The organism is Schaalia sp. lx-100 (genome assembly GCF_021083625.1).
GTDB lineage: Bacteria > Actinomycetota > Actinomycetes > Actinomycetales > Actinomycetaceae > Pauljensenia.
Window position 1 is genome coordinate 57,672 of record NZ_JAJNRP010000004.1, and the last position, 115,343, is coordinate 173,014.

Below are 115,343 nucleotides of genomic sequence, written 5' to 3' on the forward strand. Positions count from 1 at the left end.
AGTTGTTGTCCCCGGCGCAAACGTAAGTGTGATGTCACGCAACACAGGATTTTCAGCGCCAAGATACTGCACGGACACATGATCGAGGGCGAAAGTCCACGGTTTACGGCCTGCCGATGGGCCTGACAGGAGCGACGAAGACACGCTCGCGGCCTCGTCAGATAGGTTTTCTACAGGGGCAATATCACGTGGCTGAGATGCAGAAACTACTGAACTATTACGCTCTATTACCTCTCGAATACGACGAGCAGAAATACGCGCCCGTGGAATGGACATAATAATAAAAGCAGACATCATGACGGAACCGAGGAGCATACCCACATAGCTGAGGAATGCGAAAAGTGAACCGATCTGAGTGTGCCCCGAGGCGATGAGGTGACCGCCGAACCAGACAATTGCGACATTTGTCAGCGAAATAATGAATACTGCTGATGGAAAGAGCACAGCAAATAGCAGGCCAATGCGTATAGCAATCTCACGTAAATTGTTATTTGCTTCCAAATATCGTGAGGAAATAAAAGGCTCTCGCACAAAAGCACGAATTACACGGATACCGGATAATTCCTCGCGTATGACGGTGTTCATTGTGTCAATACGGTTTTGTTGACGCTCAAATTGAGGTGCGAGTTTCGTCATAATGAAACCCACGACTATTGACAAAATCGGCACCATAATCAGCAAAATGAGCCACAGATGGAGGTCTTGTCTGAATGCCTGAATGAGCGCACCAATACCCATCAAAGGAGCTTGAACCATGATGACAAAAGACATCATGACGACAGTTTGTATTTGTTGCACGTCATTTGTTGCGCGAGTAATGAGCGAAGGCGCCCCGAAAACATGAATATCTTGAGCGGCAAAAGTTTGAACGTGAGCGTATAACTTTTCACGCAACCACGCGCCTAAAGACATGGACAGTCGAGCCCCAAGGAATACGGCGATACCGGTAGCGATGCCTTGCGCTGCTGTTAAAAGAAACATGAAGGCACCGAGTTTCCAAATGGCAGTCGTATTGGCAACAGCAACACCTTCATCAATGATGCGCGCGTTTAGTCCAGGTAATTCTAAGGAAGCTAAAGTTGCGGCAATTTGGAGGAAGAAAACGAAAGACACTTCCACCCATCGAGTGCGTAAATACTGCCATACAAGAGGAAAAAGCACGTATATCACCCGCGTATATCACCGTTGTGACGAAACAATAATTCTATGCGTTTATTCTGTAAAGAAAAATCACAGAATCGCAGAGCCTGCTCAATGCTATTGCGAAGTTAGTGTCATTTCCTGATGAAAAGAGCGCATGAGTAGCAAGTCACAATGACCATTCTTTGTACTAAGTTTCCATTAAAGCCGAGGTATCAGTAAAGTCAGAGCATGACATTTGTATCCCGTCGTGCAGCTTTTGGTAACACCCTTGTTGAAATGGGTTTTTGGTACTTGTATTCATTCCTTGCCGCTAAGGAAGAAGCTCCTGAAATTTCTGAGGAATCCCCGGAATTTATTGCGCAGGTACAGCAAAACCTTGAAGACCTTACTCCGGCATTTAATGAGCAAAAAGTTCAGCCGCAACAACGTCAAGAGATCGCCGAAATAATTGCACGTATGCAATATCAGCATGCAGCACGTGAAATTCCTCCGGTAGCCCCCTCTGGCGCAAAAATTGATCGAGTGCGTTCCCGTGTCCTAGGAAATTGGCGTTTGCACAGCACAAAAGGCGCTATTTTATGGCCCCCAACAGCTCGTACAATCGCTGTGCGTTTAGGTGATGGTGCCTGGAATGACGCAATGCGTAAACTTGGTTTCACCGTGTCCTCACGTGGACGCGAACGCGGTGGCCTCCGATTCACGGATGCGGATTTCAAAGCCGCGCTTCAAGAATTTGCTCAAGCCCAAGGACCAGGTGTTTCCCTCACATTCATGAAATACAATGAATGGGCGCAAAAACAGCGTGAACTTGGGCATCTTGTTCCATCATCAGCTACCCTGCGTCAGCGTTTCGTTCGCTGGCCTCATGCCCTCGAAGCTGCAGGGCTATCCCACTAAAAGCAGGATTACCTCGCTTAAGAATTATGAATATGCGAGTCCCATCCGCGCAGACGGTCAAGTTCACGACGTTCCTTCTTTGAAGGGCGGCCACTACCGCGAGCGCGGGTAGGGACCGCGTACATTCCCATACGCGGACGTTCCACCGATAGATCCTCGTAGCAGAGTCGTGCCTGCGGAGCGCCGACACGTTTAACTAAGAGCTGCTTCACACGAAAAACTTTGTCAAAGCCTTCAACACGTAATCGAACTTCGTCGCCTACGCGGACAGGAGCAGCAGCTTTCACAGTGCTGCCATTGACTTTCACATGCCCCGCCCGCGCTGCCGCAGTTGCTTGTGAACGTGATTTTGCCTGCCGGATCGCCCACAACCACGTATCGACACGTACATGTGGTGTGCGCGCGAACGCCTGATCGGGTACGCCAACAGGGATAGGATCACCCTGTTGGGGCGATAGGTTTTCAGACGCATCTGCCGGTCGGGTTGACTGTGCCGCTGAATCCTTATCATGAAAAGCAGACATGCTCACGATGGTAACGAACCCTATCGATCACTGCGATATCTGCAGCACTGACAGAAATGATTCTGCGCTGTGTGCAGCGATAAATAATGGCACGTATCCTATGACATGCGCCGAATAATTGGCGGAATACAGCGATAGATTCACGATAATTACTGTGTGTTGCGACGTGCGCTGCGGGCGCGACGAAAGTTTTGACGCACCCGAGTCTTTCTTTCTTTCACGTCACGCAAGATTTGCCGCACGGATCTTTGCCGCCTGCGCCCGATAGCCCTGATCACCACGAAAGATGACCCGCATATCCATATCACGGCAATAAAGAGAACAGACTGCATGGAACCTGACCCACTGCCTAAGATCAGGCGCCTGAAAACATCACTTGCTTCCGGTAAAAGCAAGAAAGAACGGATCGCGCCAAAAAATCCTGTATGCGCATGAGAAGGCAATGCTCCGCCCAAAAGGACAATATGCATGACAGTGAAAAAAACGGATAAACCTAAAGCCCGACGCACACCGAGTGCGCATATGCTTGCGTAATGGAAGGCAAGGCACGCTAAGGTCACTACGGTCACAAGGATAAATAAAGTGGCAGGATGAGTGATGCTGACACCAGCCAAGGTGATACTACCCATGAGGATAGCTGTCCCTGTCAAAGCAATAGCGATGGGCGGCAAAGCAGTGCGCCATACAAGCTGGAAAGGTGTACGTGCCTGATGGATTCTTCGAGTGGTTGCAGCGCCGAAAACCATAATCCACACGGCCGCAGAAAGCCACAGGGCCACGGCAATCGCTGTGGCGGACCAATAGGCGCGCTCATGCGGATTTTCCTGGTGAGTATCTGCCCCGATATTGATAGGAGCCGCTAAAGCTGAGGCCAAATCATGCGCTTGAGCATCAGTGTAGTGGGGGATGCGTTCCGCAGCTGATTGCAAACCATCCGTTAAAGTCTGCGTACCTGAGGCCAAATCATGCAGCCCAACGCTCAGATCATGCCCACCGTCGTTCAAACGATCCAAACCATCAGCTAGTTTCAGCGCACCTGAAGCTAAAGCGGAGCCTCCGTGAACAAGCTGGTCACTACCATTAGAAAGGGCGTGTATGCCTTCTGATAGTTGACGTGCTCCTGCGCTTAGGCGATCAGCATTATCACCTAACAGATGAGCATGTATGTTCTCGCTGAGAGTGTCGATTCCTTCAGAGAGTTGCACGGTTGCGGAGGCCAATTGGTCGACTTTACCAATATTGTCCACAAGCGAAGGAAGGACTTTGCTGATGCGGATAATGTGGTCAATATCTTCGCTGAAAATACCTATTCGGTGAGAAACATCGTCACCTATAGTGGTGATGAGTTCTTGCACATGCGCGCATGAATCTATGTTTCCTTGTTGGCAGGCCTGATATGCGGAGGTCAGATCTGTGCGAATAGGCGCGATCAGGGCTTCAAATTCGCTTCGTTGGTTTTTGATTTTCTCAACGGTGGAACGTAATTGCGCGATATTTAAGCTATCGATGAGGGCTTTCAATTCACTGCTTCCCGCAGCAATCTGATGCGCGCCTTCTTGTAGGCTCACAGAGTGTCCGGGTTGTGGCTCAGTGAGCGCAGAATGTACACGTTCCACACCTTTGGTGTATTGCTCAATGCCTTGTGCTAATGCTTCAGCGCCTTGGACAAGGGAGAGCGCCTGCCCAGGCTGAGCCTCAACAATGCCAGAGTGGAGTGCGCGTATGCCACTGGATAACTCAGAAGCTCCATCTGCTAATGTGTGTCCGCCTTTTTGTGCTTGTGTGAGGCCTTCAGAAAGTTGTGTTGCGCCATGTGCCGCGCGTATCTGAGCGTCGGTGATTTTTTGTGCTCCAGATGCGCTTTGGTTAAGGCCCTGCGAAAGGGTCCCTAAGCCTTGCAGAGACTGGTCAATAAAAGACAGCGTGAGGGTTTGGCCAAAGCGTGTGGCACCGGCACGTGTGATTGCTGTGGCAATACGACCGGTTGCTTCGTTGGTGGCGTGTGAAGTGTGGATGGTGAGTGCGGGTCGTGTTGATGTTTTCCCTTGCGCGAGGTCTGCAAGTGTGCGTGAAAAATCTGATGGTATGGTGACGACAACAGCGTAGGTTCCATCTTCTAGGCCGCTAGCCGCTGTAGCGGCGGTGACAACGGACCAATCCCACCCTTTCACGTCTTGTGTATCAGAGGTGAGCGCGGCAATGATTTGTCGTCCTCCGGGCAGTTTTTGGCCTGTAGGTAAGGTGGCGATTTCATCCTCATTGACGATTGCGGCAGGTATTGCTGCTTTGTTGCTCTGAGTGTTGGTAGCGCCGAAAATAACGGTGAGTGCAAGAAGTGACGGAAAAAGCAGTGCAATGAAGATGAGTCGCCAGGGGTGTCTCATGGTGTGTCCTCTTGAATTGTGGAGGGCTGCGTGGCATGTGTGCTGTCAGTGTCAGTGTCAGTGTCAGTGTCAGTGTCAGTGTCAGTGTCAGTGTCAGTGTCCGGAGGAACTACAGGGGCCTCATCTGTTTTCGTTGGATTTTTATGAGGTAAAGCATCCGGCAATGCAGTATCTAGTATCAGGTGAGCTGGCACGGAATCCTCAAATGGCGGATAAAAATCGTCACAGAGTAACGTATCTGCGCTGACGTGTACATCCGGTGGAATGGTCAATAAGCACGGTCCTGTGACAAGAACTGTTATGCCTGCATCCAGCAGTTCTGTGATACGTTCCCACCGGTGACTACCAGGGTCATCGGTGATAACCAATACAGCCTGTGGAGGAAGCACGTCCTCACGTTGCGTGAGTATCGCTGTCATTCCTTGTACAGCAGACATATGTGACGGCAAAGCGAAATGACCAACAATGACTTTTCCGTAACGATGACGCAGCCGTCCGCTAAGTAAAGCCGTCAATATGTTCCGCGCAGCACGATTATCACTGCGTATAACCCCAAGCTCACCTGGCCTAAGGACAAAATTCAATGAACTAATAAGAGTGATATTTCGGTGCTGCATTGTCATATCACATATACGAATCATTGAAGGCCCATGACGCTGCACCCATTCTTCATGTTCAAGAGAACGGATCAGCCCCTCACCCTCAATATCAACGACCGGAAGCAAACGATCCAACCATTCAGGTAAAGCCCACGCGCGATGACCAAGCCACACCATGACAGCGGGAATCAGAGTCATACGAACCAGGAAAGCATCAGCTGCTATCCCTGCGCTTAAAGCTAACGCGATAGGTTTCACATGGACGCTTCCCTCCGGGACAAAAGCAGCAAAAATTGTTGTCATAATGACTGCCGCGGCAAGAACCACAGGCGCAGAAGAAACAAAACCACGCTGCACCGCACGGGTAGCATCCCTGTGATGAATCCATTCTTCACGCATACGTGACACCAAGAAAACGTGGTAATCCATTGCTAAACCGAAAAGAATACCCATAACAATAACTGGCATGAAAGAAATAACAGGTCCAGTTTTTGTGACATGTAATAGGTCAGATCCCCAACCGTATCCGTACACCATTCCAACGGTTCCAAATGCCACTCCCAGTGACAGCAAGTACCCGATAGTCGCACTCAACGGAACAGCGAAAGAACGGAAAACAATGAGCAAAAGAACCAATGAAAAACCGACAACGACACAACCAAAAGGTACGAGTGCGCCTTGCAGTTGCTCAGCGACATCGATTGCGACAGCGGTTTGACCTGTCACCATAATTGATGTGATACCGAGTTCTTTTTCCCATTGAGGCGCCAAATGTCGAATGGTGGAAACCAGTGTGTGCGTCGCAGGATCTGATTGCCCTGTTGTGGGGATTATCTGCAAGAAAGCAAGGGAAGCATCCTGATTTGGAGTGGCTGTCCCAATAGCGTGAACACCGGTGAGGGAACGTATTTTTTGAGCGAGGCGATCCACTAATTCAACAGGCTCAGATGAGTGAACAATATTTCCAATAACAATGATTGGCGAATTGTATCCTTCACCAAAAGCTTCACTAATTGCATCGTAGGTTTGACGTAGAGGCGTTCCCGGTGCTTCAGAGCCGTTATCTGTTAAACCTGTGCTCAGTGAAGCCGCTGGGATAGAAGCACAGCCCAGTAGCGCAATAATAAAGACACTCGTCAGCGCAGGAAAACGTGTGAACGCACGAACCCACCGATATGAGAAACTACGTGACGCAGCCGCTTGTGCCTCAGCAGGTACGAGAGAAACAGAAGGGGAAGCGGGACTTGTCGTAGCTGCAAGGTGTTCCGCCTTGAGGCGATGAAGCACGTGTTTTTTACGGCCACAGACACGTGTTCCGATAATGCCCAGCAGCGCTGGCACCACTGTCAAAGCGACAAGCACAGCGATTGCCACAACGAAAGCTGAAGCAAAACCCATAATGCTCAGGAAAGGTATGCGGGTTACTGACAGTCCACATAATGCGACGATAACGGTTCCGCCGGCAAAAACAACGGCGGACCCAGCGGTAGCAACGGCCCGCCCAGCGGCCTCATGAGGGGCAATACCAGTGTGGACGTATTCACGTGCCCGAGCGATGATAAATAAAGCGTAATCAATCCCAACGGCCAGGCCAATCATAATCGCTAAAACAGGGGTGGTGGAGTTAATATCAAGCCATGAGGCTGCGATAAAGATGGACGATATCCCAATGGCAACACCGATAGCGGCACTCAACAGTGGCGCCCCTGCGGTAACAAGTGAACGGAAAGTAAAAAGCAGGACAATGCCAGCCAAAATAACGCCGATGATTTCAACAATGGATAGGTGAACGGAAATAAAATGACCGATATTTCCACCCAGCGCGATTGTTAAATTACTGTGCGCTTGCATTATGCGGGTTGTGAGCTCTTGCAGTGCGTTGGCTGTGAGCCCAGCTTGAGGGGTGGGGCCTGTCATGTGTGAACCAACAGAGGCGTTGCCCATGACATGAATAAGTGCATGTGAGCCGTCGGCAGAAATGCTGCGTGTTAATTCAGCAAAAGGGTCAGTAACAGCAGCAACGCCATTTATGTGTTCTGCTTGTGTAATGAACTCATGAATAGCATCCGCGTGGGCGGTGATATCCCCGTCATGGGCGGTAAAAAGTACGGGCTCATCAGTTCCGGACACTTGAGGTAATCGTTCACGCAGGATCGAAATGCCTTGTAAAGATTCTGCGTCATTAATGTGGAAAGAACTACTAAGATTCAGTCCTAAAAATTTCAGGCTCCCTGCGCATGCAATGGACACAATCAGCCACAGGCATAGAACGAGCCATGCATGTGTTGCGCACCAGCGTCCAAGTTGATGAAGGTAAGTAGACAATATTCGTATTCTTTCCCGATAAGGATTGCAGCAGCGCAGCCCTTACTTCTAAAAATACTTCATTGTGCGAGGTGCGGCCCTTTGGAGAAGGGCACAGTATGGGCACGTTTTACCTGAAATTGTGCATATGCGTACTTTGCGAGTGTTTTTATGGTGTGTTTTATGGTGTCCGGCCCTTAGGATTCTTGTGAAGGCCACCATACTATTGAATCTATTCGGCATTGTGTGGCCGAACTACTGCTGGGTAACGTGGCAGACCACGGTGTTTTTTGCTGAGTAGGAACGTGAGAGACAAGCACTGTTTGCGTATTTTCTGTTTCTCTGCCTGATAAAAGGCTGACGCTCACCCATATATCAGCTCCGTAAGGGATGATATCGTCGAGGCCCGGTGGCATTGTGTACGCAAGAGTTCCTTCAACGGTGACAGTGTTACTTCCCACGTGTTGTACACATGAGGTGATAGTGCTTGCTGAGCGTGCAGATGCACTGGCGTGTACAGAGGCTTTCACCAGTGCAATTTCAGTGGGGCACTGCGTTTGCGCAACACGTAAAGTTGCATCATTCATTGATTGAAGTTCGCTGAGGAAAGTATCGGCTTGATGCGCGCTGTCGCGGCTTATGCGACTGCACCAGTTTTGAGCATTCACTGTGGCCTCATGTAATGCGAGTTGGGACAGTAAATCGCGGCGCTCATGGTCAGCTTGTTCGATCTGCGCAGAAATATGCGCGGTGTCACTTTCAATGCGCATGAGGTCACGTTGTGCATGTGACCATGCGATAAAAATGTGGGTTCCGTATGCAATACATGCACAGAGCGTTATCACCGTACATACGAGGAACAGGACGGTGACAGTGAAGCGCCCGCGAGTGTGGCCAGGTGTGGACGCTGCCATATGCGGTGGGCGCAGGTGCGCATCAGCACCGTGGCTGTGCCTGCCGTAGGTGAATGTCTGCGAGGTGAGCGTGAAAGATTCTTCAGGTGAATTGTCAGATGCGTTGCGCGTCCACGTGCTGAAAGGATCGTATGTCATGGGGTTTGTCCTAGCTGTTCACGCAAAGCTTCAATTTCCGAGGTGAGCTCATCTAACGCATGATGTGAGCGTTGGAGTTGTTCGGATTTTTGTTTGACTTCACGAAGAAGCTGTGATGTGTGCGCCGCAAGTATTCCAGTCCCACATGCCCAAACAAGAGTGGTGATTGCGCAGATTATCGCAATGATTGTGAGTGTGCGCATACGTGGTGAATATGCGTGCCGTGTGCGCATATGTGAAGAATCGGCCTGAAGCGCAGTGAAAGTATCCGTCTGTACAGGTATGTCCGTTTTGAAGGACTCATCTGTTCCCGTATGAACAGGATCGGTGGAGTAGGTGCTTTCTGCGCTGCCCCCATTGGAATGGGATGAGACTTCGGATATGAAAGCGTGTTTTTCTGCGTGGAAAGCCCGCGTGTCAGATGTCCATGTGGTGCCGTTCCACCAGCGCAGGTCATAATCACCTGAAGGGTCAGGATACCAACCCTCGCGTGGGAGATTCACGGGCCTATCCTTTCTGCTGTGCTACTCAACGTCGGGCACCTATCGTGCTACAGAACGAGGATACGCACTGTGAACTACTCGTGCCGATCGAACCGATGCACCCTCATGTGGAACTCCACTCAGTATTAGCTTCTGCTCACAAAAACTGGACCATACCGGTGAGGTGAGTACCCTTGAATACATGTCCACACTGCTGAGCGCCAACCATTTACTTACTCTCTTTCTTGTTGTCGGTGCCGGTGCTGTCCTTGGTGCAATACGTTTTGGTCCCATCCGCCTAGGAGCAGCCGGCGCATTATTTGTAGGGCTCGCCCTTTCTGCCGCCTACCCAGGACTAGGTGAAGGCATGACCGTAGTCCAGCAGATCGGCCTTGCTTTCTTTGTGTACACCGTGGGTGTAGCATCTGGCGCTCATTTCTTTGCAGACCTCATGAAACAACGCGCACTGCTTTTTGCTTGCGCACTGACCTGCATCCTTGGTGCTTTCGTCGCATGGGGGCTTGGTGAAATATTCGGACTCAACAAAGGAATCGTCACAGGTCTTTTCACAGGCGCGCTAACAGCAGCCCCCGCTTTAGATGCAGCCTCACGTGTCACCGGTGATCCGATAGCGGCAGTAGGCTACGCATTCGGCTACCCCATTGGGGTGATTGTTGGCATTATCGTCGTGTCAGTGGTGGTGGGACGAGTCTGGGACGAAAAAGGTGACACACCTTCCCTTGCGGGAAAAGCTTTGGAATCTCTAACGGTTCGCGTCAATCAAACGATGAATATGCGTGAAGTGAGCGCCTGGGCGCAGCAAAGAATCCGCATGTCATATTTACGTCGTGAAGGACGTACCCGCGTTATCGTTCCCGGTGAAGAATTGCGCAAAGACGACCATGTGCTCGTGGTCGGTGACACGGTGGCGTTACAAGAAGCCTGCGAACAAATCGGTGAACCAATTGTGGACTATCACCTCGTCAATGATCGCAGTGACGTAGCTTTTGAACGCATCGTTGTATCGAACCCTGAAATTGCCGGACGCACAGTTGCCTCATTAGCGATGCCGCAACGTTTTGGCGGGGCCATCACTCGTGTGCGCCGAGGCGACTTAGATTTACTGGCACGCGACGACCTTGCTCTGCAACTTGGTGACCATGCGGCGGTCGTTGTACCGATTGAGGAATTAGACGCGGTACAGACTTTCCTTGGCGACTCTGAACGTCGCGTCAGTGAGGTCGATGCTATGGCTTTTGGTATCGGCATGGTCCTTGGAATGCTACTGGGAGCAATTCCTTTCCCCATGCCAGGTGGAGCCACATTCCAATTAGGCTCAGCAGCTGGCCCTCTGATCGTCGGCATGATTCTAGGGGCCTTACGTCGTACAGGCCCGTTGGTGTGGACCTTACCTGTTTCAGCGAATTTCACGATTCGTCAGGTCGGACTGTTACTGTTCTTGGCTGCTCTTGGCCTGTCAGCGGGACCTGATTTAGTCAGTGTTCTTGTATCAACAGAAGGGTGGAAAGCAACCCTCTTATCAATGGGCGTTGTAACAATATGCTGCATTGTTTTAGTGTGCGTGGGACGTTTTATTGGCCTATCCCCAGCCCGCACAGCCGGAGGGGTCGCTGGTTTCCTAGGGCAACCAGCAGTTCTACAAGCTGCCGCCAGCAAGATCGCTGACGAGCGTGTAGAAGCCGCTTATGCCACGCTTTTTGCTTTCGCTATAGTCGTGAAAATATTCCTTGTCCCGCTTATCTGGACCCTGTAAACGTAAAGAAGCAGCATATGGCGACCCCAGATTTTATCCTCGCATTACGTGAAAAAATTGGTCACGATATGCTCTGGATTCCCGGATGCACAGCGATAGTTGCGCGCCCTTACTGTTCCCACCCCGTTCACCAAAGCCCCGCGGCCGGAATGAGAGGGAAAGCATGTCAGAACACGTCTGCTCCTTTTGAGGCAACGCATCCGCACTGCGCACGCATGAAGGTTGACGAAGATTTTTTCATGACTCCTCTTGCACCTGAACATGTAGAAATCCTGATTGTTGAACGTGCCGATAATGGATGGGCAACCCCCGTGACAGGTATCGTCGATCCAGGTGAAGAAGCTGCAGATGCTGCTGTACGTGAAGTCCTCGAAGAAACAGGGGTGAGTGCGCGTCCTCTGCGGCTGCTCAGTACTCAAGTAGTTGGACCGGTAACCTACGACAATGCAGATCAGGCACTGTACCTTGACCTTGCTTTCCTCCTACGCTGGGACGCAGGCGAACCTTGGCCCGCAGACGCAGAAAACACGAGCGCACAATTCATACGAGCAGATCGCCTTCCCGCGATGAATAACCGATTTACGAAAACAGTGCGACGAGCTTTATCAGGTGAGATTGCGGCAGAATTTACCTACTCACTCACCTGATAGTTTTACAGCCCTTACAACTCCGAAAGTTTTACGCGCCTGCCCAATATGCTTCAAGTGCAAGTGAAAGCGCATAAAGATCCGCCACATGGCTCATTTCCCGCGCAGAATGCATTGAAAGCAAAGGAACACCCACATCGACAGTGGTGATTCCTAACTGTGTGGCAGTAATTGAACCAATCGTTGAACCGCATGGCATAGCGTTATTTGACACGAAAACTTGGGAACTGATTCCAGCTTGAGCACAAGCACGATTCCATAGAGCTGTTCCCACGCCATCTGTCGCATACCGTTGCTGCGCATTGACTTTCAACATAGGACCACCACCTAATATGGGGTGATGAGCAGGGTCATGATGCTCAGGATAATTGGGGTGAACTGAATGGCCAGCATCAGCGCTGATACAGGTTGAGGCAGCGTACATGCGTGCAGCACCATCAAAATCACGCCCCACAGCCGATGCAGTACGTGAGAGGACATCACGCAAAATTGGTCCGGCAGCACCTGAACGTGTCGCAGAACCTATTTCCTCATGGTCAAAACACGCAAAAACTAGGATGTCACCAGAATCAGGTATACCACTTGCGCTTAAGCGTTCTAATGCGCGTAAGCCAGCATGAACTGACGACAGGTTATCTTGACGGCCAGCAGCAACGAAAACATTATCTGCGCCAAAAGTGGCGGCAGCCTGTGAGGGAACCAATCGCAGATCATATGCGGCAATCATATGGGCGCCTTCAAGTCCCGCATCACGCGCCACAATGTCCATGAGTTGCGCTGGTGAACCCACATTCCACACGGGGTGTATGTGTTTTTGCGGATTGAGTTTCAAACCGTCATTATTCACTGCACGGTCTAAATGGATAGCAAGCTGCGGGATACGCGCCAATGGCCCAGTGCGCATAATGAGGCAACGACCATCAGTGGTTATCACTCGTCCTGCGACACACAGCTCACGGTCAAGCCACGAGTTCCACAGCATACCGCCGTATATTTCCACATTAATGTGTTCCCAGCCATCAACTGTGCGTGAAGTCGGAGAAGGTTTCACGGTGAGGCACGGTGAATCTGTGTGCGCACCAACAATACGGAAATGCGTATCATCACTGACACGGTGAGGGACAAACCAAGCAACGACAGCACCATCACGAATGATGAGGTGCCCACCTGGGGAAGCATCCCACGGATCGGTTTCATTATGCTGACTAAAACCTGCGTCAATCAGTCGTTGTGCGCTGAGCTGCGCGGCATGAAATGAAGTAGGTGAATCATTAAGGAACGAAATATAGTCACGAGTATGTACGTCTTGGTCAGTGACAGAAAGAAAATGAGCGGCAGACGCTCGCGCATGAGGAGCTGATGATTCAGTAGGTGACATGTACCCATCGTAGAACGGTGTAGAGCATGAAGGAAACAGGCCGACAGGAAATCCTCGCTTTCCCAATGGGCCGCAGCATGTAGTCAGCTCCTACTGAGGCAAACTCACCTTGCCTGATGAATCAACAGAAATTAAACCATCACGCAGTAAATCCTTCATGACACGCGCTGCTTGATCGGCTGGAGCACCCGGTAAAGATGCGGCCTCTAAAGCCTGCGCATAGGAAATAAAGGGCGCTTTCCCTTGCCGATGAAGCTGACGAAGCAGCCCGATAACGCGGCCACGTGCTTGCCTGTCTGTTCCCACCCAGGCTTGAGTTCGCACAGGAGTATCGGATGCAGGAAAACCATTCTCAGCCCACGCGCACAGGCTGCGCACTGGACATGTCTCACATGCGGGTGAACGTTGAGTACATGCCAAAGCACCAAATTCCATCAATGTGAGGTTCCAGCGGGCACAATCTTTCCCAGTGCGCGGCAGTAAAGCATGAGCAAAAGTTACTTCTTTACGTGTGGGAGCACCCGAAGGAGCGTATGCTCGCCCACCGAAAATACGAGTAAGGACTCGTCGAATATTCGTATCAAGAACGGGCAGACGCTGATAGAACTGGAATGAAGCCAGTGCGCTCGCCGTGTAAGGTCCGATGCCTGGCAAAGCCAGTAAATCATCGTAGTGGGCGGGAACTTCCCCACCTGGTCGACTAGCTATCGCTTGAGCGCAATCCTGTAAGCGTAAAGCGCGGGACGGGTAGCCTAAACAATCCCATTCCACAAGGACGGAAGCTCGTGGAGCTTCAGCAAGGTCAGCAGGAGTAGGCCATAGCTCCATCCATCTGAGCCAGATTGGTTGAACACGGGGGATAGGTGTTTGTTGGCTCATCACCTCAAAAACTAGGGTGCCCCAAGGGGTAACATCGTCACGTCGCATAGGTAAGTTGCGGCCTGCCTCATCAAACCACGCATACAATGCGGTGCGGAGCTGACGTAAGGTAGGCGGATGTGGGTGAGGAAAGGCAAGGGCTGATGATGTGCGAGTCATAGGGCCTTTCCTTTGGAGCGGATGGTATGCGCTGTCATGATTGTGTCGAGGATATGAATGTGAGGCAAGTGGAAGCACTTGGTGTGGTGTGATAAAAAATTACTCACATGCAGAAAAACTGCCGATAGTGGACAAAATTATGTACGTGGCTTTGTGTCACGGGTCTAATACCACTTCAAAGAAAGGAAAAGCAGATGAGTATGCCACCTCAAACTTTTTACGGCCAACAGCCATATGTGCAACCTAAGTCGATGATCGCCGCCGCGTTGTTGGCGTTCTTTCTTGGAACTTTTGGTATCCATAATTTCTACCTTGGGTACACAGGTAAAGGCATCGCCCAACTTTTAATTACTGTCCTGACACTCGGATTAGGAGCCGTCATTACAGGAATTTGGGCTTTCGTTGAATTTATCCTTATTCTCTTGCGCTCAGGCTCCTATGCGCATGACGCTCGTGGAATTCCTTTAGCTAACTGAGCGTATAAGAGCTCCCTGTTTGCAAGAGCAGAGCGAAAACCTGTGTGTTAAACCGTCGGCAGAGGTAAAGACTCATGTCGGCGGTTTATCTGCATGGACACAGTGCCAAAAGAAAACACACAGAGTTTTGCGAGAGCGTGAATTTTAGGCGCACACGTTGTCTTTATGAGAGAATCAGCCCATGCTGCTTAGTGATCGTGACATACATGCGAGCCTTGATGCTGGGCGAATCATATTGGATCCGCTCGACCGGTCCTTAGTGCAACCAGCCAGCATTGACGTGCGTTTGGACCGTTTCTTTTGCCTCTTTGATAACCATAAATACTCGGTCATTGACCCCGCAGCTGAACAACCCGACCTTACACACCGCGTGGAAGTAGGGCCAGAAGAACCTTTCGTACTTCACCCCGGTGAATTTGTCCTCGGCGCAACATACGAACGTGTCACACTTGCCGATAACATAGCTGCACGATTGGAAGGAAAATCTTCCTTAGGTCGCCTTGGCTTACTGACACACTCAACAGCCGGTTTTATTGACCCAGGTTTTTCTGGACACGTTACCCTTGAACTGTCGAATACCGCGACCATGCCTATTTTGCTGTATCCGGGCATGAAAATAGGGCAACTGTGTTTCTTTGATCTTTCCTCGCCAGCACAGCATCCTTACGGTTCAACCGAAGCAGGATCACACTATCAAGGCCAACGAGGACCTACCCCGTCGCGCTCACATGAACGATTCATGCGGACACATATTGACCGATGACTGAGGATGAAAAGCCCCAATCTTTAGGCCCTGTACCTCGCAGGCGATCCGTATTTGAAGGATTAGCTCAGCTTCCCGTTACTTCACTCGCGCCAACAGAAAATACGCACACGCATCTGACAGACACCAGTGTTGCTTTCCTTGGGAAAGCTAGCGAAAACAACCATGCTTTCCGTGTAGATGAAACAGGGACCTTCACCCAGTCACACATTATTCCTATTCCCCAGTACGCCACACGCACCCGACCTATACGCGATATCGACCATTACACGGCAACAGGTCATCATTTTTTAGCGGTGAATGACGACATTGACGATAACGAAATTGAAGCCCTTATCGTGTCACTGTGGGAAGGTGCAGGATGGGCCTCCCCTGGAATACTGCATATCACCGCAGGGGTGCGTATGGAAGGGCCGTGGAATTTACCGGAAGATCTGCGTGAAAAATTCTGTATTCCTGATGAGCAGACAAAAATATGGTTATTAGTTTGTCCTCCTACGCGAGGACCGGCTCTAAAAAATATTGACAATACGCCTGATATGTGGGCTCAGGCATTCCCGAACGGGCTTCCTCAAGGTGTGGAAGCAAAGGTTTTACGTACACTGATGAATGTAGCCAGACGACTTGCAGGAACTGTGCGTATCGCTGGTTCTGGGGCGCTTTTTACTCCTGACCCTGATAGTGCTGTCACACTAGCCTTGTATGCGCCACGATGGTTGAACCCGCAAGAAAGTATTGAGGCATTGCGCTCTCAATTTCCGCAGGCGCATGATGCGCGCACAGTGAATATTGCTCAGCGGGCGTCGTCACTTTCTTCAGAAAGTCAACGCCTGAAAAATATGATGACCACGGCGTACCCGTTGAAACCTGAAATACGAGCAAAAATAGAAGCAGATATCCGTCAAGCTGCAGCCGGACCCCCCACATTGGATGCGTATGCGGTGATGATTCCTGTTGGCAATATGTCGCATGCAATGATTGAAGTACGTCCCACTCATACGGTTCCTCAGGCGTTGCGTTGGGAAAGGTGGGCAGATGGGCCTGTCGTCGAATACCGTATCCGCTGGATTCCCGATGAAAAAACACGCAGCATGTACGCTACTGCTGCAGGGGAGCAAACTTTAAGCAGAACAGCGCGTTTTGAGCGGAAACGTTCAGCGGCAGATATTGAAAAGGCAGCAGCACTGCTGAACCTCATGGTCGGTGGAACGATCCTCGATGAGGATGGTTTTATTGTGGCAATTGAAAATGCTCCTGATGATGACACGGCAGGTGGACCTACCCAATAAATAAGCTGGTAACTGCTCTGCCACCTATTGCGTAAAACCGCGTCGAACCGCGTCACGCAGCATAATCGCAACATCACGCACCTCTGGTGTTTTCCCACGTTCTTGCCCTCCAACACGGATGTGCTCCATTGCAGAGCCATCCATATCGGCACGAATAGCAGGCGGAATAATGTCGGCAACAGAAGCCCCTGTCGCAGATCCCAACATTTGTGAACAGAACGGACAAGCCGTTGCCACAATGTCTGCGCCTGTTTCCTGCGCCTCAACAATACGTGCGTCAGCGATACGCGTTCCACGACTTTCCTCAAACCACGCATGAGCGCCACCAGCTCCACAACACATGGCACGGTCACGATTACGTGGCATTTCAACCATATCAACGCCAGGCAAAGAAGAAACCAGCTCACGAGGAGCCTCATATACCTGATTATGACGACCCAAGAAACACGGATCATGATAAGTGACCCGCACAGGCTCAGAAGAAGCATCTTCATCTGACGTAGGAGCCACAGGCACTAAAAGCCCTTCACGAACCAAACGATTCAATAACTGCGTATGGTGTACAACCTCAAAACGTCCACCAAGCTGCGGAAATTCACCAGCAATCGTGTTAAAACAATGCGCGCAGGACACGACAATTTTTGTCACACGAGCATCGTGAAGAGTTTCAATAGCAGCCGCAGCAAGCATCTGGAACAATGGCTCATTTCCTGCTCGTCGCGCAGGATCGCCTGTACAGGATTCTGCCTGTCCTAATACGGCAAAAGATACGCCTGCGACATGTAAAAGCTCCGCAATTGCTGCGGAAGTTGCGCGCCCTCGATCATCAAAAGCACCGGCACAGCCCACCCAGAAAACCCAATCCACATCTTCAGCGCTCTCCACATCAATACCGATGACAGGAACCTCAAAATCAAGATTTTTTGCCCATTCCATACGTTTACGGGCAGGCTGATTGTAAGGATTCGCTTTTGATTCCATCCCACGGAAAGCACGTCCCAGTTCCTTAGGGAAAGCAGCTTCCATGAGGACCTGATGGCGACGCAGGTCGATAATGTGGTCAATATGCTCAATATCGACAGGGCATTGCTCCACGCAAGCCCCACACATTGTGCAATCCCACAGGGCTTCCTCAGAAATGACATTGGGAACTAAAGGAGCCTGTACATCTGCTACTCCAAGCGGTCCAGTAGCGCCTGAAGCTGCCAACACATCTAAAAGATCTAAAGAATGAGGAGTAGGTTCCAGCCCCTTTTCTAAAAGCCTGACGGAGTGCTCAACGGAGTGCTCATAGGACTGATCGCCATTACGTAAAGCCTGAATGTCAGTATCCGCCTCAGGGATTTCCTGCTCAGATAATTCCATACGCGACACCGAATGAATATGATCGCGCATAGATAAGACAAAAAGTTTAGGCGATAAAGGTTTCGCAGTATTCCAAGCGGGGCATAACTCTTGGCAGCGTCCGCACTCAGTACAGGTGTAAAAATCTAAACGATCTTTCCATGACAGGTCCTCAACCGTGCCCGTACCTAAAACAGCATCATCAGGCAGGTCATCACAATCATCAGGACTGGTGACAGGTGAGCCATTGATAAGCATAGGGGCGGCAGGCCCTAAAGATTGTGACCCATCCGGATTACGACGAGCGTAAATATTCGCTATAGCAAGGAAACGGTGCCATGCCACACCCATAGAAGTCTGCACACCAACAACCATCATCCACAGCATTGAGGTCAAGATTTTGAGCAAAGCGACTAGGACGATGCAATTTGCTAAAACGGTGACGGACAGGCCAAAACCACTGGGTCCCAGAATCATCCCTGCCCACGAAGTGAGTGGATAATGCCACCAAACAGCAGCGGAAATACCAGTATCCACTGTTACCAGTAGCGCGTATTCCATTATGCGTAAAAGCACAATACACGCGCAGACGATCAGGATAACCCATTCCACAAAAAGTGCTTGCCAGCGCGTTGAGCCAAGAAAACGTGAAGCCAAATACGCACTGTGCCCTCTGCGGCGAAGAAGGAGGTCAGACGAGTCCTCATGTGATGGCTGTGGCCCTGACATAGCGGCTTCTGCAATTGAGCCTGAGCCTTCTTGCCGCCGCCTCCGCATGAGCACAATAATTCCAATGAGGCCAGCCCACGCAAAAAATTCCACAACCCATTCCCAAGGCGCAAAATGGCCAATAAAAGGCAAAGCCCACAGTTGGTCACGTAGGTGAACATAGGCGGAAATTAACGTGAGGAAAAGCAAAGGAAACGAGAACATCACAAGCCAGTGAGCAACTTTCACCCACGGTCGGCCGCGGAATTCACGGTGACTGAGGATAGTCCACATTAAAGTGCCGAGGCGCTGAAAAACCGGTGTTGTGCGTTCAGGTTCTGGGCCACCGCTGGAAAACTGCCGCCACAGATGCATAAGCCCACGACTGAACGCCATGAGTGCGAAAAGGGAGGCAAATAGTGCAAATACCCAGCTCACGACGGACAAAATCGGTGTCGCCATGCGGAGGCTCCTTGATGAGTTAAGCGGTGGGACAAGTGAAAAGGAATCCAGGTTTTCACCTAAAGCCCTTTATTGTTGCACGATCAGCTTACTTCGCACAGGGTTAAGGTGCGTACATGGGGATATGAAAAGCCATGATGCGACGTGCAAAATGAAAACGAATGCTAACCATATGACGTACTAGGTTCCGCATAAGGCACAGTGCCGCGTTCCTTTGAGTGAAGAAAAAATTTCTCTCAAGAAAATATGCAGACAATACTGTGACGAGGGATTGCTCACTTCATTGTCATTATGCGGAAAATACTAAGATTCGCGCGGCACGCCTTCAGGCTTTCCATTATTCTAAAAAATCCTGTAGATCCCCTATAAACAGACGTGGAGCTTGAATGTTTGCCGTGATCGTCGCGCATATGTGTGCCGCGATTTGCGCTTTTCCGTGTATTCGTTTGTGGGGTCGCAAAGGCCTTGCCTTCCTTGCACTGGTTCCGGGGCTGTCAGTTGCTTTATCCGTGTGGTACGCGCCGACGATACTGAGCGGGACAGTGGTACGACAGAGTATCCCTTGGGTTCCTGCCTTGGGGTTAAGTTTTGACTTACGTATGGATGTCTTAGCGTGGGTAATGACATTCATTATCGGAGGCGTTGGCGCACTTGTTTTACTGTACGCATCCGCATATTTCACAGATAAATCTGTTGGTTTACGACGTTTTGGCGCAGTATTTGTCGCTTTTGCTGGCGTGATGTATGGACTTGTTTTAGCAGATCACACCATCGTGTTGTACACACTGTGGGAAGCAACTTCCCTTTTATCTTTCCTGCTGATCGGCCACTACTATGATCGTCGTTTGGCACGAATGGCTGCTCGTCAGGCTTTACTTGTGACCTCATCAGGCGCTTTAGCGATGTTTGCTGGCCTTGTTATTTTAGGGTCTGTTGATGGTGGTTCTTATATCATCAGTGAACTTGTCGCCAACGCAGCGCAAGGAACACTAGATACCTCCTCGCCCGTAGTTATTGTGGCGGTATTCCTTGTACTTGCTGGAGCTTTATCAAAATCAGCTCAGATCCCATTCCATTTCTGGTTGCCTGGCGCTATGACTGCGCCGACACCGGTTTCTGCGTATCTTCACGCAGCCGCAATGGTGAAAGCCGGTGTGTACCTGGTGGCCAGGCTCACCCCAGGTTTCGTTCATATCCCAGGTTTTTCATTGACACTGGTGATACTTGGCGTGCTCACGATGTGTGTAGGTGCTTTACGTGCCCTCCGTCAGTACGATCTGAAACTGCTCCTTGCCTACGGAACCGTGTCACAGCTTGGCCTCATGATGGCGACGATTGCTCAAGGAAGTGCCGGCGCAATGGCGGCAGGGCTGACAATGCTGGTATCACATGCTTTTTTTAAGTCCTCACTATTTCTTACCGTGGGAGCTGTGGAACAAGCCACCGGTCGGCGCGACTGGCGGCGGCTGAGCGGACTTGGCCGACGTAAACCCTTCCTCGCAGCAGCATCCGCACTGGCCCTTGCTTCAATGTCTGGTGTTCCGATTACGACCGGATACCTCGGAAAAGAAGCAATAATTTCAACGCTATGGCATGGCTCCCACTCGACGTGGCTTGGGCAATCCTCCTCGCATACAGCGGATGCTCTTTTACTTGTATGTATCGCACTCGGATCAATTCTGACCGGCGCTTATGCATGGCGCGCATGGTGGGGGGCTTTTGGGACGCGACAAGCCGTGACCCCTGAGGCTTTAGAAAAAGAACAGAGGGCACCTGCTGTGACACCTACGCAATCCAACGGGCCAGTACCTGCACAAACCACTGCACCCACCCCCGCGTCACATGTGCAAGAAAATGCTTCTGATACATCACAGACACACACTGACATACACGCCCACAAATGCACGCAGACCCCGTGGATGATGACCCTAGTTATCGTTTTCCTTTCTCTGGGTGCTTTGCTGGGATTCTTTCCGCACACGCTGGAAAATATTTTTTCGAGCTACGCCGCCGGATACCTACCAGGACACGCGCACCTCGCATGGTGGTCAGGATGGGTCCCAGCCCTTGTCACAGCAGCTATTTTGAGCATAAGTATCCTCATGGCCTACGCAGCAACTCATGTGGAAAACCTTCAATCACGCTGGGCCTTCCCAATAGCTATCGTTGACATGTATGCGTGGAGCATCCACGAACTCGAAATCATTGCAGCCCGTATTACGCGACTGCTACAGCGAGGCTCATTACCGTGGGAATTATCCACCATCGTCACCACCTTGATTGTGTGCGTCGGATCAGCAATGATTGCTCATCCTCCGCGACGACTCCTTGTGAACTGGGCTGATTCATCTGCTCAAATCATCCTTGTGCTGTGTATTTCTGCGGCTGCAATCCTCACGGTCCGTTCACGTGGCCGTATGCGTGCCGCACTCCTTCTGGGAGCAGTAGGGCTAGGAATTGCTGTCCTGTGGGCCAGTCAAGGGGCACCGGATTTAGCTGTCACACAAATTGTGGTGGAAGCTGTCGGAATCGTTGTTTTTATCCTTGTGCTTCGCAGGCTCCCAACGTATTTTTCCGATCGACCGCACAGCACACGATGGTGGCGCCTCCTTTTGGCTTTCCTTTCAGGTGCAGGAGTGGTTTTTGCCGGTCTTTATGCGTCGTCGGCACGGATACATGAAACAGTATCCACCCTCATGCCAACAGAAGCCCTTGACTTTGGTTATGGGAAAAATATTGTCAATGTGATCTTGGTGGATATACGCGCATGGGATACGGTGGGGGAGCTTTCTGTGCTCCTCGTTATCGCCACAGGCGTTGCTTCACTGATTCACGTGCGTTCACGAGGCCGTACGCCTCAAAGCATTACGGATCTGAGCCTGCCGTACAATAATCGTTTCTTACCGGCCGTTACTTTGACTACTGCCCGTGAACGGTCCACAGTTATGGAAGTTGTCACGCATATTCTTTTCCCGACCCTCCTTGTTTTGTCCATATGGTTACTTCTCATTGGACACAACAATCCAGGTGGCGGTTTCGTTGGAGGTGTAGTTGCCGGTATCGCTTTCCTCCTGCGCTATCTGGCCGCAGGGCGCTACGAGTTAGCTGCCGCTATGCCTATTAGCCCTGGTCGAATACTCGGAATGGGCCTTTTCCTGGCAGGATTAGGTGCCCTACTGCCACTTATAACAGGAAACTCTGTCCTCCAATCCACGGCAATTGACTGGGATCTTGGTGTCCTTGGGAGTATCCATTTCACCACAGCAATGCTTCTTGATATTGGCGTGTATGTCCTTGTTCTTGGTGTGGTTCTTGACCTCGTTTCAACACTAGGCAGCGAAATTGACCGTCACGCTGAAATGGAGGCCACACAATGAACGTGCCTTCAGTTGCGCTTCTCGTGCTAGCCGGAGTGCTCGTTGGAAGCGGTGTGTACCTGATACTTGAACGCTCACTTTCTCGTATTTTTATTGGGCTTGGCCTGATGACTCATGGTATCAACGTGCTTTTGTTGGCTTCTGGAGGGGCAGCAGGCCGGCCACCCCTCATCGGACAAGAGGACGTAGCATCAATGTCAGATCCGCTTCCTCAAGCCATGATGCTGACATCGATTGTTCTGTCATTAGGGACAACCGCTTTCGGTCTTGCTTTGGCATACCGTTCATGGCGACTCACGGGACATGACGAAGTCGTTGATGACGTGGAAGATCGCTTGGTCGCACGCCGACTCGAAATAGAACGCGGACGTATCAGTGAGGAAGCAGCCACAGGAAATGAAGACGCGGATGTGAACTACGATGAAGAAAAAGAAAGGGACGGCTCATGACATTGACGTGGCTTCTTCCTGTCCCTGTTCTTTTACCTTTACTTTTTGCTGGACTCACCCTCGTTTTTTACCGTAAACCACGAGTGCAACGCACCCTCGCAGTCGGTGCTTTAAGTATCACCACAGGCGTGTCAGCGATTCTGGCTGTCGCCGCCCATATTGGTCCACAAGTATTAGACGTCGGCTCGTGGGCAGCTCCTATTGGAATTACTCTGATAGTTGATCGGCTTTCAGGAACTATGCTGCTGGTCAGCCAAATCGTGACAATAGCAGTTCTTATCTATTCCACATCACAATCTATTGTTGACGATGACCCTCAATCGCCTGTCGCAATCTATTTCCCCACTTTTTTGATTTTGTCTGCCGGTGTTGCGAATGCTTTTATCACAGGAGATCTTTTCAACCTTTTTGTCGGCTTTGAAATCCTCCTGGCATCTTCATTTGTTCTCATCACACTTGGGGCAACTCGTGGCAGAGTACGCGCGGGAACCGTCTATGTTGTAGTGTCCCTGCTATCGTCAGCACTATTCCTTGGAGGAATAGCCCTCACCTACGCTGCGACAGGAACAGTAAATATCGCGCAATTAGCCTACCGACTGTCACAAATTGACCCGAACGTGGCCTTAATAATCCACCTTGTTCTTTTTGTGGCTTTCGGTATTAAAGCCGCAATTTTCCCGCTCCACGCATGGCTTCCAGACTCATATCCGACAGCACCAGGTCCAGTCACTGCAATCTTCGCCGGTTTAATGACGAAAATTGGTGTGTACGCCCTCATTCGTTTAGAAATCCTCCTATTTCCTGACGATAGCCTTTCGCCACTACTGACGTTTATCGGTATCGCCACGATGATTGTCGGCATTTTCGGCGCAGTCGCACAAGATGATGTGAAACGTTTACTGTCATTTGTGCTGGTATCGCATATCGGGTACATGCTGTGGGGCCTTGCGGTTGCTTCACCGATAGGTATTGCCGCAACGATTTACTATGCGGCACATCATATTTTGGTGCAAACGACTCTATTCCTCATCGCAGCACTCATTGAAAGACGATACGGCACGACTTCTTTGTCGCGTATGCATTCGCTGGCCCGCAGAGCACCACTACTTGCGGTGATGTTCTTTATTTCGGGTATCAATTTAGTAGGTATCCCACCTTTCACAGGTTTTATTGGGAAACTCGGGCTGGCACGTGCTTCAGCGGAACTTGGAACAACATCAGCATGGCTACTTTTAGCTGGCGGTTTAGTGACCTCCTTCCTGACCCTGTATGTCTTTATTAAATGGTGGGCGCTTGCATTCTGGCAGGCAGCGGACGAACAACGTATGTTCATGGGGCCACCGCTCCTTCGGGCAGGTGCGCGAAAATCTTTCCATAATCGTGTCGAACGCCAATTTGAACGTGCCCGTCAGATTCTTGTTCCCGCATTCCAAAAAGCAGAAACAGCAGCAGACCAATCTAGGACCCATAAAGAAACAGGGAAAAAGAAAGCAACGCGCACCATGTACGTGGTTGTTTTCGCTCTGGTGTGCATACAAATCTTCATGGCAGGCTTTTCAGGGCCACTGTGGGAATACATGGCATCAGCGGCGCGTGACCAACTCGGCGGCCGCGCATACACGCAGGCAGTTCTTGACATCGACGGGCGAGGTCAGGGTGCATCTGTCGATGAATCTTCACCTCGTGTACCAGTTCTGATAACACCGAATCCGAAAGCGCCTCCTTTGCATGAAGATTCCACGCAGTCTGGCGTAGAGCACACACAGAAAAAAACACCTCACACACTCCAATCCGGTGATAGTGGGTCACAGTCCGAAATGACATACCCTCAATCAGATATGGGTAATGGTGTTTCTGACAGTGAGCACTCACCCGTTCAATCAGGTGAGGAAAAGCCATGAAAAAGTACTATCAACGCGCCTCACTGCCAATGACATTATGGCTGCTTTTTGTGTGGCTTTTAGTATTCCGGACATTGACTCCCGTCATTGTTGTGTCAGGCATCGTCGTGGCGCTCGCTGTGCAGGTGCTATTGCCCTTACCTCATTCAGGTATTCGCTGGCGTTTTCGTCCCCTTGCATGTGTTTCACTTGGGTGGCATTTTCTGGTGGACTTGGTGGCGGCCAGCTGGCAAGTCTCGTTGATTGTTCTGAGTGGGAGGCGTGTAGAAAACGGAGTCGTACATGTTCCCATGCGATCAGGTGATCCTGTTCATTTAACCCTTGTAGGTGCCCTTACTTCATTAATCCCGGGTTCATTGGTTGTGAAAGTTGATAGTGGAGAACCGGCTTTAGATCTGCACATCCTTGATATCGCAGGGCAGGGTGGTGCTGAACATATTCGGTGCGAAGTACGCGCCCTTGAGCACCGATTGATGAAAGCTGTAGGTTCTGGGCGCGGCTCAGGAAAATCCTCACTGGGGGAAGGGGCAGTATGAGTGGGATTGATGTTATACACACCCTGTCTTTGCTCTGTGTGGGTCTTGCTTTCCTTTTAACGCTGACGCGAATGAAATCAGGGCCAACGCTTCTTGACAGGATTGTTGCCACCGACATGCTTACGGCTACGGCTCTGGCTTTTTCGGCAATACTTGCCCTGTCGTGGTCACGTAACGATATTTCTTTGCTGCTCCTCCTTTTAGCGGTGACAGGTTTTATTAGTGCGGTCATTGCGGCACGATTTGTTACACGTGAAGTAGTGGGGGAGCGTCGTATTTTGACCAGAGAAGAAGCGCGAGAACAAATGCGGCAACGCGACGAAGAAGCGCTGGCAGACGAGTTAGAAGAATACGACGATATTGATGATGATTTTGAAGCCGATGCTGAGGCTGATAATGAGGACACGATGAGTGCTGGCAGGCAAGATTTTCACGCGGCAGAGCGGGAGCCTCACGTATGAGCCTATGGATACTTTTCACTGCTGACGAGGTGGCTACGGCTTTTTCAATGAGTGGACTATTTTTCCCGCATGACGGCCAGAGTGTCTTAGGCGTAGCGGTCACTGCGGCTCCACCTGTGCTTCACGTGCAGGTGCTATCCGCACTAAATCACATCCCGTGGTCTTTGATAAGTCAATGGGCGGGCGCAATCTTTGTTTTATGCGGTGCCCTGCTCACTTTGATTGCAGCTATTGGTGTGGCGATCAGGAAAGATTCATATGAGCGTATGCATGTGGCTGCTAAACCCCAGTTTTTAGGCTTGTTGTTCCTGTGTACGGGAATAGTGGTGGAAACGTGGTCACTGTACTGGTTAGTGATGTGTACGGTGGTGATTTTTATGCAGGCGATTACTGTTCCTGTGGGGTCCCATTTGGTGGCACGTGCTTTTGATCGGACACATCGTTTACACGAAGCCGCTGATGGGAATGAAACTGCGCGCGGATAAGCGAACTCCTCATTGTCCGTATTTTGAACAATTTCCTGTAAAAAACCTCCGCATCACATGGAGCTTATGTATATGCGAGTACCCCGCATAGGGGCGCATTAGGCTGTATTTATTGGGATTGTTGTGAGGGAACAGCGGCCAGCACTGTCATGGTGTTTGCATAGACTGATGAGTATAGGTGTCTCATAGTTCAATCGGTGAATGGACTCAGTAGCGCAAAGGGTTCCGAGTGTGAAAGGGTGACACTTGTGCGTGCTTCCTTTCCGGATATGACGGACCACATATCACCACAGTGTGACCCTTTTGAGGATGATCGCCCTCACGATCACTGCGGTGTTTTCGGCGTATGGGCGCCAAATGAAGATGTTTCTCGTTTGGCTTACTTTGCGTTATACGCACTGCAACACCGAGGGCAACAATCAGCAGGTATTGCAACCAGCGATTCGCAATCGATCCTTGTGTACAAAGATCAAGGGCTTGTGCATCAAGTTTTTTCTGAGGAAACCCTCCAAGGACTGAAAGGCCATATTGCTCTTGGTCATGTTCGTTACGCAACAACAGGGGCCGATACATGGCGTAATGCGCAACCTACTTTAGGTCCCACTCCCACAGGTACTCTTGCACTGTGCCATAACGGAAACCTCACAAATACGAGGCAGCTGCGTGACCTTGCATATTCTGTTACGGAGGACGGGGAAGACATTGAACGAGGAGCCACCACAGATACGTCTGTGGTGACTGCTCTTTTAGGGGTGGCTGATCGCCTTCCGTGGGCTGCTTCTGCTGCTGACAGTACAGCCTGCGCGACTGAGGGTCCTTTCCCTCATGTGAGCACAAAAGCTCACACTATGTGTGATTCTTCTGTGACTGATTCTCAGATGCTCTGCTGCGCTGAAACGGATGGTTGCTCTCAGGGTGAACCTCAGCTTGTTCCTGCTGCTTTGAAAGTGCTGCCCCTCCTGAAAGGCGCTTTCTCACTGGTATTTATGGACGAAAATACCTTGTATGCGGCGCGCGATCCGCATGGGTACCGGCCCCTTGTTTTAGGGCGTTTAAGTATGGGCTGGGTGCTGGCCTCTGAAACGGCTGCTTTGGATTTATGCGGTGCCACTTTTGTGCGAGAAATTGAGCCGGGGGAATTAATTTTCATTAATGATTCGGGTGTGCATTCACGTCGTTTTGCCGCTTCTCAGCCGCGTACATGCGTATTCGAGTACGTGTATTTAGCTCGGCCTGATACGTTGATTGGGGATCGGCAAATTGTTGCGGCGCGTCGCCGTATGGGGGCTTTGCTTGCGCAAGAAAACCCAGTGGAAGCGGATTTGGTGATTCCTACCCCTGAATCAGGGACTCCCGCTGCAATTGGTTACGCGCAAGAAGCCGGTATTCCTTTCGCTCAAGGTTTGGTGAAAAATGCGTACGTGGGACGTACTTTCATTCAGCCGACACAGTCTTTGCGGCAATTGGGTATCCGTTTGAAATTGAATCCTTTACGTGAAGTAATTGAAGGTAAACGTCTGGTCGTTATTGATGATTCTATTGTGCGTGGGAATACTCAGCGTGCTTTGGTGAGTATGCTTCGTGAGGCGGGGGCTGCTGAAGTGCATGTGCGTATTTCGTCTCCACCGGTGAAATGGCCGTGTTTTTTCGGGATTGACTTCCCGACACGTGCAGAGCTCATTGCGTCTTCGTTGGATGTTGAAGGCGTGCGGCGTTCTATTGGTGCGGATTCTTTGGCGTATTTGTCAATGGAAGGAATGGTTGAGGCGACCGCTCAGGGGACATCATTGTGCTTGGGTTGCTTTACGGGTGATTATCCTGAAGAAGTCCCTGAGGGAACACCTATTCCAGGAACACCAGGTGCGCACACGTAACTGGGGTGGAGAGCCAGCGGCTAGTATGTTGCGTCATGGCTGTATGTGCGCAATATGCGCAGCGAATAATCGAATATTTGTGTCCACAATAAATACTGTCCACAATAAACACACGGTGTCGGCATCAATGCCACTTAACGTATAACGGGAGAACTTATGACTGATTCTGCTCCTCTTGACTACGCTTGCGCAGGTGTTGATACCGCTGCCGGTGATCGTGCGGTTGATCTCATGAAAGCAGCGGTGGCTCGTACTCATGATGCAACGGTTGTGGGCGCCACGGGCGGGTTTGCTGGCATGGTGGACGCTTCTGCGTTTTTAGGGATGTCGAAACCACTTTTAGCGACTTCAACCGATGGAGTGGGTACGAAGATTGCGTTGGCTCGTGCTTTAGATATTCACGATACTATTGGCCAAGACCTCGTTGGCATGGTTGTTGATGACATTACGGTGGTGGGCGCGCGTCCCGTATTGATGACGGACTATATTGCCTGCGGCAAAGTTATTCCTGAACGAATTGCAGATATTGTGCGAGGTATTGCTCAGGCTTGCGAGGTTGTGAAATGTCCTTTGGTTGGTGGGGAAACTGCTGAGCATCCGGGCGTGATGGCTGAGGATGATTACGATATTGCGGGTGCGGCCACAGGTGTTGTGGATGCGGAAAACATTTTAGGCGCACATAGGGTGCGTCCTGGTGATGTGCTGCTGGGGATGGCTTCGTCTGGCTTACATTCCAATGGCTATTCTTTGGTTCGCGCCGTGCTGCAGCGTGTGGGTATGTCTTTGGAGTCGGATGTGCCTGATTTTGGTCGTACTTTAGGTGAGGAACTGCTTGAGCCGACACGTTTGTATGCTGTTCCCTGCTTGGAAGCGATAGAGGCTGTTGGAGTGAGTGAAAGTGGCCTTCATGCTCTTTCGCATGTGACAGGTGGGGGCCTTGCAGCGAATGTGTCGCGTGTTTTACCAGCAGGGATGATTGGTGAGGTAAATCGTCATACTTGGCTGGTTCCTCCTGTTTTTGATTGGGTGCGGCGCGGTGGCGCGGTGACATGGGATGCTTTGGAGGATTCGTTGAATCTGGGTGTCGGTATGGTTGCTGTTGTGTCGCCTGTGGCCGTTGATGATGTGGCGCGGATATGTGCGGCGCATGGTATTCACACGTGGGTTTTGGGTTCCGTTTATGCTGAGTCGGGGTATGAAGGGTTGAGTTCTGCGCGTGTGGTGCGCGGAGCGAAAGGTGTGACGGCGGGCGCGGTCGCTATGCGTGGTCAGTACCGTGTGGGCTGATTTTCCCTATCGTATGTGAGGGATATTTTCGTAATTTTTGCTCGAATCGCTGCTGCGCAATACTGGCGTGTACATGTAGCGTGCTGAGGCGTATGAAGTGAAGTGTGGGTCGATTGTCCCAGCTTGCCTGTGTGCGTATTTTTCGGGCTTCTTGGTGGAAGATCTGTGTAAAAAAGTGCTTGCATTCAATAGTCTAAGCGTATAGATTCATACTGTTATGCCCCTTCATAGGAAGTGTTTCAACGATGAACAACACTGATAATTCCGCTCGCCCTCAGGAAGCGGACCTCCATTTTGAAACCCATGAGGGCCGGAAAAACTTCTGGTCCACGATTATCTCAATTTGGCTCGGCACAACAATGGAATATGTGGACTTTGCCCTCTACGGCTTGGCCGCTGGCCTGGTCTTTGGTGACGTATTCTTCCCCGAGCAAACACCCATCCTTGCCTTACTATCCTCCTTTGCTACATGGGCCGTAGGATTCATCGCTCGACCTATTGGCGCCATCATCTTAGGTAAAGTTGGTGACGTTTACGGCCGTAAATTTGTCCTCATCATCACCGTTTCATTGATGGGATTAGCCACCACAGGCATCGGACTCATCCCCAGCTACTCAGCGATTGGATTTTGGGCACCACTGCTCCTCGTATTCTTACGTATTTGTCAAGGATTTGGTGCAGGTGCTGAACTATCCGGCGGAGCTGTCATGCTGGCTGAATGCGCGCCAACAAAACATCGTGGTCTCGTGGCCTCCCTTATAGGCGTGGGATCAAACTCAGGGACTTTACTGGCCTCAACCGTGTGGCTCCTTGTCCTCCTCATGCCAAAAGATGACGTGATCGCATGGGGATGGCGAATTCCGTTCCTTTGCTCAATCCTTGTCGCAGTTCTGGCCCTCATCCTGCGCCGCACAATGAAAGAAAGCCCGGTATTCCAAGCCTTCCAGCGTGCAAAAGCTGAAAAAATTGCTCAAGCGACAAAAGCTGCTTCCCACATGCCCGAGGATAACTCATCCGCATCAACCCCGCGGTCAGGGTGGAAAGCCTTCTTCATCATGCTTGGCCTGCGCATTGGCGAAAACGGTCCCTCATATATGGCCCAAGGCTTCCTTATCGGGTACGTAGCAAAAGCCCTTAATATGGAAAAATCTGTACCGACAACGGCCGTTCTTATTGCGTCGATCCTCGGATTCGCTGTCATCCCACTGTCAGGTTGGCTCTCTGACCGTTTTGGACGCCGCCCACTTTACAGGGCATACTGCCTGCTCCTTGTGCTTTACGGTTTCCCTGCTTTCATGCTCCTCGAATCACGTGATCCAATTGTGGTGGCATCAGTCATCATTGTGGGCATGTGTTTAGCCTCGCTCGGTATTTTCGGTGTTCAAGCGGCCTACGGTGTTGAACTCTTTGGTGTGCAGCACCGCTACTCAAAAATGGCTGTAGCTAAAGAAGTTGGCTCTATACTTTCTGGTGGAACAGCACCGATGGTGGCATCTGCTCTGCTAGCAGCAACAGGCTCATGGATCCCACTCGCTGTCTACTTTGTTGTAACCGCAGGAATTGGTCTTATCACCACGTTCTTCGCTCCGGAGACTCGTGGACGTGATCTTTCTGCGCTTCAAGACGCTATCTGAACAACACGGTAGGCACTCTGTGAATAGCTGACACCTTGAAGTGCGCAATCGAAAGGAGGAAAACATGGCTCACCGTCGTCCTACGCAATCGGAAGTTGCGCGACTAGCTGGCACATCGACAGCCGTGGTGAGCTATGTACTCAACAACGGGCCACGGCCAGTTTCTGAAGAAACACGTAACCGAGTCCTCGCTGCGATTGCGCACACAGGTTATCGACCCAATAACCTTGCGCGCGCTCTTGTCTCAGGCAAGAGCGCTGCGCTCGGTTTGATTGTGCCAGACCTTGCTAACCCTTTTCTTGCTCAGCTCGCTCAATGCTTTGAACGAGAATTTTTTGAACGCGGATACTGCCTGCTTGTCGGTGATTCGCAAGATGATCTTGAACATGAGATCGCTGTTGTTGAAACCATGCTGCGTCAGCAAGTCGATGGACTCGTCTGGTATTCAGTGGACCAGCCCCCACCTCTCGACGTGATCGCCACCTCGAATGTGCCGGCAGTCATTCTTAACGCCACAGAAAGCCAGCGGATACAGCAAAAAAATGCTGAAGCAGGGCGCCTCATCTGTGTTGCGACCGATGAACGCGCCCACGCGCAGATGGCAACCGAACACCTCATTTCTCATGGGTGTACACGTATCGCACACTTAGGTGGCCCACACACTCGCCTCAATTCACGTGAACGCTCACGCGGATGGCGTGATGCCCTCAGGCAAGCTGGACTCGAACCAGCAGGACATTGCACTGCGCCTTTTAGCCGTGAAGGTGGTTTTGCTGCGGCTTCCACCTTGAGTGAATTTAAGCCAGATGGCGTAGTTGTCGGCAATGAAATGCAAGCAATCGGCTTACTCGCCGCACTAGCAGGCACCGGAATATCCATTCCTGATGATATTGCGATTATCGCCCTCAATGGTACCGATGGGGCAGAATTTACTGTGCCCTCCCTCAGCGCAATCCACCTTTCAGCGCAGGACTTAGCTCATGATGTTGTTGAAGCGCTTCTTGGAGGAAACAACACAGAGAACACCGGGCAAAAAAACAACGAAAATGAGGAATCACGTACCGTTGCACCTGTTGTAGCTCATGCTCATCTGATTGGCCGCGCAAGCTGTGGATGTAACGAAAAATATGAGGACACTAATGAATATCGTGATTGACTGCGATCCAGGCAACGGAATCCCCGGCGCAAATGTGGATGATGCCCTCGCCCTTGCTTTTGCTTTACGTTCTCAGGCTTTCCACCTGAAAGCGATTTGGACAGTTTTCGGTAATACCTCAGCAGCCGAAGGCTCACGTGCAGCGCAGCAGCTCCTGAATGATCTTGATGCCCCACATACCCGTATCATCACAGGATCCCCTCAGCCACTGAGCCCTGGCGGGGCCGCGTGGCGTGAAAAACTTGACGCACCCAGCATGGCTTACGAGGTCTACTCCCTCTGGGGCGCGACACTGGCCCCTCATCGTGACGGATGGGGAGAACAACACCTGTCCTCCTTACCTGATACGAAAAATACGTCCACAGGTAATGCTGTTGCCCAGCTAGCCGATAACCTCATGACGTTTCCTGCGGGAGTAACTCTTGCATGTTTAGGGCCACTCACAAATATTGCCCGCCTCATCACGGAATATCCACATGTGTGTGACGGCATCGAACGTATAGCGCTTATGGGTGGATGTTTAGGGATGGGACAGCTTGTTGATACTAATTTTGCTGTCGATCCGATTTCTGCGCGTATGGTGTTGGAATCGGGTGTGCCGCTGACAATTGTGCCACTGGATGTTACACGCACCACCGAATTATCGTTGCGCCGCTGGGAGCAAATTTGCACTGAAGTTACAAAAGATCGCGCCCGCGACTGTGAACTAATCTCACGGTGGCTTAAACCATGGCTTTCATACTCACAAGCTACACGGCCGGTGGACGGTATGTGGATTCATGATCTTGTCGTGTTGGCACAGCTTGCTGATCCGAGCCTTGTCCAACGTGAACACGCATATGTGGCAGTGCGCGAGGATGGGAAACTTGTGCGTAATGATTCCGCTACAGAGGTTGACCTGATTACTGCGGTAGACAACGAACGCCTCATCGACCTATGGGTAAGTACTGTACTCGGTTGAACACATAGGCTACCGTCCCAAAAGGACCGTGGTAATTAGCGCATGACATGACGCGCTACCTAGACGCAACACCGATCGAGTGGACACGTACCATCCGCATAAGTACTGGCCGGAGCGCACAACAATATGCCCCGCGACCAAAGATCTACGGGCGCATATCAAAATTACATGTACCGCAGCCAGATATTGCGCAAAGATACAGTCAGAGGAACCTAAGGCTGAGTCCAGAAGCGTTCGTCGTAAACGTCTACTTCATCCTCATCATCCACAGGAGCATAAGGATCAACGTACTCGTCATCCTCATCCTGTGCGTACTGCGCGTACGGATCCTCTTTCGTGGAAGCTCCATGAGAAGACAATTCCCTTTGGAGAGCTTCGAGGTCGGTATCAGGACTGAAATACTTCAGTTTGCGTGCAACTTTTGTCTGCTTTGCCTTTTGACGGCCGCGCCCCATGGGGTCGACCCCCTCCATGTCGTGCGGGTCCGCTACAGCGGTTCCCTGAATTATCAAAATCTGTCGTAGCACCTATCATAGCGGTCTGTTACTCAAAGACACATTCGTAGGTGTTGAGCTGTGGAACAGTGCTCATAAGCACATCCCACATACACGGTTAGCGCCGGTGGGAAATACGTAAACCAATAAGGGCAACCACAACGACGGTCCCCGCAATGGCAATACCTACTTTTTTCAAGGCTTCTTCATCCCCAGCGCGGGCCGCATCCACCGTTTCACACACAGACTCACGAACGCAATCGCAGCGCTCACGGATCTTTTCTTGGAAGCTTTGAGCCTTCTCAGAAACTTTTTGTGTGAGCTGTTCCACTTGATATGCTGGACTGAGTTGCGCAGCTAAAGCGTCGATTGTGCGACCCATCTGGGCCCGTGTAGCAGCTAAATCTGCTTCAATCTGTTCAACTGAACGAGCACTGCTTTGAATACTCACTTACCCATTCCTTTCTTCAAAACATCAATATCAGCGGCAATATTTCCTTGAATATCCTGCGACGCCTGAGTGCTAGAAGCATGCCCTTTCTTAAATAAGGCCACGGCCACCCACAACAAAATCACAACAAGCAGAAGGAGCACACCGCATACAACCAACGAAGCCGCCCATGCGGGAAGTACCAAGGCGAAAGCCAATTCAATACTGTGAAGCAGCCATCCCAGTAAATAAAGAGCACAAACTGCTGCAACAACGAGCAGGCCAACAGCAACAGCGAAACTACGGATGCTGCCAAAGATTTTCATTTTTGCGAGGCGTATCTCGTCCTCAATAAGAGTCCGAAAATGAGTAATCAATGAGGTAAAAAGAGTCCCCACACTTTCAGGCTGCTCAGGTGCGTCACTTGTTAAAGCAGGCGATGGCTGCTGTGCCTCATCAAAAACGCCGGTAGACATGATTTACGCTCGTTTCGTATAAGGAAGATGGATACTTTTAGTTTCTCATGCCCAGCCACAAAGAGCCAGATGATGAGTAAAAAACGGAACAAAACCACGGTAACCTTACGGTTCAAGGGCCTCATCATGAAAAATAGGACCAGGAAGCTCCTGCAAAATCTTTTGAGCACGCTCGACAACATCCTGCGAACTTGCAGATGAAATCGCTGAATCCGACGAAGCTACGTGAAGCACATGATGATCGGCGCGCTTTTTTTGGGGCGCAGGTACTTCAGATTTTGGCTCCACAAGGGGGAGAACCGCTACTTCAGATGAACTTTGATTATCAACCTCAGAAATATTCTGACTTTGAGATGGCTGCAAGAAAGAAGGCTCTGCTTCACGGAAATCAAATTCAGGAAGTTCGCTTCCTAGCACACCGACAGAAGAATCCGCATCTTCTTCTTGAGGGACCGTCACGTCGTAGGCCATATCAGCCGGAGCCAGCAACGAGTCGGCCTGAGCCACCGAGGAAACAGGGAACCATGAGGGGGACGCTTCCTTAACGCTTTCGTGCTCGCTGTCATAGGAAGCCTGAGGCACAGGACCAAGTAAACCCGCCGTATCCGTATCAGCCGCATACGCCTGCGATAAAGCACCCATATCAGGGTAGGCCATATCGCATGCGACACTGCCGTTGGCAATCAGCACAGCACGGTCAGCTAAAGCTGCCCAACGCAGATCAGCCGTTGAAAATACGAGCGCACAACCACTGTGCGCGACCTTGCGAAGAAAATCATAGATAGCTTCAGAAATACCGTGAACAAGTCCTCGCGTAGGATCTTCCAATAAAAGTATCTGTGCCCCGCATAGGAGTGCCTGAGCAACTGCGATACGGAGCGAACCATCGGGGCCAAGCTGCGTGGGCATCGCCAGTTCATGACCAGCTAATTGGCACAATGACATGATGCGATCCAGTTCCGCACGGTCAATACTTATTCCGCATTGCGCTAAAGGAAACATAACATTTTCACGCACAGTCAACGTGGAATCATAGCTCACGTGACCGGTAATAAGAGCCACCCCAGCACTGCCCCCATAAAGGGCACGTGAACGGCGAGAATACCTCACTGCACGATCATCAATATCAGATAGCCCTGCAAGCGCCATAAAAAGGGCGCGTGAACGGCTACTATTACGGTCCACAAGGGCAGTCAGGCAGCCACCGCGTATTGACAAGTTGAGATGGTCAATGAGTGGAGCATCTGCATGGACAGAAGCAATGGTGAGTTCTCGTGTCCATAGCAGCGCTCGCTGACCTGGTCCGGGTGCATAAAAGTTTCGAGCAGAGCGCCACCATGGTTTTGGTTGAGGATACGTAAGTACCTGCTGTGCATTACGCATAGTGTCATTCCTTCACATCAGTGACGCATGTGCAGTGTCATCAAAACGGGATGATACTGCACATCACAAAGTACGGTGCGTTCTTTTTGTCTAAAAGTATGCATTCAGGCGCGAGGGGTCCCGCAGTTTCCGCAGAATTTCTGTTCTGGCGTGCTGAAAGCAGTGCCGCAGTTTGTGCAAAAAGCCGCAGTTCCCGCAGATGCAGGAGGCTGTGAAGGTGTAGCCGTGGGGGGCTGTGCAGGCATCTGAGAGGCGGAAGCAGTCTGGCCTGCTTCCCAGTACGCATGATTTGCTTGGGAAGCGGCTTGCGTGAATTGTCCACCAGCATTCATGCCCATACCCATACCCATAAAGGCAAGGCCCGCCCCAGCCTCATTGGAACCAGCAGCTTCCATCCCTCGCGCCACAGCGCCTTGAACGTATCCTTCACGTACAAGAGGATCAGAAAGCATAGCGCCCTCATTACGCATATCAAGGAGCTTACGTGATTGCTCATCGTAAGAAATCGAGGCAATACCCACAGAGAGCACTTCCATGCCACGCATACGCAACCAATCCTCATCAAGAGTGTCACGCATGTAATGCGACAGTTCACGTATCCGAGAAGGAACCTGTGAAATACGTATCCCGTCGGCGCTCATCTGATTAATGGATGATTGCAAGGCTTCAAGGAATTCTGACAGGTACTGCTCTTTAATCTGGTCAATATGGATGTGGGTGGCGTCGCGTGGAATCACTTCTTGGTAAAACAAAATGGGATCAGTGATTTTAATGGAGAAAGTCCCGTGGCAACGCAAGAAAAGCTCTGCGTTATAGAAAGAATCAAAATAATTCAATGAATTAGGGGTGCCGAAACGAATCCCTTTAATTTCCTGCAAGTTAATGTAAAAAGCTTGTTGCCTTAGCGCAGAGCCACCACCATAGGTGAAACGCTTCCATGTGTCCTTCACAGATTCAGTGAGGCTTCCTGCAAAAAATGAAGGCGTACCCTGCGTCACCGTGAAAATACCAGGTTCCGCCGTAAAGTCAGTGATACGGCCACTATCGACAAGCAGCATAGCTTGCCTGTCATACACGTGAATTGCTGACCCCTCAGAAATAATATCCGTGGAACCACGCTGCTTAGTCGCACGAGGATCATCAGGACGCAGCCTGTCACCTTTACAAAATACGACACCTTCACCCATATTTTGCGGCTCAATAGCATCAAGCCACTGGTCAGCAAGAGCGCCCCCAATAGCACCTGTTGCTGCTTTAATAAGGCCCATGATGCCCTCCTATGAGTCAAAATTCGTGTACGCGGCACCTTGATAGTGCAGCCGTTTTCTTGTCTCATCCTGTCATAGATTTTCCTTGCTGTACGTCAAAAACTCGTGCGTGGTAACAATTACACGCGCTATACGTATTTTTAACGGGATACCTGCATTGTGGTCCTGTAGCGCAAAAAGAACATATACTCATTCCTATACTCATGCCGTACAGGTGGCCTGAGGGTTATATATGACGGCGAAAAATGAAATGTCTGTGATCGGATTTGTATGAGCGAAATTCAATACAAATGTCCCGCGTGTGCAGCGCCCATTGAGTTTAATGCCTCCACAGGAATGATGTCCTGCGCATGGTGCGATTCGCATTTCACAGTTGAATATGTGGAAAACTTTCACCGCCGTGACGATGCGTTGCCCCGCGATCATGAAAAAATAACAGCCGCGAGTACAGCATCCACCCATTCAAGGCAAGAACACGCTGATCCTCGCATACAAGAATCCGCTGACCATGTTCTGGATGATGCGACAGACCTCAATAGGCGCGATGCTTCAAAAGATGCAGCTACAGGTGGAAGTCCGTCCTTTGAAACTGAGATGGGAACAGGCCCTGCTGACGTTACAGACACGAAAACAGAACATGTTCACCTGAACTCACTGGAAGGGATGCGCACATACATATGTGACTCATGCGGCGCTGAAATCATTGCTGACCCCACGACTGTATCCACTCGCTGCGGTTTTTGTAATAACACTTTCATAGCGACAGAACGTTTGAGCGAAACTCGCGTACCGGATTTTATTATCCCCTTTGCGCTAGATAAAAAAGCCATGCAGGACGCATTCGTGCGAGCAACCGAAGGGAAATACCTTTTACCTCCCACATTTCGTCGCTCACATATTCTGCAAGAAGCAACAGGCGCATATGTGCCCTACTGGTTCCACGACGGTAGTGTGAGTGGAACACTGCATCTACGTGCTCAAGATGTTACGACATGGACTGAAGGTGACTATCAGTGTACTCAGACCTTCATATTTGACGTATTACGTGAAGGAAGCGCAGACTTTCGCGCCATACCGGTCTGTGCGACCAGTAAACTTGAAAGCGAACGTTCAGAAGGCGTGGAACCATACGATATGGCAGATTCGCGGGAATTTTCGACCGCCTACCTTTCAGGCTACGCAGCCTCCACATACGACATCGAAGCGATAGCAACACAAAAGCGGGCCAATGAACGCGTGACACGCACTTTTGAGGACCTTGTTCGTGAAAGCGTGCACGGACACCAATTAGTCCAAGTCGTTGAAGCGCATACACATGTGGAGCACGCGAATACATGGTTCGCTTTGTTACCGATCTGGCTGATTGTCGTGGCTTATGGGGGTGTCAATTATCCTTTCGCCATTAACGGGGTGACAGGTGAGGTTGTTGGAGAATTTCCTATCAGTACACGTCGCTTGTGGGCATTACGCGCCCTATGGTGCCTCCCCCTCATGCTTTTAGCCGGTGTTATGGCGTGGATTTTTATTTAGGTGAAACTGAATTTCAACACAAAAATTCTGCGCCGCACGGAAGTAAAGACAAGGAACATACACACTATTTAAAGGAAGCGGGATAGGCATGGGAAAATCAAAAACACGTCAGCGTGCTCGCAGTGTTCGTGTACGCCACAGCGCTGTTATCCTGAGCTTTTTCCTGCTGGTAGTCATGCTTTTCGCTGGGCAGGTACGCGGCGCACAGGCAGAAAACACGCATGTCATTGACGAAGTGGATGCGCTTTCCGCGTCAGAAAAAAGTGACTTAGAATCCCTGATTACGCCAATTATCAGCGAATACCACCAAGATATTGTGGTCCTTTTTGCCTCTCTCAACCAGAAAAGCCCCAAGGAATACGCCGATGACTATTTTGATGACCACGGGTACGGCGTAGGACAGAAACGCTCAGGAGTTCTGTTGCTGATTGCGCCAGATAGCCGTGACTGGTGGATTTCTACGCGCGGTGATTCCATCTCAACTTTCACAGATAAAGATATTCAACATATCGGTGACCTCATGAAAAAAGAACTGCGGCGGGAACAATGGGCTGCGGGGGCACAGGTATTTGTGGAACAAAGCCGCAACTACATGCGCGCATGGAATAACGGTGAAAAAAGTGAAAACACGTCCTCAACTTCCACAGATATCCTCATAAAAATCGGAAGTGTATGTGTTTTCGTGATTGTGGCTGGCATTATTGGTCTGCTCAGTGTGCATTTCCTTTTCGTTAGGAAGATGCGCAATATTGGTGTAGAGCCACGTGCTTTTTCGCATATTGTTCCAGGTTCTTTCACCCTCACCCGTGAAAGTGAACGCCTCGTGTCAAGTCACGTGCAACGGGTCAAAATTCGCTCAGAAAGCGGAAGCTCCACACATATATCATCCTCTGGAGCTTCTCATGGCGGCGGCGGAGGTAAATTTTAACGGGGCAGGCACCTTATGATACCTACCCCGTGAGGCGAAAAACTGTGCCGTGCCGGTATTAGCAGCGCGCCATAATCATTGGTTATCAGGCGGTAACTAGTCCGTGGAAGTTTTGCGCACGTGCAAAACGAGCAGCCACATCTTCCCAGTTCACTACATTCCACCAGGCTTTAACATAATCGCCCTTGACATTAAGGTAATCAAGGTAGAAAGCATGTTCCCACATGTCCAGCATCAGTAAAGGCACTGTTGCTACAGGAATATTTCCTTGCTGATCGGTGAGCTGGAATGTGACGAGGCGACGGCTCAGAGCATCCCAGGCAAGAACTGCCCAGCCAGAGCCTTGCAAACCAAGAGCAGTAGCCGCAAACTGGCCTTGGAAAGCCTCAAAAGACCCAAAAAATTCATCAATAGCAGCAGCTAAATCACCATCGGGACGTTCTTGACCATCAGGGGTCATGTTCTGCCAGAAAATTGAATGATTAGTGTGTCCACCTAAATGGAAAGCCAAGTTCTTCTCATGCAGGTTGATCGCCGCAAAATCACCTGTTTCACGGGCTGCGGCTAAAGCCTCAAGAGCAGCATTTGCGCCCGCAACATAGGCTGCATGATGCTTATTGTGGTGCAACTGCATGATACGAGCGGAAATATGAGGCTCCAAAGCCGCGTAGTCGTAAGGTAATTCCGGTAAAGAATAGATTGCCATGAGATCCTCCATAGTCCCGATGAAACACAATCAATATAGGATAAAAGTCCTCTACACATATCAATTTATCGCTACAGCTCAACGAATGCGCGCTATAGGTATGTGATGTATCTTCAACGCTTCAACACCTGCGATGCTAAGAGATGTGCGCCCACAAAAATACTCCCCACAACACAGCCACACAGCGCAAAAAGCAGTGTTTCAACACACCACATCACGAAAGAACCAGCAGCTTCTATCATATGAACAAACATTTCTACCGCATGATGTGGAATAGCAAAACCAAGATCGGCCGCCGAGGACAACACAAGGTGTCCACCTACCCACAACATTGCAAGTGTCCCGATGACGCTGATCGCATCAAATATTGTTGGCATGATACGGACGATGCTTCGGCCTACTGTGGCTAAACTTTTGCCACGGCGTACAAGCAATGCGCCAAAATCATCCATTTTCACCAGCAAAGCAACCAGACCATACACAAAAAATGTCATTGTGAAAGCCACAGTCACCAAAATAGCCACCCGCATAGCGCCAGAATGTGCGCTTAAATCAGCAAGGGCAATCAGCATGATTTCTGCTGACAAAATCAGATCCGTGCGAACAGCAGAGGAAATAATTTTCTTTTCACGACCGACCGACTCCACTGTGTCCCGTTCAGAAGACGCGTCCTCATGAGCAGATAACAGATGAGTCATGTGGAGAATCTTTTCAGCACCCTCGTAACACAGATAAGACCCGCCACACAGCAAGAAAATAGGCAATGACCAAGGAGCTAGCCACGTCAGGAGCAGCGCCACAGGCAAAATAATAAGGAGCTTATTTATCAACGAGCCGCGCGCAATACGACCAATAATAGGTAGCTCACGTGAGGGAGCTAAACCACGAACATACTGAGGTGTGACAGCGGTGTCATCAATGACAACACCGGCCGTTTTTGCTGATGCTTTCGCTGCGCCTAAAGCAATATCATCCACACTTGCGGCTGCTAATTTTGCAAGGGAGGCAATATCATCCATCAGTGCCATAAAGCCACCGGCCATCATGCCCTCCGATCTGTATATACGTCATAAGTGAGCGTAGAATGCACAGTCGAATTATCCATGATGAGGGGAAATACTGACATGTGCGGCTCATCCTCGCAGCATATGTTATCCGTGCCTACGCAGCTACGAAAATGCGCATAGGCTTGGACTATGACGAGTACAAGTACAGCAGAGACATCGCCTTCATATCCTGTTCCATCGGCTTCGGCTGTAGCGTTGAAGGACTTGCGAACAGATTTACGCTCAGCCGTATGGACAGCACAGAGCGTTGAAACGCTCCTTGGCCCGCAAGCGAGTGCTGCTTTAGCGCGTGAACAACGAGTACCCGGACTTATGCGCCTTGCCGATCAACATGATGCTGCCGCGGTGTTAACTCGTCTTTTTATGCTGGGTAGCAGCGAAAGTGCTGAAAATATTGAGTGCGCACTGCCAAGGCTCGGATACCTTGGCGCGTTAAAACTTGGTTTGATTACCAGCGACCATGCAGGAACATATCGTGCATGTTTCGATATGCGTCCCCACTACGCAGTTGTAGGGGATATGTCTGCAGGTCAAGAAGATACGTCTGTGCAGCAAGAAAACGCTCAAAACGATAGTGCGACGGACGGGGAATTAGCGCATAGTGAGCACGATGAGTATGGGACACGCAGTGCGCACGAAACGCAGGGCGCACAGGGTATGCCCGCTGGGTCAGAGCCAGATACTGTGCGCGCATATAACTGGTGGGTGATATCTGACCTTCCTCAAGCTGTCACAGGCCGTAGTGTTCACCCCGATCATGTGATGGGAATAGGCGGTGCCACAACCTCATTACTGACAATGACGATACGGAATCCTCAAGAAAAAGCCCTCGATTTAGGCTGCGGCTGCGGTATTCAAGCGCTCTACCTGACAACGCATACTCGCCATGTCGTCGCAACGGATCTGTCTGAACGCGCCTGTGCAATAACACGTTTTAATGCCGCATTAAATAATGTTGAATTGGATGTGCGGTGCGGGTCCTTGTATGAGCCAGTGCAGGGTGAAAAATTTGACCTTATTGTTTCTAACCCACCATTTGTTATCACGCCGCACACGTTGCGTTCGCAGGGGACACTCGAATACCGAGATGGTGGAATGCAGCGGGATGACATTATCGGATGTGTCCTACGTGAAGCTCCTGATTATTTGAGGCCGCAGGGTGTTTTGCAAATACTCGCGAATTGGGAAATCAATGACGGTGACGACGTGGAATCTAATGACCCGTATCACGGCTGGCCTGCGCGCCTAGCCAGTTGGTGTCAAGGAGTGCCTTTAGATGCGTGGGTGGTGCAACGTGATGTGTTGGATCCTGCGCAATATGTTGAATTGTGGATGCGTGATAGTGCAGCCAGACGTGAGCACTGTGAATATGAAAAAACCTACGCGGCGTGGCTTGCAGATTTCCATTCGGCGCACGTTCAGGCTATTGGGATGGGTTTTGTCGCGTGTGTGCCGACCCCTGTGGGCATGGAATCAGTTCACATATATGACACTGTCAATGAGGGGCGTATTCCTGCGGGCCATGATGTGGAATGCGCGTTGGCTGCTCTGCGTTTTGCGGAGAATCTGGGAAATCTGGAAGATCTTACCTTGGTACGCCGTGCGGATGTGACAGAGGAACGGCATTTTGTGCCTGGTCAGGCTGAACCTCAAGCATTGGTACTTCGGCAAAGCGGTGGAATGGGCAGGGCTTTCCCTGTGAGCACAGCTTTAAGTGCGCTGGTGGGGGCCAGTGAAGGGGAAATGAGTGTAGGGCAAATCCTTGTGGCTTTATCTGTGTTACTGGATGAGGATGTGGCGCAGGTACGTGAGTATGTGATGCCGATGTTGCCGTCTCTGATACGTGCGGGAATAGTGGATATAGCTGAAGGTGTGCAGTTGTGAAAGTCTCATGTGTATCACGTGTGGCAAAAAGTTGAGGTAGTGGGGTATGCGGGAATTTGTGTGAAGGTGATTGCAGGTGTGTGTATGTCACAAAATGAAGCAGAATGAAAATGAAATGTGCTGTTTGTGGTGCTGAACTGCGTGTATGTGCTTTTTTGTGGGGAATCCTCATGCTGGTGGGTGAGCGAAAGAGGAAATATGTGAATTAATCACATCACACACCGTAATGAGGCAGTACGCAGATGTGGGTATAACAATGTATCGTCAATAGTGACACTTTCTTATGCGCAGCGTCAGAGGGTGGAATTCAGGAAAAGGTTCAGAGAATCGGAAGTGGTGGGACGGCTATGGGCGCCTCAAAACTGGTTATCGTGGAATCCCCAGCAAAGGCATCCACGATTGAGGGATATCTGGGTCCTGATTTCCATGTCACGGCCTCTATTGGTCATATACGTGATTTACCGCAGCCAAAAGATTTACCGACAGAGATGAAAAAAGGGCCTTTTGGTCGTTTCGCTGTTGATGTGGATGGCGGGTTTAAGCCCTATTACACGGTTACCGCTGATAAAAAGAAAAAAGTGACTGAGCTGAAGCGCTTACTTAAAGAAGCTGATGAACTGTATCTGGCTACTGATGAGGACCGTGAAGGGGAAGCGATCGCATGGCACTTACTGGAGGTGCTTAAGCCGAAAGTTCCCGTTAAACGGATGGTTTTCCACGAAATCACACGTGAAGCTATTGAACGTGCTTTACATGCGACTCGTGATGTTGATACTTCCTTAGTGGACGCACAAGAAACGCGACGTATCCTTGATCGACTCTACGGTTATGAGGTTTCACCTTTACTGTGGCGTAAAATTCGTCCTTCTTTGTCGGCGGGACGTGTTCAATCAGTGGCTACACGTCTAGTGGTTGATCGTGAACGTGACCGTATTGCACATATTGAGGCTGAATACTGGGGTATTGACACCGTAATTGTTTCGCGTGGGGAATCTTTTGCCGCACGAGTCACTCATATTGATTCTCATTCGGTTGCTACAGGTTCAGATTTTACTGAACGCGGTGAGCTTACTGATAAAGCGGGTCGAGCTGGAACTGTGCATCTCACACGTGAAGATGCGCAGCGTCTTGCTGATTTACTGTCAGCTTCTGCTTCTTCTGCTGTGGAAAGCGTGACGCAGAAACCGTACCGTCGCCGTCCGGCAGCTCCTTTTACAACATCTACGTTGCAGCAGGAAGCTTCACGTAAGCTGCATTGGAATGCTTCTTCTACGATGCGTACAGCACAGTCTTTGTACGAATCGGGTTACATCACGTACATGCGTACTGATTCAACGGCCCTATCCGCCCAAGCGATTACAGCGGCACGTCAGCAAGCGCAGGAACTATATGGTGTAAGTGCTGTGGCTGCTGAACCGCGGGTATATGGGAAGGTTGCAAAAGGCGCACAAGAAGCGCATGAGGCAATACGTCCTGCTGGTGATTACTTTCGTACCCCTGAACAGGTGGCAGGACAGCTTTCCAATCAGCAGTTAGCGTTATATGACCTCATTTGGAAACGTACATTGGCATCACAGATGGCTGATGCTGTGGGCTACACAGCCAAGATCCGTGTGCTAACGGGTGTGTCTGATGCGCAGGGCCGTCATGATGTGATTTCTTCGGCTTCGGGCACGGTGATTACGTCACCTGGTTTCCGTTTGGCATATCAAGAGGGCCACGATCAGGGACGTTATGATGCTGAGAAACAGGCTTTAGAAGCTGAAAAAGTCCTGCCAGATGTATCTGAAGGCGATCGTGTGGATGTCGCGCAGGCGAATGCGGAAGAACACCGGACACAGCCACCTGGACGCTATACCGAAGCCACCCTAGTAAAAATGATGGAAGAACTCGGTATTGGTCGTCCGTCAACATATGCTGCCACCATTCAAACCATTGGTGACCGCGGCTATGTTATTCACCGTGGGCAATATTTGATCCCCACATGGCTTGCATTCTCAGTGACACGACTTTTAGAAGAAAACCTCGCAAATCTTGTAGATTACGATTTCACCGCAAGTATGGAAGCAGATCTTGACCGTATTGCTGCGGGACAAGAGGACGGTCGCGTATTCCTGAGCCAGTTCTATCTGGGCGCAGATGGAAAAGGTGACGCGGATGGTTTGCGTTTCCAAGTGGAATCACTGGGGGATGATGTGGATGCCCGCGCAGTGAATTCTATTGAGGTAGCTGAAGGTGTGGTCCTACGTGTGGGGCGTTACGGTCCCTACTTGGAAAAAGCTGATGGGACACGAGCAAATGTTCCTGAAACTTTAGCCCCTGATGAAGTCGATGAGGAGAAAATTAGCGAACTATTCCGTCTTGCTGCTGATGATGGCCGTGAATTAGGTGTTGATCCGCGCACGGGACATGTCCTCGTAGCAAAAAATGGTCGTTTTGGACCGTATGTGACGGAAATTTTGCCTGAACCGGCGCAAGTATCAGATACAGAGGGGACACCGAAAAAGAAAAAGAGCACAGAGAAACCGCGAACAGCTTCGCTTTTCTCTAGCATGTCTTTATCTACTGTGACGTTAGATGATGCGCTGAAATTATTGTCTTTACCACGTGAAGTGGGTGTTGACCCCGCAGACGGTGAAATGATTACTGCACATAATGGTCCCTATGGTCCATACCTGAAAAAAGGAAAAGATTCACGCACACTCAGCGCTGAAGATCTGTTACTTACGATCACTGTGCAGGAAGCTTCACAAATTTATGCGCAACCAAAGACGCGCGGACGAGGGACAGCTAAACCTCCGTTACGTGAATTTGGTGAAGACCCTGTATCTGGTAAGAAAGTCGTTGTGAAAGATGGGCGTTTCGGTCCATATGTGACCGATGGTGTAACCAATGTGACTGTGCCGCGTTCTGAAACCGTTGAGGACCTTACTCAGGCTCGTGCTTTTGAGCTTTTGGCGGATAAACGTGCCAAAGGTCCAGCTCCTCGACGTAGCGCCCGCCAAACAAAAACAGGGACCAAGAAAACGGCAGCCAAAAAGACAACAAAAACAACCAGTCGGCGGCGTTCCCCAAGCGCATAGTTTTCATTCAACAGGCCAAGATCAGAAAGGAGTGCCGTAGCTGTGGTGGTTCAGCGGAACAATAATATGGTGAGTACGACGGGCAGCTCGGTACATAAGGGCTTGTTTATTACCTTTGAAGGTGGCGACGGGGCAGGTAAAACCACCCAGATTGCGCGTGTACAACAATGGTGTCAAGAACACGGTCGTCGTGTCATCGTTACCCGTGAACCCGGAGGAACCGAACTGGGGGTGCAGTTGCGCCACCTATTGCAAAACGGTCCAGAAGATGTCGATTCACGTACTGAGGCTTTACTGTACGCGGCAGACCGCGCCTATCATGTGGCTACAGTTATTCGTCCTGCTTTAGAACGAGGCGACGTTGTCCTCGGTGACCGATATATTGATTCATCTATTGCATATCAAGGTGCTGCCCGCAGCCTCGGAGTCGATGAAATACGCACACTTTCTACGTGGGCCACATGCGGTTTAGTCCCTCACCTCACTTTCCTCCTTGACTTACCGCCAGAAGTAGGTGCTCGTCGTCGTACAGGAGCACCGGACCGTCTTGAACGTGAATCAATGGATTTTCATGAAAGAGTACGCCACCAATACCTGCGTCTCGCAGACGAAAATGCTGAACGTTTCGTTGTTATAGACGCAGTGGGAACACCTGATGAGGTATTCCGCGAAATTCGTGGCGTACTGCATGAACGCTCGCAGTCATTAGGTTTTTCTTCACCTGAATGTGACAAGACCACTCAACACCAGGAAAGAGACACGGACCTGTCACCTGACCATAGCGAGCAACCATGTGAAGCCCAAGCGACCTTATGGGGCGGTCTGAGCGGTGCGTTACTGTGACTGTGTGGGATGAGCTCGTTGGTCAAGAGGCCGCGGTAACTGTCTTACAGGAAGCTGCTGTTGCGGCTCGACGTGTTCTTGAAAATGACCTTACGCCTGCCGGGGATACCCGATCAATGACACATTCATGGCTGATAACCGGCCCCCCAGGATCAGGACGCTCAGTAGCTGCACGTGCTTTCGCTGCCGCTTTACAATGTGCCGGTCAATACGCAGGATGCGCCCAATGTGCGGGCTGTAAGACAACACTGGGACGTTCCCACGCGGATGTGCAATTTGTTTCAACAGAAGGAACCCAGTTACGTGTCGCTGAAATACGCGACCTGATTGGCCGTGCGCAACTGGCTCCCGCACAAGGACGTTGGCGTGTCATCATCATTGAAGACGCGGATCGCATGAGCGAACACACCTCAAATGTCCTCCTGAAAGCTATTGAAGAACCACCGGAACGAACAGTGTGGATTCTTTGCGCACCCAGTGTGGAAGATATGCTGCCAACCATTCGTTCACGCTGCCGTCATCTTGGTTTACGTATCCCCCCAGCTGCAGCGGTTGCCTCCCTACTTGTCCGCCGAGATCAGATTGAACCAGAAATTGCTTTAGCTGCCGCCCGCGCAGCACAATCACATATAGGACTCGCCAGAGCTTTAGCGCGTGATCCGCAAGCCCGCCAACGCCGCCGCGACATTGTGACAGCCCCTGTACACGTGCGTTCAGTGGGTGAAGCTGTTTTAGCTGCGGAACAACTAATAACAGTAGCAAAAGAAGAAACCCGTGCGCGCATGGAGGAAAGAAATAGTGCTGAACGGGCTGAACTACTACGTCAGCTAGGCGCTGACGAATCAGATACTCGCAACAGGCAAACCCGTGCGCGACTACGTGAACTCGAAGAAGAACAAAAACGCCGCGCAACCCGAGCAATACACGACACTTTAGACCGTGCCCTCGTAGATTTACTTGCCATATATCGTGACGTGCTCATGATCCAGCTTAAGACAGGACAAGACCTCATTAACGTGGATTTAGAGGATCTTGTTCATCAGAACGCTCAGCACACAACACCATGTCATACTCTGAACGCTATTACAGCAATTGAAGTAGCTCGCCGTCGCTTAACTGCGAATGTGCAACCTCAGTTACTTTTGGAAGATATGATGATGGCTTTGCGTCCAGCCAGTGAAAACTGACAAATACAAGCCATATCCGTATGTGCCCGCGTTATCTGACTGAAATAAATCACAGCACCCGTTTTTTTATCAACCGGTAGGGTAGACGTATGAATCATCAAGCTCCCAAATGGCCTGCAGTCATCTCAATTATTGCGATCTGCATAGCCGCCATACAGTTCTGCGCCATCACAGGAATCGCATACACTCTGCTTGTTTATATGCCACAGAATGACGAGAACTCTGCATCGGTGCACCCAACGCCTACCCCGTCGCACGACCTACCGAAACTTGATGGGAGTATTGAAAGTTTCTACTCACAGCCTGTGCAATGGTCTGTATGTGACCCACAGAAAATTACAAAAGAAACCTTGCCGCAGCCTAAAAATCCATCAGAATACGAATGTGCGCGCGTACAAGCCCCTGTGAACTGGGAAGAACCCGAAGGGGAAACTCTGCAGTTGGCCTTAGCTATTCACAGAGCAAAAGACTCAACTGGTGAAGCTTTATTTTTTAACCTTGGTGGACCAGGCGGTGCAGCAGTTAGCTCCATTGCGAACCAAGTGGAAGAAAACCTCGGCAAAGCACTCACAGAAAAATACGACATTGTTGCCCTTGACCCGCGCGGCGTGGGAGATTCAACACCACTGAAATGTCTGACAGATGAAGAACGGGATAAAAAGAACGCCGGTGACACGTCAGCAGATACTTCCGCAGATAAAACTCCTGAACAAATCGTAAGCAAGGCTCGTCAAGAGGCAATCGATTATGCGAAAGGCTGCGAAACACACTCAGGCAATCTTTACAAATACGTTGATACAGTCTCTGTTGCAAAAGATTTCGACATGGTTCGAGCCCTCCTACAACAAGACAAACTGAACTACCTTGGCTACTCCTACGGCACATTCCTTGGAGCAACATATGCTGATAATTTCGCCGATAAAGTAGGTCGTTTCGTCCTCGATGGAGCAGTTGATCCTGCAGCTGATGTCAACACTGTATCCTCGCTGCAAATGCGAGGATTTGAGGAATCAATTCGTCACTGGGCGCAAGATTGTTTAACAAGCGCCGCATGCCCTTTGAAAGGAAACATAGATGAGGCCATGCAACAGATGGCCCGCTTCCTGCAACGCCTCGAAAAAAGCCCTGTAAGCACCCAAAATCCGGCCCGTCCTTTAACGCAGAACCTTGCATTAACTTCAATCATCGGGTTGATGTACTCAACGGATACTTATGACATTTTGACACAAGGAATGACCCAAGTTTTACAGGAAAATGACGGAACAACATTACTGTTTGTTGCAGATCTACTGAACGACCGTCATACAGATGGCTCATATGATGGCTCCTCATCGGATGCCTTAAATGCGGTGAATAATTTGGACTATACGCCCGTGGGAACAATTGAAGAATGGGCTGCCGAGGCTGAAAAATTAAAATCAGAACTTGTAGTCATGGGGCCTTTTGCTGGATGGGCTTCAGCAGGTTTGGAAGCATGGCCCACAACCCATGCGCAACGCCATGAAGTACGTGCAGCGGGGGCTGCTCCAATTGTGGTCGTGGGAACCACGCATGATCCGGCGACACCGTATGTCATGTCCCAATCATTAGCGCAGCAACTAGAATCAGGTGTTCTCGTGAGCTGGGAAGGGTGGAATCATACGGCGTATTCCGCGAAAGGATCACGTTGTGTTGCTCAAGCTGTTGAATCGTATTTTACTAACGGCACAGTCCCTGAAAATGGTGTGATGTGCACAGACTAAAGGGGAATCTCTAAGGAATCCAGACAGTAAGTAATGCATTGGGGGCGGTAACGATTACCGTCCCCAACTCGCATCCGTTATCCCTCACCTTGCAGAATATGCCCCTGCTCGATGATGCCACCTTGTTCACCTAAAGTGACATTACCTCGGATGGAAACTTCAGCGCCGAACTCCCAATCACCCTTCACAATGAATGAGGACGCTTCACGTAAAGAAGGAGCCTGCGGAATGCGACGATCAAATTCTGAAATGGTCTTATACGCGCTGCTCAGTGAGACTTCCGGAGTAGTTTCAACGCGGGCCACCAGCTGACCTTGCTCATCCAAATCGTACACATCAGAGCGCAACAGAAGTAATTCATTGGTGGTTTTCACAGGTAGGAAACGGGAACGATCCACGCAAATAGCAGTTGCACCGGGGAAAACCTCAATAGCCGCACCCATAGCTGTTTCAATTTGAAGAACCGCTGGCGAATCTGAGCGCGTCGGATCAACGGTTTTTTGGTTGCGAATCAGAGGAAGCCCCAGCACTGAATTGCCTTGAGCGAGGCGTTCACGTAACGCTTGCAAGTCAAACCACAGATTATTCGTATGAAAAAACGGGTGACGGAACTCGTCAGTGAAATAGTGCATATCCTGGTCCGGGGTTTGCGCCGTATCACGCAAAATCAATTGACCATCCGACTTACGTACAGCTAAATGGCCGCCCTTCTTATCGTTTACGGTGCGACGACACACTTCCGCAGCGTAAGGAGCCCCCGTGCTTGCGAACCAGCCGGCAATACGCGCATTTGGTACGGCTCCTAGATTGTCCCCATTAGAGATACACGCATAACGGTAACCGCCAGTTAAGAGCGCATCCAGAACACCTGAAGCTAAAAGCGCAGTGTACAGGTCCCCGTGACCAGGAGGACACCACTCCAGCGAAGGATCCTGCGGCCATTGCACAGGGGTGAGGTCATCGGCGCGTAGCTTTGGTTCTTGGTTCTGCTGGAAAGTGAGCGGAAGCCCTTCCACAGCCAGTTGCGGGTAGCGTTGCAAATACTGCACAGTGTCCGTATCTGTACGGAAGGAAGTCATGAATAGCAGAGGCAGGCCCGCGTTGTAGCGTTGCCGCATAGACAGGACTTGTTTGGCGATTAGATCGAGGAAGTTCAGCCCGTCACGTACTTCAAGCAGAGTTTTTGCGCGGTCCAGTCCCATGGAAGTTCCCAAGCCGCCATTGAGTTTAATAATGGCGGTTTTTGCGATTGCTTCCTGCTGAATGTGCGCTGGTACGTCCAGCTCATCCAGCATCGGCGGGTTCACGTAGGGATCAATTGAGTCTTCAGGAATCATGCCGGTCACACCTGATTCCAACTGCCCGTAATAGTGGGTGAAAACGTCAATTGCTGCCTGCGGAACACCAGCATCATGCATTTTCTGCTGTGCAGCCAGCAAACCTGTCTGGGACATGGCTACTCCTTCGTTTGAATCGAGCCTTCCTCCTAGCTTATCGGGTTTTCCAAGTGCGCCCCAGAGTCCTTTGTCTGGTTATGCTGGGAAGTGCTCTGACTGGATCTGTCACCTTAGTCATCGGCTTGCCGTTATCTGGTTATGTGGGGAAGGGTTGGTCGTCACTGTGCCCGTATAAAATGCCTGCCTCTTTTCCTGCTTGCGGGAAGGGGAAGACTGACGCGTAATCCCCAACAATGGACCTACTGCTTTTTCTTGCCTGCGGGAGGAAGATGAGTATGCATCCTCCCGCAGTCACTTCAATGTATCAATTTCGGAAACCGTGTACAGGTGAAGGAATGATCCCACCTCGTCTCATAAAAGCTTCGCTCGAATATGGACTTACGGCCATAACCGGTGCTTTACCTAACAAGCCGCCGAACTCCACCATGTCGCCCTCGTGAGTGCCGGGTGCAGGAATAATGCGTACAGCAGTTGTCTTGTGATTCATCACGCCAATTGCAGCTTCGTCAGCAATCATTCCGGCAATAGAAGAAGCAGGTGTATCGCCAGGCACGGCAACCATATCTAGACCTACCGAGCAAATAGCTGTCATTGCTTCAAGTTTTTCTAAAGAAATTGCGCCAAGTGCAGCGGCCTCGATCATCCCTTCATCTTCTGAGACGGGGATAAAAGAACCAGAAAGCCCGCCTACACGTGAACAAGCCATCAATCCACCCTTCTTGACTGCATCATTCAGTAAAGCAAGAGCGGCAGTAGTGCCGTGAGCACCTACACGTTCAAGGCCCATTGCCTCTAAAGCACGAGCCACAGAATCACCTACCTCAGCCGTAGGTGCAAGCGAAAGATCAACGATTCCGAATTCCACATCCAAACGTTGAGCAGCTAAGCGACCCACCAGCTCGCCCATTCGAGTCACCTTAAAAGCCGCCTTCTTCACAGCTTCAGCGACATCATCAAAAGGGCGGCCCGCGACATCATCAATTGCACGTTTAATAACACCGGGGCCAGAAACTCCCACAGAAACCACGCAATCAGGCATCTCAACACCATGGAAAGCGCCCGCCATGAAAGGATTATCACCAACCGAATTGGCGAAAACAACAAGTTTTGCTGCGCCAAGCCCACCCTTACTGGTTTGAGCGGTTTCAACGATGATTTCACCCATCCGTGCAACGGCTTCCATGTTGATGCCAGCGCGAGATGAACCAATGTTGACTGATGAGCACACAATGTCAGTTCCAGCAAGCGCCTGAGGAATCGAATTGATGAGGGCGCGGTCGGCGGGAGTCATCCCCTTATCGACCAGAGCTGAAAAGCCTCCGACAAAGTCTACGCCTACAGCTTTGCCAGCTGAATCAAGCATCTGTGCCCATGAGGTCAGATCTGTTTCACCGCATGCGGCAGCGACCAGTGCTATCGGTGTTACTGAAATTCGTTTATTAATGATCGGTATGCCAAGCTCTGCTTCAATTTCTGAGGCAACTTCAACAAGGCGGGCTGCGCGTGAAGTAATGCGGTCATAGCAACGTTGTCGTGCGCGTTCGCTGTCACTATCAGCGCAGTCAAGTAAAGAAATACCCATCGTGACTGTGCGGATGTCTAAACGGTCTTCCGCGATCATATGGATGGTTTCAAGAATATTTTGTGCGGTATTCATAGTCATGATCGGATCTTAAAGCCTATGCATTGCGTCAAAAATTGCTTCCGACTGGATACGGATTTCCAGTCCTTCATTACGTCCGATTTCACCCATTGCAGTATTCAAATCAGGCAAGGAAATACTGTCCTCATTGAACTCGATCTGAAGAATCATTGTGAAGTAGTTTCCCATTAAAGTTTGGGACACGTTGAGAATATTCGCTTCTTGACGGGCCAGCCCCGTGGCGACGGCCGCGATAATTCCCGTGTGGTCAAGTCCTGTAACAGTCATAATTGCTCGCATTCTTCTAGTGTGGCATGAGCGAGCGATCCGATGCTGGGCAGTATGGCATGGTGGTATTCGTTTGTGGGTATCCGAAAGGGCGTTGGTTTTGTTTGGTTCCTTATGGGGAAGTGGGGTGCCAACACCTCATCACACTACGCACAATCGCACTGTTCCTTAGGGGGAGTACCCACTCACACGATCAAACGGGCGAAGAAAGCCACCGTTCCTTAGGGGGGGCAAATGTGCATTTGTGAGGGCGGCCACTCATGACACCGTTCCTTAGGTTGGGGGAGGGAGGAGTGTTTTGGCCTGTAGGCTCATGAAAGGTGGGGAAGAATATAGAAGGTCAGTTCATTAGAGGAAATTGAAGCCCGGAATACCAGTGATTTTGCTAGTTGCCTATCGCCGTGTAGTAGCGATAAGCTGGAAGAAACATATAGCGGGCAGTGGTTTTAATTATGTGACTATCCTTGTGTTGCCAAGGCCCCGCAGGACCGTGCGGACCGTTGATTTTCCGCAGAAAATCAACGATTCGAGCCACCTGTGGGAATCGAACCCACGACCTATTCATTACGAGTGAATCGCTCTGCCGACTGAGCTAAGGTGGCGCCGGCTATGCTCCTCATGTATACGAGTAAGCAGGGTTTACTCTAGCGGGATTAGTCTTTTGGGGCAAACCTGACGCTAGTTTGAACAAATGGTGTTTGTCACCTCATGCCTGTAAATCCTTGCGTGCATGTAAAAGGATGAAGCAGCAACCTGCACACAAGAGCAAAGTGGACATCCTGAGAAAACCAATGGTATTGCTACCTGTTCGCGCTAATGGTTGAGGCATGAGTGATCGTGGCGGAGGTTCTGTAGGTGGTGTTGGTGGTGTTGGTTCTGCTGGTGGTGTTGGGGGTTGTGGGGGTGTTGGCGGGTTGGGGGTTGTGATGGTTTGGTCTTGGTCGTTGATGTCGGTGTGAACAGTTATGGTGCGTCCTTGGTGTGTGGCCCGCTCAAAGACCACGGTAGTGCGCCCAGCAAGGAGGCCCCCGTCCACCGTGAAGGTCACAGTTTCGCACCCGGAGGACTCATAGGGTGTGAATGCGCGTGTCGCGCTCAGGATCTGGCCGTCCTCGTTCGTGATTGCTTGCTCGGTGCTTTTGTCCATGAGCGTGCCAGTGAGCACGTACTCTTTACCGGTAGCAAGGTTCTCGTAGCACACCTGGTCATTAATTATCACCGGCCCCGTAGGAGAAAGCTCTTTGTCCCCATCGGCCCCGTCCGTCGCACTGGTGTGCAGCACAGGAACGTCAGGAGCTTGGACCGTGTACTGCTCGCTTGTGTCCTCCACGCTTGTGCTTAACGCTTTTACTCGGTCATCTCCTGCAAACGAGGTAACAAACACGTATGTGCCTTGAGGATTACCGCTCTTGGTCTTAAAAACAGTAGAACCAACACTAGGGTAATACCCGTTTTTAGCGGGGATACTCACCTTCCCAATAAGCTCGGCTTTGGAACGATTAGCTTCAACAACATCAAGACCCTTGGGGAAAAACAACAATTCCTGATCGAGCTGTTTGGTATCGGCCTGAAACCCTGCGCCACCGGCAAAATCAGGGTGATTATCCGGCAAGCCACTCACGAACACGTCATCAACCAAATACGTGCCGCTTTTTGTGATCTTCTGACTGATCGCGGTATCCACACTCAACGGATAACGCACCGAAGCAGTTTCTGTGTCAATACCGTAATCATCTGCCCAATCCGCATGAACCAGCAGCGAAACAGGGTACGTTTTACCGCCCGCAGTCACAGTGTGAGTCTGATTGTTTTTCACCACGCGCCACACCCAGGTAACAAACCCGCCAAAAACATCCTCAGACACGCTCGCGCGAGCAGAATACGTGCCCGGCCCCGTAGCTGTAAAACTCGCCGTAGCAACCGGACGCGCCCCCTCAGGGACACTCGCGCCTCGCTCCGGTAAAGTCTGGCCCACAAGGTATGCGCTGCCCTCAAAGACCACAGGAACAGGCTCACCATCCAACACCATCCACTCACCCGAACCATAAGCAGTATCAGCCGAAACCGTCACAGTATCACTGACACTTACCCCATCCACAACCTTACTACCCGCCACATCCGAAACCGCCCGCGGCTGAAAATCAAAAATCACACGCCACGACGGACCAGAAACCGTCTCCTCCTCAGGATCAGCACTCCCCGGATTGCCGTAAGAAAGAGTGTCCTGAACCTTGCCATCAATCCCATACTTCGTCAACGTGCGACGTGCGCGGGTGTAATGATACTCTGCAGTAACTAAACCGTTTCCTGTGGCTACCCATTCCGCAGTCAAGGGTTCAGATGTGGTAACACCGCTCCACGTGTCTGTGCCGTTTTCTTTGAAAACGGCAGGGCCAGTAAGCCTGAGTGTCACCGGAATGCCAGCGACATAGCTTCCATCATTGTTCATGACGGAGATGTTTTTGATTGTGCCTTCGCGGTGCCCATCGCCTTCTACTTCGCCGTTTTGGTAGGAGACGGCAGCAGAGGCGCGGGCTTCGCGCGCGAATTTCTCAGCTAAAGTCAAGACTTGGGGCTGCTGCTCTTGTGTGCGCTCGTATAAGAGTTTGAGGGCGACAGGCACAGTGTTGACCGCGTTGACCTCAAAATTCATATGAATAAGAAAAGCGAGAGCCGCGCGAGTATCAGCTTCTTCAATCATCTGATACTTGTCTAAAAGATAAGCCATTTGAGCAGTTGTCACATCAAACTGGTCAGGCCCACCCATGTGAGAATCCGCAAGCGTGGCAATAGTTGTGACAGGAGTAGAAGAATCAGGAGCAGGAACACCAAGCTGAATACACCACGCCGGATACTTTTGATCCGTACCAGCAGGCGGTGTAATAGCAGCAAGCCAACCAACAGTAAGCCCGCCCGCCCCTTTAATCTCATAGCCAGGACCCATCTCAGCCGCCTGAGAAGCAGGCGGCGTTAATGTCGAAACAGCAAAAAGCGTACCGCCCACCACCACAGAGGCCACCAGAGCCGCTAGAATAGAACGCAGTCGTGATCTGCGCGCACAAAACACGCGAGTAGTAGACATCAGAAAAGACTTCCTTTCACCTGATGGATATTCCCTTGCACAACCCCTCACCTACGGGTGAAGCTTCCTACGGCATTTAACCCGCAGGTAAGGGGAAAACTCATGCGAACGTCGCAGATCACGACGCTCTTATACCTATTGATTTATACGCAATATTCAGTTATAAGACTGTGAATACATCTGTATGTGTAGGAACAAATATTCGACTATCCGTTCCTGCAACTAGCGGCCTAGTTGCAGGACACTAAAACCTGCTCGGTGTTTCCATGGCTGTCCCCACGGCTTTCCCAACACATATCAGAAATATTTTCAACCCATCCACCACTGTTTCCGGTGCCAGTATTCGCTGCCGGTTGCGGGGCAGGTGGTGCGGGTTGCGGAGCAGGAGTAGCATTACCGCCACTGGTTCCTTGAGGCGCGGTATAAGTGGTATTACCAGCATTACGTGAAACCGCAGGAGCGCTACTTGCAGCAGGACTTCCACCACCAACACCCGCAGCATCGCTAGAAGATGCCCCCTCATTCGCACTATCAGCTTGCTCACGCAAAGCATCTGCTTCTTTATGCGCGTCAGTGATAGCTTGCGCAAGTTCCTTGACTGGCCCTGCAAGCAGCGTGGGGATGGATTCGCATGTTTTCTTTTGCTCACCCATGCGCGCAGCTAACGCCTTCAGATCCCCAGTAGAAGCACTCGAATCAAGCATACTTAAAGTGGGGACAGCGTGCGTCTCAACAACCTCACGCAGCGCGTTCGTGGCCGCCGCGACATTTTCACTGCCCGCCACATCGCCACCAACCGCCTCCTCAAGCTGAGCGCGAGCCTCCTCAACTTTCTCACTCGCTACTACACACGCGCCACGCGCACCCTCATAAGCCTCCTGCACAGCAGCATACGCGGCCACATGAGAACGATGCGCCACCCACTGCCACACCCCAAGACCCGCCACAACCACAGCACACACACTCAAAGCCACAACCACAACACGCCAACGACGCTGACCCCGCTTGCCTGACACGCCCGGCACACTACCGCCCCCAACAGGAACACCCGCAGGCACACCCGCCACACTCGTTTCAATATTTTCAGTACTCATAATCATGCTCTCCTGTGTATTGATATGCACTATGCATGTTGGGATGGTGAATATGTTTCATATTAAGGGATACCTGTGTAATAAGTAGAGTATTTGAATCCTGCTTCCCCTTGACATTTAGGTCGCGGTGACCTCAATCAGAGGGGATTTCCTCAACAGTTGGGTCAAGGCGACTTCAATCAAGATGGCATGACCTCAATATTCAAATTGAGCGGAATCGATCAGGTTTTCTCAATAGGCGTTCCTCTTTCAGTAGGTAAGCAGGTCAATCTTTTTGTGTAGTTCACGTGTTCTTACGTTTAGTTTGGGGTATATGTCCTCAAAGAACAAAGAGAATAACAGGGGTTGTGGATAAAAAATTAGTGCCTGTGGATAAGTGTTATCAACGCTGAAAAACGCTCATCATGGAAACAGGCGTGAAATAAGCGCACGATGTCGCATAGCTGAAAGGAAAATACGCATGACAAGCTGCTACGTAGCATCGTATAGGTCCCAGATGTCTTACATAAAGCACGATGCCTCGGAAATTTGCCAAGCGGTTACAGAAAAGTTGCTGATAGAGGTGTCGAATATGACCTCAAAGAAAGAGCAGAACAGCAGCGCAGACGAATAAGCGCCTTAAAAGGCTGGGGCACAGGAAAAGAGTTAGAAATGAAAGAAAACACCACCGATATATATGAGGATAATACTTGCCTGCATCTGAGGGATATGATGCAAAAATTTGAAAAAATTAATCGCTCCCCTCGGGTTCAGCGTTTAATTCGGGCAATAGAAGCACCAGGGTTCATATCCTCAGCATCATGTAAAAATTCTGCTGCAGGCTCCTCATATGAAATTCCAACAAGAGTGTTGTCTTGGAAAATAAAGGAAGTTAATGATGCTAGGGAACATTGACGTGATAAAGGAGAGTGAGGTAATGGTTGTCCTAACGCGAAACGACGCAGAGTTTCAATAGGCATTTGATGCGATACTAAAACCGCCTCATGCCCTTTTACTTGTTGTAAAGCGTGTGACAGGGCTGCACTCATGCGCGAAACAACATCACTGTAAGGTTCACACCATGAGGGAGTGAACGGATGAATATAGTGCTTCCAGTTACGAGGATGTGCTAACTGCCAACGATTCGCATTGACCGCCACTCCCTCAAAAACTGATTCCACTTCGATGAGGAGCGGATCGCATTCAACGGACAGATTGAAAGCCCTCGCAATAGGTGCAGCGGTTTGTTGAGCGCGCAACAAAGGGGAGGCAATAACAGCAACAATGTCGCGCTTTTGCTGCTCTAAATGGGTTGCAACTGTGCGTGCCATCATGTGACCGCGTCGGGTCAATTGGAAACCAGGGAGGCGTCCGTACAGTATTCCATCAGGATTATTGACTTCTCCATGGCGCATCACGTGAATAATTGTCGTTGTCATATCCCTAGTGTCGCATGTTCATTCTTGTGAGTCTTAGGGAACAGAGTAAAGAATGCAAAAATGGCGGATTAAAGAGTTATAAGGAGCTATATGCGAGCTACATGAGGTGGAAATAAAACACTACGATATGGGGGTGCTGGAGTGAGTGCGCCACGATACGGGCTACTGAAATAATCATCCATGCGCGCGAACGTGACCTCACAAAACATCACGATATGGGGGTGCTGCTCTCGCTTATCCGTTGGGGCATGGTCCGTGATACAAAACATCACGATATGGGGGTGGAGCTAGAGGTCAAAAAGGCTTTGGGGATTGATAAGTTAGATAAATGATTAACTAGTACGGTTCAGCTCAGAAGGAGTCTCAAACACTCATTTCATCCTGAAAACAGGAAAGTGGCAGACGTTTTGTTGCTTCGTATGATTTATTTGCTGGAATCCTGAGGATTTTCTGGTTCGTTTTCATGCGCCGTGCCGTTGGCATCAGTTGAAGAATCGTTGAGAGATTCATCCTGAGAAGTGTCCTGATGTGAAAGTGGGTTATCTGATTTTTGGTTGGAAGTATTCGTTTCTTGTGACCGTTGTCGCTGGATTTCTCGTTGCAACTTGAACAAAAACTCAGGGTCATCATCAGGAGCTACAGGGGAAGCAGACGGCGTGTTTTTGTGTTGATTTAACGGATTATCACCAGAAAAAAGGGCGCCGAGTCCGTTTCCGCTTTCTGCTGCGGCAATAGTGCGCACAATAATCCAAGCCACCGCGCCTAAAGCAAAAGTAGGTGCTGTCAGCACAATGATGAGTAGCCACACGATACGAGGTAACTTGCCAGGCATTTCATCTTCTGAGGTACGCGCCCAATCAGCAATGGCATATACGATAACTGCGATCCAAGCAACGAATAAAAGAACTCTGAGCACGTGACGATACTAGGTCAGATTGTTCGGCCCTGCCGGATATGACCTGACTAAATCCGGATATGACCTGACCAAATGAGGGATCTCACCGAAAAAACGCATGAGAAAATCGCATGAGCATGAAGCCAGACAGCAGCTTATGCTCCTCAAATATTAAATATTTTAGGAAAAGCGTGCCTCATATGTCCCATAACCCAAAACGCAACAAAAGACTGGGGCTAATAGGCAAAGATCAGGAGTAAAGAAGCATAAAAACCTATCAGAAAGAAGCAGGAAAGGAGCGTGTCTGCGATGCGTTCACGCATAACCGTAGATGCATATGCCAAATATAAGTTCAGCTACACAACATCTGCGCAGATGCGACGAAAGCCCACAATAACATTGCAAAACCTGTGAGCTTCAACGAATGTATCCACTGCCCAGCTTCACATGCGCGATAGGCTCGCACAACTGGCATCAAAGCAAAAGCCAACCACAGAAATAGCGCAATAAAAGCACAGCCTACAAATACCCACGATCCGTTACTGTGAAAGGCCAGTCCTGAACCTCCCAAGCCTGTAATCACCGTAATAATGACCAGCCCTATCACGGGCATTAAAACGCATACAGCAAAAGCTCTCAACGACCACTGCCGCCCCATACGGACAACAAGTGTGCGCTTACCGCTGGCCTTGTCTCCGTCTATATCCCGCAAATTATTCACTATCAACATAGCGACGGATAACAAACCTAAACAAGCTCCACATACCCACACCCACCATGGAGCGCGTAAAGCCTGAACCCACGTAGTTCCTACACACGCCATCAGACCAAAGAAAATAAAAACCATGATTTCGCTGAGGCCAACCCCCATGTAACCATAGGGATTTTTACCGCCCGTATAAAACCAGGCAGCGGCAATAGCTGCAAGCCCCGCGCATATCAGCCACCACTGGCCAGACAACCACAGCAATACCAGGCCAGCTATTCCAGCTAACATGAAACACGCCAAAGCAGCCATCAAAACACTGCGAGGAGCAGCGATGCCACCTCCTGTCAGGCGAGGCGGACCTACGCGATCATCATCTGTGCCGCGAATCCCATCGGAATAGTCATTTGCGTAATTCACTCCGACCTGCAAAGCAAGAGCCACAAGTAACGCTAACAGTGCGCGTATAGGGGACCATGCGCCTAGGTAAAATGCCGCACTTGTCCCCACAAACACAGGCGCAGCAGCAGCCGGAAGTGTGCGAAAACGGGCACCTTCGATCCATGCGGCACGAATATTTACAGCCGCAGGTGAGTCAGTCTTTACAGCCGCACTTACGTTAGGTGAAGGCTCTGCGCCAGGTAAGGAACCTTTGTCGCGCGAAGTGTCAGCTTGAAGGAAAGGAGCGCGAATATCTGCGGATATGCAGTTACTTGTCTGTGAATCCGAGGAGGAAGGAGAGTCAGAAGGTGAGCCAGAAGGTACACCAGAAGAAGATCCAGAAGGTGAGCCAGAAGGAGAGGGAGACATCATCGGTGCCATTCCTTTACTTGACCAAGCAGACTGGTTGTATGCAAAACGTTCAGGTGACGTGCCGGAAGTGCGCCTAAACTATTTGCCTTTGCCGTATCTGCAGTGCGTACTTGCATGACCCCGCTGTTTGTCGGAGGCAAAAGCTCTGCTTCCGTATCGGTGCTGCTTGCTACTACCGCCGCAACAATGTCGCGTACAGCAGCCCTATCCACTTTTCCGACAGCTAATCGAGGCAAATCACGAGTGAAAATAATTCGACGCGGAGCACAATGCCGTTCCATACGTTGTGCCACATATTCACGTAAAGCGGGCCCGTCACGCTCAGCGCAAATATCAGGCCAATAGTCACCAACCGCTACATGCGCAACAACTTCATGCCCCCATTTCGCATGAGGGAAACCTAATACGTGACAGTCTTGCACCAATGGGTGTGAGGATAATACGTGAGTGACGGCCTGAAGTGGCACATTCATTCCGCCAGAAATAACGATATCGTCAATGCGGCCAAGGATATTCACGCAGTTTTTTGCGTCAATAGATCCGATGTCCTGTGTTATTAAAGGTTCATGCCGGTGGTCAGCTAAAGGACCTTCATTTAGATAGCGTGTAAACATAGTGGGGCCGCTGAGTATGATCCGGCCTTCGTGCTTATTCTGCTGATCTTCGTTTTCACTTCGCTTTTCGTTATATGAAGGCTCTGCCTCGTGGTCAGTGGTATCAGTGGTAATAGATGAGTTAAAAGGTTCGATTTGTACTTCTGTACCTGGAAGTGCTTTGCCATCGTAAATGCAGCCGCCGCATGTTTCAGTCATGCCGTAGGTGAGGATAAGGCGAATGCCTCGTGCGTGGGCAGCTTCATGTAAGTCCTGAGGGCAGTGTGCGCCGCCAACTAATACGCCCGACAGTTGCGCAAGCCCGCTGGCTACTTCATCGCATGCGAGACAGGCGTGTAGTTGTGTGGGGACTAATGAAATATAGCCTGGAACATTCGGGTCTTGTGTGGCTCCTCTGAGGGCGGGTAGGAGTTTTTCCGGTGAAAAACCTGCACTAGTATCCACAATTTGCGGTGGGAAACCAGCAGCAACGGCGCGAAGTAAAACCATAGCGCCTGCGATGTGATGGGTCGGGAGGGCTAATATCCATCTGCCGGGGCCTGACAATGCCTCATGTGTGGCCTGAGCTGAGTGTAGAAGGGCTTGAATACTTATCCCCACCCATCGTGGTCGTCCGCTTGAACCCGATGTGCTCATAATGAGGTCAACATTTTCCACAAGTGCGGGATCGTCAATGAAATCGGAGAGCTCAGGAAAATCTGCTGGCGGGAATATCTGAGGCATGTCGTAGGCAGATGTTCGTAGCGTGCCAGGAGGAACATCCCGAGGATTACGGATAACGAGGACTGTGTGAGGGGCAGGATGATTGGGGTTATCTGCGCGTTCAGAGTGAAGTTCAACGATTTTGTGAATACCAGCGTGTGCGAGGGCGACGGCTCCGATGGACGTTCCGCCGGGAACCATGATAATACGAGGCTTGTTCATCCAAAGCTTTCTGAGAGAAAAGTTCTGTGTGTACTGTAGCTGCCTGTGCGAAAGAGTGCACATTGAGAAAATTGATGAGTTCACGTTGCAGATAAGTGAAGTGAAGGTCCGTGTGGAGGCGAGGCGGCCCTCAGCGGCCCTCAGTGGGTCCTTATACGGAGGGAAATGTGAGAGCGGGGCGTATCCACCCACCGCTCGGGCAAGGCGGATCTGCATACAGAGGGAAATGTTGCGCCTACGTAATTGGGGGCGCTTGCGGAAAATAAGTGGCCAAGGACATAGGCGAGGTAGGTGAATATTTTGTGAATGAAAACTCTACTTGTTATGGCAGGTCGCTATTATGGTGTTATGGCTCGTGAAAGTGTAAAAAAGGTCGTTATCATTACATCGGCAGTTATTGGTGGCCTTCTGGTCCTTGGTGCTGCCGGGGGTACTGCTTATGCACTGCATTATTCGGAGCGTGCTCTGCCGCGCACAACGATTGCGGGCCATTCGATCTCAGGTTTAGATCGTGCAGCAGTTGAGGGTATGGTGAAACAGCTTGCTGATGACACGGTTCTGACTATTGATGTTGCAGGAAAAACTCAGACGGCTTCTTTGGCGGATATGGGGTTCAGCATCGATGTGCCTGCGACCGTGGATGGTATTTTTGCTCCTAATGCTTCAGTGATGCAACGTTTTACGGCATTGACGCGCGCGAAAAATATTGAGCCAGTTGTTGTGCGCGATAACAAAAACCGTGATTCTTTCATTGAAAAGATTCGTGACCTTGCTGGTGAAGCGGTTGTGCAATCGCAGGTTGTTTCCAACGATCAGGGTGTTTTTACCGTGTCGCCAGGAAAAGCCGGTAAGGATATTGACCGTTCTGCTCTTGAGGTGGCAATGGATGAGGCCGCGAATATGTTGGCAGCTCATGCTGTTACGGTCAATGTAAAAGAGGTGGAGCCAACGATTACTACAGATAAAGCCCAAGCTGTTGCTGATGAAGCAAACGCGATGGCATCTGTGGATCTGACGATTACGGATGGTGTTGACAACTATCAGCCGAATCTCGTTCAAAAAGCGTCATGGATCACCGTGAAAGAGGAAAACGGAAACCTGGAAAATCCAATTGTCGCTCTCGATAAGGTGCGTGAATGGGTGGATAAAGCCGCGGATCTTGCGAAACTTGATCCGCAGCCGGGTATTGATAATGTCGATGCGAATGGGACCGTTCTTGTTCATGCGAAGAAGGCTCGTGATGGTCTTACTGTGAATAATGCTGAGGCAATGACAGATGCCTTATCACAAGCAATGACCAATAAAACCAGTTACAGTGGAAAATTCGAGTTTGATCGCCATACGCCAGAAAATCTGACTCGTCCTGTTCTTGCGGGTTATCAGAATTACGTGTATCCGGCCTCTGAAGGTGAAAAATGGGTGGACGTGAATCTGACAACTAACACGGCAACCGCTTATGAGGGGTACAACGTTGTTCACGGTCCCGTGTTGATTAACCACGGCGCTGTTGGCAAAGAAACGGTTGAGGGAACCTATCAGATTTACTTGAAGTACGAGAAACAGACAATGGGCTGTGTTCCAGGCTATGACTACTGTGTGAAGGACGTTCCGTGGGTGATGTACTTCGTGGGTTCCTACGCTTTGCACGGAACACCGTGGCGTGAAGTATTCGGTACCGGTCAGTCGGAGGGTTCCAGCGGGTGTGTGAACCTGCCAGTTCCTGAAGCAAAATGGTTTCACGGTTGGACGGAAATTGGGACAACCGTGGTCACTCATCACTGAGTGTGCGGCTGAAGCTGTCTGCCTATGATATTCACAGCGGACAGGCTTCTTTCCCCTGAAGGTTGAGGCCTTCATGTGAGCGCATATGCCACATCTGGGTTTCCTTTGCTCCTGAAGGTTGAGGTGGCTCTGAATTTTGAGGATGCGCTGCTCTTGGCGCGCGTGCTATGTGCCGCTCAATGCTGAAGAAAGCTATGCGTGCAGCTACAATCTATTCAAAATTAAAGTTTTTAGCGGCCTGTAAGCACAGCTAAAAACCTGAAATCTTCTGGAGGAAACAATGACTTACACAGTGGCCTATATTGTCGGCTCAATTTCAAAAAATTCCCTCAATCGACGTCTTAGTCAAGCCCTCATTACTCGAGCCCCACAAAACCTTACTTTCACTGAAGTTACTATCGCTGACCTACCGTTATACAACCCGGATCATGATGCTCATTTTCTGCCTCTTGCTGCCGAAAAGAAAGCAGTAATTGAAGCGTCTGACGCTTTAATGATCGTGACACCTGAATACAATCGTTCAATCCCCGGTGTCCTTAAAAATGCTATCGACTGGTTCTCACGTCCATGGGGTCACGGAAGTCTGGGTGGCAAACCCACCTTGGTTGCCGGTGCTTCAGTTGGCCCTATGGGTGCTGCGTTTGCGCAAGATGATCTGAAGAAAATCTTGACCTTCTTTAATGCGCATCTGCTAGGTCAGCCTGAACTGTACATTAACCTTACTGGTGATGATTTTGCAGATGACGGCCATATTTTGCGTGAAGGAACAGATGCTTTCCTTGCGGGCGCAATGCAAACTTTCGCTGCCCACATTGAAGCAACGCTGCGCTGAGCTTAAGGAAACGTGAGGGTTTATCACAGCGGCACTGTTTTGCTGAAAAATAGCTCAGCATGATGGGTGAAAGAGCAGCTTTCCACTGTGAAAGCCCTATGATTCGCGGGCACAGGATTTATTTGCGTACTGTAGTAGCCAAAACGGTAAAGAAGTCTGTGGATAATTTCTGTGCCTGAGTCCTATATGTGATGTAAGGCCTGCTGTCATGAGTTGCATGAGGGCAGGGTGAATAGGATAAGATTGGGCGTTGTCATTCGGTGACATAAAAGTAAATACGGGCTGTGGCGCAGTTTGGTAGCGCACTTGACTGGGGGTCAAGGGGTCGCAGGTTCAAATCCTGTCAGCCCGACGTTTTGCCCGGAATCTCAACGATTGAGGTTCCGGGCTTCATCGTTGACAGGGCGATCCTATGTTGAATCCTATGTTGAGATTCAGAGTTCTTTTCACCTCAACTGAGAGTGAATCCAACGAGCGCGCCGAAGGACAATCCAAACGAACAAAGCGGCAATACCAACAGTGCCTAGGGCGATAAGAGTCTTGCTCGCCAGGTACTAGCGTTTAATAGTGAGGAAACACTACTTTTCACAGGCGACACCATCACCATCACGGTCGAGCTTGCTCCGATACCCAGGTTCCCCTCGGTAAATAGGGGCCACACCTGCTGCTTTAGCTTCTGCGCAATTCGCGTAGTACACAGAATCGCTTCCGCCTCCGCCTCTGCCTTGCGGAGCAGGCGCAGGTGCATTGTATTGAGCTGCTTGGCGTTGACGTTCTGCTTCAGCTTGTTGTGCAGCTACAGCTTGGCGTTCCGCTTCTTCGGCAGCAGCTTTATCGGATTCACGCTGCGCAATGCTTTTCTCACGGTCTGCGAGTTCACTTTGTTCTTGAATGAGTGTTTTCTGGGCCGAATTCACTTCTTCTTCGAGAACAGACAGTTCTGAGGAACGTTCTTCGAGTTCCTTTTTCCTTTGAGGGATCTTATGCGATTTTTTTCGTGCGCTCAGTAGCTCTTTTTCTTTCTGCGACTGCGTATCAGTAAGTGCGCTTTGCTGCTCCTGTAAAGTTGCGACTTGATTCTTTAGCTTTTCTATTTCTTTTATACGCGCACTGTAACCTGTGCCCATTGAGAGCAAGAAAAGAAATGAGGCAACAATTAATGTAATGACAATAGCGCCTTTGATATTAAAAATTTTCATATTGTATTCACTCAGTGATTGCCGTAGAAGTAGGAGTGGTGAGTTTCTTTGGTTCATGGTCTAAAGATTGGCCTCACGTGAGTCAAGATCAGCTTTTTTCTCTTGGTTTTTTTGCTGAGTTATTTCGTTGGCTGAGCGCTGCGAATTAATGCTTTGGGCCTTTTTCTTCAGAAGATCTTCGGCAGAGAGGATATCTTGCTCTCGTTTATTAAAATCCTGAATTTTTTCTGTCTTTTCTTTAATATCTTCGTTCAACTGAGTGATTGATGCGTTGAGGTCGTTTAGCTGTTCTTCAAAGGATGTTTTTTCATTTCCGCGTGAAGAATGTCCAATGCTGTAGCCAATGACTGTGACCGTAATAGCTACTATGAGCGCCAGAATAGCCGCTAGGACTGTCAGAAAAATGGTGGACTTTTGATTTTCGGCCCGAAGTTTTGAAATTAAGTGATGGATTAGGGGAGTTTGTGCTGGAGATGTGGGATTTGATGCGGTGGAAAGATTTATCTGTGTTTCATCTCCGCTAGGCTCTTGTTGGGGTGGCAAGCTATTGCTTGACTGTATAGCAGAGTGCTGGGTGAGTCCCCCCCCCTGATGTGGTCAATGAATCGTTTGCTTTGTGTTTTGCAGAAGAAAGGGGATCGGATTTCATAGAGATCCTTGCGGCGTTGCGGATTTTTAGGATATGTACAGTATATCGGATGTATTTTGGAACAAAAACAGTGCAGAAGCTAAGTCCCTTATAAAGTATGATCCACTTGTTTCAATGGCGCGGAAGGCGTAAACCCTACTGAAAACATGAGAAAGGCGGAGCAGTTACGCTCCGCCAATCCACCTGAGTATCTGCGGTTATCGTGCCAGTAGCGTCAATATCAGCAGTATCAACGCCAGCAGTATCATCAGCAGTGTCAATAAAACCTGTGCGTATTCCTTTTCCTTATGACTGATCCCACTCTGCAACGTATTACCCGTTATCACACAGAAGTCCAGATCAAAGTCACGATGAAGTTATCACAGGATGATTGCTACTTTTCAACGTTGCACGCGCGCGCCTGCGCCTTTCATGAGGCGTTCGACTTCTTCAAGCCGCGCAGTTGATGTATCACCTGGAGTTGTCATTGCCAAAGCACCGTGAGCAGCCCCGTATTCGACAGCCTGAGTAATGTCACCCTTTTCCATCAGGCCATAAATGAGGCCAGAAGCGAATGAATCCCCGCCGCCAACACGATCCAAAATCTCTAAACCGTTGCGCTGAGTTGCCTGAGCAAAACCGGTTTCACGGTCCCACGCGATTGCGCCCCAGTCGTTAATGGTTGCTGTGTGTACTTGACGTAGTGTTGTCGCAATGACCTGGAAATTTGGGTAGGCCTTTGAAACTTGATTAATCATGGCTTTGAAAGAGTCGATTTCAAGATTTGTGAGGTTTTCGTTGGCTCCTTCGACCTCGAAGCCAAGGGAAGCAGTGAAGTCTTCCTCATTGCCAATCATGACATCCACGTAGCGAGCGAGTTCACGATTGACTTCCTGCGCTTTTTCTATGCCGCCGATGCCTTTCCAAAGGGATGGGCGATAGTTGAGGTCGTAGGACACGATTGTTCCGTACTTTTTGGCAGTGGCCATTGCGTGTGCGGCGACTGCGGCAGTATCGGCGGAAAGTGCAGCGAATATGCCGCCGGTATGTAACCATCGCACACCGAGTGTGCCGAAAATGTGGTCCCAGTCGATGTCATTGATATTTGCCTGTGAGATCGCAGTGTTCCCGCGGTCGGAACATCCCACTGCTCCGCGGATCCCGTAGCCGCGTTCGGTGAAGTTCAGGCCATTTCGTGCGTTACGGCCTACCCCATCGGATTCAACCCAGTGAATGAATTGCGTGTCTAATCCGGAGGTGAGAATAAGGTCTTCTAGGAGTTTACCTACTTCGTCGTTTACGAGGGCGGTGATGATGGCTCCTCGTTTACCGAAACAGCGGCGTAATCCGCGTGCGACGTTGTATTCGCCGCCGCCTTCCCATACGTTAAATGAGCGGGCAGTGCGGATGCGGTTTTCAGCGGGGTCAAGCCGTAACATGACTTCGCCGAGCGAGACAATATCGTAGGCGCATTCGTGTGCGGGGCGTAGGTTCAGTGTCATCGTCCGGTCTCCTTTGCGATAGTCATAGCTTGTGCGCATAGTGAAGTGATTGTGTCCCATTGGTTGGCGTGGATGAGTTTCTTATCGACCATCCAGGAGCCGCCACATGCGGCGATATGTGGAACTGCTAGGTATTCTGCGAGGTTTTGTGCGTTTACTCCGCCGGTGGGGACGAAACGTAATTGAGGAAATACTGAGGCGAATGAGGACATGGCGGGGATACCGCCCATGATGTTGGCGGGGAAGAATTTGACGGTATCAAGCCCATATTCGAGGGCCGCCATGATGAGTGTGCCATCAGTGCAGGCTGGTAGGACAGGTACGCCTGCTTCTTGACAGTAACGCACGACATTCGCGCTGAATCCGGGGGAGACGATGTACGTGGCGCCTGCTTTGATAGCGGCTTCTGCTTGTGCGACGTTGAGGACGGTTCCTGCGCCGACGTTTAGGCCATCAATACGTGACATTTCGCGGATAGCGTCGGGAGCTGCTGCTGTGCGGAATGTGACTTCTGCTGTGGTGATGCCTCCGGCCAGCAGGGCGTGGGCGACGTTGATTCCTTGGTCCACTGAATCTACGACGACAACAGGAATAACGGGATTTGAGGTGAATAGGTCGTGAAGTGACACGTATTTCTCGCTTTCTTTGAGGTGAAAGGATGTTTTATGGCTGAGGTGTGAAAGTGGCGATTTGGGGGATGTGGGCTTCGGTCACGGTTTTTGTGAGAAGCCCAGCGAGGTCGTGGAGGCGTTCGTGACTGCATCTTTCGATGGGCATGGTGATGGACACGGAGGCTGTGGCTTGTCCTGCGACTAGCAGGGGGATTGCGACGCATGCAATGCCGGGTTCGTTTTCTTCAATTTCGATGGCGTAGCCGTGGGTGCGGACTCGTTCGATTTCTTGTTGTATGCGTTCAGCGAGGTTATTGGCAGGGGATTTAACGGCGGTGATCCATGTGTCAATGGTGAATGTGTGATCTGCTAGTACTCCCATAAGTGAACGGCCCATTGCTGTGGTGGCGGCAGGTATGCGTCGTCCGATTTGTGACCATACGCGCACGGCTCGGTCGGGTTCTACTTTGTCGAGGTAAACCATTGTTTTTTCTGAGAGTTGTCCGAGGTGGACGAGTTCATGAGATTGTGCGCATAGGCTTTCAAGGATTGGGTGGAGTGTGGTGGTGAGTCGTTCGGAGGCGTTCCACCAGCGTGCGATGATGGAGGAAGTTGTTCCGAGGTGGTAGTTTCCGTTGTGGTCTTGTGTGACCCAGTCGCGTGCGCGCAAGGTGGCGAGTGTGTGGTGCAGACTGGATTTGTTCATTGAGAGGGCTGTGGCGATTTCGAGGAGTGTTTGTCCTTCAGGTCCGAGGGTGGACATGTGTTCGATTATGCGTAGGGCTTTATCGACTGAGGTAATGGTTGTGCTTCGCTTGGATGGGGTGGGGGCTACGTTGCCTACCGCCATGGGATCCTCCTGTGGATGTGAATATAACGTATTCGATTGATAATGCGAAACGCTTATTCGATATTGTGAAACTTGATTTTAATGTACACCGCTTCAATGGGGATGCAAAGTGGAGTTTCATTCTTTTCTTTACGCATTGACGTATCTGTAGGGAGGCGCTAAAGTTTAATTTAATGAAACGATGGTTTCATGATATGAAACATTGTACTATGGTTTGACGAAAGGGCAAGCAATGAGGCTTGGAGTAGAAAGCCTGTCATCACATGAAATGATGAATGCAGGTATCACGCTTCCTCAATTCGACGTTTCCCACATACGCGAAGCCGCCATTAAAACACCACGCTGGATGCACTTTGGCCCAGGAAATATTTTCCGCGTCTATATCGCTCGCCTTGCACAAGAACTGATGGAAGCAGGGGAGCCGCAGTGCGCAATAAGTGCGCTCGTCCCACTGTCCCCACTGGAACTGGACCGTCAGCTTGCACCTTTTGACCTCCTCACATTAGGAGTCACACTCCATGCAGACGGCCACAGTGATATGAATGTCATTGCATCCCTGAGTGAAGGACTGGCCTACCAGCGGGCCAAAGACTTTGAACGCGCCGCCACCATCATCACAGAACCTAGCCTACAAATCCTGTCATTCACCATTACAGAAAAGGGCTACCAGCTCACAGGATTCGACGGACAATACCAGCCAGCCCTTCTTAAAGACTTAGAACGCAATCCAGAAGAACCCATGGAAAATACCATGGCAATGGTTACGGGCCTGCTTGTACGTCGCTTCCGCTGTGGAGGAAGCCCATTAGCCCTGCTGTCATGCGATAACTTCTCACACAACGGCGACAAACTCCGTGACAGTGTGACCACCGTGGCGAAAGAATGGATAAAGCGCGGCCTCGTTGAAAAAGAATTCCTTGACTGGCTCAATAACCCTGCCTGCGTCTCTTTCCCAATTTCTGTGATCGACAAAATCACTCCACGTCCCAGCGAAGATATTGCTCGCACACTTGCGCAGCTTGGCTTTGAGGATATGGAACTTGACACCACAACCCGTACCCCACTGGCCGGTTTTGTGAACACAGAACCCGCAGAATACCTCGTTATTGAAGATCGGTTCCCAAATGGTCGTCCGGCTCTTGAAAAAGTTGGAGTGTACTTCACCGACCGTGAAACATGTGATCGTTTTGAACACATGAAAGTCACTACCTGTTTGAACCCGCTACATACAGCGCTTGCAGTCACAGGTGTTCTTCTTGGATACACGCGTATTGATGAGGAAATGAAAGACCCCGGTTTGTTAGGTCTTGTTCACCGACTCGGCTGGGATGAGGGTATGCCGGTTGTCGTGGACCCGGGAATTATCTCTCCAGCAGATTTCCTGCGTGAAGTCGAAGAAGAACGTTTCCCGAATGCTTTCCTCGGTGATACGCCACAGCGTATTGCCTCAGATACTTCACAAAAACTACCTATTCGTTTCGGTGAAACTATCAAAGCCTATCTTGCACATGAGGAACTGGACCTTAAAAACCTCACAGCAATACCTTTTGTCTTTGCAGCCTGGTGCCGTTACCTCATGGGAGTAGCTGACGATGGTTCCCCCATGGAGCTATCCCCGGATCCGCTACTTGAAGAACTGATGCCTTTCTTTGCAGATGTGCGACTTGGGCAACCAGAAACGAGTGTCGGGGTCCTGCGTCCCATTTTGTCACGACCCGAAATATTCGGAGTTGATCTGTACACAACCCCACTTGCCGCACAAGTAGAAGAACTTTTTACACACATGATTGCCGGAGCAGGCGCGGTCCGCTCCATCCTCGATAAGGAGTTCGCACAATGAAAATGACTTTCCGCTGGTATGGCAGCCAATCTGATCCCATCCCATTGCAATACATTAAACAAATCCCTGGAGCAACAGGCTTAATGGGGGCAATGGACTGGATTCCTGTAGGTGAAGTCTGGCCAGAAGAAGAAATTAAAAAGTATGTTGATGAGGTTCACGCCGCCGGACTTGAGGTGGAAGTAATTGAATCCGTCAACGTGCACGAGGATATTAAATTAGGCAAGCCTACTCGTGATCGCTATATTGCGAACTACTGCCAAACACTTGAAAATTTGGCGAAGTACGGAATCAAAGTGGTCGTTTATAACTTCATGCCTGTCTTTGACTGGCTACGTACAGAACTTGCCCACGTTAATGAGGACGGCTCAACGTGCCTGTACTACGATCACGCAGTTCTTGAAGGAATGACACCGCAAGATATTGTGAAATCTACCCTTGAAGGCAGTGAATTCTCTTTACCAGGGTGGGAACCTGAACGTCTGGCGCATTTAGATGAGGTCATGGAACAGTACACAGCTATGACTGAAGATCAGCTGCGTGAAAACTATAAGTACTTCCTTGAAGGCATTATTCCCACTTGTGAACGAGTCGGTATTCGCATGGCAGTTCACCCTGATGATCCCGCATGGCCACTTTTTGGTATTCCACGTATCTGCAATAAAGAATCTGACTTAGAAAAAATCGTTGCTTTAGTTGATTCGGCAGCCAATTCCTTATGCGTATGCTCTGGTTCTTTGGGATCGAATCCTGAAAACGATGTTCCCGGTATTTTCCGTCGCTTCGGTGAACGTGGCCGCATTGCTGCTGCGCATGTGCGTAATGTTCGCTACTTAGGCGATAAACACTTCCAGGAAGCTGCGCACCTGTCCAGCGACGGAAACCTTGACATGCACGCCATTATGAAAGCTATCCACGATACGTGCCCAGACGTGTATGTGCGTCCTGACCACGGTCGCATGATTTGGGGGGAAACTGGCCGCCCAGGATACCCCCTGTACGACCGTGCCTTGGGCTTGGTGTACCTCAACGGCCTGTATGAAGCAATCACGAAAGAAACACGCACGAACTGATCGCGCATATTCGATTACAGAAAATCATATGACCACGGTGCAGACAGTGTGAGCGTGTGCTGCTCCTTATTCAACACCTGTGAAGGAAAAGTACGCTTCCCGTTGTCGCTGCTCGGGCCTCATTTTCGCAGACTCTGTGATCGACTCCCATAACAAACGGAATGGTCCGAACATATGAAGTTCGGACCGCCGTTACCCCCTATGGTGGGTTTTCCTAGAAAGGCAACATATGTCAACAACATCTGCTGCGCATACGGCTACATCACCTTCTGTGGTGACTCGTACAACCGGTGATCTTGTCAAAGCAGCTATGAGCGGCTGGCTTGGTACAGCATTGGAATTTATGGATTTTCAGCTGTACTCCTTGGCTGCGGCCCTAGTTTTTAAGGACATTTTCTTTGGGCACGGCAGCCAAGCTGTTGCCATCATGTCCGCTATGGCTGTGTACGGTGTAGGCTACATTGCTCGTCCTATTGGCGCATGGTACTTCGGCCGCATGGGTGACCGTATTGGCCGCACGAAGGTTTTATTCATCACCATCGCAATGATGGGTGTCGCTACGACACTGATCGGCATACTGCCTACCTACGATCAGGTAGGTATGATCGCGCCGTTGTTACTGGTGTTCTTGCGACTCATCCAAGGTTTTGGTGCAGGCGCTGAAATTGCTGGTGCCTCTGTCATGCTTGCAGAGTACGCTCCACGTGAACGTCGTGGCATTATTTCTTCACTCGTTGCTCTTGGCACCAACTCTGGCACACTGGGGGCCTCTGCTATCTGGGCGATCTTGCTGGCAGTTATGGGTAATGATGCTGTGGTTGATTGGGGTTGGCGTATTCCTTTCCTCGCGTCAGTGGTTGTGATGGGACTGGCTGTTTACATTCGTTTACACCTGAAAGAAACCCCTGTTTTTGAGGCCTCAACAGAAGAAATCATTGAAGCCTACGATCAGCCTTTGTCTGCCCGTGAAGGTGAAGCTGAAACTACTCAGGTTGTCGCTGAAAAGGCAAAAACACCGAAGTCAGTGAAAGCATTTATCATTGCATCAATTCTGCGTTTTGGACAGTCCGGTAACTCGGGTATGGTCCAGACCTACATGATTACTTTCTTGACTGCGAATATCCTTGTGGCAAAGACGGTTGCTTCAAGTGTTGTCATGTATTCATCAATTGTTGGTTTCTTGACGGTCCCTCTTATTGGTTACCTTGGTGATCGTTTTGGCCGTAAGCGCATGTACATTGGTGTGACAATCGCGGGTCTGATCGCAATTATCCCGTGCTTCTACCTCATGCTGAATAACTTGGGGACACATACGGTGATGGAAAAGACAGCGAACGGCGAAATTGCTCACTTCTCTCAGCCGACTTTGTTGTTCTTTGTTGGCTACATTGTCTTGCATAACATCACAGTTTTGTCGATGTTCTCCTTGGAAAATATCACAATGGCGGAATGTTTCGGTTCTGCACATCGTTACGAACAGCTCGCTTTGTCAAAGGAATTACCGAACCTTCTGACTGCTGGTTTTGGCCCGCTGATCGCGGCTGCGTTGGTCGCTGTATTCCAGTCGTGGATTGCTTTGGCCATTATGATGGCTTTCTACACAGGTTTGACTCTGATCGCAGCAATCGTTATGCCTGAGGTTGCTAAGCGTGACCTGACGCTCCGAGAGGACGCAATGTAATGAAGGCAGTGCGCGTTGAAAAAAACGGTGACAGTGTTGAATTGCGGGTGGATGAGGTTCCTGATCCGTTACCTGGCGCTGGCGAAGTCCGTGTAGCAATGGAATGGGGCGGCATTTGTGGCTCTGACTTGGCTTACTGGAAGCACGGTTCCTCTGGTACCGCTATTTTGCGTGAGCCGCTGATTCTTGGACATGAAATTGCTGGGCACATTGATACTGTTGGTGAAGGTGTTCAGGGTTTATCTTGCGGTGATCGTGTCACTGTGCATCCTGCAACGAATGTCGGTAACTATGTGATGCCAGAGCATTTACGTGGTCGTGATAATTTGTGGCCTGAATGTCGTTACTTTGGTTCAGCTGCTTTCTTGCCGCATGAGATGGGTGGTTTTTCCACGTACCGTGTTGTGCGTGCAGATCAGATTCGTCTGCTCCCTGAATCGGTGAGTACTCGTCATGGTGCGGTTGCTGAGCCTTTAGGTGTGGCTTTGCATGCCGTGAAACGTGCCGGTGATCTAACAGGGAAGCGCGTGTTGGTCAATGGCACTGGTCCGATTGGTGCTTTATGTGTGGCTGCTGCGCGTCATGCGGGCGCGGCCACGGTTTATGCGGCTGATATGGCACCGGCTGCTTTAGCTATTGCTGGGGCGATGGGTGCTGATGAGCTGATTAATCGCGCTGAGGGGCAATCATTACCTGAAGATGTTGATGTGGCGATTGAGGCGACGGGTGTCTCACGTACTTTAGGTGACGTGTTCTTGGCTACGGTACGTGGGGGACGTGTGGTTCAGGTGGGTAATATGCCTGCCGGTGAAGTTCCTGCGGCTCTTGGCCAAATAGTGACACGTGAGATTGAATACGTTGGTTCCTATCGTTTTGTCGATGAGATCACTGAAGCGATTGCTGCTATGGCTGATGGTGTGAATGTGGAGCCTTTGCTGACTCATTCATTTGACATCGATCAGGCTGCTCAGGCTTTCGCTGTTGCTGCTGATCGTTCAACGGGTTCATCGAAGGTCATGTTGAAACTCAGCTAAACACATATGCATGTTGCAATGTAATATGCTTGGGGTGGGAGACTTTTTTAGAAGTCTCCCACTCGTGTTTTCCTAAGAAAGTGCAGGATGGTCTTTCGCGTTCTCGTCCTCATTGTTGATCCTCTGCCTTTTTGTTGGCCTTTGATAATGGGGAGGGTGCAGAAAAGCATGGTGAGACTTCACATATTTGAGGTTGCGAGAAGGGCTCTTTCTGGCTTAAAAGAATGAGAGATTTCCCCACATTTCATTTATGTTAAAAATGTAAAGAAATGTGTTGGTAGGGTATGCTATGTGGCATACAAGAACCTTGAATAAAATATGCGATAACCCGCAGTTTTATAGGGTCTTGAAGCATGTGGTTAGTCTGTAATGTCTGCCGTTTACACCTTTGCCTGTGGAATAGTGACTGAGGAAACAGCGCTATCGGTGTGAGCTGAAGGCATTCGATTATCCGCCACTGCTTGTCCGTGTGATGATTCCGTCTGCTTTCATCATTCCGCTTGATGGAGCCATAATGAAGGAAAAAGAACATATGAGGATGTTTCCCAAAATCGGTGCGAGTGTGGCAGCGGCTTCGCTTGCTCTCTCTGTCTTAGCATCAGCTGCTCTGGCTGCCCTGCCTGATTCTCCAGTCGATTCAGCTCAGGACGGTAAAGCCTCAATCACTATCGTCAAATACAAGAAAAATAAAGACAACGGCTCAGTGATTGGTAATGGTACTGAACTTACTGCGGCTCTTGGCAGTGCCGAGCCGATGGCCGGTGCAAAATTCACGCTGACAAAAGTCCAAAGCGTTCTCGTTGGGGGGGGGGGGGAAGCTGTAGACGTCTCTAACCTGGATTACACCAAGAATGAATCATGGGCAAAGATCCGCAAGGTACTTGGCGATGGTGCAAAACCAACAGGTACAGTGACTTTGGACTCTGCTCCTGTGGGTGAAAAGACCACAGGCATGGACGGTATCGCTAAATTTGAAAACCTCCATTTTGGCCTTTACAAGGTTTCAGAAACCCAAGCTCCTGATGGTGCAACTCCAGCTGAAGACTTCTATGTGACACTTCCAATGCCTCACACTGAAGGGGTTTCACCGGACCACGTGAATAAGTACCTTTACAATGTATTCGCTTACCCGAAGAACAAAGTCGAATACATTACGAAGAAGGTTGATGATTCAGCTCTGCGTTCCTCTGAACAAGATTTTTCCTGGACACTTGAATCCTCGGTGAACTCCTACGAAAAAGATGGTCAAAAGGGAATCACGAAATACACAATCACCGATACCTTGGATTCGCGTTTAACTTACAAGTCCATTGAAATTAAAGGGCTGGCTGGTACTGAAGGCGCGCAAGAAGTAACTTTTGCTGAAGGCGTTGATTTCACTGCTACTTTCGATCAGTCAAACCGCAAGCTCACCATTGAATTCATCGATTTCACCAAACTGAACTCGATCGCAAGCGATGGCGGTAAACTCACCACTCGATTTGTCACTACTTTCAATGCTGTGGGTGCTGAGGGTGCTGCTGTTTCCGGCGGTAACATCACCGACCTGAAGAACAAGGCATACCTGCGTCCAAACCAAGATCCCACCTGGGAAGACGAAACAAAGCGAGTCCCATCAGATGAGCCGAAGGTTGAACTTGGTCGTATCCAAGCGATTAAGAAGGACGGAAAAACCAACGCTGCTTTGCAAGGCGCAAAGTTTGAACTCTACGATGAAGCTGGTAACAAGCTGAAGTTCTACGACAAAGCCGGCGCGCTTGTTGAGAGCACCACTTCGGATGCAGAAGGTAACCTCTGGTTTGGTGGTTTACGTACCTCCGATCAATCCAGCGGCAAAGAACTGACCGGCGATAAGATCGTCAAGTATTACCTTGTTGAGGTTCAAGCTCCGGAAGGCTACGCAAAACTCGCTGAAGCAATTGAAGTTACACTGAAAACCGATCAAGACGGAAATGACCAGAAAGACGAAGACGGCTCAATTGTCACCCTTGACATTGAGAACACTCCTCGTACTCTCTTTGAATTGCCAAAGACCGGTGCCACGATTGCCATGGTCCTTGTCGGTGGTGGCATAATCTTGGTCATCGGTGGTGGACTCTACATGTTTGCTTTGCGTCAGAAGAAGTCAGAGTAACCCTTTCAAGGATTGATGTAATTGAGGCTCAAGGATGGGGATAAGCGTCGAATAATCGCATTAACGCTCATTATCGTGGGCTTGCTGCTGGCAAATTACCCGATGGTCCAAACAACATGGAATAACTGGGAAACCGCCAGAGCTACAGCTCGCGTCATTGAGCAGGCCGCAACAGAGCAGCAAAATGCTTCGGCACTTGAACTCGCAGAGGCATACAATGCGAAACTAGACTCTTTCCCCGTCCTTGACCCGTGGATTGATCGAGTAGCAAAACTCGACAACGATGACTGGGTTGAGTACGTAAAACAACTCAGCTTTGATGAGCGTGGCCTGATGGGTCGCCTCTCAATTGAAACCGTCAATATTGACGTACCGATTTACCATGGCACGCACGATGAAACATTAGAACGCGGTGCTGGCCATTTATTTGGTTCCTCTTTGCCGGTGGGTGGTCCTCATCAACATTCGATCATTACAGCCCACTCAGGTTTAGCAACTGCTTCAATGTTTGATTCATTAAGATCAGTCAGCGTTGGTGATCTTATTCGACTGGACTTCCCAGGCTTTATTCGCGTATATCGAGTGAGTGGTGCGCGTGTGATTAAACCAGAGGATGTTTCAACTTTAGTTCCGCGTGCGCATGAGGATTTATTGACACTGATTACCTGCACGCCCTACGGAATCAATACTCATCGTCTGCTTATTGAAGCTAAACGTGACCAGGCGGCCGAGGCGGAACTTTCTGCTGCGGGGAAATCGCCCTCACTTGATTTGATGGGGCATATTCCGGTATGGGTGAAATGGGGTTTTGGTATTGAGTTTGCTGTTGCCGGCATTATTGGTTTCACGATTTTTATGAGGCGTTTGCGTCGCACGCATGTGGAAAATAAAGGACTTCATGTCTCCCGTGATAACGGGCGTATAACAGGTGCGTAGGCGCAGTTTTTTGTGAGTTTTACATGGTGATGTGCGTAGCTCATATATCGCATGTTCTGGTTGCGCTGAGCTGAGAGCGGGCCTATCGGGTTTTTGTTGGCCGTATGTGTAAGTATTTGCGACGTAGGTACTAGGGATTTTCTGTTGAAAGCAGCTAAGGTCGTCTATGCGGATGATTGCCATTCCTTACTACATATAGTGATTTCATGCATAAGAAAATAGACACTTATGTGTTTTGTCTTATACAATTGATTATTAGGTTTGCCTAACCGAAAAAATAAATACACTGGAGGCTTCAATATGAATCGACGACTCATCGGTGCAACAGTGGCGTTGCTCTTTTCCTTGCCACTTGCCGCATGTTCAACCGGCGGCGCTGCCCAATCTGATGCGATGGCCGCATCGGGCGCCCAAACACCCTCTGCAGGAAAACTGTCAATTGTCGCCACAACCGGCTACCTTGGTGATGCCGCCAAACAAATCGCCCCAAATGCTGAGGTCACAGTCCTCGTAGGCCCCGGCGGTGACCCGCACACACAAGAACTCACCACACAAGACACACAAAAACTTGAAAACGCTGACGTAGTTTTGTGGACCAGCCACGACATGGAACACAAAATGATGGACCAGCTCGACAAACTCGGTGAAAAACAAGTAGCCGCTGCTGAAGCAATCCCTGAAAGCGACCTATTGCCTTGGGAAGAAGACGGCAAAATCGAAGGCCATGATCCTCACGTATGGAACTCCCCAGATAACTGGAAATATGTCGTCATGGCTGCCGCTGAAAAAATCGCTCAAATCGACGCAAAAAACGCTGACACATACAAAAAGAACGCTGCGGCCTACACCGCAAAGATCGACCAAGCAAAAGCTGACGCCAAGAAACTCTTTGACGCAATACCGCAAGAAAAGCGCGTTCTCATCACAGGACATGACGCATTCAATTACCTCGGCAAGACCTACGGCATTGAAATCCACGCGACAGACTTCGTTTCCTCTGAATCAGAAATGTCCGCGGCCGAAATTGACGAACTTGCCACTTTGATTGCTGAAAAGAAAATCCCCATGATTTTCCAAGACAACTTGAAGAACCCTGAAGCAATCAACCACGTCAAAGACGCTGTGAAATCAAAGGGCTGGGAAGTGGAAGTATCCGACAAGCCTTTGTACGCAGATTCTCTTGGCGAATCAGCCCCAGTGGACACCTACCTCGGTGTCTTTGCCTACAACGCACAAGCAATCACTGAGGCTCTGAACAAGTAACGCACCCACGTGTGCATCCCCTCTTTCATAGCCCGCCGAAATAAACATGCGCAGGCGTGAAAGAAATACAGCTGAGCACGGGGTTCGAGAAACTCATACTCTCGAACCCCGTTGTGCTCTTTGAATGAAAGGCGCATATGTTTGCCTGCGAGGTGAAAAACCTTTCCGTTGCTTACCATGACCGCGTTGCCTTACACAACGTATCAATCCAAGTGAACACCGGTGACGTCATGGCGATACTCGGACCAAACGGAGCCGGAAAATCAACACTCGTCAAAGCCGCTGTTGGCCTCATCCCATCTCTTACAGGGAACGTGGAATTCTTCGGTGAACCTCTTGATAAAGTACGTCACCGAGTGGCCTATATGCCACAAGCCGCAGAAATCGACTGGGACTTTCCTGCTACTGTCCGAGACATCGTCACAATGGGAACATACGGGCGACTCGGATGGCTTAAACGCCCAGGAGCACGTGAACACGCTGCCGTGAAAGAATCATTAGAAGCAGTAGGAATTAGTGATCTAGCCGATCGTCAGATCTCGCAACTGTCAGGCGGACAAAAACAGCGCGTATTTGTTGCTCGCACACTCGCGCAACGCGCAGACCTGTGCATCCTCGACGAACCTTTCGCAGGTGTCGATGTGGCTTCTGAACACGCCATCACAGATGTACTCAGCGCACTACAAGAAGCCGGAACCACCGTCATCATTGTCCACCACGACTTATCAACAGTTCGTCGTTTTTGCACAGCATCCACTCTGCTGTCCTCTGGAAAACTCATTGCAACTGGCCCCCTCGAAGAATCCTTCACACAAGACAAATTACATATCGCCTACGGATTACTCGACGAAAAAATGATGAGCGCGCACCCCACGCAAAAGGCGACAGAAAAAACGGCACCACACCCAGAAACCGAAAAACAGGAAGCCGCCCCCGATGAATCAGCGGGAGAAAACAAATGATTCCCGTGGAACTCATTGACCCGCTGACATTTTTTGCCAGCTACACGTTCCGCACAATGCTCATAGGAACAGCGCTGGTCGGTGTGGCTTCCAGTATGCTCGGCGCTTTCTTGTACCTGACAAAACAATCACTCATTTCAGATGTCATGGGGCACTCAGCGACATCCGGTGTCACACTCGCTTTTATCGTGGCAGCAGGGCTTTTCGCCGTAGACGGGCGATCAATGCTGGTCCTCACCCTTGGTTCAATCATCACATCAACACTTGCCGTATTACTAGCAAATGCGATATCAGTCCACTCGCGTATCGGTATTGACGCGGCAATGGTGATTTGCCTAGCTCTTTTCTACGGTGGGGGAATGGTCCTTTTGAGGGTGATTACTCACTCAACCCTGCCTAATCGTGGCGGCATCGACAAATACATGTTCGGCAACGCGGCCACGCTGACACACGAAGACCTTATAACAGCCGCATGTTTTGCTGCTTTTGCTCTGATAGTTATGTGCGTCGGATGGAAAGAACTCAAAATATTCGCCTTTGACCCTATCCATGCGCAAACCCTCGGATTTTCGCCAAAACTTATCCGCTTCATCCTCCTTGGAGCCGCATCTGTTGCCGTTATCATCGGTATTAAAGCCGTAGGGCTTATTCTTGTTGTCGCATTTGCGATCACACCGGCTGCCGCAGCCCGCCAATGGACGCATCGCCTCTCAACAATGGTGCTGCTTTCAGGTATTTTCGGAGGCTCAGCGGGAGTCATCGGTTCCTACATTTCCGTTAATTTCGGGAAAGTACCGACAGGGCCGGTTATAGTCCTCGTTCTCGCCATCATTTTGCTGGTGTCATTATTTGCTGCTCCGCAGCGCTCCGTTATCCGGCGGCATAGCGAGCGTATGCGTCAAAGACGAGCTTTGCTGGCCCAAGTCACAGGGGGAACACACTAATGCCTTTCATTGTTTCTGTTGCCCTACTTGCCGTAGTAACAGCACTGGCTTGCGCTTTACCGGGAACATTCATTGTTTTACGTAAACAGTCCATGCTTGTAGAAGCAATCTCCCATGCGGTTCTTCCGGGGATTGTTGTCGGTGCTTTGATTTCCGGCAGCACTCATTCACCGATCATGGTACTTACTGCCGCCATTATGGGGCTCGTAGTCGTCTTTGGGGCGGAAAAACTACGAAATTCAGGGCTTATCGTGGGTGACGCGCATCAGGGCCTCATTTTCCCTGTTCTTTTCGCTATAGGTGTCATCCTTTTGTCCACAGTCTTGCACAGCGTACACCTGTGTCAGGACACGGTTCTTACAGGCGATTTGAACCTCATGGCGCTATCACCTGAACACATTATTTTCGGCACAATTGATATTGGCCCGCGAGTAATGTGGCGGCTTCTTGGTGTTTTCCTGCTGACAGGCGCATACATTGTGCTGGTATATCCGAAACTTAAATTAGCAACCTTTGACCCGCTTCTGGCCCGTTCAATGGGTATTCCTGTGAAAACGATCAGCGCGGGCCTTATGCTGTTGCTTTCCCTGACGGTGGTTGTCGCTTTTGATGCGGCAGGCGCTATCCTCGTGGTTGCCCTGATGGTTGTCCCTCCTGCGACAGCACTTCTCTTTGCTCGCACTTTGCCTGGCATGATGTGCGCAAGTTTAGTGATTGCTGTCGTGTCGGCCCTGCTGGGTTTTTCCATCGCATTGGTAGGAGATTTGGCAACATCATCAATGATGGCGGTGGTTGATGCAGCGGTATTCCTCATCGTGTTTTGTATCGTGAAAGTACGCGAACATGTGATACGCCAACGCGCGATATAAAACCACACGCATCGTGGAGGGCAATTCTTCTGAAGGTAACTTCACCTACTTCAGACAGAATTGCCCTCTACTTTATTCGGCCTCATAAACCACAGGTGAATAAGTACTATGCGCGCTGCACAGCCCCATTTTTATCTGTCGGAGGCTCCACAATCCACGGGGCCAGCTCTAAAGTACGCAAAGCCTCATAATCTAAAGCCTGCGATAAATCGGATAGTGAACGCGCCCCACGCACACTGATAGATGTGCCAATCCATTCCACCACGTCAGCGACACTCCACCCCAAAGCGTAAAGATCAGGCAAAGTAACAGCGCCATCACGTTTTGCCAGCCGCACTCCGTCACTATTGAGCGCTAAAGGAACATGCACATATGTTGGCTGGGGGATACCTAAAACATGAGCAAGGGCAGATTGCGCAGGAGCTTGCGCGAGCAAATCATCACCACGAAGCACCTGGTCCACCCCTTGAAAAGCGTCATCAAGGACAACAGCAAGGTTATAGGCCACAGCCCCATCACTTCGCTGAATGACGAAAGAATCCACAGGACCTGTGACATTTCCATGAAGCTCATCCGTTACCGTCCATTCGCTTACAGGAGGGCGGAAACGCAGCGCAGGTGCCCGACCTAATGCCGCTAACTCGCGCCGTTTGGAGCGTCGAACAGATTCTGACAAATCTGCGCATGTCCCAGGATAATGACCGTAAGGAGTGTGAGGAGCTGAAGCTGCCGTGCGAATATCTTTACGCGAACAATAACATTCAAAAACATGGCCGCTTTCCATTAAAACAGCGATCGCGTCCTTATGTGCTTTCGTGCGGGATGTTTGAATAAGAACCGGACCATCCCAATTGAGGCCTATCGCCTGAAGATCTTCTAATTGACGCTCAGCAGAGCCAGAACGCACACGGTCAATATCCTCAAGGCGCATAACGAAACGACGACCGGTACAGCGCGCCCACAGCCACGCTAATATTGCTGTCCGCAGATTTCCAACATGCAGATCACCTGTAGGCGATGGCGCGAAACGGCCAGCACCAACGGCAGAAGAAACCAGAGACATTCTATTGCTCTTTTCCTATTCGAGCCTGCCCTTGCAAGCCAATCCTCAGCTAGCGGCACAAAGCCTGAATATGCGCGGCCTCAAAGCAGTATGCGCCAGCATGATAGATACCCCTCACGCTCAGTCGGCCTCAGGAAGCGAATCTATAGCAGCTTCTAGACGAGCAAGTTTACCTTGCAGCTCTCCCGCGTAACCGGAACGTAGATCTGCTTTCAAGATAAGCGACACGCGCGGGGACACTTCCGCTATCGCATCACATGCTGCGCGGATTACCGGCATCACTTCATCCCAGTCACCTTCAATAGTGGTGAACATAGCGGTTGTTTCATGCGGAAGCCCACTTGCACGCACGACCTGCACAGCGCGAGCAACGGCTTGTGAAACTGAACCATCTGGGCTATCAGAAGTCATAGGTGAAACAGAAAAAGCAAAAAGCATACATGTAGCTTAACTGTGTTCGCAGTGAAAATGAGGCTACGAAAACCCGTAAGAACAGGAAAAGCCACGAAGCGACAATCCACATGTGCTATGTTACATATTCTCATCCCTTTCGCTTTCTTTCCTGCGACCTATGAAAGCTCTAAGGTGAATACGATGCGCACGGTAACACCTATCCGAAGCGCCTGACATATACCGCACATAACTTCGATTCAGCATGGGAGGACACATGATTGACTTGCGTGCAGTACGTAAGGTCTATCCCGTCAAAGGCGGTGCAGAAGTAGTCGCACTCGACGATGTAACACTTCATGTGGATAAGGGAGCGATACACGGCATCGTTGGGCAATCTGGTGCCGGTAAATCAACACTGATTCGCTGCCTTACCGCTTTGGAACGCCCAACAGAAGGCCGTATCACTGTTGACGGAGTGGACTTATCCACGGTACGTGGGCGCGAACTTTTACGCGCTCGCCGCAATATTGGCATGGTTTTTCAAGCGGCAAATCTTTTAGAAGCGCGCACTGCGGCAGCTAATGTGGGATACCCGTTAAAACTTGCTGGTGTCAGCAGGCAAGAAACTGAGCGCAGGGTTGAAGAACTCCTATCTTTGGTGGGTTTAGCTGGGCGAGGTGATTCCTACCCTTCGCAGCTATCAGGCGGTCAGCGTCAGCGTGTCGGTATTGCTCGTGCTTTAGCTGATACGCCTGCCGTGTTGCTTTGTGACGAGCCGACATCTGCTTTGGATTCAGAATCCACGCGGCAAATTTTGTCTCTTTTACGTCATGTACGTGACGTTGCGGGAGTGACAGTTCTGATTATCACCCACGAAATGAGTGTGGTACGTGAAATCTGTGATTCGGTGACATTGCTTGGGCATGGCCGTGTTATTCAAAGTGGGAAAGTTGATGATGTAGTGACTGACCCGACAAGTCCTTTAGCGCGCGAGTTGGTACCTGTTCCTCATGTGGATGATGTGCATATTCCAGAGGCAATGACACTTTTGGATGTCATGTTTACTTCACGGCCGGGGGTTCCCACCGGAGCGAATGTTCTGCGTTTAGCGGCATCATTAGGGGCTGACGTGACTGCGGGAACATTTGAATCGCTTGCGACATCTCAAGTAGGTCGTTTAGCGCTTTCGGTGCCAACAATCCACAAAGATCAGATCATTGCTCAACTTAAAGCCAATAATGTGCACGTTCAGGAGCGCAACCTATGATTGCCTTTACTCATTTTGTTGATATTTTTCCCACTGCGGATGCTTTCGTTCCGCTGAAATTAGCTGCCGCTTTATTGTCAGCGGGTAAAGATGATCCGATGTGGTTGGATAATCCGGCATTGACAAAGAGTTTTTTGCCGGCAGTCGGTGAAACTTTGCTGATGACGGGATTTTCTACTCTTTTCACGGTCATCTTGGGTGTTCCGTTGGGGCTTATTCTGGTTCAGACTAGCAAAGAGGGGCTGACGCCTCATAAATTCATACATCAAACTTTAGGTTTTGTTGTCAATATTTTGCGTTCGTATCCTTTCGTTATTCTTATTATTGCTTTGATTCCTTTCACCCGTTTTGTGGTTGGCAGTTCGCTTGGATGGAAAGCGACAGTTGTTCCACTAGTTATTGGTGCGACACCATTTTTTGCACGGCTTGTTGAAACGAATATTCGTGCTGTTGCTCCGGGGAAAATTGAAGCTGCTCAAATGATGGGGGCGAATCTTTTCCAGATCCAATGGGGTGTGCAAGTACGTGAAGCTTTGCCTGAACTTGTCCAATCTGTGACAGTCCTTGGGATCACGCTGGTAGGGTACTCGGCTCTCGCTGGTGTTGTTGGTGGCGGCGGTTTAGGTCAGATGGCAATTAACTACGGGTATAACCGTTTCCAAAGTGATGTCATGATTGTTACTGTGCTTGCTATTTTGCTGCTTGTGCAAGTCATTCAAATCACGGGTGATTTTGTTGCTCGCATGGTGAATCATCGGTGAGGAGCTTCGTGCGCTGGTGCGTTATGTGAATATTTTGTTTGGCAGGCATCTTCGGATCTGATTCGAGGGTGCCTGTCTTCTTATCTGGACAGTGCGCTCGTTAGAGGGGCTGTCTTTCTTTTGGGTTTGCATGGAAATAGCGGATATGCGTGTTCAGATGTATCAGAGAATGTGCTCAAGAGGGCAGGAATATCTCACGCAATAACGGAACCTATGTTACATAAGATCGATGGACGGACCCCTTTTTGTATCTTCGCCTCAAAAGAACAGAATTTAATAAACGTTTCAAACGATGAATATGACCGACATGTGGAGTTCACGCCAGTGGACACCATCAACACCTGAAAAGAGAAAATAATGCGTTCAATCCGTTACGTCGCTGCTTGCGCCGCCGCTGCCCTTATCCTCGCTGGATGCTCGTCTGCTGGTTCTTCCTCACGCTCATCTGATACGGCGGCTTCTGCTTCTGGCGCTCAAGAAGTTGTCACACTGAAGGTAGGGGCTTCACCTTCACCTCATGCAAAGATTCTTCAATATATCCAAGATCATTTAGCTGCGGAAGCTGGCTTGAAGTTGGATATTGTGGAATACACCGACTATGTGCAGCCGAATGTGGCTTTGAATCAGGGTGAACTGGATGCGAATTTCTATCAGACGGTTCCTTACCTGAATGACCAAACGAAAGAGTATGGCTACGATTTTGTGCCGGGTAAAGGTGTTCACTTGGAACCGTTGGCTGTCTACTCTGAAAAGGTGAAGAACCTGAAAGATTTCCCTGAAGGTGGAAAAATCGGCATCATTGCAGATGTGACAAATCAAGCCCGTGCTTTGAAATTGTTAGCCGATCAAGGTTTCGTCAAGATTAGTGACCCGAAAGCAGATTCTTCGGACATCAACATCAATACAGTTGAGAAATTGAAGAAATTTGAATTTGTTGAGGTTGAAGGTGCCCAGCTTGTGCGTTCACTTGCTGACGTTGATATCGCGGTTATTAACGGTAACTTCGCGCAAGAAGGTGGTTTGAGTCCTCATGGTGATGGTTTAGCTATTGAAAGCACTGAAGGAAATGACTCAGCTAACCTTCTCGTGTGGAAGAAGAACCCTGATAAGGCTGATGCTATCGCTAAACTTGAGAAACTTTTGCATTCGGATTCTGTACGCACGTACATCGAAAGCACATGGAAAGACGGTTCCGTTATTCCAACTTTCTGATCGAAAGCTGTATGTGCTGACGAACCGGTGTGGGGTCCTGCGTATTGCAGGACCCCACACTTTCTCTATGCCTTCACGGTGCTTGTAGATCCGATAGGCGCTTTATGATTCAGTGGATTTTTGTTCTTTGACTGCTCCGTATCGTGTGATGGCTAATGACATACTTGCACCGCATAAGGCAATGAAGCTTCCTATAACGAAGGCCCATGATGTTCCTGTCATCGCTAAGCGTGACAAAGGAGTTTTACGGATTGTTGTTGAGTGCGGGTCATTTGCTCTGTCTGTATTTCCCAAAGGCGTAGCAGAAGCATCTGACTGTGACGTATTTTCATCCCCGGACTCATCGGATTCAGGTGTTTCCGTTCTTACTGTTGGTTCGGTTATCTCACTTGTTTCTGGTGCTACTACTTCTACAACAGTCCTGCCACTGCGTCCGCTTACCATATCTGTTACCTCAATGTGGTGAGTGCCAATGGTGGTGTCAGCAGGGATCGTGATGTGTGCTGTGAGTGTGCCTTCACCAGATGCAGTGAATTCTCCTAAAAAGAGAGGATCCGAATGCAGGTGCAGTGTGGCTTGCCCTGATGGTGTAAGACCTTGAACAGATACTGTTTGCTCAGAACCCGGAGTGATCCTGTTATTTTCAACAGAAACAATCACATCATTATCTGCGTGAGGGGTAACGGATGGGAGAGGAGCGGTTCTCGTGGTTATTGTGGCTGCTTGAGAACGATTTCCTGCGGCATCCACTGCCACGATCTGAAGCTCATATGTAGTTCCTGCTTCTAAATTGTCAATAACAATATGAGTATCAGCAGCATCCACCTTCATCGTGCGACCATCAACAGATATTTCATATTCGGTGACGGCCACGTTATCAGTAGAAGCAGCCCATGAAAGGTCAATGCTTGTCATTTCCGGATCCGCATTCAGTCCTTCAGGTGTGGAAGGAGCTTGCGTGTCGGCAGCAATATGTTCTGCAAGGTTGGTGATACTGTCACGTAAGGCTGTCGCCGCTGCTGTCACAGCTTCCTGTGTATGTTCGTCACCATTGACCAAATCAACGGCACGACGCAAAGCTGTGTTGTACGCATTCCAAGCTTCAGGTTCGTATAGGTTTTCCTGTGGTTGCAAAGCGTCAACTCGTTCAAGCTGCTCATGTACTGGGCTTAAAGACACGCCAGGAATGATGACATCAAAGTAATCAAGTTCAGCTTTAACGTTCCCGTTGAGTGCCTTATTCCTCAAGGTAAGCGTATGTGTTCCTGCAGGTAAATTCGTAAAGCGAACAACGGGTACTTGATGTGCGTCATTTTGTTCATTCAGAGCAACGAGACGGCAGTTTTGATTTCCGTCAATACATGCTTCGTACTGGCCGTACGGGGTGTTGGAAGTTGCGCCGACGATGATTCCGGTGCCAGTAAATTCATAGGTGACACTTTGATCTGCCCTTTCAGTGAAATGCAGAGTGGAATTATGATTTCGATGGTCACTGTTCCATGTGCCCCAACCAGCAGAATAATGAATCGAACTATTCGCGTCATCGACGCGTTCTATTTGTTCACTACCAAGGAGAACACGTAGAGGGAGTGAACTGTTGAGTTTTGGATCTTCTGGGGAGGAAACTGTAATGGTGACTGATCCTTCACGAATACCTGTGACGATGCCATGTGCGTCCACTGTGGCAACAGATGTATCTGAGCTTTCCCATCGTAGGTCTTGTGGCGATTGAGAATGAAAATTCTTCATATTGGCCACTAGTAAGAGCGTGCCATTTTCTTTCCCGATGGTGGTAGCTCCAGTGTGAGAGGTCAGGTGCAGAGAAGGAATTTCACGGATCGTGTAGGTTTTTCCTGCTGTGGTGGGGAAAGAAATGTGCGAGGAATCATGAATGGTGGGGCGTAGGATCTGCCCTGATTCATCCGTGATGGTGCTTTGAGCGGCACCGGGGAAAGAAAGAGTTGCTTCTTTCCCTTTACCGGAATGTAAAGAAAGCTCGCTGACTGCTTTCTTTTCCCATGTCATATCGACTGTGAAATCACCTCGTGTGCGCAGACCCGTAATATGCCCCTCAGCCCAAGCATCAGGTAAAGCAGGCAGGACATTCAGATAATTGACGTGCTTATTGCCTTGCGGGTCTGTGTATGTTGAGTTTGATTGCATGAGCATTTCGTTAACACCTGATGTGTACCCGAAGTTTCCATCAATCTGGAAGGGCGGGTGCGCGTCGAAAAGATTCGGGTAAATTCCACTACGGAAAAGTGAACGAATGATAGCGTGCGCATGGTTTCCGTCGCCGGTGCGCGCCCATGCGTTGAGTCGTTGTGCGATACCCCAGCCAGTGGCGTTATCTGAGCGATCTGTGAGGGATACTTTTGCGGCATCCATAAATTCAGGGTTATCCACAGTGATGAGGTCACCGGGGAACAGGCCCAGCATATGTGAGAGGTGTCGGTGTTGTTTTTGGTAGCTGGGGATACGGTTTGTGTCATACCAGTGCCCGAGTTCACCTTCGTTGTACCATTCTTTAATTTGACCGCTGCTTCCTACGACAATGGGTTTAAGCAGTGATTGTGCGCATTCCCAAGAACGGTTTGCTTGATGAGTGAATTCGCCGCCATTGTCCCAGTTACGTGTCCATCCAGAGGTTGAACAGTTTTCGGTATTACCAACAAGTTCATCGTCAACGTTGAGGATACGTGCTGCTTCGATGGTGTCTTTGAAAAGTTGCCAGATCAGTGTTTGTTCGTAGGTATTTCCATCAGTGATAGGACCGTGTTCTGGCGAGTATGTGGGTGATGAGGCGAGTCGTTCTTCACCTTGCCCGTCGCGGGTTGGGTGCAAGAGCCGTTGGATGTAGAACTGGGATTGTTCTTTTAAGAGTGGGTAGATCCTTTGGCGTAGTAAATCAGTGTCTTGTGAGTATTCGTAGGCTTCATAGAGGTTTTGTAAGATCCACGGTACGGCTGCTGGTGACCAGCCCCAAAAGAATGATGCTCCCGGTGTTGTCCAACCGTAGGGTGTGGTTTCTGTGTGAGCGAGGAAACCTGAACCGGGACTTGCGTCGGTTCCTGCGTAGATTCGTGCGGTTTCTCGTCCGGGTTGCACTAACGATTCAACGTATGTGAATAAGGGGAGTGCTGATTCGCTGAGGTGCGCAGAATAGGTGGGCCAGTAGTTCATCTGTAGGTTCACATTGATGTGGTAGTCCGAGGCCCAGGGGTTTGGTTCTCCGATGTCATCCGTGCCTCGTGCCCAAACGCCTTGCAGATTAGCTGGCAATTTGCTGTCTGAACGTGAAGAAGCAATGGTGAGGTAGCGTCCGTACTGGTAAAGCATGGTTTCAAGTGCGCGAGCTTGTTCTGCAGGTGCGGAGCCGTTTCGGTAATTGGCAAGTAGGACATCTGTTGCAGGCAATGATTGTGCTGATCCTAGGGAAAGGGAAAGACGATCAAAGAGCGCGTGGTGATCTTGTGTGTGCTCGCGTAGCACAGTATCCCAGCCTGCCTGTGCTGCAGTAGTGACCCGAGCTGATACTGATTGGTCCAGTTGATCGCTGTTTTGACCGTTGCGGTAGGAAGGGTACTCGTTGGAGAAATTTGTTCCGGCGGCAAGGTAAATGGTTGCTGTTTTTGCTCCCGAAACGCTCAGGGCTTCACCTTCAGAGCTGATAGTTCCGTTGTTGTCAGTGGTGACGAGGATTTGGGAGTTATAGAGAAGCCCGTTGTTATGCAAGGCTCCTTTTATGGTCATTTTGTTGCCATTGATGGTGGTGGTTTCGTTGTTTTTCTGTGAGTTGTGTGCCGTGGGGAATGTGAGTGCGAAGTTGAGTGCGCCGTCGGTGGATGCGTCAAGTTTGATGGCGATGACGTTATGCGGGTGTGAAGCCAGATATTGGCGAGTGTATGTTGTTCCCTCATGGGTGAAAGAAACAGAGGCTAGGCCATCGCTTAACGAAAGGTCACGGCGATAGTGTGTGTAGGTGGGGTTTTCGCCGAGTTTTTGATCGATGTAGAGGTTTCCTAGGCTTTGGTATCCACCGTGCTCATTCCTTTTGAAGCCGCCGACCAGTCGATTTTGTGCAAGATTACTTGCTTCAGCGGATCTGCCTTCTTCAAAGAGTTTTTGTATTTCCCGTAGGGAAGCACCGTTTTTACCACTGTTTTCATCATTTCCGCCGTTGTAATCTTGCGTGGTGCCGGGGCCGCCTGTCCATAGTGTTTTTTCGTTAATAACGAGGTGTTCTTTAGAGACTTCACCATAGATGGTGGCGCCGAGGTCGCCGTTACCGATAGGCAGTGTGGTTTGTTGCCATTCTTCGTTGATGTTGCGCCTGTTGGCGTGCAGAAGTTGTGTGGCAGAGGCTGGCTGTTCGTACCACAGTGTTGTTGCGTCAGAGGTGGCCTCCTGTGAGGTTGCTGCTTGTGTTTGGGAACTGATAAGAATTGAAATAATGAGGGCTGCACTTGAGGTGAGTCCTAGGAGTCCTTGTAATTTCACAATGACACTTCCTTGTGTTGTGTGTTGAACAAGATTCCCCTAGTTTAACGAAGAAAAATTGTTGGTGTGTGCGATTGAAAATAAGAGTAGGGGTTTATGTGGCTTATATGTGAAAGTGCAAATAAAGGTCATGCTATTTAATTTTCAATGAAATTTTCATGCTATTGACGCCACTTTCTGTGTCCATTAGTTTTTGAAAATGTGCCAGAAAAACCGTGTGGGGTCCTGCACTACGCAGGACCCCACACGCACAGGCATAGTCACATTAATCAATGACCCCGTATAAACGATCACCTGCATCCCCAAGGCCGGGAACAATGTAGGATTTTTCGTTGAGTTTTTCGTCAACAGCCGCCACAACCACATTCACATTGGCACGGTCACCAATAAATTTTTGAAGGGTTTCTATACCCTCAGGAGCCGCTAAAATACATACGCATGTGATGTCTTTTGCGCCGCGTTCAAACAGGTAATTCACAGCGGCAACCATGCTGTGTCCTGTTGCCAGCATGGGATCCAAAATAAAGCATTGGCGACCAGATAGATCATCAGGTAAACGATTCGCATAGGTTTCAATTTGCAGTGTGTCCTCGTCGCGCTTCATACCAAGGAAACCAACTTCAGCGGTAGGAAGCAGTCGCGTCATACCTTCAAGCATTCCAAGGCCCGCACGTAATACAGGGACCACGATAGCGCGAGGCTCTGATAGTTTTTTCCCTACAGTCGGCGCAACAGGTGTGTTAATGGCCGTATCAACGACTGCAACATTACGAGTGGCCTCGTAAGCCAACAAGGTGACTAATTCATCAACAAGTTGACGGAAAGTGGCCGACGGGGTTTGACGATCACGTAAAACAGTGAGCTTATGATCGATTAAAGGATGATGAGCTACATGGAGATGCATGAGTCCACATTAGCGCTTTTTCTGCGTTTTGTGCGGATTGATGAACGTGATATCCGCATACGTGGGCGCAGTGCGGCACTCTTAGATACTCTTAGAGGGTGACAACGATGCAACGTTACCGTGAGGCAATGAGTCGGGCGCTTTTTTGTGCAAATAAAGCCCTAGAAACTGGTGATGTGCCGGTCGGGGCTGTAGTGATTGATTCGCTTGGCCGCGTTATTGGGCGTGGCTGGAATTGCCGTGAAGCAAATCATGATCCTTCTGCGCATGCTGAAATTATGGCTTTACGTGAAGCCGGTCAGCGTTTAGGGCGTTGGAACTTGGTGGGTTGTACTCTGGTGGTTACTTTAGAGCCATGCACAATGTGTGCAGGTGCGGCTTTATCTGCCCGTGTTGATCGTGTTGTTTTTGGTGCGTGGGATCCAAAGGCCGGAGCTGCTGGGTCTTTACGTGATGTTCTGCGCGACTCCCGTATGAATCATCGTGTGGAAGTGATTCCAGGTGTTTTGGCGAAGGAAGCGGCTTTGCAGTTACGCGCTTTCTTTGAAGTAAAACGAGGACAAAGTAGCCCGGCCTCGTACGACCTGCCTGTTCTTTCTGCCCCAAGGGTGTCACATATACATGAAACTGAGGATGAATATTCGCCTGAGTTACCTCCACAAGTAGCTGCCGCTCCACCGTTGAAAGTGCCGACTTTACGACAGAGTGGAAAACAGTCCTTGCCTGCTGTCTATGAAGGGCATCCTGTGTCTGAGGAGGTGGAGGTCGTGCGGCAACCATCCCCATTACCCAACGTGGATCGTGCTGTGCCCGAGGGGGAGGGGAGTGCTGAGCGTTCTTTGGAAAAGATTGTCGGTATTCCTGTGCGTCGACGTGTACGAAACTAACCCTACTTCGGGACAAGTTTTTATTCCCTTACTTTTCTGTGAGGATCCACAGATATGTTACTTTAAGATTTTATCTGTGTATCAATCTATTGCAAAGCATTTAGGACCTAAGGCGCAAAGAAAAATATTTTCTTGTGTTACTAAAATAAAAAGTAATTCGTGAACCCCCACAGAAAAGCGCAACCGCATGTGCGCTTTCAGTCCGTCCTTTAGAGTAAGGGGATGCTTCAACGCTGAAGCATACAGACATAGCAGTCTGAAACAACTGAAATAATTCGAAAGGTCCCACCATGAGACGAACACGAATCATTGGGCTTTTCGCTGCAACGGCACTTGTTGTTACGGGAATTTTTGCTCAGCCTGTTTCCGCAATAGCAGACGAGCCAGAAACACCAAGCACTACGCTTGCTGGGGTTTCTGCCGTTGTTCCATATTCCACGGATCAACGCATAGCGCAGTGGCAAAGTCTTCAATTTGGCCTCTTTATGCACTGGGGTGTGTACTCCATGTATGAAGGAAAATACAAAGAAAAAGTGCAGCGCATAGGATATCCAGAACAAATTAAAGCATGGGAAAACATCCCCCGCGAAGAATATTTAGAAACCGCGTCACGTATGACTGCGGAAAAGTGGGACGCAGCGCATGTGTGTGCCACAGCAAAAGCTGCGGGGATGAAGTACGTCATGATTACAACGAAACACCATGACGGATTCGCCATGTGGGACACGAAAACCACAGACTATGACGTTGTTGACCAAACCGCTTTTGGACAGGACCCGATTCGGCAACTCGCAGACGAGTGCGCCAAAGTCGATATGAAACTTGCGTTCTACTACTCAATTATTGACTGGGAAAAACACGAGCCAGAACCCTACAGTAACGTGAACCCGATTAGTGACGAACACCTGCAGTACAACCTACGTCAAATTGAAGAACTCATGACAAACTACGGGCCAATTGCTGAATTCTGGTTCGATATGGGCAAACCTACCCCCGCCCAATCACAGCAAATGGCCGACAAAGTCCGTTCCCTACAACCAAATACGACAGTGGTCAATTCGCGCGTATGGAACGATAAAGGCGATTTTGAAGTAGGCGGCGATAACTCCGTACCAACAGAATTTAGAATGGGACCATGGGAATCGATTCTCTCGATATTCCCTGCCTGCTGGAGCTACTGTTCAACATACAAAGCGAACCGTGCTGAAGCGAATGTGGTGCCAAAAACTAAAGAAGCAATTAACGGCCTTGTCACCGTTATCTCAGGCGGCGGACAGTACGCATTCAATATTGGCCCACGTGGTGACGGCTCTTTTGACCCATTCGACCAGAAAATTCTTGACAACTTGGCAGCATGGCGCACGCGACACCCAAATGCCATCGAAGGCGCGCACGCCACATGGTTCCCCATCCCGAATTGGGGACGCATCACAGCAAAAGACAGCTCCCTCTACCTATTCCCACGTAGCTGGTCAGATGGGTCAGAGGTATCCCTCTCAGGAATTGCTAATAAGGTTCAGTCAGTCACAATCGACGGAACAGACACACAATTACCATTCACGCAGGACGGCACAACACTTCGGGTGACTTTACAAGGGGACAACCCCGACGAATTTGTTCCCGTCATAAAAGTACAGCTCGACGGTGCGCCGATGATGGTCCCAGAAAACACTGTCTACCTCAACAATGGGGAAGGAACTGCCGGAACGCAAAACGTAGTCGATCTGCGTTCCGCGAAAGGACACGCCCTTACTTCTGCTTACGATGTGTATGTTGCCGACCAGTCAGGAAAGACCTTCCGTAATGTTGACTTTGAGTTCAGCGTCCAAGGACGAGGACTAGGAGTATCTGACCAGTACATCCTGACATTTGGCGATCAAAGCATGACCGTAACAGGGGAAGAACTTTCCAGCGGAATCGTGGGCGGCTCTTTCACCTTGGAACCACGCCAAGTCAAACGCTTACGCATACGACCGGCAAACCCGGCATATTACGCAAACCCGATACCTTTCACCATTCGATCAGTGACAATCACTGCGAGCGAAAACGAACAGATTGGCGTGGCACCCACATTCAAGATGCAGCCAGAAGAAACTGTATCTGTACGTGTCGGACAAACAGCAACATTCTCAGCTGTTGCAACTGGTCGCCCAAGCCCCACATACCAGTGGTACAGGGTAGACACGGATGGTCAGGTAACAGCTATCGAAGATGAAATCTACAATAGCTATTCTTTTGAGCCAACACTTGAAGACAACGGAACAAAATTCCGCGTGGTAGCAAAGAACACGGTCGGTGAAGTAACCTCACATGATGCACTCCTGAATGTGCTTCCACCTTCACTGAACTTGGCTTTAGAAAAACCCGCTCGTCAAATTACGACAGGCTGGGGAGGCTTAGCTGAACGCGCCGTCGACGGAAACACGGATGGTGTATGGAATAACGGCTCCCTTTCTCATACCAGCGGTCGAGACGAAGACCCATGGTGGGAGGTTGACCTAGAGGACATGTACAAAGTGACCCATGTGGACGTGTTTAACCGCGCTCAAGAATTTACATGCCAGTCACGGACGATTCCCTGTTCTGATCGCTTAAAAGATTTCTATGTTGTGGCCTCACCAGAACCGCTCAACGACCTGCTTTCCGCGGAAGAAACATTGGCATTACCAAATGTGAAGGCAATTAAAGTAGACGGTGTTGGCGGTTATCCAAGTACCGTTGATTTTGGAGGTTTTGAAGCACGGTACATTCGCGTGATTTTGCCCGGACGAGAGGCTTTAGCGCTCGCAGAAGTTGAAGTCTATGGGAAAGCAACGCAGGAGGCTCCTGAAATTGCTCCTATCCAGGTAACTAGCGATACTGATGAAGGTTTCTCAAGCGATGGTGATGGTCAAAGTCGGACGGTGACCGCTCGCGTTGGAACTCGTGTGACCGCTACGACCCAGGTCATCGGAACACCAGAGCCTACATTGCAATGGCAGCGTTTGGATGCCGGCAGTGAAGAATGGACCGCAATTGAGGGCGCTCAAGATCTGACGTACACATTCACGATAACGGAAGCGGATGAAGGAGCGTTTATTCGCCTCGTCGCTGAAAACAGCGTAGACACCGTAGAATCACAGCTTGTTGAGTTGCATGCGACGGTGACGCCAACTATCAGCGCGATCAACGTAAAGAAAGCAGGCGAGGACACGTTACTTGCTCTGAGTGATAAAGAGGGCAGGAAAGAGGTAGTTACTCATCGGGGAACAAATCTCACGCTAGGGGTGCAGGCTACAGGAACTCCTGCTGTAACGTATCAGTGGCAAAAGGCTCAGCTTGATGCTCAAGGGCATGTAGGCGAATGGGCACCCATTGAAGGCGCTGTGTCACCTACCTATTCCTTGACAGCAGATGAGGATACGCAAGGTTATGTTTTGCGTGTTGTGGTATCGAATGCGGCAGGTGAAGCAGTCAGCGATGTTCTTCGTGTCGCACTTGAATCGCAGACCCCGCCACCAGCATCAGATACGGACCCTGCTGTTCCTATGCCGGGTGCAGGAACAGACCCTGTTCCGTCACCTGGCTCAGGCACAATAGTGCCTCCGAGCGGTCCTCGCGTGGTTTTAGGTAACGTTGAAGGGAATGCTGTAGCACGTCAAGGTGAAGTAACCTTTACTGCTTCTGGTTTTGCTGCCGGTGAGGATGTTACTTTCACGGTACATTCCACCCCAATAGTTTTGGGTACGGTTCCTGCGGATTCTTCAGGTGTTGCCATATACACGTGGCGTGTGCCGGCTGACTTTGAGTTGGGTACACACCATGTGATAAGTGAGGGTGCCTCTGGCCTGCGTACGCAAGCTTCTTTCGAGGTGATTCCCACGGCAGATCAGGAAGGTAAAGGGACGCTTCATGAACAAGAGATCATATCCCCGAAGCCCCAAAATAAGGGTGGAGGTTTGGCGCATACAGGCGTTGAATCACTGAGCCTTGTTACCCTTTCTGGGTTGGCTGCCTTTTCTTTGGGATTCGTGTGTGTTTCACGTCGCCGCAGGGATCTTCTGTGAGGCACTAAGGTGAGGAAACCTGGGCGCTCATCCGCTCAGCCGGAAACTTCGGCTTTCGGATTCCTCTCCCAATGAAATAGGGGTGTCCTTGTCTGTAGAACTTCTACGGACAAGGACACTTCTTTATGCAGCACAGGGTCGCAGACAAAAGCAAAAAGCCCGCGATTTCTCGCGGGCTTTACTCAGTGGCTCCGACCGGTATCGATCCGGTGACCTTTCGATTTTCAGTCGAACGCTCTACCAACTGAGCTACAGAGCCAATTACCGGACCAGTGGTCTGGTGGCGACCCCGACGGGACTCGAACCCGCGACCTCCGCCGTGACAGGGCGGCGCGCTAACCGACTGCGCTACGGGGCCTTACAACAGGTGTAAGACCTATTGAATTATATCTTCACATCTCCGACATGAAGTTCGTACCCCCAACGGGATTTGAACCCGTGTCGCCGCCGTGAAAGGGCGGTGTCCTAGGCCGCTAGACGATGGGGGCCTGTTGGCCCGAACAATGTCCGGTGAACGTGGAAGATCATAGGCAGATTTCACCTCAAGAAGCAAAACGATTTGATGTGACTCCTATCACCTATCAAATATTGCTCCGTCACCACCGCTGCGTATCCGCCTAATCTGTACATATGACGGACCTGATGAATGCTGCGCATAATTTGTTCTCATTTCTGCTAAAAAGCGCGGAAGAAGAAGCACAAAGTGGCACCGCCGCCGAAGCCGTGGAAAACACAATCGACCTTGTTTTCCTCACAGGGGCGACGCTGGCAGGTGCAGCAATCGCTTTCATAGTGACCACAATCATGGCCGTAATTGCACGAAATCTCACACGCCGTTCAGCTGTTCTGGCTGCTCTGATGAAAAGAATCCGGGTAGCTGTCTATGTGGCTTTGATGCTGTGGGGCGCATGGGGAGGACTACAAATCGCCCTCCTCAACACAGATTTGGCGAATTGGTCACATACTTCCGCGCTCCTTGTTGTGCTTCACAGCATTGTTGTCCTAGGTATCTTGGCTCTGACCGCCATTGCCTACAAAGCAGCATGGATATTCCAAGATGCCGCGCGTCTGCGACAAAGTTCTGACCACGGTCGAGCACGCCGCTTTGAAACACAAGCGCAAATCATTCGCCGCCTCGTTCAGGTTCTTGTCGTCGTCGTTGGCGTATGCACAGCTCTATACACCTTTGAAACCGTCAGAATCGCAATGACAACAGTTCTTGCTTCAGCAGGCCTCCTCTCGGTTGTGGCGGGCCTCGCCGCCCAGCAAACACTGGGAAATGTCTTTGCCGGTTTGCAACTGGCTTTTACTGACGCTATCCGCGTAGGAGATGTGGTAGTTGTCGGTCCAAATGGTGAATCTGGAGCAGTGGAAGAAATCACACTCAGCTATGTGGTTGTCAGAGTATGGGATGAACGTCGCTTCATCGTGCCCTCCACCCACTTCACCTCAACAACTTTCGAGAACTGGACACGACGCACAGCCACTCGCTTAGGGCGAGTAGAAATCCAACTGGACTGGTCAGCGCCAATGGCCCTCATCCGACAATACGTGGAGAAACTGTTGCTTTCCAGCGACCTATGGGACGGGCGCACGTGGGCTGTGCAAATCAGTGCAGCCGACACGAACACAGTGACAGTGAGCATCCTCGTTTCAGCTCGCACATCAGGTGACCTATGGGATTTACGCTGCTATATCAGAGAAAAACTGATCCAATGGATCGTCTGTGAAGAACCGTGGGCACGTCCGGCGCAGCGGATACAACCACAAGAAATACAGCTCGTAGAACACGACACCTCACGTGAAGAAATCGCCCGCCTCGCCGCCGAATTAGCAGGAATTTCAGACGAGAACGCACACGAGGACACGCAAATTTCACATAAAACAGCCGCTGATGAACACAATGTGACAGATCCCGTACACGCAGCACGACTCCAAGCCTCTCGCCGCCGCTCAAAGCGAGCACGCAGACGAGCAATGGCTGTGCGCCAACGTGAACTGGCTGAAGGAGGAAAACTACAATCAGCTCCTGAAGGTGAAGATGCGCATGCAGATGAAGACGGCACTCAGATGCTGAGCGCGACAACGGTGATGCGAGTGATTCAAACGCATCGAACACACAGCCCCGAAAACCTACTGGTAACGGACGGCAAGGGTGAACGCCTGTACTCTGGGTCTGCTGAAGCAAAAGAACGCTCAAGTATGTGGGAAGGACCCGGCCAAGAAGTCCTAGCCGAACGTGAAGAAATGACACGTCTGCGTGATACTCGCATAAAACAGGACGAAAACTTTGCCGCTGGCATGGAACCTGAAAGAAAAACCTCAGAAGAACACGACAGTAATGTGCGCGTTATCCCTGCCGAGGAATCTTTAACACAGACCAGACAAATGCAAGCCGTAGATACGACAGAACCTTCAGATAACGCCTCTGCTCCAAAGAAAGCACGCAAGAAAAACCGTCGATAACTTTTAACCTATCGGAGTCAAAAACATGTGCACAGTCGGATCTGTGTCACACATGCTCCGCGGCCGTTGGATGGTAGTTTAAGGGGAGTAATGTGCGCGAAAGTACAGTGGAGTAGTTAATAATGCTGAGTGCTCTGGATTTTTTTCATAGCTGGCTTTTGTTTCCGCTTGCCCTTGTGATAGCGGGAGCAGTTTTCTGGCTTCCAGGCTTAATACCAAGCCTGATACTTGGAGTTCGGCGTGACCTCCTCGCTGTTTTTGCGCCGATCGGAAGCGTGATAATTGTGACGACCAGCGCTGTTTTTGCAGCCGTGCTGGGTGTGTCCTGGGGCTTTATACCGGTCGTTGCGGGAATCGCGGGGACTGCTCTGCTTGCTCTACTTATTCGACTGATTTTCCGCCGTGCAATTCGAGATGAAAAGTCTGGTGTGCCAGAAAACTCCGGTGCTTTTAGTTATACACACACTGACTTTTTACGCTGGGGATTACTTGCGATCATTTGCGTGACGATAACGATTCACTTTGCATGGCAAATCAAAATGCCTGGAGCATTCTCGCAAACCTGGGATAACACGTACCACCTTAATGCAGTCCAAGCAATACTTGATACCGGTAACGCTTCAACCTTGAATATGGACCTTTACGATGTCACGCTTCCGCGACGTCACTACTACTATCCGGGTGCCTGGCATGATTTAATCAGTTTGATTTGCCTCAGCGTGGGCGTACCTGTTTCGGTAGCTACCAATGCTTTCACTGTTATTGTTTCCTTCCTGTACTGGCCGCTAACTATTTCAACACTTGCGCGAGTCGCTTTCGGTAAGCGTCTGGTAACCCTTTTATCGATTCCTTTATCCCTCGCATTCCCACAATTTCCTTTGGGTTTCATCTGGTATGGCGTTCTTTACTCCAACCTGCTCTCATACGCACTTTTGCCAGCAAGCATTGCCTTCACTGTCCTTGGCCTACGACGCTTCTCACGTATTACAGGGTGGTACGCCCTGCTTGCAGCTGCGGGCGCAGTCGCTATGGTTATCACACAAGCCAATGCTGCGGTCCTTTTCGCTATCACATTCTGTGTGATTGCAGGTGTTTACCTTGCTCGCAGGATGAATCATTCTCCAGATGTGACACTCCTACGCAAAATCATCAATACGCTAGGGGCAACAGTTTTTACCGCCCTCTTATTAACCGCTCTGAATTTTGCTCTTGATAAGGTAGGCCCCATTTCCGTAATGCGTCGAGGCTATGAATACTCTTCTCCGCAAGGAAATATCATTCAAGCACTTATGCAACTTGGGACTTTAACAGGCGGTAATCCGACAAATGATTTCGGCATATATACCCTGTCTGAAATGCTGCCACTAGGAATTATGGTGGCATTAGGTATGCTGCTGTCCCTCATACATGGGCGTGCGCGCTGGACGGTTGCTTGCTACGCGATATGGTCATGCCTTTTCATCGCGTGCTTTGCAGCCCCTCCCGGCCCAATCCACGTGTACTGGGCTGGAATCTGGTACTGCGATCTTCCTCGTCTAGCAGGGGCTTTAATCGTGCTAGCCCCGATTTTTGCAGCCTACGCAATTTTCTGTTTCATCGAATGGCTACAGAAACACTTCCTTGTCCTACGCTCGAATACTTTGATCGCCGTAGTGTTAGTGCTTCTTTCAATATGTATTCCCGTTAATCATTCACTAACAAGCGTGTGGCATCGAGTAGCCGACAACTTCCGGATCACAAATTCCTCATTTGTTGATTCAGATGAACTCGCGCTTTTCCAATGGATGTCACAGAATTTGCCACAAGGTTCAGCTGTCCTTGGTAACCCCTGGGAAGGCGCGCCATTTGCGTGGGCAATCGGCCATACGCGCACAGTGTTCCCGAAAATGGAAGTCGATTTCCGAGACTCAGACTATGAGCTCCTTGCTACCTCATTAAAAGACTCCACAAAACGTCAGGAAGTCTGCAATATACTCAATCGGCAAGGAGCGCGTTACATCCTTGACCTTGACGATTCGTACATATGGGGCGGCAGTGGATGGAACGCCGAAAAACGCTACCCGTCATTTGATGAAGTGGACAATAGTGGAGTGGGTAAAGTCATTCAGCAGGTTGGAAAAGCTAAACTTGTAGAAATCACGATGTGCGAATAGCTTTCATGCGACGCTGAATGTAATGAGGTCATTTCATTCAACCTCACACAGTGAATAAGTGGAGGTAAATGCATGACGAGGATGGTGGTAAGACGATGAGTTCTCCAACAATCAGCATCATTATGCCGGTGTATGGTGTTGAAAACTTCATCGCTCGTGCGATTGAAAGCGTACAAGCGCAAACCTGCCAAGATTTTGAGTTCCTCATAGTTGATGACGGCTCCAAGGACGCCTCCGGCACAATCGCTGATCGTTATGCGATGACAGACTCACGAATCACTGTTTTTCACAACCAAAATGGTGGCGCACCTGCTGCTCGTAATTTCGCATTAGATCGAGCAGTAGGAAAATACGTCTACTTCATGGATGGTGACGACTGGGCTGAACCCACGATGCTCGCGGATATGCTCACAATCGCTGAAGATAATCAAGCTCAGCTTGTTGTTGCCGGATTCTACATCGACACGTACTACTCTCAGTCACGTTTTCATTCCGAAATAAAAAGTGTTCCCACACGCTACTACGTGGGGCCTCAAGATTTTCGCATGAATGCCCACCAGCTATTTGACGCGAACTTACTGTACACCCCGTGGAATAAGTTATTTTTACGAAGCTACCTCGAAGATCATTCGATTCGTTTCACCCCGACATTTTGGGATGACTTTCCTTTTGTTCTTGATGTGATTCGTAACATTGACACAGTCTGCGTCACCGAGAAGTCTTACTACCATTTCATTCGCGCCCGAGCTGAAAGCGAAACAGCGAAATATCGCCCAGGTGTCACCGAAAAACGAATTGAAGAAGACCGGTGGATGCAAGACCTGTACCGTCATTGGGAAATCGAAAATACTGATGCGCAAGAAATGATTGCGCGCCGCTATATTGAACGGCTATTCGGGTGCTTTGAAAACATTCTCAGCCCCCAGTCAGTTCTCAAAAAAACAGAACAACGTAAAGAAATCGCCGAACTTCTGCAAGCTCAACGAACAATTGAATGTTTACGTATTGCACGACCTCAAAGCACGTACAGTCGGATTATGTGGCTGCCATTACGCTGGAAATCTGTTCCTTTGATCGTATGTGAAGGAAAACTTATTTCTTTTGTCAAAAGGCATTTCACGAAGCTATTCGCGGTATTGAAAGCAAATCGTTAGGAGTTCACCGTGGGTGAGCAGAAAAAACAGATGCAGATAGCAGCGGTTGTTGTCACCTTCAATCGTTTGTCCTACCTCCAACGACTAATTCCGCGACTGCTTGACATACAAGAAGTGGACGCGATCCTCATAGTCGATAATGCCTCAACCGATGGCACACCCCAATGGCTAAGCGCCCTCAACAATGAGCGAGTAAAAGTTCACCTACTTGAACAAAATATGGGAGGCGCAGGAGGCTTCCACGTCGGACTTGAATGGTCATATTCTTTAGGTTACGAACTGACCTGGATGATGGACGATGATGGACTCCCAGACCTTGCCTGCTTAGGCACCCTCCTTGAATACCGAAACGATTTTGACTTTTGGGGACCCGCTGTTTTAGCTGAACAAAATCCAGAAAAACTCTGTTTCCCTGTGCGAGTACCACGTCATGCCACCGCTTCACGCACACTCGCTGAACTGGTTGAATATTCAAACTCAGGAAGTGTGGAAGGTGTTGTGATTCCTTTCAACGGCGTACTGGTAAAACGTAGTCTTGTGGAAAAAATCGGTGTGCCCCGTGCGGAATTCTTTATTTGGGGTGACGACGTTGAATATCTGTGGCGCGCAGCAAGGGCAGGAGCGCGAGTAGCAACAGTAGTTGATGCACATTTCCTGCATCCAGCTACCGATGATTTAGGTGCGCCCATGATGTTCGGTAAAACCACGTACAATCATTCACCCAGCGATTTGAAACACTACTGCATGGCACGCAATAACACGGTGAACCTTCTGGAATACCGCAGCATATTACATGTCATTGGTTTCTGGGTGAAAACCGCTTGGTTCTACACATTCGTAGTTCCCAGCATGTCACGGTGGAAAATATCAGTGAGCGCAATCTGGGCAGGCCTACGCAAAAACTTTACAGGCCATAAGCGCTTTTTACGCGGCTAGTTGCGGTGCCTCCACCCACGCGCCTTCCGAATAACAGCACTACTGAGGCGCACCATCGTATGAACAGGACGCGGGATAGTGCGCAGGTCCTCAATGAGGGTCTGCATTTGCTGTGAAAGGTTAGCTATCGTGTGGCGGTATTCGTTCAACGTGCGAATTTCTTCTGATAAAGACTGCATTTGCCGGTGCAGGTCAGCTATTTCTCTTTCCTGTCGGTCGAGCTTACATGAGAGACGTTCATGTAAACCGCTGAGGTGCAGTACCAATCCCAAACCATATTCGCTGACATACTCGCGTAAATACGTATCGCGTATCTGTGAATCAAGCTGTTGATGCAACTGGGATAATGAAGTAATGGAATTCCCCGTATCGGCACTGAAATCATTGGGGCGTTGATGCCAAAAAGCGAGCGGTTTACCTTCGATAAACCCAAAAGGACCTTTCAAAGCAAGACTGAGGTTCAGTAGCCAATCTTCAACGACAGGGAAGTTTCCTTCAGGCATCGCTTCACGAGCAGCTTCTGTGCGGTAGAGCGTCGCAATAGGAACAGTCTTATTTGCTCGCAGGAAATTACCAAGCGAAAGATAATTGTCGTGAGGCTGGTATATCCAACGGAATAATTCGGTGAAATCGTCACCGTTTTGTTCTTCAGCAATCACTTCTAGACGTACTGCAACGGCACTATGTGTCGGATGCGCATGTAAGAAATCTGTTGTTTTCTGGAGGAATTCAGGGTCCCACGTATCATCGTCGTCATGTACAGCGTAAAAAGTACCTGAAGCCTCGTGAACACCTTGCCGCCAGGCACCATCTCGCCCACGAGAGATTGGATTCGTTATCAGGCGAGTTTTTTGCGATAAGACGCTCTTTTCTGCCAGAAGTTGCGCTATCGGTTCTTCTGCGCCGCCATCGTTAATAATGAGCAATTCGTAATCGGTGAATACTTGGGAATCGATCGATTCAAGCGCTCGCCGTAAAAAGCGGTTGCGGTTCTTAGTGCGAAGGATTATTGATACTTGCGGAAAACTCATGTTTCCTCCCGCTTGGCACAGCTTTGGACGAGCTTTGGTTTTAATCATATCGACGGGAAAAGTTACGGTGCAACCGAACAGTAGGTGAAATTTCATCCGGTATTATGCCTGTGTGCAGGCAGAACACTTCACAACGCCACCACAAGAAAGCGAGATGCTGGTGAATAAACCCGTTCACTTTGTTCATAAAAGAGGCTTTTTTGCTGGCGAGGATGCCGACAATCATGTGAATGTGTATGAGAGTAACGGTCAGGTGCGAACATGTTCTCAAGTGACGGAAGGTAAACTTCATATGTCACTTGTTGGACCTTCTACCTATGTAAAGCGATGAATATGCGCATGGCAACCGTTTCAGTATGGAATTATGTAGGTAGTATTATCGCGCCACATTTTCCTAGCGCGACGAGTGAAATGAGAAGTCAAGACTAATGGCAGCAGGAAACCTTTCTGGATTTACGATACCTGGTAAATCACAAGGACTCTGGGGAGTTATTCAGCAGCGATACCTGCTGAATTTGATTGTCAAGAAAGAATTACGTATCCGTTACCGTGGTTCCTACTTGGGAATGCTCTGGTCCTACGCTAAACCTGCAACACAATTCCTGGTTTTCTATGTTGCAATTGGTAAGTTCATGGGAATGAGCCGTGCAATTGAAAACTACGTGGTGTACATGTTTTCAGGTGTTGTGCTCATTAACTACTTTAGCGAGATTTTCGGACAAGCAACACGATCAATTGTTCAAAATAAAGAGCTTGTACGAAAAATCTATTTGCCGCGCGAGTTATTCCCTATCTCCAGTGTGCGCGTGGCGATCGTTCACTTATTTCCGCAACTCGTGATCTTATCCGTAGGGGCGCTCCTTTTTGGGTGGCGACCAGGGTTTTTGAACCTTTTAGCTATCGTTGCGGGTTTTGTCATAATGACCCTTTTTGCATTGGGGCTTGGCCTGTGCGCCGCAGCCTTGAATGTCATGTTCCGCGATACAGAGAACTTTGTTGATCTGCTCCTCATGATTGCGACCTGGGCTTCACCGGTCCTGTACATGTGGACTATGGTCGATGCAGTTTTTACAGGCCCTTTGCGCTGGCTCTGGTATGTCTACATGAGTAATCCATTAAGCGTATGCGTTGAACTCTTTCATTACGCATTCTGGCATCCCACAGCCGGAGTGCACGCATCATTACTTCCGCATTTTGGTATGTGGGTTGCCATTGGATGCGTTATTTCGTTGGCAATGCTTGTTCTAGGAGAGCGAACTTTCCGGCATTATGACGGAAATTTTGCACAGGAGTTGTGATGAATCCTCAGCACATTAAAGACAGTACACATGTGGCAGTGCATGTTTCCCATGTGAAAAAAGAATTCTCACTTCGTCATACGCATACTTTGAAAGATCGACTGGTTTGGCGATTTACTCGGCGTAATCAAGCGCAAACTGACTACTTCCGCGCCCTTGATGATGTCTCTTTTGACATTAAGAAAGGCGAAAGCGTGGCATTGCTGGGCTTCAACGGCTCAGGTAAATCAACAATGCTGAAACTCATCTCAGGTGTTTTACAGCCAACATCGGGGACCGTTGGTTATCGCGGTCGAATTGCGGGTCTTATCGAGGTAGGTGCTGGGTTCCATCCTGATCTCACCGGCCGCGAAAATATATTTCTTAACGGTGCGATTTTAGGGATGACGAAAGCTCAAATTGAAGAATCCTTCGATGAAATTGTTGCCTTTTCTGAAATTGAAAAATTCATTGATACTGAGGTGAAATTTTATTCCTCAGGCATGTTCCTCAGACTCGCATTCTCTGTATGCATCCACACGAATCCGGATGTCTTTTTAATCGATGAAATTCTTTCTGTTGGTGATGAACCATTCCAACGTAAATGTATTCAACGTATTCGGCAGCTCCAAGGTGAAGGTAAAACGCTAGTCATTGTTTCTCATGACTTGAATATGGTGAGTGAACTATGTGACCGTGGAATTTTGCTTGAGCGTGGCACAATGGTCCTTGACGGACCTGTGAAAGAATGTGTCGCACGGATGCGTAATGAAGGCTGAGGACAAACAATGAAAGAATTACGGGTTGCAGCTGTAGTTGTCACCTATAACCGGTGCGAGCTCCTACAAAAAACTCTGGCGGCACTTGAAGCACAAACCTACGCGCCAGCAGCAATCATTGTGGTTGATAACGCCTCAACTGATGACACTCAACATATGTTGGCTGCACGTGATAGTGCGCCGAGCCTTCAGGTACATCGTTTAGCCGAAAACACTGGTGGCGCTGGTGGTTTTAACGCCGGAATAAAAATCGGTTACACAGAAGGCTATGACGCGTTCTGGGTGATGGATGACGACACCGCGCCACGTCCAGAAGCACTTGAAAAACTAGTGACCACTTTGCATGATGCCGCCGAATTTCGCGGGGGAGATATGCCTTCCTACGCGGCCTCAATGGTTTTATGGACAGACGGCTCCGCATGTGAAATGAATTTCCCCACTCCCACATGGGATTGGGTGCGACCGGTGCCTTACCAGAAAAACTGGATTGACATTGACTGCGCCTCATTTGTTTCCTGCTTGGTGACCCGTGAAGCTGTCGCTCACTGTGGATTCCCCTACAAGGAATACTTCATTTGGTTCGATGACGCCGAGTACACCTACCGCCTGTCAAAGTGGCGTCCAGGCATATTCGTTACCGACTCGTACGTGGATCACCTCACCCCAGAAAATAAAGGGGTTTTTTGGTCAGAAGTCACCGAAGCGAACTTCTGGAAGTACTCGCGTGGGGCACGAAACCAAGTGTCCGCCGGCATATCCTTGCGTAAACCACGGATCCTTGTTGACCTTTTTGCTGGATTATATCGACAACTGCGTGGAGCCCCAGTCAGCCGTAAGTTAAAACTGAAACTGACGAAAGCGGCTTTTGAAGGATTCTTCCAACGCCCACGCATTGAATACCCAGAGCAAAAGTAGCGGCCTAGCCGTGCGGTGATGCGGGCGTGTTACTTCCGATGGCGCAGGAAGTTACGGGCCCGCATTTTTGCCCATGAAAAGAAAGTTTCACGTCGGCGCGCCAGGTCATTGAACATCGCTGCTTGCCACAGCAAGGCCCCTACACCGTGATGTTCTACGAAATCGCGCAGGTACTCGTCACGTACTTGCAGATCAAAGTAAGCGTGCTTGTCGGCTCCTGCGAAAACTGAATTACCGAGCGCTCCTTTTTGTGTGCGGCGCTGATGCCAGTAGGCAAGTGGTTCGCCGTCAATAAATTCCACGTGATACTTCGCTGCTAAACGGATGTGGAATTCCCAGTCACCTACCACCGGCAAATCATCACGGAAACCACCGAGATCATCAATGACTGCACGTGGGTACATGCAGGAAATAGGGACAGCAATATTTGATTCCATCAGTTTTGATAAAGAAAACTGAAAAATCCCCGGCCACGCGATTTCTCTGCTGAGCTCAATGACACGGTTACCTTCGATTTTTTCGTGAATGATTTGTGTACGTACTGCGACACCACCGGCGGTTGGATTTTCCTCTAAATAATTCACACATTTTTCAAGGAAAGAAGGATGCCACGAATCGTCGTCGTCGTGAATACAAATATATTTACCTGCGGAGTGCGAAATAGCGAGGTTTGAGGCCGCTTCCATACCTAAAGATTGCGGATTATGGAATACTCGCGCACGCCCCTTCAGAGCTGCTGAATGTTTTTCAAGAAGTGCATCTACAGGTTCTGGAGCGCCGCCGTCATTGACGATGATTAATTCAAAGTCTTCGTACCGTTGTTGCGCGCAGTCAGCGATTGCTCTGGTTAACAGTACTGCACGGTCCTTTGTGCGCATGACGATACTGACAAGTGGGCGGCTCATAATTATTCTCCAAATTGCTGAAGTTTTACGACAGGCAACTATAGAGGCGAGTCTAGCACCTCATCAATTAACGTGAATTTTAACGAGGAATAAAGCCGCACGATACATATGGGCAAAGGAAAAAACAGGCAAAGAAGTACCCTTCTGGGCTTCCGCTACTTATGAGTGCATATATGAAGAATGGCCTGATAGGTCGCTGAAAAGAAAAGAGGAACAAATCTCTGGTAAAACAGGTATATACACTTGTTTCCATCACTATTTATTCATTGTGAGGACTCGCACTATGGAGAACTTTCCTTCACTACGCTCAGCTGCCGAACGCACAGATAATGAATGGCGCAAAATCTTAAATCCAATGGAATATCACGTTCTTCGTGAGTCAGGCACAGAAAGACCGTTCACAGGCGAATTATTGAACGAAAATCGTGTAGGTACTTTCCATTGCAAAGGGTGCGGGGCTGTACTTTTTGACTCCTCAACAAAATTTGATTCACATTGTGGGTGGCCCAGCTTTAATCAAGCAAAAGAAGGAGCCGTCGTATTTCTTACAGATAATTCCCACGGTATGAGGCGCACAGAAGTTCGCTGTGCTACCTGCAATAGTCATCTTGGTCATATCTTTGATGACGCACCAGATCAGCCCACCGGACAAAGATACTGCATGAACTCTGTCTGCCTTACTTTTACACCGGCTGATCCCCAGTGAATCTGTCGTATCACCTACATCGAGGGGTTGGCCACCTACCGCCGTCAGGCCTAATCATTGGGTCGGCGCTTTCGCAGTACATGGGAGCAGCTTTAGCGATCAGCCTTTTTCATGTGATGCATCCGGCTTCTGTTGCTTGGTGTCGTGTGACAGTAGCAGCAGTTATTTTGGTTGCATGGCGCAGGCCGTGGCGATCAGGTATCACATGGGCTGATTTTGCGCGTTCAACGCTTTTCGGTATCACGATTTTGACGATGAATGCGGCTTTCTATCAGGCGCTGGTGACTTTGCCTTTAGGGGCTGCTGTTTCGTTGGAATTTGTTGGCCCAGTAGCAGTTGCGGTGTTGAGTGGTCGTGGCTGGTCGGTGCGTGTGGCAGCGCTCCTTGCATGTGTGGGCGTGGCATGTATTGGAGGGCTTGGGGTTGATACGGGCGATCCTGCTGTGATTTCAGGTTTGCTGTGGGCGGGGCTATCAGGTTTGTCTTGGGCCTGTTACATCGTCCTTGGGCGGAAAATTGCAGCGAAACGTTCAGCAGTAACGAATTTGGCTTTAGGATGTGCGGGAGCTTGCCTCGTATATGCCCCTTTCCTTGGTTCAGGTGCAGGTGTAGCGCTCTATGATGTTTCGCTGTTGCTGAGCGTTATTCTTGTCGGCGTATTGTCGACAGCTTTACCTTTCACTTTGGAAGCAGTTGCGATGAGTCGTTTGTCGGCTTCAACATTTTCGTTACTTGCGGCTTTAGAGCCGGCAACTTCTGCGGTGATCGGAGCTTTCCTGCTGAGGCAGGTTCCTACCATAGGGCAGCTTGTGGGGTTGGTTTGTATTTCTGTGGCTGTGTGGTTGGCTTCACGTCAGGATGTTCCTTCTGGTCAGTCCTCATCTTCAGCTACAAAGGGGTGACGCGCGGGAATCCCTACCCACCTCCATGACAATTGCCATGAGTTGCGCCTTAGTTATTTACTCCGAGGGGCAGCTAAAGGTGTAGCGCATCATATGGCTTGCCTTGAGGTTTGAGTGTTCCCCCCCCCGGGGGCAAAGGAGCCGCCAGAGCTGTTGCGGCTGCCCGTTCAAGCCCAAAACCAACGAAACTGCTGTCAGTTGTGAATCCGATAAGTGGGGCTGCTGATCTGAAGATTAACAGTGACTGCAGGGAAGGTGGGGGTACTTGTCTGTGGAAAATGGTGGGAGAGGATTTTGTGGTGCCAGTGTTGTGAGTAACGTAACTGTTAAACGTGGAGGTATTGTTCCGCTTTTTGGATGGAAAGAGAGGTTTTTATTTGATGACATACTTGGCCTCGCGTACATGCGTATACAGTTAATACGCATGTTTCACATCGAATAAAAATCACGTGAAGTAATGTGACTGAAAGAAAGGGTAAGTATGAAAACAGCTCCCATCCGTGCAGATGAGAGCTGGTTTTGTAGGCCCACGGGGACTCGAACCCCGAACCCACGGATTAAAAGTCCGCTGCTCTACCATTTGAGCTATAGGCCCAACCCCTTAAGGGTACGCTAACTATTGTACGAGGTGATCCCCGTGGTCGAAAATCGGCGTCCACGACGACCGGCTATTTTGACTCCTGCTCAAACAGAATCTTTGGTAGGAGATATTGACCCAGCGCAGGAATCTGCGCTTGCTCACGCCTGCGCATGGGCCATTTTGAATGTGAGCGATAGCACTTTCGGACCTGAAGTGATTCAGCGCCTCCATGAAGTAATTGCGACTGAAGGAGTGGACATTATTGCCCATATTTGGGCACGTAGCCCGGAATTTACGCTGCCGGGGGCGTTGTGGCGTTCATACCTATTCCATGAATGGTGCGTGCGTGACTTGCATGTGGTGACGCGCTTGTATGAATTAGGACTGCAAGAATACGACCTTGGTGAATATGAAACTCGTCATAGCGCTGGAAGTTTGAATGCGCTTCTCAATGAATTAGAACACTTATTTGCAGGACAACTAACAGATGACGACCTCGAAAATCTTTTACTGTGGACTTCAAGTGTGATGAGAATTATTGCTGCGGGAAATAATCCTGAGGGAAGCTGGATTGAAGATATTACCGACCCGCTTGCCTATCCTGTGACATTACGTTCACACGCTTTAGTGCGGACAGCAGAAGAACTGGAACGTTCTGCACAAGAAGCTGCTCACGGTCGCCTTGAATGAAAAGCGCAGAGCTTTGGAATATACGTGAAGTAAGTCAGTTCGGATGCAGGTCATGCGTAGGACCGATACCCTTAGATGGTGTCTCGTCCTCGTCCTGCTCCTGTGCCGTCGCATCTTGTGCGTGCAGCTGGTGCACTTGTGTGGCGTTTTCGTGATCGACAAAGGCCTCTGGTTACGGGCGAAAAAATTCAAGCAGAAGATATAGACGTTCTGCTTGTACACCGGCCTAAATACCATGACTGGTCGTGGCCAAAAGGCAAATCAGAATCTCAAGAGCCTCTCGCGCAGGCCGCTGTGCGTGAAGTGGAAGAAGAAACTGGTTATGCCGTTCGATTGTGGGCCCCTTTGACCACTCAGCGGTATCGCCTAGGAACTCGACAAACAAAAGAAGTTTTTTACTGGGTAGGCACGCCTCTGTCTGATTCAACGGACACACTCACTCACGATGGGCCAGTGCCTTTACGCGCACGCCGTCCTGTACAGCACGCATCGTCGCGTGAAATTGACGAGGCGCAATGGCTTTCCCCTGACCAAGCCCATGAACTTCTGACACGCCGTGGTGATCGACGACTTTTGCAAGAACTACTCGCACGCGCGCAAAACGGTACCCTTGTCACATCCACGCTTGCTTTGCTTTCGAATGCGGCAACTATTCCTCAAGACTTGTGGGAGGGAACACCTGAGGCTTTACCGTTAAGCCGCTTAGGGAATTATCAGGCATTGCGGATCAGCGACGTACTTTCAGCATTCGGTATTGAAGCAGCTTTAACATCGCCGCAGGCCAGTTGCACCGCGACTTTAGGGCCGTGGGTTGCGCTTTCGCAAGGACGTGTCATTAAGCTGGCGGAACTTTCCTATGAAGCTATTACTGCCGATGCGTCGAAAGCGCAGCAGGTGGTGGAAAAACTGGTCGCCCAGCCGCATATTCCTACTGTTGTTTGCGCAGATCATGAGTGTCTGCATAGCCTTGTGGGGCCTCTGGAAGCAGCGACACTGGCTCCTCAACGGGACACGTCACAGCAAAAAATCCTCACATATACTTTTGCGGACTTTATTGTTGCCCATATTGCGCATACGGATAGCCCTGAAATTATTGCTCGTGAACACCACGCTTTACGGGTAAAAATAACCCCACAGGAATGAAAAAATACAGACCAGCTACGCACTATATTCACTTCGAGCCAGTGGGGTGGTGCTGCGACTTTCTTCGCTCCTACTTCATCGATGGGTAAGCGCGCAGGTAAAGAAAAAACCGAAGCCCCTACCAGTTACGCATAAACAGTGCGATAAACGATTAGTTGCCTCTTTGCTGATAGGTGATAAGCAGGCGTGGGATATATGCGCTCACATGTGTGATTGAGCAACAGAACGAGTCAGGAGAGGTGAATCTTGAGCGCAACGAGCAACACAAGTCAGCGAATGGTCGCCTGCGGCCCATGATTCAGGTGTCGGTCGTAACCATGCGATTTCTAAAAGTGAATCCTCAGGATCAACACCTACATATTGTGTGAACTCTGCGCTGCACGCGGTGTGAGCCTGCTTATCGAGTTCAAAAACAGATGGCAGATCCGAAGCGTCAATAGGCAGGAGCGCAATTACTTCTGCCGTGTGCGGCTCAGAGCAATGACGAGTGGAAAGGGAAGCTGTTTCATTTTCACCCGGCATATCAATGCATTGACCGACGTGGAGATCAGTAACTGATATGTGCGAGCAAGCGGAAAATAAAAAAGCTACACCGGAGAGTAGACACATAAGCGCCGCCACGCGCATAAAAGTGCAACGGTGGCGACGCTTATTGGCAGTCAACGAGAAAAGCATCCTATGGCCCTACGAAAAGTCGTATAACCCAGAACATGCCAGCAGCAACTGCGGCCGCCGCAGGCAAAGTCAAGAACCAAGCGATAACGATATTGCCAGCCACACCCCAACGTACTGCCGAGAAACGACGTGTGGCACCCACACCAAGGATTGCAGAGGTAATGGTGTGAGTGGTAGAAATCGGCGCATGGAGGGCAAAAGCCGCTATATACAGCACGCCGGCGGAAACTGTTTCTGCGACAAAACCGCGAGCAGGATCCAAGTCGATGATTTTGCGACCGAGGGTACGCATAATTCGCCAACCGCCTGAATATGTTCCCGCTGAAATTGCGAGTGCTGCGGCAATTTTCACCCACAAGGGAACAGTGAGATCGCCTGTTGCCTCATCAAAAATATTGTGGGTATGACCGTAACCTCCAGCAACCAGAGCCATAACGATGACGCCCATAGTTTTTTGAGCATCCTGCAAGCCGTGTCCAAGTGCCATTGCGCCTGCCGAGGCGGTCTGCAAAATACGGA

Annotated in this window: 92 protein-coding genes and 6 tRNA genes (2 of these 98 cut by a window edge); 55 read left to right on the top strand and 43 right to left on the bottom strand. The window is 49.9% G+C overall.

Going from position 1 to position 115,343, the window contains the following annotated elements; genetic code table 11:
* A protein-coding gene (locus tag LRP54_RS08475) for an ABC transporter ATP-binding protein (protein WP_231235135.1) crosses the window boundary here: on the bottom strand, positions 1-1,161 show its 5' portion. Its footprint begins 645 nt before the window's first position; the window shows 1,161 of its 1,806 coding nt (coding positions 1-1,161); its start codon is at positions 1,159-1,161; the stop codon falls past the left edge of the window.
* A 210-nt stretch (positions 1,162-1,371) separates the two neighbouring features.
* Here LRP54_RS08475 and LRP54_RS04325 point away from each other — a divergent pair, with 210 nt between their 5' ends.
* On the top strand, positions 1,372-2,040 hold the full coding sequence (locus LRP54_RS04325) for a hypothetical protein (RefSeq protein ID WP_231203912.1): 669 nt from the start codon (positions 1,372-1,374) through the stop codon (positions 2,038-2,040).
* Between the two features lie 17 nt (positions 2,041-2,057).
* Here the strand turns inward: LRP54_RS04325 and LRP54_RS04330 are convergent, their stop codons facing one another.
* From LRP54_RS04330 to LRP54_RS04350, 5 genes are all read right to left on the bottom strand, one after another.
* Positions 2,058-2,564: an RNA-binding S4 domain-containing protein gene (locus LRP54_RS04330; RefSeq protein WP_269212742.1), complete on the bottom strand. Its 507-nt coding sequence runs from the start codon at positions 2,562-2,564 to the stop codon at positions 2,058-2,060.
* A gap of 149 nt (positions 2,565-2,713) precedes the next feature.
* Positions 2,714-4,948 (bottom strand): YhgE/Pip domain-containing protein, encoded by a 2,235-nt coding sequence (locus LRP54_RS04335; protein ID WP_231235136.1) that lies wholly within the window; start codon positions 4,946-4,948, stop codon positions 2,714-2,716.
* The gene (locus LRP54_RS04340) at positions 4,945-7,872 is read right to left on the bottom strand and encodes an MMPL family transporter (RefSeq protein ID WP_231235137.1); all 2,928 of its coding nucleotides are present in this window, start codon (positions 7,870-7,872) and stop codon (positions 4,945-4,947) included. Before LRP54_RS04340 ends, LRP54_RS04335 begins: the two co-directional genes overlap by 4 nt.
* A gap of 176 nt (positions 7,873-8,048) precedes the next feature.
* Positions 8,049-8,903, bottom strand: a complete 855-nt coding sequence (locus tag LRP54_RS04345; RefSeq protein WP_231235138.1) for a hypothetical protein — start codon at positions 8,901-8,903, stop codon at positions 8,049-8,051.
* Positions 8,900-9,406, bottom strand: a complete 507-nt coding sequence (locus LRP54_RS04350; RefSeq protein ID WP_231235139.1) for a DUF2510 domain-containing protein — start codon at positions 9,404-9,406, stop codon at positions 8,900-8,902. Before LRP54_RS04350 ends, LRP54_RS04345 begins: the two co-directional genes overlap by 4 nt.
* 181 nt (positions 9,407-9,587) lie before the next feature.
* Between LRP54_RS04350 and LRP54_RS04355 the strand changes: the two genes are divergently transcribed.
* A complete protein-coding gene (locus tag LRP54_RS04355; RefSeq protein ID WP_231203922.1) occupies positions 9,588-11,159 on the top strand; it encodes an aspartate:alanine exchanger family transporter in 1,572 nt (523 codons plus the stop codon).
* A 17-nt stretch (positions 11,160-11,176) separates the two neighbouring features.
* Positions 11,177-11,806: an NUDIX hydrolase gene (locus LRP54_RS08405; protein ID WP_269212743.1), complete on the top strand. Its 630-nt coding sequence runs from the start codon at positions 11,177-11,179 to the stop codon at positions 11,804-11,806.
* A gap of 31 nt (positions 11,807-11,837) precedes the next feature.
* Here the strand turns inward: LRP54_RS08405 and LRP54_RS04365 are convergent, their stop codons facing one another.
* Together LRP54_RS04365 and LRP54_RS04370 are read right to left on the bottom strand one after the other, a co-directional pair.
* Entirely contained in the window at positions 11,838-13,184 is a 1,347-nt protein-coding gene (locus tag LRP54_RS04365; protein ID WP_231235140.1) for a M18 family aminopeptidase, read from the bottom strand.
* Positions 13,185-13,274: 90 nt separating this feature from the next.
* The gene (locus LRP54_RS04370; protein ID WP_331274803.1) at positions 13,275-14,222 is read right to left on the bottom strand and encodes an A/G-specific adenine glycosylase; all 948 of its coding nucleotides are present in this window, start codon (positions 14,220-14,222) and stop codon (positions 13,275-13,277) included.
* Positions 14,223-14,416: 194 nt separating this feature from the next.
* Between LRP54_RS04370 and LRP54_RS04375 the strand changes: the two genes are divergently transcribed.
* The 3 genes from LRP54_RS04375 (at position 14,417) to LRP54_RS04385 (ending at position 16,750) form a co-directional block, all read left to right on the top strand.
* Positions 14,417-14,698: a TM2 domain-containing protein gene (locus LRP54_RS04375; protein WP_231203926.1), complete on the top strand. Its 282-nt coding sequence runs from the start codon at positions 14,417-14,419 to the stop codon at positions 14,696-14,698.
* A 181-nt stretch (positions 14,699-14,879) separates the two neighbouring features.
* Positions 14,880-15,461, top strand: coding sequence for a dCTP deaminase (dcd, locus tag LRP54_RS04380; RefSeq protein ID WP_231203928.1), 582 nt, complete (start codon positions 14,880-14,882; stop codon positions 15,459-15,461).
* A complete protein-coding gene (locus tag LRP54_RS04385) occupies positions 15,458-16,750 on the top strand; it encodes a hypothetical protein (protein WP_231235141.1) in 1,293 nt (430 codons plus the stop codon). The genes dcd and LRP54_RS04385 overlap by 4 nt, the downstream gene beginning before the upstream one ends.
* Before the next feature lie 24 nt (positions 16,751-16,774).
* Here the strand turns inward: LRP54_RS04385 and LRP54_RS04390 are convergent, their stop codons facing one another.
* Complete coding sequence (locus LRP54_RS04390; protein WP_231235142.1) at positions 16,775-19,264, bottom strand: (Fe-S)-binding protein; 2,490 nt, start codon at positions 19,262-19,264, stop codon at positions 16,775-16,777.
* A 386-nt stretch (positions 19,265-19,650) separates the two neighbouring features.
* Between LRP54_RS04390 and LRP54_RS04395 the strand changes: the two genes are divergently transcribed.
* The 11 genes from LRP54_RS04395 to LRP54_RS04445 all read left to right on the top strand — a co-directional run bounded on the left by LRP54_RS04395 (position 19,651) and on the right by LRP54_RS04445 (position 33,385).
* A complete protein-coding gene (locus tag LRP54_RS04395) occupies positions 19,651-22,641 on the top strand; it encodes a Na+/H+ antiporter subunit A (RefSeq protein ID WP_231235143.1) in 2,991 nt (996 codons plus the stop codon).
* Complete coding sequence (locus LRP54_RS04400) at positions 22,638-23,090, top strand: Na(+)/H(+) antiporter subunit C (RefSeq protein WP_231203935.1); 453 nt, start codon at positions 22,638-22,640, stop codon at positions 23,088-23,090. Before LRP54_RS04395 ends, LRP54_RS04400 begins: the two co-directional genes overlap by 4 nt.
* Complete coding sequence (locus LRP54_RS04405; protein WP_231235144.1) at positions 23,087-24,991, top strand: Na+/H+ antiporter subunit D; 1,905 nt, start codon at positions 23,087-23,089, stop codon at positions 24,989-24,991. The genes LRP54_RS04400 and LRP54_RS04405 overlap by 4 nt, the downstream gene beginning before the upstream one ends.
* A complete protein-coding gene (locus LRP54_RS04410) occupies positions 24,988-25,527 on the top strand; it encodes a Na+/H+ antiporter subunit E (protein WP_231235145.1) in 540 nt (179 codons plus the stop codon). Before LRP54_RS04405 ends, LRP54_RS04410 begins: the two co-directional genes overlap by 4 nt.
* The gene (locus LRP54_RS04415) at positions 25,524-25,988 is read left to right on the top strand and encodes a monovalent cation/H+ antiporter complex subunit F (RefSeq protein WP_231235146.1); all 465 of its coding nucleotides are present in this window, start codon (positions 25,524-25,526) and stop codon (positions 25,986-25,988) included. Before LRP54_RS04410 ends, LRP54_RS04415 begins: the two co-directional genes overlap by 4 nt.
* Positions 25,985-26,473 carry a cation:proton antiporter gene (locus LRP54_RS04420; RefSeq protein WP_231235147.1) on the top strand — a complete coding sequence of 163 codons (489 nt, stop codon included), beginning with the start codon at positions 25,985-25,987 and terminating at the stop codon, positions 26,471-26,473. The genes LRP54_RS04415 and LRP54_RS04420 overlap by 4 nt, the downstream gene beginning before the upstream one ends.
* Positions 26,474-26,742: 269 nt before the next feature.
* Entirely contained in the window at positions 26,743-28,347 is a 1,605-nt protein-coding gene (gene purF / locus LRP54_RS04425; RefSeq protein WP_231235232.1) for an amidophosphoribosyltransferase, read from the top strand.
* 156 nt (positions 28,348-28,503) lie between these two features.
* Entirely contained in the window at positions 28,504-29,634 is a 1,131-nt protein-coding gene (purM, locus tag LRP54_RS04430) for a phosphoribosylformylglycinamidine cyclo-ligase (protein WP_231235148.1), read from the top strand.
* A gap of 245 nt (positions 29,635-29,879) precedes the next feature.
* Positions 29,880-31,268 (top strand): MFS transporter, encoded by a 1,389-nt coding sequence (locus LRP54_RS04435; protein ID WP_231235149.1) that lies wholly within the window; start codon positions 29,880-29,882, stop codon positions 31,266-31,268.
* 64 nt (positions 31,269-31,332) lie between these two features.
* Complete coding sequence (locus LRP54_RS04440; RefSeq protein WP_231235150.1) at positions 31,333-32,424, top strand: LacI family DNA-binding transcriptional regulator; 1,092 nt, start codon at positions 31,333-31,335, stop codon at positions 32,422-32,424.
* A complete protein-coding gene (locus tag LRP54_RS04445; protein WP_231235151.1) occupies positions 32,408-33,385 on the top strand; it encodes a nucleoside hydrolase in 978 nt (325 codons plus the stop codon). Before LRP54_RS04440 ends, LRP54_RS04445 begins: the two co-directional genes overlap by 17 nt.
* A gap of 212 nt (positions 33,386-33,597) precedes the next feature.
* On the opposite strand, the gene LRP54_RS04450 is transcribed toward LRP54_RS04445, so the two are convergent.
* The 5 genes from LRP54_RS04450 to LRP54_RS04470 form a co-directional block, all read right to left on the bottom strand.
* Positions 33,598-33,840 carry a DUF3073 domain-containing protein gene (locus LRP54_RS04450; protein WP_231204564.1) on the bottom strand — a complete coding sequence of 81 codons (243 nt, stop codon included), beginning with the start codon at positions 33,838-33,840 and terminating at the stop codon, positions 33,598-33,600.
* Between the two features lie 157 nt (positions 33,841-33,997).
* Positions 33,998-34,330 carry a DUF3618 domain-containing protein gene (locus LRP54_RS04455; protein ID WP_231203954.1) on the bottom strand — a complete coding sequence of 111 codons (333 nt, stop codon included), beginning with the start codon at positions 34,328-34,330 and terminating at the stop codon, positions 33,998-34,000.
* A complete protein-coding gene (locus LRP54_RS04460) occupies positions 34,327-34,785 on the bottom strand; it encodes a phage holin family protein (protein ID WP_231235152.1) in 459 nt (152 codons plus the stop codon). The genes LRP54_RS04455 and LRP54_RS04460 overlap by 4 nt, the downstream gene beginning before the upstream one ends.
* A 105-nt stretch (positions 34,786-34,890) precedes the next feature.
* Positions 34,891-36,168: a hypothetical protein gene (locus tag LRP54_RS04465; protein ID WP_231235153.1), complete on the bottom strand. Its 1,278-nt coding sequence runs from the start codon at positions 36,166-36,168 to the stop codon at positions 34,891-34,893.
* A 104-nt stretch (positions 36,169-36,272) separates the two neighbouring features.
* A complete protein-coding gene (locus tag LRP54_RS04470; protein WP_231235154.1) occupies positions 36,273-37,436 on the bottom strand; it encodes an SPFH domain-containing protein in 1,164 nt (387 codons plus the stop codon).
* Positions 37,437-37,817: 381 nt separating this feature from the next.
* Here LRP54_RS04470 and LRP54_RS04475 point away from each other — a divergent pair, with 381 nt between their 5' ends.
* Positions 37,818-38,966 carry a hypothetical protein gene (locus LRP54_RS04475; RefSeq protein ID WP_231235155.1) on the top strand — a complete coding sequence of 383 codons (1,149 nt, stop codon included), beginning with the start codon at positions 37,818-37,820 and terminating at the stop codon, positions 38,964-38,966.
* Between the two features lie 88 nt (positions 38,967-39,054).
* Positions 39,055-39,894, top strand: a complete 840-nt coding sequence (locus LRP54_RS04480; protein ID WP_231235156.1) for a TPM domain-containing protein — start codon at positions 39,055-39,057, stop codon at positions 39,892-39,894.
* A gap of 85 nt (positions 39,895-39,979) precedes the next feature.
* On the opposite strand, the gene LRP54_RS04485 is transcribed toward LRP54_RS04480, so the two are convergent.
* Complete coding sequence (locus LRP54_RS04485) at positions 39,980-40,600, bottom strand: superoxide dismutase (protein ID WP_231235157.1); 621 nt, start codon at positions 40,598-40,600, stop codon at positions 39,980-39,982.
* Positions 40,601-40,713: 113 nt separating this feature from the next.
* Positions 40,714-41,643: a DUF808 domain-containing protein gene (locus LRP54_RS04490; protein WP_231235158.1), complete on the bottom strand. Its 930-nt coding sequence runs from the start codon at positions 41,641-41,643 to the stop codon at positions 40,714-40,716.
* A 153-nt stretch (positions 41,644-41,796) separates the two neighbouring features.
* On the opposite strand from LRP54_RS04490, the gene LRP54_RS04495 reads away from it, so the two are divergent.
* From LRP54_RS04495 to LRP54_RS04515, 5 genes are all read left to right on the top strand, one after another.
* A complete protein-coding gene (locus LRP54_RS04495; protein ID WP_231203968.1) occupies positions 41,797-43,551 on the top strand; it encodes a DUF7059 domain-containing protein in 1,755 nt (584 codons plus the stop codon).
* 347 nt (positions 43,552-43,898) lie between these two features.
* Positions 43,899-46,634, top strand: a complete 2,736-nt coding sequence (gene topA / locus LRP54_RS04500) for a type I DNA topoisomerase (protein WP_231203970.1) — start codon at positions 43,899-43,901, stop codon at positions 46,632-46,634.
* Positions 46,635-46,703: 69 nt separating this feature from the next.
* Positions 46,704-47,477, top strand: a complete 774-nt coding sequence (gene tmk / locus LRP54_RS04505; RefSeq protein ID WP_331274725.1) for a dTMP kinase — start codon at positions 46,704-46,706, stop codon at positions 47,475-47,477.
* Positions 47,474-48,664 (top strand): DNA polymerase III subunit delta', encoded by a 1,191-nt coding sequence (locus LRP54_RS04510; protein ID WP_231235159.1) that lies wholly within the window; start codon positions 47,474-47,476, stop codon positions 48,662-48,664. The genes tmk and LRP54_RS04510 overlap by 4 nt, the downstream gene beginning before the upstream one ends.
* 89 nt (positions 48,665-48,753) lie before the next feature.
* Positions 48,754-50,406, top strand: a complete 1,653-nt coding sequence (locus LRP54_RS04515) for an alpha/beta hydrolase (protein ID WP_231203976.1) — start codon at positions 48,754-48,756, stop codon at positions 50,404-50,406.
* 77 nt (positions 50,407-50,483) lie between these two features.
* Here the strand turns inward: LRP54_RS04515 and LRP54_RS04520 are convergent, their stop codons facing one another.
* From LRP54_RS04520 to LRP54_RS04530, 3 genes are all read right to left on the bottom strand, one after another.
* A complete protein-coding gene (locus tag LRP54_RS04520; protein WP_231235160.1) occupies positions 50,484-51,860 on the bottom strand; it encodes a UTP--glucose-1-phosphate uridylyltransferase in 1,377 nt (458 codons plus the stop codon).
* A gap of 307 nt (positions 51,861-52,167) precedes the next feature.
* Positions 52,168-53,526 carry a PFL family protein gene (locus LRP54_RS04525; protein WP_231235161.1) on the bottom strand — a complete coding sequence of 453 codons (1,359 nt, stop codon included), beginning with the start codon at positions 53,524-53,526 and terminating at the stop codon, positions 52,168-52,170.
* Between the two features lie 9 nt (positions 53,527-53,535).
* The gene (locus tag LRP54_RS04530) at positions 53,536-53,805 is read right to left on the bottom strand and encodes an ACT domain-containing protein (protein WP_231203982.1); all 270 of its coding nucleotides are present in this window, start codon (positions 53,803-53,805) and stop codon (positions 53,536-53,538) included.
* Positions 53,806-53,819: 14 nt separating this feature from the next.
* On the opposite strand from LRP54_RS04530, the gene LRP54_RS04535 reads away from it, so the two are divergent.
* On the top strand, positions 53,820-54,041 hold the full coding sequence (locus tag LRP54_RS04535; RefSeq protein WP_231235162.1) for a hypothetical protein: 222 nt from the start codon (positions 53,820-53,822) through the stop codon (positions 54,039-54,041).
* Positions 54,042-54,322: 281 nt separating this feature from the next.
* Here LRP54_RS04535 and LRP54_RS04540 read toward each other — a convergent pair.
* From LRP54_RS04540 to LRP54_RS04570, 7 genes are all read right to left on the bottom strand, one after another.
* A tRNA-Thr gene (locus tag LRP54_RS04540) sits at positions 54,323-54,395 on the bottom strand.
* A gap of 104 nt (positions 54,396-54,499) precedes the next feature.
* Complete coding sequence (locus LRP54_RS04545) at positions 54,500-56,875, bottom strand: VaFE repeat-containing surface-anchored protein (RefSeq protein ID WP_231235163.1); 2,376 nt, start codon at positions 56,873-56,875, stop codon at positions 54,500-54,502.
* 230 nt (positions 56,876-57,105) lie between these two features.
* Positions 57,106-57,969: a hypothetical protein gene (locus LRP54_RS04550; RefSeq protein WP_231235164.1), complete on the bottom strand. Its 864-nt coding sequence runs from the start codon at positions 57,967-57,969 to the stop codon at positions 57,106-57,108.
* A gap of 749 nt (positions 57,970-58,718) precedes the next feature.
* Entirely contained in the window at positions 58,719-59,387 is a 669-nt protein-coding gene (locus LRP54_RS04555; RefSeq protein WP_231235165.1) for a histidine phosphatase family protein, read from the bottom strand.
* Positions 59,388-59,811: 424 nt separating this feature from the next.
* Positions 59,812-60,303: a hypothetical protein gene (locus tag LRP54_RS04560; RefSeq protein WP_231235166.1), complete on the bottom strand. Its 492-nt coding sequence runs from the start codon at positions 60,301-60,303 to the stop codon at positions 59,812-59,814.
* 331 nt (positions 60,304-60,634) lie between these two features.
* On the bottom strand, positions 60,635-61,810 hold the full coding sequence (locus tag LRP54_RS04565) for a 1,4-dihydroxy-2-naphthoate polyprenyltransferase (RefSeq protein ID WP_331274726.1): 1,176 nt from the start codon (positions 61,808-61,810) through the stop codon (positions 60,635-60,637).
* Positions 61,798-63,339, bottom strand: coding sequence for an AMP-binding protein (locus LRP54_RS04570; RefSeq protein ID WP_231235167.1), 1,542 nt, complete (start codon positions 63,337-63,339; stop codon positions 61,798-61,800). Before LRP54_RS04570 ends, LRP54_RS04565 begins: the two co-directional genes overlap by 13 nt.
* Before the next feature lie 306 nt (positions 63,340-63,645).
* Between LRP54_RS04570 and LRP54_RS04575 the strand changes: the two genes are divergently transcribed.
* The 3 genes from LRP54_RS04575 (at position 63,646) to LRP54_RS04585 (ending at position 66,305) form a co-directional block, all read left to right on the top strand.
* Positions 63,646-65,121: a L,D-transpeptidase family protein gene (locus tag LRP54_RS04575; protein WP_231235168.1), complete on the top strand. Its 1,476-nt coding sequence runs from the start codon at positions 63,646-63,648 to the stop codon at positions 65,119-65,121.
* 280 nt (positions 65,122-65,401) lie between these two features.
* A complete protein-coding gene (locus tag LRP54_RS04580) occupies positions 65,402-65,953 on the top strand; it encodes an NADPH-dependent FMN reductase (protein WP_231235169.1) in 552 nt (183 codons plus the stop codon).
* A gap of 278 nt (positions 65,954-66,231) precedes the next feature.
* Positions 66,232-66,305: transfer RNA gene (locus LRP54_RS04585), tRNA-Pro, on the top strand.
* Between the two features lie 226 nt (positions 66,306-66,531).
* Here the strand turns inward: LRP54_RS04585 and LRP54_RS04590 are convergent.
* From LRP54_RS04590 to LRP54_RS04610, 5 genes are all read right to left on the bottom strand, one after another.
* Positions 66,532-67,152, bottom strand: a complete 621-nt coding sequence (locus tag LRP54_RS04590; protein ID WP_231235170.1) for an excalibur calcium-binding domain-containing protein — start codon at positions 67,150-67,152, stop codon at positions 66,532-66,534.
* 60 nt (positions 67,153-67,212) lie between these two features.
* A complete protein-coding gene (locus tag LRP54_RS04595) occupies positions 67,213-67,695 on the bottom strand; it encodes a hypothetical protein (protein ID WP_231235171.1) in 483 nt (160 codons plus the stop codon).
* Positions 67,696-68,181: 486 nt separating this feature from the next.
* Complete coding sequence (locus LRP54_RS04600) at positions 68,182-69,282, bottom strand: sugar kinase (RefSeq protein WP_231235172.1); 1,101 nt, start codon at positions 69,280-69,282, stop codon at positions 68,182-68,184.
* The gene (eda, locus tag LRP54_RS04605) at positions 69,279-69,911 is read right to left on the bottom strand and encodes a bifunctional 4-hydroxy-2-oxoglutarate aldolase/2-dehydro-3-deoxy-phosphogluconate aldolase (protein WP_231235173.1); all 633 of its coding nucleotides are present in this window, start codon (positions 69,909-69,911) and stop codon (positions 69,279-69,281) included. Before eda ends, LRP54_RS04600 begins: the two co-directional genes overlap by 4 nt.
* A 34-nt stretch (positions 69,912-69,945) precedes the next feature.
* Positions 69,946-70,743 carry an IclR family transcriptional regulator gene (locus LRP54_RS04610; protein ID WP_231235174.1) on the bottom strand — a complete coding sequence of 266 codons (798 nt, stop codon included), beginning with the start codon at positions 70,741-70,743 and terminating at the stop codon, positions 69,946-69,948.
* A 232-nt stretch (positions 70,744-70,975) separates the two neighbouring features.
* Between LRP54_RS04610 and LRP54_RS04615 the strand changes: the two genes are divergently transcribed.
* The 10 genes from LRP54_RS04615 (at position 70,976) to LRP54_RS04660 (ending at position 83,479) form a co-directional block, all read left to right on the top strand.
* Positions 70,976-72,583, top strand: a complete 1,608-nt coding sequence (locus tag LRP54_RS04615) for a mannitol dehydrogenase family protein (RefSeq protein WP_231235175.1) — start codon at positions 70,976-70,978, stop codon at positions 72,581-72,583.
* Positions 72,580-73,656: a mannonate dehydratase gene (gene uxuA / locus LRP54_RS04620; RefSeq protein ID WP_231204010.1), complete on the top strand. Its 1,077-nt coding sequence runs from the start codon at positions 72,580-72,582 to the stop codon at positions 73,654-73,656. The genes LRP54_RS04615 and uxuA overlap by 4 nt, the downstream gene beginning before the upstream one ends.
* A 229-nt stretch (positions 73,657-73,885) precedes the next feature.
* Complete coding sequence (locus LRP54_RS04625) at positions 73,886-75,337, top strand: MFS transporter (RefSeq protein WP_231235176.1); 1,452 nt, start codon at positions 73,886-73,888, stop codon at positions 75,335-75,337.
* An 8-nt stretch (positions 75,338-75,345) separates the two neighbouring features.
* Positions 75,346-76,371: an L-idonate 5-dehydrogenase gene (locus LRP54_RS04630; protein ID WP_231235177.1), complete on the top strand. Its 1,026-nt coding sequence runs from the start codon at positions 75,346-75,348 to the stop codon at positions 76,369-76,371.
* A 532-nt stretch (positions 76,372-76,903) separates the two neighbouring features.
* Positions 76,904-78,505 (top strand): SpaH/EbpB family LPXTG-anchored major pilin, encoded by a 1,602-nt coding sequence (locus LRP54_RS04635; protein ID WP_231235178.1) that lies wholly within the window; start codon positions 76,904-76,906, stop codon positions 78,503-78,505.
* Between the two features lie 21 nt (positions 78,506-78,526).
* Positions 78,527-79,441, top strand: coding sequence for a class C sortase (locus LRP54_RS04640; protein WP_231235179.1), 915 nt, complete (start codon positions 78,527-78,529; stop codon positions 79,439-79,441).
* Positions 79,442-79,741: 300 nt separating this feature from the next.
* Positions 79,742-80,704, top strand: coding sequence for a metal ABC transporter substrate-binding protein (locus tag LRP54_RS04645; RefSeq protein ID WP_231204020.1), 963 nt, complete (start codon positions 79,742-79,744; stop codon positions 80,702-80,704).
* A 137-nt stretch (positions 80,705-80,841) separates the two neighbouring features.
* A complete protein-coding gene (locus LRP54_RS04650) occupies positions 80,842-81,666 on the top strand; it encodes a metal ABC transporter ATP-binding protein (protein WP_231235180.1) in 825 nt (274 codons plus the stop codon).
* On the top strand, positions 81,663-82,610 hold the full coding sequence (locus LRP54_RS04655; protein WP_231235181.1) for a metal ABC transporter permease: 948 nt from the start codon (positions 81,663-81,665) through the stop codon (positions 82,608-82,610). The genes LRP54_RS04650 and LRP54_RS04655 overlap by 4 nt, the downstream gene beginning before the upstream one ends.
* Positions 82,610-83,479, top strand: a complete 870-nt coding sequence (locus LRP54_RS04660; RefSeq protein WP_231235182.1) for a metal ABC transporter permease — start codon at positions 82,610-82,612, stop codon at positions 83,477-83,479. The genes LRP54_RS04655 and LRP54_RS04660 overlap by 1 nt, the downstream gene beginning before the upstream one ends.
* 106 nt (positions 83,480-83,585) lie before the next feature.
* Here LRP54_RS04660 and gluQRS read toward each other — a convergent pair whose 3' ends face one another.
* Together gluQRS and LRP54_RS04670 are read right to left on the bottom strand one after the other, a co-directional pair.
* Positions 83,586-84,542 carry a tRNA glutamyl-Q(34) synthetase GluQRS gene (gene gluQRS / locus LRP54_RS04665; protein WP_231235183.1) on the bottom strand — a complete coding sequence of 319 codons (957 nt, stop codon included), beginning with the start codon at positions 84,540-84,542 and terminating at the stop codon, positions 83,586-83,588.
* 120 nt (positions 84,543-84,662) lie between these two features.
* Positions 84,663-84,980 carry a thiamine-binding protein gene (locus LRP54_RS04670; protein WP_231235184.1) on the bottom strand — a complete coding sequence of 106 codons (318 nt, stop codon included), beginning with the start codon at positions 84,978-84,980 and terminating at the stop codon, positions 84,663-84,665.
* Positions 84,981-85,209: 229 nt separating this feature from the next.
* Here LRP54_RS04670 and LRP54_RS04675 point away from each other — a divergent pair, with 229 nt between their 5' ends.
* From LRP54_RS04675 to LRP54_RS04685, 3 genes are all read left to right on the top strand, one after another.
* Positions 85,210-86,202, top strand: a complete 993-nt coding sequence (locus tag LRP54_RS04675) for a methionine ABC transporter ATP-binding protein (protein WP_231204035.1) — start codon at positions 85,210-85,212, stop codon at positions 86,200-86,202.
* Positions 86,203-86,300: 98 nt separating this feature from the next.
* A complete protein-coding gene (locus tag LRP54_RS04680; protein WP_231204573.1) occupies positions 86,301-86,963 on the top strand; it encodes a methionine ABC transporter permease in 663 nt (220 codons plus the stop codon).
* 357 nt (positions 86,964-87,320) lie between these two features.
* Entirely contained in the window at positions 87,321-88,175 is an 855-nt protein-coding gene (locus tag LRP54_RS04685) for a MetQ/NlpA family ABC transporter substrate-binding protein (RefSeq protein ID WP_231235185.1), read from the top strand.
* A gap of 102 nt (positions 88,176-88,277) precedes the next feature.
* On the opposite strand, the gene LRP54_RS04690 is transcribed toward LRP54_RS04685, so the two are convergent.
* Together LRP54_RS04690 and upp are read right to left on the bottom strand one after the other, a co-directional pair.
* Positions 88,278-92,675 (bottom strand): glycosyl hydrolase family 95 catalytic domain-containing protein, encoded by a 4,398-nt coding sequence (locus LRP54_RS04690; protein WP_231235186.1) that lies wholly within the window; start codon positions 92,673-92,675, stop codon positions 88,278-88,280.
* A gap of 265 nt (positions 92,676-92,940) precedes the next feature.
* A complete protein-coding gene (gene upp, locus LRP54_RS04695) occupies positions 92,941-93,579 on the bottom strand; it encodes a uracil phosphoribosyltransferase (protein ID WP_231204042.1) in 639 nt (212 codons plus the stop codon).
* A 107-nt stretch (positions 93,580-93,686) separates the two neighbouring features.
* On the opposite strand from upp, the gene tadA reads away from it, so the two are divergent.
* A complete protein-coding gene (gene tadA / locus LRP54_RS04700) occupies positions 93,687-94,466 on the top strand; it encodes a tRNA adenosine(34) deaminase TadA (RefSeq protein ID WP_231235233.1) in 780 nt (259 codons plus the stop codon).
* Between the two features lie 290 nt (positions 94,467-94,756).
* Positions 94,757-98,512 (top strand): alpha-L-fucosidase, encoded by a 3,756-nt coding sequence (locus tag LRP54_RS04705; protein WP_231235187.1) that lies wholly within the window; start codon positions 94,757-94,759, stop codon positions 98,510-98,512.
* Positions 98,513-98,698: 186 nt separating this feature from the next.
* Here LRP54_RS04705 and LRP54_RS04710 read toward each other — a convergent pair.
* The 3 genes from LRP54_RS04710 to LRP54_RS04720 all read right to left on the bottom strand — a co-directional run bounded on the left by LRP54_RS04710 (position 98,699) and on the right by LRP54_RS04720 (position 99,000).
* A tRNA-Phe gene (locus tag LRP54_RS04710) sits at positions 98,699-98,771 on the bottom strand.
* 22 nt (positions 98,772-98,793) lie between these two features.
* Positions 98,794-98,870: transfer RNA gene (locus tag LRP54_RS04715), tRNA-Asp, on the bottom strand.
* A 57-nt stretch (positions 98,871-98,927) separates the two neighbouring features.
* A tRNA-Glu gene (locus tag LRP54_RS04720) sits at positions 98,928-99,000 on the bottom strand.
* 142 nt (positions 99,001-99,142) lie between these two features.
* Between LRP54_RS04720 and LRP54_RS04725 the strand changes: the two genes are divergently transcribed.
* From LRP54_RS04725 to LRP54_RS04740, 4 genes are all read left to right on the top strand, one after another.
* A complete protein-coding gene (locus LRP54_RS04725; RefSeq protein WP_231204063.1) occupies positions 99,143-100,978 on the top strand; it encodes a mechanosensitive ion channel family protein in 1,836 nt (611 codons plus the stop codon).
* 122 nt (positions 100,979-101,100) lie between these two features.
* Positions 101,101-103,131 carry a DUF6541 family protein gene (locus LRP54_RS04730; RefSeq protein WP_231235188.1) on the top strand — a complete coding sequence of 677 codons (2,031 nt, stop codon included), beginning with the start codon at positions 101,101-101,103 and terminating at the stop codon, positions 103,129-103,131.
* A gap of 68 nt (positions 103,132-103,199) precedes the next feature.
* The gene (locus LRP54_RS04735; protein ID WP_231235189.1) at positions 103,200-104,285 is read left to right on the top strand and encodes a glycosyltransferase family 2 protein; all 1,086 of its coding nucleotides are present in this window, start codon (positions 103,200-103,202) and stop codon (positions 104,283-104,285) included.
* A 9-nt stretch (positions 104,286-104,294) separates the two neighbouring features.
* Positions 104,295-105,221 carry a glycosyltransferase gene (locus LRP54_RS04740; RefSeq protein ID WP_231235190.1) on the top strand — a complete coding sequence of 309 codons (927 nt, stop codon included), beginning with the start codon at positions 104,295-104,297 and terminating at the stop codon, positions 105,219-105,221.
* Here LRP54_RS04740 and LRP54_RS04745 read toward each other — a convergent pair.
* Entirely contained in the window at positions 105,218-106,252 is a 1,035-nt protein-coding gene (locus LRP54_RS04745; RefSeq protein ID WP_231235191.1) for a glycosyltransferase family 2 protein, read from the bottom strand. The genes LRP54_RS04740 and LRP54_RS04745 overlap by 4 nt on opposite strands.
* 112 nt (positions 106,253-106,364) lie before the next feature.
* Between LRP54_RS04745 and LRP54_RS04750 the strand changes: the two genes are divergently transcribed.
* From LRP54_RS04750 to LRP54_RS04765, 4 genes are all read left to right on the top strand, one after another.
* A complete protein-coding gene (locus LRP54_RS04750) occupies positions 106,365-106,583 on the top strand; it encodes a hypothetical protein (RefSeq protein ID WP_231235192.1) in 219 nt (72 codons plus the stop codon).
* A gap of 97 nt (positions 106,584-106,680) precedes the next feature.
* Positions 106,681-107,550: an ABC transporter permease gene (locus tag LRP54_RS04755; RefSeq protein ID WP_231235193.1), complete on the top strand. Its 870-nt coding sequence runs from the start codon at positions 106,681-106,683 to the stop codon at positions 107,548-107,550.
* Between the two features lie 32 nt (positions 107,551-107,582).
* Positions 107,583-108,308 (top strand): ABC transporter ATP-binding protein, encoded by a 726-nt coding sequence (locus LRP54_RS04760; protein ID WP_231204076.1) that lies wholly within the window; start codon positions 107,583-107,585, stop codon positions 108,306-108,308.
* A gap of 9 nt (positions 108,309-108,317) precedes the next feature.
* Positions 108,318-109,223: a glycosyltransferase family 2 protein gene (locus LRP54_RS04765; RefSeq protein ID WP_231235194.1), complete on the top strand. Its 906-nt coding sequence runs from the start codon at positions 108,318-108,320 to the stop codon at positions 109,221-109,223.
* 29 nt (positions 109,224-109,252) lie between these two features.
* On the opposite strand, the gene LRP54_RS04770 is transcribed toward LRP54_RS04765, so the two are convergent.
* Positions 109,253-110,128, bottom strand: a complete 876-nt coding sequence (locus LRP54_RS04770; protein ID WP_231235195.1) for a glycosyltransferase family 2 protein — start codon at positions 110,126-110,128, stop codon at positions 109,253-109,255.
* 283 nt (positions 110,129-110,411) lie between these two features.
* On the opposite strand from LRP54_RS04770, the gene msrB reads away from it, so the two are divergent.
* Positions 110,412-110,834 carry a peptide-methionine (R)-S-oxide reductase MsrB gene (gene msrB, locus LRP54_RS04775; protein ID WP_231204083.1) on the top strand — a complete coding sequence of 141 codons (423 nt, stop codon included), beginning with the start codon at positions 110,412-110,414 and terminating at the stop codon, positions 110,832-110,834.
* Entirely contained in the window at positions 110,831-111,736 is a 906-nt protein-coding gene (locus tag LRP54_RS04780; protein ID WP_331274804.1) for an EamA family transporter, read from the top strand. Before msrB ends, LRP54_RS04780 begins: the two co-directional genes overlap by 4 nt.
* A gap of 522 nt (positions 111,737-112,258) precedes the next feature.
* On the opposite strand, the gene LRP54_RS04785 is transcribed toward LRP54_RS04780, so the two are convergent.
* Positions 112,259-112,331, bottom strand: a tRNA-Lys gene (locus tag LRP54_RS04785).
* Positions 112,332-112,373: 42 nt separating this feature from the next.
* Here LRP54_RS04785 and LRP54_RS04790 point away from each other — a divergent pair.
* Together LRP54_RS04790 and LRP54_RS04795 are read left to right on the top strand one after the other, a co-directional pair.
* Complete coding sequence (locus tag LRP54_RS04790) at positions 112,374-113,006, top strand: hypothetical protein (protein ID WP_231235196.1); 633 nt, start codon at positions 112,374-112,376, stop codon at positions 113,004-113,006.
* Positions 113,007-113,084: 78 nt separating this feature from the next.
* A complete protein-coding gene (locus LRP54_RS04795) occupies positions 113,085-114,149 on the top strand; it encodes an NUDIX hydrolase (protein ID WP_231235197.1) in 1,065 nt (354 codons plus the stop codon).
* 201 nt (positions 114,150-114,350) lie between these two features.
* Here the strand turns inward: LRP54_RS04795 and LRP54_RS04800 are convergent, their stop codons facing one another.
* Both LRP54_RS04800 and LRP54_RS04805 read right to left on the bottom strand, forming a co-directional pair.
* Complete coding sequence (locus LRP54_RS04800; RefSeq protein WP_231204089.1) at positions 114,351-114,824, bottom strand: septum formation family protein; 474 nt, start codon at positions 114,822-114,824, stop codon at positions 114,351-114,353.
* Between the two features lies 1 nt (position 114,825).
* A protein-coding gene (locus LRP54_RS04805) for an inorganic phosphate transporter (protein ID WP_331274728.1) crosses the window boundary here: on the bottom strand, positions 114,826-115,343 show its 3' portion. 544 nt of this gene lie beyond the right edge of the window; only the last 518 of its 1,062 coding nucleotides appear in the window; its start codon lies off the right edge, out of view — the gene reads right to left on this strand; the stop codon is at positions 114,826-114,828.

Excerpts from the sequence above, each read along its gene's own strand:
- LRP54_RS04325 (WP_231203912.1), top strand. The coding sequence starts at position 1,372 with ATGACATTTGTATCCCGTCGTGCAGCTTTTGGTAACACCCTTGTTGAA.
- LRP54_RS04330 (WP_269212742.1), bottom strand. The coding sequence starts at position 2,564 with ATGTCTGCTTTTCATGATAAGGATTCAGCGGCACAGTCAACCCGACCG.
- LRP54_RS04335 (WP_231235136.1), bottom strand. The coding sequence starts at position 4,948 with ATGAGACACCCCTGGCGACTCATCTTCATTGCACTGCTTTTTCCGTCA.
- LRP54_RS04345 (WP_231235138.1), bottom strand. The coding sequence starts at position 8,903 with ATGACATACGATCCTTTCAGCACGTGGACGCGCAACGCATCTGACAAT.
- LRP54_RS04355 (WP_231203922.1), top strand. The coding sequence starts at position 9,588 with ATGTCCACACTGCTGAGCGCCAACCATTTACTTACTCTCTTTCTTGTT.
- LRP54_RS08405 (WP_269212743.1), top strand. The coding sequence starts at position 11,177 with ATGGCGACCCCAGATTTTATCCTCGCATTACGTGAAAAAATTGGTCAC.
- LRP54_RS04365 (WP_231235140.1), bottom strand. The coding sequence starts at position 13,184 with ATGTCACCTACTGAATCATCAGCTCCTCATGCGCGAGCGTCTGCCGCT.
- LRP54_RS04370 (WP_331274803.1), bottom strand. The coding sequence starts at position 14,222 with ATGACTCGCACATCATCAGCCCTTGCCTTTCCTCACCCACATCCGCCT.
- LRP54_RS04375 (WP_231203926.1), top strand. The coding sequence starts at position 14,417 with ATGAGTATGCCACCTCAAACTTTTTACGGCCAACAGCCATATGTGCAA.
- dcd (WP_231203928.1), top strand. The coding sequence starts at position 14,880 with ATGCTGCTTAGTGATCGTGACATACATGCGAGCCTTGATGCTGGGCGA.
- LRP54_RS04385 (WP_231235141.1), top strand. The coding sequence starts at position 15,458 with ATGACTGAGGATGAAAAGCCCCAATCTTTAGGCCCTGTACCTCGCAGG.
- LRP54_RS04390 (WP_231235142.1), bottom strand. The coding sequence starts at position 19,264 with ATGGCGACACCGATTTTGTCCGTCGTGAGCTGGGTATTTGCACTATTT.
- LRP54_RS04395 (WP_231235143.1), top strand. The coding sequence starts at position 19,651 with ATGTTTGCCGTGATCGTCGCGCATATGTGTGCCGCGATTTGCGCTTTT.
- LRP54_RS04400 (WP_231203935.1), top strand. The coding sequence starts at position 22,638 with ATGAACGTGCCTTCAGTTGCGCTTCTCGTGCTAGCCGGAGTGCTCGTT.
- LRP54_RS04405 (WP_231235144.1), top strand. The coding sequence starts at position 23,087 with ATGACATTGACGTGGCTTCTTCCTGTCCCTGTTCTTTTACCTTTACTT.
- LRP54_RS04410 (WP_231235145.1), top strand. The coding sequence starts at position 24,988 with ATGAAAAAGTACTATCAACGCGCCTCACTGCCAATGACATTATGGCTG.
- LRP54_RS04415 (WP_231235146.1), top strand. The coding sequence starts at position 25,524 with ATGAGTGGGATTGATGTTATACACACCCTGTCTTTGCTCTGTGTGGGT.
- LRP54_RS04420 (WP_231235147.1), top strand. The coding sequence starts at position 25,985 with ATGAGCCTATGGATACTTTTCACTGCTGACGAGGTGGCTACGGCTTTT.
- purF (WP_231235232.1), top strand. The coding sequence starts at position 26,743 with ATGACGGACCACATATCACCACAGTGTGACCCTTTTGAGGATGATCGC.
- purM (WP_231235148.1), top strand. The coding sequence starts at position 28,504 with ATGACTGATTCTGCTCCTCTTGACTACGCTTGCGCAGGTGTTGATACC.
- LRP54_RS04435 (WP_231235149.1), top strand. The coding sequence starts at position 29,880 with ATGAACAACACTGATAATTCCGCTCGCCCTCAGGAAGCGGACCTCCAT.
- LRP54_RS04440 (WP_231235150.1), top strand. The coding sequence starts at position 31,333 with ATGGCTCACCGTCGTCCTACGCAATCGGAAGTTGCGCGACTAGCTGGC.
- LRP54_RS04445 (WP_231235151.1), top strand. The coding sequence starts at position 32,408 with ATGAATATCGTGATTGACTGCGATCCAGGCAACGGAATCCCCGGCGCA.
- LRP54_RS04450 (WP_231204564.1), bottom strand. The coding sequence starts at position 33,840 with ATGGGGCGCGGCCGTCAAAAGGCAAAGCAGACAAAAGTTGCACGCAAA.
- LRP54_RS04460 (WP_231235152.1), bottom strand. The coding sequence starts at position 34,785 with ATGTCTACCGGCGTTTTTGATGAGGCACAGCAGCCATCGCCTGCTTTA.
- LRP54_RS04465 (WP_231235153.1), bottom strand. The coding sequence starts at position 36,168 with ATGCGTAATGCACAGCAGGTACTTACGTATCCTCAACCAAAACCATGG.
- LRP54_RS04470 (WP_231235154.1), bottom strand. The coding sequence starts at position 37,436 with ATGGGCCTTATTAAAGCAGCAACAGGTGCTATTGGGGGCGCTCTTGCT.
- LRP54_RS04480 (WP_231235156.1), top strand. The coding sequence starts at position 39,055 with ATGGGAAAATCAAAAACACGTCAGCGTGCTCGCAGTGTTCGTGTACGC.
- LRP54_RS04485 (WP_231235157.1), bottom strand. The coding sequence starts at position 40,600 with ATGGCAATCTATTCTTTACCGGAATTACCTTACGACTACGCGGCTTTG.
- LRP54_RS04490 (WP_231235158.1), bottom strand. The coding sequence starts at position 41,643 with ATGGCCGGTGGCTTTATGGCACTGATGGATGATATTGCCTCCCTTGCA.
- LRP54_RS04495 (WP_231203968.1), top strand. The coding sequence starts at position 41,797 with ATGACGAGTACAAGTACAGCAGAGACATCGCCTTCATATCCTGTTCCA.
- topA (WP_231203970.1), top strand. The coding sequence starts at position 43,899 with ATGGGCGCCTCAAAACTGGTTATCGTGGAATCCCCAGCAAAGGCATCC.
- LRP54_RS04515 (WP_231203976.1), top strand. The coding sequence starts at position 48,754 with ATGAATCATCAAGCTCCCAAATGGCCTGCAGTCATCTCAATTATTGCG.
- LRP54_RS04520 (WP_231235160.1), bottom strand. The coding sequence starts at position 51,860 with ATGTCCCAGACAGGTTTGCTGGCTGCACAGCAGAAAATGCATGATGCT.
- LRP54_RS04525 (WP_231235161.1), bottom strand. The coding sequence starts at position 53,526 with ATGACTATGAATACCGCACAAAATATTCTTGAAACCATCCATATGATC.
- LRP54_RS04530 (WP_231203982.1), bottom strand. The coding sequence starts at position 53,805 with ATGCGAGCAATTATGACTGTTACAGGACTTGACCACACGGGAATTATC.
- LRP54_RS04535 (WP_231235162.1), top strand. The coding sequence starts at position 53,820 with ATGAGCGAGCGATCCGATGCTGGGCAGTATGGCATGGTGGTATTCGTT.
- LRP54_RS04545 (WP_231235163.1), bottom strand. The coding sequence starts at position 56,875 with ATGTCTACTACTCGCGTGTTTTGTGCGCGCAGATCACGACTGCGTTCT.
- LRP54_RS04550 (WP_231235164.1), bottom strand. The coding sequence starts at position 57,969 with ATGAGTACTGAAAATATTGAAACGAGTGTGGCGGGTGTGCCTGCGGGT.
- LRP54_RS04555 (WP_231235165.1), bottom strand. The coding sequence starts at position 59,387 with ATGACAACGACAATTATTCACGTGATGCGCCATGGAGAAGTCAATAAT.
- LRP54_RS04565 (WP_331274726.1), bottom strand. The coding sequence starts at position 61,810 with ATGGCACCGATGATGTCTCCCTCTCCTTCTGGCTCACCTTCTGGATCT.
- LRP54_RS04570 (WP_231235167.1), bottom strand. The coding sequence starts at position 63,339 with ATGAACAAGCCTCGTATTATCATGGTTCCCGGCGGAACGTCCATCGGA.
- LRP54_RS04575 (WP_231235168.1), top strand. The coding sequence starts at position 63,646 with ATGAAAACTCTACTTGTTATGGCAGGTCGCTATTATGGTGTTATGGCT.
- LRP54_RS04580 (WP_231235169.1), top strand. The coding sequence starts at position 65,402 with ATGACTTACACAGTGGCCTATATTGTCGGCTCAATTTCAAAAAATTCC.
- LRP54_RS04590 (WP_231235170.1), bottom strand. The coding sequence starts at position 67,152 with ATGAAAATTTTTAATATCAAAGGCGCTATTGTCATTACATTAATTGTT.
- LRP54_RS04600 (WP_231235172.1), bottom strand. The coding sequence starts at position 69,282 with ATGACACTGAACCTACGCCCCGCACACGAATGCGCCTACGATATTGTC.
- LRP54_RS04610 (WP_231235174.1), bottom strand. The coding sequence starts at position 70,743 with ATGGCGGTAGGCAACGTAGCCCCCACCCCATCCAAGCGAAGCACAACC.
- LRP54_RS04615 (WP_231235175.1), top strand. The coding sequence starts at position 70,976 with ATGAGGCTTGGAGTAGAAAGCCTGTCATCACATGAAATGATGAATGCA.
- uxuA (WP_231204010.1), top strand. The coding sequence starts at position 72,580 with ATGAAAATGACTTTCCGCTGGTATGGCAGCCAATCTGATCCCATCCCA.
- LRP54_RS04625 (WP_231235176.1), top strand. The coding sequence starts at position 73,886 with ATGTCAACAACATCTGCTGCGCATACGGCTACATCACCTTCTGTGGTG.
- LRP54_RS04635 (WP_231235178.1), top strand. The coding sequence starts at position 76,904 with ATGAGGATGTTTCCCAAAATCGGTGCGAGTGTGGCAGCGGCTTCGCTT.
- LRP54_RS04645 (WP_231204020.1), top strand. The coding sequence starts at position 79,742 with ATGAATCGACGACTCATCGGTGCAACAGTGGCGTTGCTCTTTTCCTTG.
- LRP54_RS04650 (WP_231235180.1), top strand. The coding sequence starts at position 80,842 with ATGTTTGCCTGCGAGGTGAAAAACCTTTCCGTTGCTTACCATGACCGC.
- LRP54_RS04655 (WP_231235181.1), top strand. The coding sequence starts at position 81,663 with ATGATTCCCGTGGAACTCATTGACCCGCTGACATTTTTTGCCAGCTAC.
- LRP54_RS04660 (WP_231235182.1), top strand. The coding sequence starts at position 82,610 with ATGCCTTTCATTGTTTCTGTTGCCCTACTTGCCGTAGTAACAGCACTG.
- gluQRS (WP_231235183.1), bottom strand. The coding sequence starts at position 84,542 with ATGTCTCTGGTTTCTTCTGCCGTTGGTGCTGGCCGTTTCGCGCCATCG.
- LRP54_RS04670 (WP_231235184.1), bottom strand. The coding sequence starts at position 84,980 with ATGCTTTTTGCTTTTTCTGTTTCACCTATGACTTCTGATAGCCCAGAT.
- LRP54_RS04675 (WP_231204035.1), top strand. The coding sequence starts at position 85,210 with ATGATTGACTTGCGTGCAGTACGTAAGGTCTATCCCGTCAAAGGCGGT.
- LRP54_RS04680 (WP_231204573.1), top strand. The coding sequence starts at position 86,301 with ATGTGGTTGGATAATCCGGCATTGACAAAGAGTTTTTTGCCGGCAGTC.
- LRP54_RS04685 (WP_231235185.1), top strand. The coding sequence starts at position 87,321 with ATGCGTTCAATCCGTTACGTCGCTGCTTGCGCCGCCGCTGCCCTTATC.
- upp (WP_231204042.1), bottom strand. The coding sequence starts at position 93,579 with ATGCATCTCCATGTAGCTCATCATCCTTTAATCGATCATAAGCTCACT.
- tadA (WP_231235233.1), top strand. The coding sequence starts at position 93,687 with ATGCAACGTTACCGTGAGGCAATGAGTCGGGCGCTTTTTTGTGCAAAT.
- LRP54_RS04705 (WP_231235187.1), top strand. The coding sequence starts at position 94,757 with ATGAGACGAACACGAATCATTGGGCTTTTCGCTGCAACGGCACTTGTT.
- LRP54_RS04725 (WP_231204063.1), top strand. The coding sequence starts at position 99,143 with ATGACGGACCTGATGAATGCTGCGCATAATTTGTTCTCATTTCTGCTA.
- LRP54_RS04730 (WP_231235188.1), top strand. The coding sequence starts at position 101,101 with ATGCTGAGTGCTCTGGATTTTTTTCATAGCTGGCTTTTGTTTCCGCTT.
- LRP54_RS04735 (WP_231235189.1), top strand. The coding sequence starts at position 103,200 with ATGCATGACGAGGATGGTGGTAAGACGATGAGTTCTCCAACAATCAGC.
- LRP54_RS04745 (WP_231235191.1), bottom strand. The coding sequence starts at position 106,252 with ATGAGTTTTCCGCAAGTATCAATAATCCTTCGCACTAAGAACCGCAAC.
- LRP54_RS04755 (WP_231235193.1), top strand. The coding sequence starts at position 106,681 with ATGGCAGCAGGAAACCTTTCTGGATTTACGATACCTGGTAAATCACAA.
- LRP54_RS04765 (WP_231235194.1), top strand. The coding sequence starts at position 108,318 with ATGAAAGAATTACGGGTTGCAGCTGTAGTTGTCACCTATAACCGGTGC.
- LRP54_RS04770 (WP_231235195.1), bottom strand. The coding sequence starts at position 110,128 with ATGAGCCGCCCACTTGTCAGTATCGTCATGCGCACAAAGGACCGTGCA.
- msrB (WP_231204083.1), top strand. The coding sequence starts at position 110,412 with ATGGAGAACTTTCCTTCACTACGCTCAGCTGCCGAACGCACAGATAAT.
- LRP54_RS04800 (WP_231204089.1), bottom strand. The coding sequence starts at position 114,824 with ATGCTTTTCTCGTTGACTGCCAATAAGCGTCGCCACCGTTGCACTTTT.